Here is a 114262-nt window from a genome sequence, read left to right as displayed (position 1 = left end):
CGGGCCGAGCGCTCGATGAAGCCGCCGCCATAGACGCGGGCGTCGGGGCCGGGGGCGGAATAGAGCACGCAGGCCTGGCCGGGGGCGACGCCGGCTTCACCGATCTCAAGATCGACATAGACGCCGGTTGCGTCTGCATGCAGCACGGCCGGTGTCGGCGGGCGGGTCGAGCGGACCTTGGCAAAGCAGGTAAAACCGCTGGCGGCTTCTTCTTCCAGGGTGAAGTCGCCAAGCCAGTTGATGTCGCGCAGATAGACGCGGTGCGTCTCCAGCGCTTCCTTCGGGCCAACGATGACGCGGCGCGAGCGGGCGTCGAGATAGACGACATAGAGGGGATCGCCGGTGGCAACGCCCAGGCCTTTCCGCTGGCCGATCGTGTAGTGCAGGATGCCTTCGTGCTGTCCGAGAATTCGGCCATCCAGATGCACGATGTCGCCGGCCAGAGCCGCATTCGGCTTCAGCTTGTTGATGATATCGGCATATTTGCCCTGCGGCACGAAACAGATGTCCTGGCTGTCGGCCTTCTTGGCGACGACGAGGCCCATGTCTTCGGCGAGCGCCCGGGTTTCGGCCTTGGACAGGCCACCCAGCGGAAAGCGCAAATAGTCGATCTGTTCCTGGGTCGTGGCGAACAGGAAGTAGCTCTGGTCGCGCTCGTTGTCGATCGGGCGGAACAGGGCGCGGTGGTTGGGATCGTTGGCCAATGGCACTGATTTCGAGCGGATATAGTGGCCGGTTGCCAGCGCATCGGCGCCGAGTTCCTTGGCGGTCGCCAGGAGATCGGCGAACTTGACCGTCTGGTTGCAGGCAACGCAGGGGATCGGCGTTTCACCGGCGACGTAACTTTCCATGAACGGATTGATTACCGTGTCGCGGAAGCGCTGTTCGTAGTCGAGCACGTAATGGGGAATGCCGAGCGTCTCGCAGACGCGGCGGGCATCGTCGATATCCTGGCCGGCGCAGCAGGAGCCGGCGCGGTGGACGGCGGCGCCATGATCGTAGAGCTGCAGCGTGATGCCGAGTACGTCATAACCTTCGCGTTTCAGGATTCCGGCCACGACGGAGGAATCGACGCCGCCCGACATGGCGACGACAACGCGCGTATCTTCCGGTCTCTTGTCAAAATCCAGCGTGTTCACGGGCTTCGTCTCTATGCGTTCGAAAGACCGTTTGTCACCGCCACTCTGCGGGATCAGGGCGTATTCCAAAGGGCGAAAACCCATTTGCCGATACCGGTCCGATTGTTGAGGGATATAGAAAGGAATGCCCCTTCATGCAAGAGCGCTGATTCGCACAAAGCCTTGTGGCCGGGGCGAATGTGGCGAGGAGACCATATAGCCATGTCCGTCATGCTTACCGTCAGCCCCGAAATTTTCCCGATTGCCGGCGCTTTTACCATCTCGCGGGGGTCGCGGACCGAAGCCAGGGTGGTGACGGTGACGCTCACGGATGGTCCTCATGTTGGTCGCGGGGAATGCGTGCCCTATGCGCGCTACGGTGAGACGGTCGAGGGTGTGGTGGCGACGATTGCGGCCGTGGCGGACGAGATTGCCGGTGGACTTGACCGTATCGGTCTGCAGGCGCGGCTGGAACAGGGTGCTGCGCGCAATGCACTCGACTGCGCTCTCTGGGATCTCGAGGCCAAGCGGGCGGGCCAGCCCGCTTGGCAATTGGCGGGGCTTGGCGAACCCGGGCCGCTGCAGACCACCTATACACTGTCACTCGGAACGCCAGCCAGCATGCGGGCAGCGGCCGAGCGTGAGGCGGGCAGGCCGCTTTTGAAGGTCAAGCTGGGCGGCGAGGGCGATATCGAGCGGATCGAGGCGGTCCGGTCCGGCGCGCCGCAATCGGCGATCATCGTCGATGCCAACGAGGGCTGGACGCTCGATCAATACAAGGCGCTGGCGCCGGTTTTCCTGAAACTTGGCGTGACGCTGGTCGAACAGCCGTTTCCGGCGAAGGCGGACGATGCGCTGCTCGGGCTGGAACGGGTGCTGCCGGTCTGCGCCGACGAGAGCTGCCACGACCGGCATTCGCTGGATGGGCTCAAGGGAAAATATGATGCGGTCAATATCAAGCTCGACAAGACCGGTGGCCTGACCGAGGCGCTTTTGATGCGCGATGCAGCCGTTACCGCCGGATTCGAGATCATGATCGGCTGCATGGTCGGTACATCGCTGGCCATGGCGCCTGCCTTCCTGGTGGGCCAAGGGGCTGCTTTCGTCGATCTTGACGGGCCGTTGCTGCTGGCAAAGGATCGTGATGCGGCGATTGTCTATGAGGGTTCGACGATGCAGGTGCCACCGACAGCGCTCTGGGGGTGACGCATTGCAGCCTCAGCGCTTGGCGGGCGCTGCCGATTTGTTGACGGCAAGCCAGATCATGTGTTTCGCCCCGCCGCCCTTGCGGCTGGCCCGGGTCGGCACTTCCTCGGCGGCAAAGCCGCATTCCTTGAGACGTTTGGTAAAGCGCGGATCCGGACCTGACGACCAGACGGCGAGCACGCCGTTGCTGCGCAGGGCGGATTTGGTCGCGCGCAGGCCGCTGAAGTCATAGAGGCTGTCGTTTTCTGCGCGGGTCAGGCCGTCCGGGCCATTATCGACGTCCAACAGGATGGCGTCGAAGGTGTCACGGGATTTCGCGATCAGAGCCCCGACATCGCCGACATGAATGCTGACGCGCGGATCATCGAGGCTGCCATTGTAGATCTCGGCCATCGGACCGCGTGCCCATTCGACGACGCCCGGCACCAGTTCGGCAACCGTGACCTTTGCGTCTTCAGGCAGGATATCCAGTGCCGCGCGCAGGGTAAAACCCATGCCGAGGCCGCCGATCAGGATATGGGCCTTCCTTGTGTCGCGGATGCGATCCCAGGACAGGGTCGCCAATGCTTCTTCCGAGCCGCTCAGCCGACTGTTCATCAGTTCGTTGGCGCCGAGCATGATGGAAAACTCGCTGCCGCGCTGTTTCAGGCGCAGTTCACCGCCGCCGGGAATGCTGGCGCTATCGAGCTGGATCCAGGGAAGCATGGTGGTCTCTCATTGCTGGCAAGATGAGGCCGTCGCCGGCAAGAGGGGCCGTCCTATCACGAGGCTTGCGGCCATTTCAATTGCAGCGCGCCCGCGACCGGGTTTTGTCTTGGACAGGGCCGATGGTTTCGCTATCGTCGCGGCCATCTGTTCACGAGATTCTGGAAATCATGCCTGCACCCGTCAATACTTTCAAGCGCGCTCTCGCCGCGAACGATACCCTGTTGGTTGGCCTCTGGGTGGCCCTTGCCAGTCCGCATGTTGCGGAAGTCTGTGCCGGGGCCGGGTTCGACTGGCTGTTGATCGATGGCGAGCATGGGCCGAACGATATTCCACTGATCGCAAGCCAGCTTGCAGCGATGGCGCGGCATCCGGCACATGCGGTGGTCAGGCTTGTGACGGGCGAGCCGTGGCTGATCAAGCAGGCGCTTGATGTCGGCGCCCAGACGCTGATGATCCCGATGGTCGAAACCGGCGAACAGGCGGAACTGCTCGCCAAGGCATGCCGCTATCCGCCCGAGGGTACACGCGGCATGGGCGCAAGCCTCGGTCGGGCATCGGATTTCGGCCGGATTTCCGACTATGCCGAAACCGCCAATGGCGAGATCTGCCTGATTGCCCAGATCGAAAGCCGGATGGGTATCGACAATGCCGATGCGATCATTGCCACCGAAGGGGTCGATGCGATCCTGATCGGTCCGGCGGATCTCGCCGCCGACATGGGGTTCCCCGGCCGGTCGACTGCGCCTGAGGTCATGGCAGCGGTCGATGCACTGATCCGCAAGATCGTCGCTGCCGGCAAGCCGGTCGGCATCATGACCGGCGATCCCGCGATGATTGCGCTGGCCAAGGCTGCAGGCATCCGGTTCCTTGCGACCGGCTCCGATGTCGGGCTGCTGATGAAGGGGGCTGCAGCCCTCGCCACGGCAATGCGCAACTGAAACAGCAATGGATTTTTGATGAAGCTTTCTCTTGATGCCGCGCAGTCCCTGGTGGTCGGCGCTCTTTTGCGTTCCGGTGTGGATGCCGACAATGCCGCATCGGTCGCCCGGGCGCTGGTCAGTGCCGAGGCCGCCGGCCAGGGCGGACATGGGTTGCGGCGCGTTCCGGCCTATTCGGCGCAGGCCAAGGCCGGCAAGGTCGATGGCCGCGCCCAACCGCGTGCGGTCAGGCCGCGGCCATCCGTGCTTGCGATCGACGCGATGAACGGCTTTGCCTATCCGGCACTCGATCTGGCGGTGGCCGAACTGCCGGCGATTGCCAAGGCCCAGGGCATTGCGATAGCCTCGATCTACCGTTCGCATCATGCCGGCGTGATGGGGCTCACCGTAGAGCGGTTTGCTGAACAGGGACTGGCTGCGATGATGTTTGCCAATGCGCCGGCGTCGATTGCACCTTGGGGCGGCAGGAAGGCGCTCTATGGCACCAATCCGATCGCGTTTTCGGTGCCGATCGCGGGCGGCGATCCGATCACTGTCGACCTTGCCATTTCCAAGGTTGCGCGCGGCAAGATCATGGCGGCGCGGCAGAAGGGCGAGGCCATTCCGGACGACTGGGCGTTCGACCTCGACGGCAAGCCGACCACCGATGCCGAGCTGGCGATGAGCGGTTTGATGGCGCCGCTCGGCGGCGCCAAGGGCGCGGCACTGGCAATGATGGTCGAGATCCTGTCGGCCGGCATTACCGGGGCCAACTATGCTTTCGAGGCCTCGTCGCTGTTCGACGACAAGGGACCGCCGGTGGCGCTCGGCCAGACGATCATCGCCATCGATGCCACAGCGACAGGTGGTTCCGGCGTGTTCGAGCGGCTGGCGCTGTTGGCCGACGAGATCGATGCGCAGGAGGGGGTGCGTATTCCCGGTCGCCGTGGCCAGGGGCTTACCCGCACCGCGGAGGCCGAGGGCATCGAGATCGAAGACGACGTGATTGCCGCGATCGATGCCATCGCCTGAGTTTCGCCGCGAGGGCCAGGCGCACGGGGATCAGTCTGGGTCGGTGTAGTCGTTGCGGTTGATGCCGTGGCGCTGCAGCTTGTCGTAGAAGGTCTTGCGCGGAATGCCGAGCGCTTCCAGCGTCCTTCGCACGTCACCGTCATTGTCGCGCAAAGCCTTGCGGATCAGGTTGCCTTCGTGGCGTTCCATGCGTTCCGGCAGGCTCAGACCCTCATCCGACGCGGATGGCTCCAGCAGGGGCTCCGATGCCATCTGCGGCGGCGGCGTGATGCCGAGGACGACACGCTCGGCATAGTGGGCAAGCTCGCGGACATTGCCGGGCCAGGCATGGCTGTCGAGGTGGCGGGCGATCTCGCCGGTGAGCACCGGCACATCGCGCTTGAAACGTTCTGCGGCGCGGGCGGCGAAATGGGAAAACAACAGCGGGATGTCGGCGCGCCGTTCCCGCAGCGGCGGGATAGAGACGGTGACGACGTTGAGCCGGTAATAGAGATCCTCGCGAAAATCGCCCCGTTCGGCCGGATTGCCGAGATCGACCTTCGCAGCCGCGACGACACGCAGGTCGACCGGTCGCACGTCGTTTATGCCAAGGGGCGTGACCTCGCGCATTTCCAGGACGCGCAGCATCTTCACCTGGGTCGCCGGTGGCATGCTTTCGATCTCGTCGAGGAACAGCGTGCCGCCGCTGGCATGTTCGATGCGGCCAATGCGTTTTTTCTGCGCACCGGTGAAGGCGCCGGCTTCATGGCCGAACAGTTCACTCTCGATCACCGTTTCGGGCAGCGCGCCGCAGTTCAGCGCGACGAAATTGCCGCGGTTGCGACGGCTCCAGCGGTGCAGGAGGGTGGCGACGACTTCCTTGCCGCTGCCGGTCTCGCCGGCGACCAGCACGTCGACATCGGTGTCGGCAATCTGGCGCAGCGTCTGGCGCAGGTGTTCCATGGCCGGCGTCTGGCCGATCAGCGGCAGGTCGTCCTGACTTGCCTCGGCGGCCTGGCGCAGGCGACGGTTTTCGATGACCAGCTTTCGCATGTCGGCGGCGCGGCTGACGCTTTGAGCCAGCCGGTCGGCGGCAAACGGCTTGGCGATGAAATCATAAGCGCCGTCCTGCATGGCACGCACGGCCATGTCGATATCGCCGTGTCCGGTGATCAAGAGGACCGGGAGCTCGGGATCAATCGCCTTGATCCGGGCAAACAGCGCCAATCCGTCCATGCCTGCCATGCGGATGTCACTGACGACGACTGCTGCGAGATCAGCGGACAGCGTGGCAAGGGCGTGGGCGGCGGCGGAAAAGTCGCGGACGGAAAACCCGGCAAGCTCCAGCGTCTGGCGGGTTGCGCGCCGCAGGGCGGCGTCATCATCGACGAGGATGATTTCGACCGGGTTGCTCATGGCGCTGCCCGCTTCAGGGTTACGGTGAACATGGTGCCGGCCGGCGAGCTGTCAACGTCGATCAGGCCACCGTAGTCGCTGACGATATCCTTGCAGATGACGAGGCCAAGGCCGAGGCCGCTCTCCTTCGAGGTGTTGAACGGGGTGAACAGGTTCTCCAGAACCGCCGTTGGAATACCCGGTCCATTGTCGGCAACGGTAATCGCCACTTCGCCGGCAGCGGCCGGAGCAAGGCTGACGGTGATGCGGCCGTCGGCGCGGCCATGCACTGCCTCAAGCGCGTTCTGCAGCAGGTTGATCAGCACCTGCTCCAGGCGGATGCGATTGGCCGACACAGTGATGCCTTCCGGGATCGCCTGAACCTGCAGCATGTCGAGACTGCCGGCGAAGCGGCTGCGCAGGAGCAGCAGGGCACCATCAACGGCGGTTTTCAAGGCGACGGGTTCTGCGGCGGCACGGCCCTTGCGGGCAAAGCCGCGCAATTCGTTGGTAATGGCGCCGATGCGATCGGTGAGATCGGCGATAAAGGACAGGTTTTCGGTGGCCGGTTTGCTTTCGCCGCGTGACAGGTAGGTGCGGGCATTGTCGGCATAGGCGCGGATGGTGGCAACCGGTTGATTGATTTCATGCGCGACGCCCGCGGCCACCTGACCGAGAATGGCCAGTCGATTGGCCTGGACGAGTTCGTGCTGGACGGTCTGCAGGCGTGTTTCCGTCGTGCGGTGCTCGCTGATCTCGGTCTGCAGCCGGTCCCTTGCAATCGTCAATTCACGGGTGCGGGCGGCGACCTTGCGCTCCAGCTCCTCGCGGGCTGCCTGGTCCGCTGCCAGGCGGCGCAGCGCGCGGTTGCGGCGATGGAGCAATATGGCTGCCAAGGCGATCAGCGGAAGGATGACGAGCAGGGCGATGAGACGTCCCTGCCAGATGCCTGCGGTCAACACTGCGGCGGCGGGTGACAGGACATGCATCTGCCACGGGGTGCCGGGAACATCCAGCGTCAGAGAAAGGTGCGGTTGTTGGGGCATGCCGAGCCCGGGGTCGGTCGAAACCATATCATGACCATCATGACCGAACAGCGCCCAGACCGGCAGTGTTTCCAGCGGAGCCTCGCCAAACTGCAGGCTTTCACGGATCGCGACACGTTCGTGCGGAGGAATGTCCGCCGTGGTCAGAAAACGCCATTCCGGCCGACTGGTGATCAGCACGATGCCGTGATTGTCGGTGACGAATGTGGATCTGCCGGAATTGCCCCAGTCGCGCTCAAGGCCATCGAATTCCACCTTGACCACGACAACGCCGACGGCGGTTCCCTTTGCATCGGCGACGCGTTGCGAAAGATAGAGGCCGGGACGCTTGCTGACACTACCGAGGGCATAATGTTCGGCATGTCCCAATTCCATGCCGCGCTTGAAATATTCACGGAAGCTATAGTCGTTGCCGACAAAACTGTCCGGTTCCCGCCAATTGCTCGCGGCAATCGCGATCCCGTCGCGGCCGACCACATAGATGACCGCCGTCCTGGTCGCGACCACCAGGGCTTCGAGTTTTCTGTTCAGGCCTTCGACGGCATCTCCGGTCGGATTGCTCAGGGTGTCGCCGACCTGCCTGTCCGCCGCCAGCACCAGCGGCAGCGCGCGAGGGCGTTCCAGGGTTGCCTGCAACAACGCACGTTTCAGCGCTGCGTCTTCTGCAACATCGTCAGCGAGCGTTGCCAGCGCGCTACGCATGCCCGTGTTCCCGGCAAGGAACAGGCTACCGGCCAGAGCACTGAGCGCCAACAGCAGAAAAATCAGCCACGATGCTCGCGTGATCCCAGGGATCTGCGCAGGATCAGTTGACGAAGGTTGCATGAACGAGGTCATGGCACGATTGTGTGTTAATCCGCACGAATTGCCAAGTGCCGCGTGCGGAAATTCGCACGAATTTTCCGTCGCAAACCGTGGCCAGATAATTCACCCAATAATTTCATATGGTTGATCCAAATCCTCCGGTTTGGCATGCACTTTGCTGATGAGAACGGATCGGGGTTCGCCCCGCGTTTCTTTGAACAGCGCAGCGCCCGGGAGGCCGGAACGAGTTCCGACAGGGGCAACGGAGGATATCATGCATATCGAAACTGCGGGCCATGCGCCCCAGGGCAAGCAGCCCTTCTACAAGCATCTCTATGTCCAGGTTCTGGCCGCGATTGTCGCCGGCATCCTGCTCGGCCATTTCTATCCGGAAATCGGCACGCAGTTGAAGCCGCTCGGCGATGCCTTCATCAAGCTGGTCAAGATGATCATCGCGCCGGTGATCTTCCTGACGGTCGCAACCGGCATCGCCGGCATGTCCGACATGAAGAAGGTCGGCCGCGTCGCCGGCAAGGCGATGCTCTACTTCCTGACCTTTTCGACGCTGGCGCTGGTCGTCGGCCTGGTGGTCGCAAACGTCGTCCAGCCGGGTGCCGGCATGCATATCGACCCGGCCTCGCTCGATGCGTCGGCTGTGGCGACCTATACCGAAAAGGCGCATGACTCGACGATCATCGGCTTCCTGATGGGCATCATCCCCACCACCATCGTCGGCGCATTTGCCGATGGCGATATTCTACAGGTGCTGTTCTTCTCGATCCTGTTCGGCATTTCTTTGGCGCTGGTCGGCGATGCCGGCAAGCCGGTGACGGATTTCCTGCATGCCGTGATCAGCCCGATCTTCAAGCTGGTTGCCATCTTGATGAAGGCGGCCCCGATCGGTGCCTTCGGCGCCATGTCCTTCACCATCGGCAAATATGGCATCGCCTCGGTGACCAATCTCGCCATGCTGATCGGCACCTTCTACCTGACCGCGTTCCTGTTCGTGGTCGTGGTGCTCGGCGCGGTCGCCCGCTACAACGGCTTCTCGATCTTCGCGCTGATCCGCTACATCAAGGAAGAGCTGCTGCTGGTGCTTGGCACCTCGTCTTCGGAAGCCGCCCTACCGGGCCTGATGAACAAGATGGAAAAGGCCGGCTGCAAGCGCTCGGTCGTCGGCCTGGTCATCCCGACCGGCTATTCCTTCAATCTGGACGGCACCAATATCTACATGACGCTGGCGGCGCTGTTCATTGCCCAGGCGACCGACATTCATCTGCCGCTCGGTGACCAGATCCTGCTGCTCGCCGTTGCCATGCTGAGTTCGAAGGGTGCTGCCGGCATCACCGGCGCGGGCTTCATTACACTGGCTGCAACCCTGTCGGTGGTTCCGTCCGTTCCGGTTGCCGGCATGGCGCTGATCCTCGGCATCGACCGTTTCATGTCGGAATGCCGTGCACTGACCAACTTCATCGGCAATGCGGTTGCGACCGTGGTCGTTGCCCGTTGGGAAGGCGAACTCGACGAGAGCCTGTTCCATGCAGCACTCGGCGGCAAGGTACTTGAGGAGGCCGAAATGCAGCCGGTGCTTCAGGCGGCGGAGTAACATTCGGCGCCGACCCAAGACGGTTTGCCGAAATCAAGGCGCGGTCCGGTTCGTCCGGATCGCGCTTTTGTTTATTCAGCTGCGATGATGTGAAACTGCGGCGGGCTTTCCGGATGCTGCGCCTTGCCCATCAGGTAAATCAGACAGCTTGTGCGCAGCAGCGATGCAAAATTGCTGACCTGGCCGTTGATTTCCAACGCTTCGTCGTAGAGCGTCGACAGGAAACGCGACGTCGACAACTGCTGGCCTGCCGCGATTTCATCGATCAGATCCCAGAAGGCCGCCTCGATCTGGATGCTGGTCGAATGACCGCCGATGCGAACCGAGCGATTGACGGCGCGATAGCGAGCCGGATCCTGTCCGGCGAAAACCTCACACATGCGCATTTCCTCCATCATTTCTTGTTTTGAAGCATAGTATGCGACCGGCACGCACAGGGGTCAATTTCGATCTTTCTCATACGTGCCTGCTCATACGTACCTGTCCGATCGACGCCGAATTTGACCCAGCACGCAGCAAAATCGCAGATGCGGTAATGGGCTGCTACCCGCACCGCGCTTCCCGGTAGCACACTCTGGTCATTGCATGATTTGACGCAGACTGAATTTGACGCAGACTGGGGAGTTTGACTTGGCCAAGATGATCCATTCGATGGTGCGTGTGCTTGATGAGGTGCGGTCCGTTGAGTTCTACCGGAACGCCTTCGGTCTTTCGGTTGCCGAAAGACTGGATTTCGACACCTTCACGCTGATCTATCTGAGCAACGACGACAGCGAATTCGAGCTGGAGCTGACGGTCAACAAGGGCCGGGCAGAGGCCTACAATCTGGGCGATGGCTACGGCCATCTTGCGGTCTCGGTCAGCGATCTCGACAGCGAGCATCAGCGGTTTACCGATCTCGGGCTCAATCCGGGAAAGATCATCGATTTCAACCGCGATGGTGCGCTTCTGGCCCGGTTCTTTTTCGCCACCGATCCCGACGGCTACAAGATCGAGGTCTTGCAGCGGCACGGCCGGTACAAATGACGGCAAGTCCGGCCGGGTTGGAGGACCGGGCCGGGCACCGTTTCGACAAAGGGTCGCGCGGCTGCCGCGCCGTCCGATGCAGGTCGGAGCAAACGGCCTGCCGATAACCACAGGACTTTGGGAGGAGACTGACGTGGTAACAGTGTATGAAAAGACAAAAGGCCTGTCCCGTCGCGAGCTTTTGAAACGCGGCAGCATCGGTGCCGCGCTGGTGATCAGCGGGACGGCGGTGATCAGCCCGCACAATGCCTGGGGGCTGGAGACCACGGCGCTTGCGCCAGAGGCCATGGCAACGCTGATCCAGCTTGCCCGCGACATCTATCCGCATGACCAGTTGGCAGACCGCTTCTATGCGATTGCCGTGAAAGGTCAGGACCAGCGCGCCGGCAAGGACGAGGCCCACAAGAAACTGATCGAGGACGGCATTGCCGATCTCGACAGGCGGGCCGGCGCCACAGGCTATCGCGGCCTCGGCTGGGAAGACGATCGCGTCGCCATTCTGCGCGACATCGAGACAACGCCGTTCTTTCAGGCGGTCCGCGGCGATCTCGTGGTCAGCCTCTATAACCAGAAGGAGCTCTGGCCGATCTTCGGCTATGAGGGCGAGTCCTATTCCAAGGGCGGTTATATCGAGCGCGGTTTCGATGATCTGGAGTGGCTCTGAACGCCGCACCGGCGGCAGCAAGCAGCATTAAAAACAGCATCGCCGCCCGTGGAGGCCCATCGCGGATGGGAAGGGAGTGGCGGCGCGGTCTCGACATGCCGAATTGACATTTCTGGGAGGAAATCATGGCAGCGCCTTACGATCTCAACGACGACAGCGTGGTCGTCATCATCGGCTCGGGTGCGGGCGGTGGAACGCTCGGCAACGAACTCGCCCAGAAGGGCATCGATGTCGTCATTCTCGAAGCCGGTAGCCGCATCGAATACGAAGACTTCATCAATGACGAATGGGATAGCTTTTCCCAGCTCGCCTGGCTCGACAACCGAACCACTGGTGGCGGCTGGCGGGTATCGAAGGATTTTCCCAACCTGCCGGCCTGGATCGTCAAGGCCGTCGGTGGCACGACGACCCACTGGGCCGGAGCATCGCTGCGCATCCAGGAACACGAGTTCAAGACGTTGACGCACTACGGCAAGGTCGAGGGCGCAAACCTGCTCGACTGGCCGATCACGCTGGCCGATCTCGAACCTTACTACGCCAAGGCCGAAGACAAGATGGGTGTCACCCGGACCAATGGCATCGAGGGCCTGCCGGGTAACAACAACTTCAAGATCCTGAAGGCCGGTGCCGACAAGCTGGGCTACAAGGACTGTCATACCGGCAATATGGCGATCAATTCGGCCGACCGCGACGATCGGATGAGCTGCCAGCAGACCGGGTTCTGTTTCCAGGGATGCAAATGGGGCGCCAAATGGTCGACGCTCTATACGGAAATTCCCAAGGGCGAGGCGACCGGCAAGCTCGAGGTCCGGCCGAATTCGCATGTGGTCAAGATCGAGCATGACAAGGACGGCAAGGTCAACGCCGTCGTCTATGCCGACAAGGATGGCACGCTGCACAGCCAGAAGGCGCGGATCATCTGTCTTGCCGGCAATTCCATCGAGAGCCCGCGGCTGCTGCTCAATTCGGCATCCTCGATGTTTCCGGATGGTCTCGCCAATTCGTCCGGCCAGGTGGGCAAGAACTACATGCGCCATACGACCGGCTCGGTTTACGGCGTCTTCGAGAAGCCGGTGCATTTCTACCGTGGCACGACCATGGCCGGCATCATCCGCGACGAGGCGAAGCACGATCCGTCACGCGGCTTCGTCGGCGGCTATGAACTGGAGACGCTGGCGCTCGGCATTCCGTTCATGGCGGCCTTCCTCGATCCGGGCGGCTGGGGTCGCTCGTTCGCTTCAGCGATGGACCAGTATGCCAATATGGCCGGCCTGTGGATCGTCGGCGAGGACATGCCGCAGGAGCAGAATGCAGTGAAGCTGCATGGCGAGCTGAAGGACAAATACGGCATGCCGATCCCGGATGTCTGGTTCACCGACCATCCCAATGACGAGGCGATGCGCAACCATGCCTACACACAGGGCATGGCGATCTATGAGGCCGTCGGGGCAACCCGCGCCTTCCCGACGCCACCTTATCCTTCGACGCACAATCTGGGAACCAACCGGATGAGCGAGAAGGCGCAGGATGGTGTGGTCAACAAGTTCGGCCGCAGTCACGACATCAAGAACCTGTTCATCTCGGACGGTAGCCAGTTCACCACCGGTGCGGCAGAGAATCCGACTTTGACCATCGTATCCCTGGCCATCCGGCAGGCCGATCATATCGCCGCCGAAATGGCGGCAGGTTCGATCTAACCTCCCCCTGCCAATGCGGAGGGGCGGCCCGCGTGCCGCCCCTTCATCTGGTCGTTGACGTATCCTTGCGCAGACTTGACAGACAGAGCCGGTGCCATTCAATCAGGGCGATTGCATTGGCAAAGGCAGGGCTTCGCATGGCTGAACCGGACGTGAAACTGGACGAGAGCTGGAAACGGGTGCTGTCGCCGCAATTCTCAAGCGCCTACATGCAGGCGCTGAAGACCTTCCTTGTGGAGGAGCGGGCCCAGGGCAAGCATATCTTCCCGAAAGGACCGGAGTATTTCCGCGCGCTGGACCTGACGCCGCTCGATCAGGTGCGCGTGGTAATCCTCGGGCAGGATCCGTACCATGGTGCGGGACAGGCGCATGGCCTGTGCTTCAGTGTGCGGCCGGATGTGCGCATTCCGCCGTCGCTGGTCAACATCTACAAAGAACTGAAGACCGATCTCGACATCCCGCCGGCGCGGCATGGATTTCTAGAGAGTTGGGCAAGGCAGGGCGTTTTGCTTCTCAACAGCGTGCTGACGGTCGAAGAAGCGCGGGCCGCATCACATCAGGGCAAGGGCTGGGAGCAGTTTACCGATGCGGTCATTCGTGCGGTCAACGACGACTGCGAGCATGTCGTCTTCATGCTGTGGGGTGCCTATGCGCAGAAGAAGGCGGCGTTTGTCGATCGCGGTCGTCATCTGGTGCTGAAGGCGCCGCATCCGTCGCCGCTCTCCGCGCACAATGGCTTTTTCGGCTCGCGGCATTTCTCCCAGGCCAACGCCTATCTTTCCCAGCATGGGCGTGAGCCGATCGACTGGCGCTTGCCGGACGCGGTCTAGTCTTGCCATAGCCTGTTTGTGCTTCGGCCTGTTTGACTGTTCCTGCGATGGAACACATAGTGTCGATTTCGTGTGATCCCGGTTGATTTTCATCATTTTCGCGGCCAATTTATTTTTGTTTTCAATTGTCGATTTTCAGGGCGCATTTTCATGACACGGGAACCGGCCAATCTGTCCGTCTGGCAGAAGCCCGCAGCAATGCCGGCTGCTTCCGGGCCGGTCGTTGACCGGGGATCTGTCGATCTCGCCGTCATCGGTGCCGGGTTCCAGGGGCTTTCGGCGGCCCTTCATGCGGCGCGGCGCGGGCTGTCGGTTCAAGTGATCGAGGCGGCCGGTCTGGGCGAGGGGGCGTCCGGCCTGAACGGCGGGCAGGTGATCCCGGGGCTCAAGTTTGACCCGGAAGCGCTGATCGCGATGCTCGGGCCTGAACGCGGTGCGACGCTCACCGAATTTTCCGCCGGCACCGCCGATGCGGTCTTCGACCTGATCGCGCATGAGGGGCTGAAAGTTCCCCACCGCCGCACAGGCTGGATCCAGGCGGCCCATACAGAGACGGCTTTGCTGGCCGCAGCCCAACGCAACCGGCAATGGCGGGCGCATGGGGCGGACGTGACCTTGCTCAATCAGGCGGAAATCGCGTTGCTGACCGGGGCCAATGGCTACAAGGGCGGATGGCTTGACCGCAGGGCCGGCACGATCGATCCGCTGGCCTTTGTTTGCGAACTGGCGCGGCTCGTCGCAAACCTCGGCGTTCACATTGCCCTCAACCAACGCGTGACGGGTCTTCGGCGTGAAGACGGCGGCTGGCGGGTGACGATGGCCGACGGCGGCGAGGTCCGGGCCACGAAGGTGCTGGTCGCGACCAATGCCTATTCCGATGCCCTGATCCCCTGCTTGGCACAAAGTCTTGTGTGGCTGCATTCGTTCCAGATCGCTACGGCGCCTCTGCCGTCGGAGCTTGACGACATTGTCCTGCCGCATGGACAGGCGGTTTCTGACAGCCGCCGCATCCTGCTCTATTTTCGCAAGAGTCCTGACAACCGGCTCGTGCTTGGCGGGCGTGGTCCGATGCGGGTGCCGAGAGGCCCGGAGGACTGGCAGCATCTCGAACGGGCATTGAAGCGCCTCTATCCGGCCCTTGCCGGTCTTCCGATCGAGCGCCGGTGGTTTGGCCGCGTCGCGATCACCGCCGATTTTCTGCCGCATCTGCACGAGCCGGAGCCGGGACTGCTGATGGTTGCCGGCTGTCAAGGGCGCGGTATCGGTCTGATGACCGCGCTCGGCGCGCCTCTTGCCGACTACATCGCCAGCGGTGACGCGGCCGTATTGCCGCTGCCGCTCTCGCCGATCCGTCCTATCCCGCTGCATCGGTTCCGTCGTGTCGGCGTTGCCGCCCGCATCGCATGGTATCGTATGCTCGACAGGTTGGAGCGTTAGCATCCGCTTTCCGATTGGGGATTGCCGATCGGGCGCAACGGGACGGCTTGCGGAGCGAGGTGGCTTGGACAATAGTGCAGGCCCGCCTGCCACGTCCCCTCCGGAGTGCCCATGTCCAATCACTTGAAGTTTTATATCGACGGCGCTTGGGTAGACCCGGTGGTTCCGGCTCTGCTTGACGTGATCGATCCCTCGACGGAGGAGGCGTTCACGCAGATTTCGGTCGGCAGCAAGCCCGATGTCGATCGGGCTGTGGCGGCGGCGAAAGCGGCCTTCCAGAGCTTCGCGGTGACGGACCGTGCGGAGCGGCTGGCACTGCTCAAGCGCATCCTGGAGATATACAACGAGCGCTACGAAGACATTGCTGCGGCCGTCAGTCGCGAGATGGGCGCGCCGCTTTCGTTTGCGCGCGAAAGCCAGGCCTGGGCCGGGCGGGCGCATCTGGAAGCGACGATCACAGCCTTCGAAGGCTTCGAGTTTTCCGAAAAGCGCGGCTCGACGATGGTGGTGAAGGAGCCGATCGGCGTCTGCGCGCTGATCACGCCGTGGAACTGGCCGCTCAACCAGATCGTCTGCAAGGTGGCACCGGCAATTGCCGCTGGCTGCACCGTGGTGCTGAAGCCATCGGAAATCGCGCCGATTTCCGGCATCATCTTTGCCGAAGTGATGGAGGCCGCCGGTACGCCTAAGGGCGTCTTCAACATGGTCAACGGCAATGGCCCGGATGTCGGACAGGTCATGGCTGGCCATCCGGATGTCGACATGGTTTCGTTTACTGGTTCGACGCGGGCCGGCATCATCGTTGCCAAGACCGCAGCGGACACGGTCAAGCGCGTGGCACAGGAGCTTGGCGGCAAGTCGGCCAATATCATCCTGCCGGATGCGGATCTTGATACGGCGGTGCGCAAGGGTGTCGAAGGGTGTTTCGGCAATTCCGGCCAGTCCTGCGATGCGCCGACGCGGATGCTGGTGCCGGCCGAACGGCACGACGAGGCCTTGCTGATTGCGCGCGATGCTGCCGAAAAATTTGTCGTCGGGGATCCGCAGGCCGAGGACACCGTGCTTGGGCCGGTGGTCAGCGACGTGCAGTTCAACAAGATCCAGCGGTTGATCGAGGTGGGCATAGAGGAGGGCGCGCTTCTGGTGACGGGCGGGCCCGGTCGGCCGGAACATCTCAATCGCGGCTACTATGTGCGGCCGACGATCTTTGGCCATGTCTCGCCCGATATGACGATTGCACGGGAAGAAATCTTCGGCCCGGTGCTGTCGATCCTGCCCTACGAGACGGAAGAGCAGGCGATCACAATCGCCAATGACACCGTCTATGGTCTGGCGGCCTATATCCAGTCCGGCGATATCGAACATGCGCGCAGGGTTGCTGGCCGCATGCGTGCCGGCTCGGTGTATCTGAACTATCCGGAATGGGACACGTTTGCGCCTTTCGGTGGCTACAAGCAGTCAGGCAACGGCCGCGAATACGCGGACTGGGCGATCCATGATTTCCTGGAAATCAAGGGTATCATCGGCTGGGACAGCTAGGATGCGACTGCTCTCTGCACGGCTGACATGATGCTTGATGACCAACGTCACTACCGCCTCGGCGTGTTCTTCGGGGCGATTTCCGCACTGGCCTGGTCGTCATCGGGCCTGTTCATCCGCCATATCGGCACCGACCTGATGACAATGCTGTTCTGGCGCGGCCTGTTTTCAGGCACCTGCGTCTTCTTGTTCTTCATCTACCTGGAACGAGGCCGGGTGCCGGGCATCCTGCGCAGCATGGGCTGGCCGAGCCTGCTGACCACGATCTTTTCGGCAACCAGCATGATCAGCGGTATCGGCTCGATGTATTACACGTCGATTGCCGATGCGATGGTGATCTATGCAACCGTGCCTTTCGTGACCGCCGCCGTCGCCTTCATCTTTATCGGAGAGCGGCCCAGTCGATCTACGTTGATTGCCAGTGCCGTGGCGCTGACGGGCGTGCTGGTGATGCTGACCGATGGTCATGGCGGCGGTGGCGGATTGTTCGGCAAATTCCTCGCAGCGGTGATGACGCTTTCGGTTGCGGCCATGGCGACATTGATGCGCAAACATCGCGATGTGCCGATGCTGCCAGCCATGGCGGGGTCGGCATGGCTCTGCTCCTTCGTCACCTTCTGGTTTGCCGCGCCCTTGAGTGTCTCAGTGCCGGATCTCCAGTTGATCGTGGTCTTCGCGATCGTGCAGAATGCCATGGGCCTGATCTTCTACACGGCCTCGAGCCGCAGATTGCCGGCGGCCGATGCCAGCCTGTTGACGGCGCTTGAAGTGCCGCTGACACCGTTCTGGGTCTGGCTTGTGCTCAACGAAATACCGTCTCCGGCAACACTCGTCGGCGGGCCAATCGTCATGGCCGCTCTGTTCGGCCACATCTTTTACGAAGTGCGGCGGAACCGCGTCTGGCCTTCCGCGCCGGTGCTTTGAGACAAGGCGCTTTCCAGTGCGCACGCGCTCTATTGCCGCCTCCCAGTCCGCCGCCGACCTCCCCTGAACCCGACCACCCGCAGGTTTTCGGCGATCGGTTGCCATTTGCTCCCCCACCGACATGGTGGAACAAATACGGTCTCCAGATGTTCTCTGCTCATCGGAACTGACATGAAAAGGATGAGGCTATGAACACGAAGATTGTTGTACTGGGAGCCATGGTGCTTGGCTCAATTGTATCGCCAGTCCTGGCTCAGGAAGGCACAGTCACCGGCGCTGCCGGCGGTGCCGTGACGGGTGCGATCGTCGGCGGCCCGGTCGGAGCCGCGGTCGGTGGTGTCGTTGGCGCCATTGCGGGAACCGCAATCGCCCCGCCGCCTGAAACCGTTGTCACCTATGTCCGCCAGCAGCCTGTCGCTGCCGAACCCGTGGTCATCGAACAGCAGATCGCTGTCGGCCAGCCGCTGCCGCGGCAGGTTGTTTTGACGCAGATCCCGGAAGACCCGACCTATGCCTATGCTGTGGTCAACAACCAGCGCGTCATCGTCGATCCGGAAACCTATGTGGTTGTCGGCGTCGTGCAGTAAGCCTGAACGGAACGCAACGTTTCCGAAAAAACTAGAATTTTGCCAGGGAATTTGGTTGCGCATGCGCGCGGCCGCCCTGTGCGCACAAGGAGGAAAACCATGCAGGATCAACGCCCGAATACGCCCCAGGATCAACGTCCTCATATTACGCAAAATGCAGGCATGAGCGGCACGGCAATGGCGATCGCCGCATTGCTGGTGGTCGTGATCGCCGCGGGTGCCTTCATGCTGTTCGGCGGCTCCAACACTGCCACCGACACCACGACCGCACCTGCCACAACCACGGCGCCAGCCGATCCGGCACCGGCGACAGCTCCGGCCACAACGACAGCTCCGGCTGACACGACGACGCCGACCCCGCCGGCGACCAATGATGCGGCTCCGGCAGCGCCTGCCGATCCGGCACCGGCTCCAGCGACACCGGCTCCGAGCGGTGGCACGACGGCTCCGACCACGCCGTAACCTCTACGACGACGAGCCAGCCGCGAGGCTGGCTCGTTTCTTTATGTCCAGTCTCAACCCGGTTGTGACTATGGGGCTTTGGTCGGTTTGCCCCATTCGGCAATGGCGATGCCGCCGAGTACCAATACCAGGGCGATGATGTGGAAGAGCTCGAGTGTTTCACCGAGCAGACTGATCGACAAAAGCGTGCCAAATACCGGGACAAGGTTGATGAACAGGCCTGCTCGATTGGCGCCGATGCCCTCCACGCCCTTGATGTAGAGGATCTGCGAGATCAGCGACGGAAAGACCGCGCAATAGAGAATGATCAGCCAGCCGCGTGTGTCGGGCAGGATCATCTCGCCATTGCCGGCTTCCCAATAGAGCAGCGGCAGACAGGTGAGTGCTGCGGCCAGTGCCGGTCCCGCCATCAGGCTTTTCCAGTGAACGGCCGGCTTCCAGCGCAGGGCGATCGTGTAGACGGCATAGCTGAGGCCGGCAAACAGCATGATCAGATCGCCATAATTCAAGGACAGCGTCAGCAGGGTCTGCAGATTGCCATGGGAGGCGGTGAGCGCTGCACCGAGGAAGCTGATCAGGAAGCCGAGAATCTGTATCTTCGAGACCGGGATGCGGAAGATCAGGAAATTGATGACGAAGATCAGGACGGGGATCGCGCCCTGCTCGATCGCGCCATTGACGGCGCTGGTATATTTCAGCGCCGTATAGAGAAAGCCGTTGAACGCCGCATAACCGACGGCGCCATAGGCGACGAGAAGCAGCCAGTTGGCCTTGAGGACGGGCCAGTCCTTTCGGATCTGCGGAACGGAAATCGAAATGATCAGGCCCGCCGCCAATCCCCAACGACCGAAGCTCAGGACCATCGGGCTGACATGGCCGAGCGCGAGCTTGCCGGCAACCGTGTTGCCACCCCAAAGCAGGGTGGTGATGATCAGATAAACGTAGCAACGCATGGACAGAGGCATCTGAATTCCCGGCTTGAACCACGCTTTGACGAAGCAGCATGCGAAGCTGTCCAAGCGCGAACGATGTCGGAAATAGGGGAGGGCCGGTTCTTTGTCACGCAAAAAGCCAAATCAAGCGTCAATACGGGTCGATTTCCGAAAAACAACACAGTATAGATGCGCGGGTTTGGGTAAAGCGCAGCGTTGCGCGATAGACAGGATTACGAAATGACGAATGTCGTGGTGATTGGTTCGCAATGGGGTGACGAGGGCAAGGGCAAGATCGTTGACTGGCTCTCGGAGCGCGCCGATATCGTCGTGCGCTTCCAGGGCGGTCACAATGCCGGCCATACGCTCGTCATCGACGGCGTCTCCTACAAGCTGTCGCTTCTGCCGTCGGGCGTCGTGCGTCCGGGCAAGAAGGCCGTGATCGGCAATGGCGTGGTCGTCGATCCACATGCCTTGATCGCGGAAATCGGTCGCTTGAAGGACCAGGGCGTCGAAGTGACGCCGGACAATCTGCGCATCGCTGAAAATGCAACCTTGATCCTGTCGCTGCACCGAGAGCTGGACGGCATGCGTGAAGACGCGGCCTCCAACAGTGGTACCAAGATCGGCACCACCCGCCGCGGCATTGGCCCGGCCTATGAAGACAAGGTCGGTCGTCGCGCCATCCGCGTCATGGATCTCGCCGATCTCGACGCATTGGAAGGCAAGGTCGAGCGCATCCTGACCCACCACAACGCGCTGCGGCGCGGTTTTGGCGTGGCCGAAATCGAGCACAAGACGATCATGGAGGAACTGACCTCGATCGCTGATCGCGTTCTGCCCTTCATGGATTCGGTCTGGGTTCTGCTTGACAAGGAGCGCCGCAAGGGCTCGCGCATCCTGTTTGAAGGCGCTCAGGGCTCGCTGCTCGATATCGATCACGGTACCTATCCCTTCGTCACCTCGTCGAACACGGTTGCCGGCCAGGCCGCTGCCGGTTCCGGCATGGGCCCGGGCTCGCTCGGCTATATCCTCGGCATCACCAAGGCCTACACGACGCGTGTCGGCGAAGGCCCGTTCCCGACCGAGCTGCATGACGAGATCGGCCAGTTCCTCGGCGAAAAGGGCCATGAGTTCGGCACCGTGACGGGCCGCAAGCGCCGTTGCGGCTGGTTCGATGCAGCGCTCGTGCGCCAGTCGGTCGCCACCAATGGAATCACCGGCATCGCGCTCACCAAACTCGACGTTCTCGACGGGCTGGAAGAGCTGAAAATCTGCGTCGGCTACAAGCTGGACGGTCAGGAAATCGACTATCTGCCAGCAGCCCAGGCTGCCCAGGCGCGCGTCGAGCCGATCTACATCACGCTCGAAGGTTGGAAGGAATCGACCGTCGGCGCCCGCAAATGGGCGGATTTGCCGGCTCAGGCGATCAAATACGTTCGCCAGGTCGAGGAACTGATCGGCGCGCCGGTTGCTTTGCTGTCAACCAGCCCGGAACGCGACGATACCATACTTGTGACAGACCCTTTCGAGGATTAATAAGATTCTGTTAGTGTTTTGCCGGTCCACCCCGGATCGGCGATCAAGAGAAAGTGCTGATGGCTGACTTTATCGCAGTGATTCGACGGGCCGTGGACGGCCTGTCGAACAATACTCCGGAGATGCGCGCGAAGGTCTATGAAAAGGCCCGCGCAGCCGTGGTCCGGCAGCTCGAGAACATGTCGCCGCGTCCACCGGAGCAGATGCTGCAACGCCAGCTCTCCAAGCTGGATGCTGCGATTCTCGAGGTGGAAGCGGAGCATGCCGAGGCCTTGCCTGCGGCTGAAGAGGCTGTGGACGATTCCGTCCTTCCAACGGCCGCCGCCGCCGCAATTCCCGAGTGGAGCCAGGCCGAGCCGGAGGGCGAGACCTTGGCTGAGCCTGACGCTGCTGCTGAGGATCAAGAGCCTGAAGCCGTTGCGGACGATGAGCCGGAACAGCCCGCAGCGCCGGTGGTCAGCGGTGATGACTGGGCCGACGACCACATGGCGGACGATCGCACGGTCGAGCCGGTTGACGCACCTTATGCGGAGCCGGTTGCCGAGCCCTTCAGGGCCGACGTGCCCGAGCCGTATTCCACGCAGTCGACGTGGGAAGAACCTTCCTACGTTACGGCGGAAGAGCCGCATGCCGAGATCGTCGAGGAGCCTGATTACTACGCTCCAACTGTCGACGACGAACCGGTTGCCTCCGAGCCGGAACACGAGCCAACGCCTGAGCCTGAGCGTCATTTTGAAACAGCTGTTGACGTCGAACCGGACGCGCCTGCGGTTGTCGTCGACGAACCGCGCGAATGGCAGCGAAGCGACGAATCGTCCGCGCTGATCTGGGATGAGGAAGGCCACGCCACGCCGGCTGCGGCGGATGGCGTCGTCGATGATCACCAGACTGCACAGCAGACACCGGCGGTGGATGCTGTCGATGATTGGCTTGCTGACCGTAGCCCTTCTTTGATCGCACCGGCCCTTCCCGCCGCCAGCTGGGATCTTCCCGATTTCGCCGAACAGCGCCCGGCATTCGATCCGCAGGACCTGCCGGAGGTTGCTGCAGAGCCTTCGGCGATCTCGTTTGCCCCAGCCAGCGGCTTCCCGGCCTATGATCCGGAGAAAACCGAAACAACAGCTTCGGTGGCAAGCAATCCTCATGACGAACTTCTCGGTGAGGCTAGCTATGCGTCGGAATCGGTTTCCGTTAGCCCGGCAAAGGTTGAAAACGAAGATTTCAGCCAGTGGTTCAACGACACTGCGGGTGATCTGAGCAAGGGGCCGCCGTCGTCTGTCGAAGGTGCGGCCGTTATGCCTGCCTCCGGCGATTGGGACGACCAGCTGTCGACATTCACGACGCATGCCGAGGGCGAAGCGGTCGAGCCTTCGGGTGAGCCCGATGCCTATGGGGCCTACCGCCTCGAGCCGAAGAAGCCACGGAATTTTGCGCCTTTGATCTTCGGTGTGCTGGGCGCCGTTCTCATCGTTGGTGGCGGCTTTGCCGCGTGGACATATCGCGGTGAAATGGGCCAAATGGTCTCCAGCCTGACGGGTTCGACTGCATCGACGGGCGAGACGGCGGCTACCACGCCGGCCGTAAGCGATCCGGCGACAGCGCCTGCGGCAACAGCCGAACAGCCTGCTGCGACGCCGCCCGTTGCCACCACCGAAGACGGTGCGGTCAACGGTCAGAAGTTCACCCAGAGGCTGCAGGCTGACGGCACCGAGACGGATGCCGGTGCCGGTGCGACAGTCGCTGCCGATGCGCCAGCCGAAGGCCGCTCCGTGTCTGCCCAGACACTTGCCTCCACGGTTGAACCGGGTGATGCGCCGCCGTCGACCGCGCCCGCGCCGACGCAGAACCCGCCGGCAGCCGGCAGTACGGCTGCTGCACTGTCCGGCGACAAGGCTTTCCTCTATGAGGAAAAGCTCGGCCAGACCACGCCGGTTGCGGTGCCTGGAACCGTTGCCTGGTCCGCAGTGCGCGAAACCGGCGAAGACGGAAAGCCCAATCCGCAGATCCAGGGCCGCATCAATGTGCCGGAACGTGGAATGTCGGCGCTGGTGACGATCAAGCGGAATGCGGACAGTTCGCTGCCCGCGAGCCATATCATCGAGGTCGTGTTCTCGGTGCCAGCCGACTTCGAAGGCGGTGCGATCGAAAACCTGCAGCGGATCGCGATGAAGCGTACCGAGCAGGATCGCGGCGACCCGCTTGTGGCGGTTTCTGCCAAGGTCACCGACGATACCTATCTGGTGGCGTTGAACGATTTCGAAGATGTGGTGAAGCGCAATCTCGATCTGCTCTCGACCCGGGGGTGGATCGACATTCCGGTAATCTATCGCAATGGACGACGCGCGCTTTTGACCCTCGACAAGGGCACGGATGGCGCTGCGGTGTTTGCCCAGGTGATGAAGGAATGGGCGGCGCTTGCCGCTCCTGCCGGAAACTGAACAACCTGACAGTCAGGCGTAAAAAAACCGGGTGTTGCGAAACACCCGGTTTTTTGTTGTGCAATGTCTGACCTTATGCCTCGACGACGCGCAGGGCCTTGGCGCGCTCCAGCGCATCCTTCTGAACGGCCTCCTGGACCTTTTCGAAGGCGCGAACCTCGATCTGGCGCACGCGTTCGCGGCTGATGTCGAACTCGGAAGAAAGCTCTTCCAGTGTCACCGGATCTTCGGCGAGACGGCGTGCCTCGAAAATGCGGCGCTCGCGCTCGTTCAGTACGCTCATCGCGCGCTGCAGCATGCGGCGGCGGGTTTCGAGCTCGTCCTGTTCGATCAGGACAGCTTCCTGACTTTCGTGGTCGTCGACGAGCCAATCCTGCCACTGGCCGCTCTCGCCCTCGCTGGCCCGCAAGGGTGCGTTCAGCGATGCGTCGCCCGACAGGCGGCGGTTCATCGAGATGACCTCTTCCTCGGAGACCTTCAGCTTGGTGGCGATTTCCGTCACCTGGTCCGGCTTCAGGTCGCCTTCCTCGATCGCCTGGATCTTGCCCTTGAGGCGGCGCAGGTTGAAGAACAGCCGCTTCTGGTTGGCGGTCGTGCCCATCTTCACCAGCGACCAGGAGCGCAGGATGTATTCCTGGATCGAGGCCTTGATCCACCACATGGCGTAGGTCGCAAGACGGAAGCCGCGTTCCGGGTCGAATTTCTTGACCGCCTGCATCAGGCCGACATTGCCTTCCGACACGACTTCGCCGATCGGCAGGCCATAGCCGCGATAGCCCATGGCGATCTTCGCCACGAGACGAAGATGGCTGGTCACCATGCGGTGTGCGGCGTCGCGGTCGCCATGCTCAGCGTAACGCTTCGCGAGCATGTACTCTTCCTGCGGCTCCAACATTGGAAATTTGCGGATTTCATCCAGATAACGATTGAGACCGGCTTCGCCGGCTGTAATGCTGGGCAAACTATTGCGGGCCATAAAGCACCCCCTTCCTGTGCGGGGCTCCCTATATCGGCGAGCCCAATCTCCGTGGCTCTGTCTCTTCCCCACAGAAATCCAGCTAACAAATAAGTATGGCAAAACCGCGTTTCAAGCGGTTTGTTCCATCACGACACTGTGACGCAGCGGCAGGGTGTTGGCGAGGCGAAATTCACTTCGGGTAGCGAAACAGATCCTCGTCTGCATCCTTGTTTCCACCGATGCGCGCGGCGAGAATTTCAGCCGCGATCGTGGAGAATGTGATGCCATTGCCACCGAAGCCCATGACGGCATGGACATGTTTGGTGCCGGGCAGCCGGTCGATGATCGGCAGGCCGGTCGTGGTCGTGCCGAAGGGCGCCGACCAGCCATAAGCAGGCTTGCCGATGTCGATGCCGACGATATCGCGCAGCTTTTCAATGATGCGGGCGAATTTCAGCTTGGCCTTTTCCTGATCCTGATGCGCCAGGGGATCTGCTTCGTCCTCGCCGCCGGCGATGATGCGTCCGTCCGGCGTCGAGCGGAAATACAGGTAGGGATCGGAGCCTTCCCAGACGAGAAAGTCTTTCAGCCATTCCGGTCGAGGCGTGTTGGGCCTGGAAGCAAGCGCCCAGGTGGAGATTACCTGGTGCGATTTGCTTTCCAGCTGACTGAGATATTCATATCCGGTACAGGCAATCAGGTCGGCGGTGGTGAGCAGTTGACCCTGGTCTGTTGCCACGACCACGCCGTCGCGGGTTTCCTTGTAATCGGTGATCGTCAGGGGAGAGACGATCTCGACGCCGCGGCTGACGGCGACCTGAAGCAGCGCTGCGGTCAATTGCGCCGGATTGGCGGATGCTGAGCACTTGGAGACGATGGCTGCCGTGCGATCGATTCCGAAGCGCTCTGCAAGGGCAGAGCCGGTGAGATATTCCGCATCCAGCCCGATGCCACTGCGCATCTCGGCTTCCTGCTTGAGCGCCCGCGCACCATAGGTGTCGCCGGACACGTAAAGCGTCTTGCGCGCCTCAAAGCTACAGGCAAGCTGCAAGTCTTCGACCAGTTGCGTCAGGCGGGCGACAGAGGCCGCCGAGCGTTGCCAGGCGCGGGCGGCCTTTTTCTCGCCGATCATGCGCGACAGTTCGCCCAAAGGCGTGTCGATCTCGTGCTGGATCATTGCGGTGCTGGCCATGGTGCTGCCGCGCACTGGATCGCGTCGGTCGACGATCAGGATGCGCAGCTTCTGCCGCGACAGGGCTTCGGCCATCAGGGCACCGCTGATGCCGGCGCCGATGATGATTGCGTCATAGTCCTTGCTGTTCGCCGTGCTGGCGGCATCGACGGAGATGTTTGGCGTCGCTCTCCAGAACGGCCGCGCGCTGCGCAAATCGCGCGACTTGTTGATCGCCCTGCCACGGTCACTCATACGGAATCCCCCTGCCGAGGCGCCAAATCGGTCGCCTCTGATCCCCGACAACGCTTTAGGGGCAACGGTGTTTCGTCAGCTTTCGGATATTTCTGCCGACAAGCCGGATTTCCACGCCGAGATGTCTTCCGACAGTGGGGTTTCCTGTTGCCAGATCGGTGTCAGTAGCGTTGTGCTAAGTCACACTTGTCGTCGAATCCCGGAGGTCCCGCGTGACAATGTCTTCCTATGCGCAGGGGCTGCTTGCGGTCACGCTTGCGACCATCGCATTGAGCACAGCCGGCCTGATGACGCGCCTGGTGACGATCGACGGGCCGACACTTCTGTTTTTGCGTGGCGCGATCGCCAGTGTATTCCTGCTGGTCTGCCTGCTGGCGACCGCCAGGGGCCGGGTCTTTGCCGATTTTGCCCGGCTTGGCCGGTCAGGGCTGGTGATCTGCGCGACATCGGCCGCCTGCGCCATCCTGTTTATCGGTGCGCTCTACACGACATCGGTGGCCCATGTCGCGATCATCTTTGCCACGTGTCCGTTTGTCTCGGCCGGCCTCGCTTTCCTCATTCTGGGCGAGCGCCCGAGCCGGTCTGCACTTGTCGCCAGCGGCGTGGCGCTAGCCGGTGTAATGGTGATGATCGGCAGTGGCGAGGAGGGCACGCTGGCCGGCGATGCGCTTGCCTTTGCCATGACATTCATGGTGGCGCTGTGGACCGTTCTGGTCCGTCGTCATCCCGACAAGCCGGCGTTGCCGAGCACCATTGTCTCCTGCCTGATGAGCGCAGCGGTGGCGCTGCCATTGGCCAGCCCGCTTGCCGTGTCGTCGCATGACCTGCTGGTCGTGCTTGTCTTCGGGGTGTTTGCCTTTTCCCTTGGCTTCCTGTTGCTGACTATCGGGTCGCGTTACCTGCCGCCGGTGGAATCGGCATTGATCGGGGCGCTCGATGCGCCGCTTGCACCTTTTTGGGTCTGGCTGTTCGTCGGCGATACGCCGGCGGATACGACGCTGATCGGCGGCGTGATCGTGCTGGCGGCGGTCTGCATTCACATCCTGTCGGCACGATGGACGTCAGCCGGCTCCCGGATGCCGGCCGATATCTGATCGACTGCTACGGGCAATCGGTCGCTGTCACCTTAACTGGCGAGAACTGAAGAGGCTGTGTGTCGAAGCCTGTTCGCCCGCCGCGGCGGCGATCACATGGCTTGCAGGGCTTCGATGACGGTTTGCAGGTCTTCGGGAATGGGCGCCTCGAAATGCATGGTTTCGCCGGTGCTCGGGTGTTCGAAGGCGAGCAGATAGGCATGCAGGGCCTGGCGGTGGAAGCCGGTGACGATGGCTTTGGCGGCGTCGGGCAGCAGGTTGACCTTGGTCTTGAAGGCCATTCCGTAGTCCTGGTCGCCGATCAGCGGATGGCCGATATGGGCCATATGCACGCGGATCTGGTGCGTGCGTCCGGTTTCGAGCCGGCATTCCACCAATGAGGCGAGGCAGGTCGCGTCCGGCTTCTCGCCATAACGCTCGATCACCGTATAGTGGGTGATCGCCTCGCGCGCATCGTCGGTGTCTTCCTTCTTCACCGTGCGCTTGGTGCGGTCGCCAGCCCGGCCCAAAGGTGCGTCTATCGTGCCGGTCAGCGTGCGCGGACGGCCCCAGACGATTGCCCGGTAGGCGCGCTCCAGCGGGCCGGTGCGGCCATGGTCGGCAAACTGGTCGGCCAGGTGGCGGTGGGCGAGGTCGTTCTTGGCGACGACCATGACGCCGGACGTATCCTTGTCGAGGCGGTGGACGATGCCGGGACGCTTGACGCCGCCGATGCCCGACAGGCTGTCGCCGCAATGATAGATCAGTGCGTTGACCAGCGTGCCGGTCCAATTGCCGGCGCCTGGATGCACGACGAGGCCGGGCGGTTTGGCGATGACGATCAGGTCGGCGTCCTCGTAGAGCACGTCGAGGGGGATGTTTTCGCCCTTGGGTTCCGGATCTTCGGGTTCGGGCAGTTCGATCGTCAGCGTGTCGCCGGGCTTGATCTTGCGCTTGGGTTCGGTGACGGCCTGGCCATTGATCTTGATCGCGCCCTGCTCGATCAGCGCCTTTACCCGGTTGCGGGAAAACTCACCCTCCAACTGCGCGGTCAGCCACGCATCGAGCCTGCCTTCGGCGTCTTCGCCGGCAATCAGCTCTTTCATTGGCGCGGCTGCTTCGTTAAAGGGGTCGTTCATAATGTCATCCCGTGTGAGAACACCCGGCGGTGCGGCAGGTGTCTGGTGCCATTTGGCACAGGTTTTCGCCTTCCACAATCGACAGCCACAACGCTTGGCTGATTTTCCCTGATTGGTTCGCATCAGGGAAGGTGCTTGTTTGACTGCGAACCTTACTGTGAACCGCTAGGAAAAAGACTGCTGCCATGTCTCATGTCGATCAAGAAAACCAGGACGAAAAGCCGCTGGATCCGGTCATGGAAGGCGTACGGCGCAAGATGATCAAGCTACAGCTGATCTCCGGCGGGATCATGGCGGTGATGTTCATGGCCGTGCTGGTGGCGATCGCCTACAAGCTGACGCGCAATGACGGCGCACCGGCCGTGGCCACGCAGACGGCGCCTTTCCTGGTGCCCTCGGACCAGCCGCTCACGGTGACGGCAAACCTGCCGGCCGGGTTCAAGGTGGTCTCCACATCGCTGTCGGGCAACCAGATCCTGATCTACGGTGAAACGACGGGTGCCGAGCGCAAGGCGCTGGTGCTCGATCTTTCGGTCGGACGTATCATCGCTGACATTACGCTGACCGGAAACTGAGCGTCGATGTCCGCGCCACCTCTGATCGAGATCACCGATCCGGCCGATCCAAGGATCGCCGAATTCGTCTCGATCAAGGAGCGCGATCTGACCGGCCGGCAAGGCCGGTTCATTGCCGAGGGCACGGTGGTCCTGACGATGCTCGCCAGGGCGCACCTGGCAGGCGGGGGTGTCCGGGCCGAGAAGATTCTTCTTTTGAAGAACCGGGTCGAGGGCTTATCCGCGTTGCTGGAGACGTTTCCGGCGGACGTGCCGGTCTATGTGGCCGAAGGAGCGGTGCTGGATGCTATCGCGGGCTTTCACCTGCACAGGGGTGTGCTGGCGATTGGTAAACGGGTGGAGCCGCCAGCGCTTGCGGTGCAGGTGGCTGCCCTGCCGGCGCATTCTCTCGTGCTGGTCGGCTGCGGCATATCCAATCACGACAATATCGGCTCGCTGTTTCGCAATGCTGCCGGCTTTACTGCCGATGCGGTGCTCCTCGACGAGACCTGCTGCGATCCGCTTTATCGCAAGGCGCTCAGGGTTTCTGTCGGTTCGGTGCTGACCATACCCTATAGCCGTCAGGGCTCGGCTGAGGCCCTGCTAGGCACGCTTGCCGAGGCTGGGTTCGAGATCTGGGCGCTGTCGCCGTCCGGCACGGTGGAGATCGGCGAAATTATGCCGGGTGAACGCGTGGCGCTGGTCATGGGGACCGAAGGCGAGGGGCTGCCGGCGTCGATCCTCGATCGCTTCCGATCGGCGCGCATTGCCCAGGCTGCGGGCCTCGACAGCCTGAATGTCGGCACGGCAAGCGGCATTGCGCTCTACCACCTTGCGCGAACCATGGGTCGCCTGGGCTAAACGATCTAAATCGTGAAACTTACTCCGCCGGGGAGGGACGGCTTGCCTGGCCGCGACCCAGGTTCGGGTCCATCGCGACGACCCTGTCGACGAGACTTTTCTGGGCGCCGGACTTTTGCGCCGATCCAAGCAAATCGGAGATCGGCGAAGATGGCCCCTCGGTCGTGGCGGTCAGCACGATCATTTTCGCGGCGATATCGCTCAACTCGTCGCGCAGCTCGTTGTCTTCGGTTGTCGCCTTGGCGCGCAGCAGTCGGTCGGTCAGAGCCGCCTGGCGGGCCCGGATTTCTTCGGCAAGGCGCTCGGGATCAACGGGGGCGGGCTCGATCGTGCCGGGTTGCACCGGCGCAGGCATTGCCTCCACACGCGCGGCGACGATGTTGTCTTCGGTCATGGCGAGATCCTTGATGTCGGGGACCGGAAGATCAGCTTGCTTCAGGGCACGGAATGCGGTTCGCAGCTGCGCATTGGCGACCTTGAGCTTGGTCTTGAGTTCGGCGGCTTCACGGGTGCGGCGATCGAGTGATGTTTCCAGATCGGCGCGGTCCGCCATCTTGCGCGACAGATGGTCGTCGAGGCGGAGCGCCTTGTGCTCTTCCTGCGTGAGGCGGATCTCGGCATCCTTGGCGCGCTTGACCAGCAACTTGTTCTCACGACGCAATTCTTCGCGCTCGTCGCGCATCGATTGCACGCGCGTTTTGAGCACGTCGATCTCGGTGTCGCGGCTGATCGCCTCAATGCGCATGCTGTCAATTTCCGCCATGATGCGGCCGATGCGACGGGCGAGTTCGTCCAGCTCCAGATCCTTGGCTGCGGCCGCGATCTCGGTTCGCTTCAACGTCTCCCTCACGTTGGATGCGTCCACTTCGGCGCGGCGCAGCTTGGAGCGAAGGTCGGCGGCCTCAGTGCTCATCTCGTTGATCTGGGATTTGTGCTCCTGATTGTCGGCGACCAGACGACTGGCCTCGCTGCCCAGCGTCTCGTTCGACAGTTTCAGCGCCAGCGACTTCTCCCGTTCACGGGTAAGTTCATGGGTGGTGCGGGCATTCTCGGCAGCGTAAAGCGCTCGGACCATATCCTTCTGAGCGCGGATTTCCTGCGGGCTCAAAGGCATGGTCGCCTTCAATCGGTTCTCCGTGTAGAGAACGACGCGTTGATGGATTGCAGGCGCGAGCAGCATCACCAGAAGCGCTGCGGCCATAAATCCCATTCCAAAAAGCAGGGCATATTCAATCACGGGCGCGCGCCATTTCAGCGTTCAGGCATATGTTAGAGGATATTTAACCACGGCCCACAGCCCTCGACAAGCCTTGGAAGGTGTACCGGGATCTGATTGCGTCGTTATGGCTAACGACAGCAAAGAGAGCTTGCGCGAGCCTGAGATCGCAAATGCCCGAAGTCAGAAAGGGTTCCAGGTCGGTGCACGGGTCAGCTTGAGATAGCCGACATTAATGCCCAGCCGGGCGCCGATGCCAGTGCGGATCGGCACCAGGACAACGTCACGGCTTTTCAGAACCGTCATGCCGACACCGGCTACAACATAGGCCGAGCCGCTGACGCCGCCGTAGCGGGCATAAAGCGTGTCGACGGAGGGCAGGTCGTAGACCAGCATCATCGTACGCGTGCCGTTGCCGCCGTAATCGATGCCGAGCGAGGGGCCCTGCCAGAACACTTCGTGCTGGCCGACATTCTTGGTGTAGAGCATGCCTTCGCCATAGGTGAGGCCGGCAATCAGGGCGCCGGAGCCTTCCTGGCCGAGGATATAGCCATTCGGCAGGCCGTGCGTCTCGAAGGCCTGTTCGATGACCTTGGCAAGGGCGCCACTGGTTTCGCCGAAGAAGCCGTGGCCGGCATCGACCACTTCCTGGATGGAATATTCGCCTGCGGCTTCGGCTGGACGCATGGTCGTGACAAAGCCCGCGATGGCCATGGCGGCGGCGATGACAAGGCGCGCGGCCGAAAGATGACGGGTTGGCAAAAGACGCATGGGGCCTCCTAGATGCGAAGCCGATGGATTCGGCCTCTCCGATGGGGGTAATCGAACTTACCGAGGATCGTCTTAATAATCGGTTTACCAAATATGGTGTCATTATGACCATATGGTATCCGACCGGTTCGCAGCTCGTGCCAGACACGATTGCGCGCTATATCGTCGGTTCAAATCTTCTGGAGAGACCGATGGCGAAAAATATCAACCTCACCCTGGCAGGCCCCGATCTGGCGGCGCTGCTGTGCAGCCGTGTCTGCCACGATGTGATTTCGCCGGTCGGCGCGATCAACAACGGACTGGAACTGCTGGATGAGGGTGGCGCGGATGCCGACGCAATGGACCTGATCCGGACCAGCGCCCTGAACGCTTCAGTCCGCCTGAAGTTCGCCCGCCTTGCCTTTGGTGCGTCGGGCTCTGTCGGCGCGTCGATCGACACCGGCGAAGCGGAAAAGGCGGCGAAGGATTTTGCCCTTGCCGAAAAGAAGACCGAAGTCACCTGGAGCGGCCCGCGCGCCATCGTCGCGAAAAACCGCGTCAAGCTATTGATGAACCTCTTCCTCGTGGCTTACGGCGCCATTCCGCGTGGCGGCTCGCTCGACATCACGCTGGAAAACCCGGAAACGGATGCCAAGTTCAAGATTGTCGCCAAGGGTCGAATGCTGCGCGTACCGCCGAAATTCGCCGAGCTGCTCAACGGCGCTCTCGAAGAGGCGGTCGATGCCCATACCATCCAGCCCTATTACACAGTGCTTTTGGCGGACGAATGCGGCATGGAGCTGAAATTCATCCCGAGCGAAGGCGAGATTGCCTTTACCGCTGAAGTGATCTGAGGACGTCTCATATCGAGACGAAGTTGCATTTCAATCGGTAACATTTCCTTAGTTGAAATCGGATAGGCTTATCGGGATTAATTGTTGTCTCCTGCCGGAGACAGAGGAGTTTACCATGCAGCGTTTGATGATCGCAGATGGCTCCGACATTGTACGCAAGGTCGGCAAGAAGATCCTGTCGGAGATCGGTTTCGAGATTTCCGAAGCCGGATCCGGTCGCGAGGCATTGGTTCGCTGCGAGCGCGAATTGCCGCATATCATCATCGTTGATGCCGGCATGGACGATGCACTCGACCTGATCACCAATCTGCGCGCCCTGCCTGACGGCAAGGCCGTCAAGATCTACTATTGCGTCGTCGAAGCCGACCTGAAGACGATGATGGCGGGCAAGCGCGCCGGTGCGAACGAATTCCTGTTGAAGCCGTTCGACCGGAAGATCCTGACCGATACGTTCGGCGGCAAGGCCATCGCCGCCTGAGCATAGGGTATATGATCGAAAGACCAAGGGCGGGCCACTGGCACCGCCCTTTTTTCTTGAGCCTCCACCGCTTGCGGGATGTCAAACGGCGGGCGTTCCGCGCTCCACGTTGATTGATCTGGTCACAAAAAAAACCCGCGTCATCGACGCGGGTTGTTTCTGAGGCTTGATGTGAGATCAGGCCGTTTCCGAGTATTCCGCACCGTCCGGCTCGCGCAGAACGTAACCGCGGCCCCAGACCGTTTCGATGTAGTTCGCACCGCCGGCAGCATTCGCGAGCTTCTTGCGCAACTTGCAGATGAAAACGTCGATGATCTTCAGTTCCGGCTCGTCCATGCCGCCATAAAGGTGGTTCAGGAACATTTCCTTGGTCAGCGTCGTGCCCTTGCGAAGCGAGAGCAGTTCGAGCATCTGGTATTCTTTGCCGGTCAGGTGAACGCGCTGGCCGCCAACTTCGACGGTCTTGGCGTCGAGGTTCACGATCAGTTCGCCGGTGGTGATGATCGACTGTGCATGGCCCTTCGAGCGGCGGACAATGGCATGAATACGGGCAACGAGTTCGTCCTTGTGGAACGGCTTCGTCATGTAATCGTCAGCGCCAAAACCGAGACCGCGCACCTTGTCCTCGATGCCTGCCATACCGGACAGGATGAGGATTGGTGTCTTAACCTTCGACAGGCGCAAAGTGCGAAGCACTTCGTAACCGGACATGTCGGGGAGGTTGAGGTCGAGCAGAATGATATCGTAGTCGTAGAGCTTACCCAGGTCGACGCCTTCTTCGCCCAGGTCAGTAGTGTAGACGTTGAAGCTCTCGGACTTCAGCATCAATTCGATGCTCTGTGCCGTTGCGCTGTCGTCTTCGATGAGTAGAACCCGCATATTTATCCCCTTTACCGCCGCCGAAAGGTCGAGTTGGCCCCCTACGCGATACGGATCCAGTCGTTGCCTGATTTGAAGGCTGCCACCAAATGGTTAACAAATTCTGATTCCCTCTGGCAAGGTGTAACGAATTTATTAAGCAAATAAAGCAGTCTCCTGATTTTTCATGTGTTTCGGTCATCGCCACACTTGAATCAGAGCAACAGGAAATTCCCGTAACCGATTCATTTGACTCATCATTGTCATCAGCCGTTTTGAGGCCCTGGCATTTACTGACCCTTAAGTGATCGGGCTTATCATTAACGATGCCCGTAAACGAAAGGTTACCAACGGTAGCTTTTTGTTAACGTCGCGGACTTTTTTTGGACGAATCGTTTGCATGCGGGTGTGTTGAGTAAGCAAGTGTAGCGGGGGTCTCGCATCACGGGAGTATTGCGTATGAAGTCGCGTGAGAGCCTGGTACGCCTGAAAGGTTTTCAGGTCACCGAAAAGCGTCGGCAATTGCAGCAGTTGCAGTCAATGATGGCGGAGTTCGAAAGGATGTCGAAAGAGCTTGAGGCTCAGATCGGCATCGAGGAGAAAAAGTCCGGCATCACCGACCCTAACCATTTTGCCTATCCCACCTTTGCCAAGGCGGCTCGCCAACGCGCGGACAATCTTCAGGTCTCGATTCGGGAACTGAAGGTCCAGCAGGAAGCGGCGGACTTGGCGCTGGAAGAAGCCGAGGCAGAATATGCCAAGGCATCGGCTCTTGAGGAGCGGGACAGCCAAATGCGGGTTAGAGCCTGAGCACAGGGGTTCCTGTGTCCAAATGGGGCGGTCGCAGTTTCCGCTGCGTCCGCCGCTCTGTCTTTTCGACTTGATCAAGCTCCAGGTGCATGATGCGATCGGGGCAGGGCTGACGGTTCAACCGTTGAGCACATCGCGCCATTCGGGATGGCGATCCATCTGGGCATGGAAAAAGGGGCAGAGCGGAATGATTTTCCAGCCGCCCTTGCGCGCTTCTTCCACAGCATAGAGAGCAAGAGCCTGACCGGCACCGGTGCCACGCATCGCGTCGGGGACTTCCGTGTGATCGATGATGATCAACGTTGGCGAGGCGCGCGAAAATGTCATGATCGCGGGATCTGGGATACCGTCGACCCGGCCGACATAGCGACCGCCCGAACCTGTCTGCTCAAACGAGATGTTCATGAATGTCTCCGTTGCTGCATTGATGGATCCTGAATACCATCGGCCCGTGCCACGCGACAATTGCCAGACTGGCGCACGCAGCGTTCACACCTGGCGGAGGATTTTCGTGTTGATCTGGTTGAAATCTTCTCTGCTCATTCTGGCGCCTGGTTTTCTGGCGCTGGGGATCAGCCTGCCGCTCATGCGATTTGAAAGTTTGTACGTCTTCTCCGAGGAGCCATCGCTGATAACCATCATCGCCTCACTCTGGCAGGGCGGCGACGTCTTGCTGTCGGTGATTGTCGGCCTTGTCTCGGTGGTGTTTCCCTGGATCAAACTGATCGGGCTTGCTGCGGAGCATCTGAATTGCGTTGAACGGCAGGCGGGCGGTTGGGTCGAAAAGCTCGTTCCCGTCCTGTCGCGCTGGTCGATGATGGATGTGCTTCTGGTCGCGCTGGTGATCTTTGCGGCGAAGACAACGGGGCTTGCGCAGGCTTTTTCCCAGCCGGGACTGTGGTTCTATGCCGGGTCGGTTGTGCTTGCCGCTGTTTTGCATCGGTTGCCGGCAAGACGGACGATATCCGGTGCCGTGACACAAAAAAGGTAAAACCGGCAGGGCGAGCCATGCCGGTTTTCCGATGGGGTCTGTTTTGAAAACTGTTTTGTGCCGTTAACGCTCGGCACCGAAAAGCTTAATGGCGATATTGCTGAATTCGGGTTGTCCGCAGGCCCGGAAGGCCATGGTCGGAGATGGAGGACTGCCAGGAGAGGAATTCCTCTACTGTCAGGGTGTAGCGTTCGCAGGCTTCTTCCAGGCTCAACAGGCCACCGCGAACAGCGGCGACAACCTCGGCTTTGCGACGGATTACCCAACGGCGCGTATTGGCCGGGGGCAGATCGGCAATCGTCAGCGGGCTGCCATCGGGACCGATGACATATTTCACTCGGGGGCGGATCATTTCGGTCATTGGACTCTCTATACATACTCAAGACCACACACCTGCATCCTAGAGGCGATGCTTTAAAATTTGCCTAAGCACATTGTAAGCATTTGATAATAATTTCCGCCAACCGAACGCGGATTAGCTACGTCGAATCGACCTCACTCTGCGTAAAGTTGCGGCATTTGCATGGGAGTTATGCAAATGCCCCTCTACTCGCGCGCAACCTTCCGTGGCATTAGGATCGAGAAATCTCTGGTTCGCCTGAAAATGTCATGACCGAGCGGGAAAACTGCTCGGTCAATGGTCGTTTTTTTGTCGCCGCAAGATCGGCGACAGGCCCGGCGGATACAAATCCCTGCATGGGATAGATTCTAGTTCACATGCGTTCAATTCCCGACCGGGTGCATGCCCAGTCGAAAGGAGCTTTATGTTCAGGCCGACAGATTTGACTCGTCGCCACGAGACCGACGAAGACGTATTTCCCTTGGATGCAGGTGTGTCCGGACAGTGGGCTGGCAAGTTGCTGGCTCTGGCGCGCGAGCATGGCTTCCGCCATTGCCTTCTCGCCAGTTTCCCCAAGGGCGATCGGCCGGAGTTTTCCGCCAATCTGCTGGTGACAAACTGGCCGCAGCCGGTGCGGGAAGCCTATGAAGCGGCAGAGATCTTTGCCGGAAGCCTGCTGGTGGCGCGACTCAAGCAGAGCATCATGCCGGTTTTCTTCACCGACAATCTGTTCGTCGGTCAGGCCGCCAACGAACAGCGGGCAAAGCTGGTGGCGCTTTTCGACCAGCACGGCATGGGCGGCAGCCTTGCCTTCAGTCTGCATGACCGGCATCTGGCGCAATATGTCCTGGTGTTTTCCGGCCGTCTGCAACAGCCGGATCGGGCAGAACTGGCAGCAATGCAGTTCGCGGCGATGGAAATGCTGGATCTCGGTGCTGACGAACTCGTTCCACGTTATGGTCCGCGCGAAAAGCTCTCCGCCCGCGAGATCGAATGCCTGCGCTGGTCGGCCGCTGGCAAGAGCAGCGACGAGATCGCCATCATTCTCGATATCTCAACCCATACCGTGGTCAGTTACCTGAAGAGCGCCATGCGCAAGCTCGAAGCGGTCAATCGTATGCAGGCCGTCGCCAGGGCCTGTCGCTTTCGGTTGCTCTGATCGATCGGGTTTCCCGGACTGGACAGAGAAAGACGCCGCGACCCCGTGGCGTCTTTTTTATTGACCAATTGCCTGTGAGCTAAAGCATCATCAGATTGAGCTCGGTTTTGCCATAGCCAAAGGCATATTCGGTTGTGCCGCTGTGATACAGGGTCAACGCATCTCCGCCGTTCAGCCATGCGAGCGTCATCACCGTTGACGTTCCTGCGCCGCCGGCGTGGTGGGCGATATCCTCGCTGGCGTTGCGGCGCAGTGCCACCGCATGACTGCCGGCGCCATTGGCGGTGATCGTCAGCGCCAATAGATAGAAGCCAGCTGCCGGGACGATCACGGGCTTGCCGAAGCCTGACGCAAGCGGTGCGCCCAGGGTCATATCTCCGCCCGACAGATGCAGGAGGTCAAAGCCCGTGGCCGTGCCGCTGGCGGGGGTAAACGTCGCCGTCGTCAGGGCTGCCCGGGCCAGCGGCCGCTGATCAAGGCGCACATAGCCTTCCTCGGAAATGGCGATCGCCTGGCGCCAACCGGTCTCGTCGCCGTTGACCTTGATCGAAAACCGATCATCGCCGGCCAATCCCATTTCGGCGCGGCCCTGCCAATTGGATTGGAAGAGCAGGCTTGCCGTGTCGCCAGCCGATTGCTTGTTGACGGTGAGGCGGTGGCTGTCACCGGCGTGATTGAACAGGCTCGCGGGCGAGGAAATTGCCAGCCTGTTCGAACTGTCCGGGGTGGCGGCGATGCCAAGCCTGTCGAAATTGACCTGAGATGGCAGGGGAGGATCGATCCATTCTTCGCCATTGAAGATTGTCGCCCGTTGTTCGCTGGCGATATAGCCGCGCCAGCCGATGCGTGGTGTGAGGAATACCCATGCGCCATCCTGATAGAGCGCCAATTGGCCCTCGCGACCGAGCCAGGCGCCGCTGGACGGGGCAAGCAGCCAATAGACCTCGCCTTCGGGTGGAGCGGACGGAGGTACGGTGGCAGGGCTCTGGATCACCAACTGGACCAATGCGTCCAGCCGCTGAAGGGCTTCATTGTGCGTGACGTGTTTCTGAGCCTGAGCGGGAAGGATGAAAGGCAGGGCGAGATTGCTGGTCGTGTCGGGCATCGGCGTCTCCGTTTCTCTGTGTCCGCATCCACGATTAAGGCGGAGCGGGGCGGGAAAAGGAGAAGTGTGCGCCTGTTTTTTCCAAGGGGGATGAAGTCACCCCGGATTTGTTGAAAACACGCAGTTTTTCAGAAAACTCATCCCCGCGGCGGCGGGCTTGCCCAGGCAATGAAGTCGGGATTGGCGAAATCGGTCTCGTGAATTCGGTTGCGCTTGCCATAAACGAGCGGCTGGTGATCGGTGGTCAGCGTAATGCCGCCGGCGGCCCTCAGGACTGCGTCGCCGGCGGCCGTATCCCATTCCATCGTGCGGCCGAAGCGTGGGTACAGATCAGCTTCGCCCTCGGCCAGAAGGCAGAATTTCAGCGACGAGCCGACCGTTTGGCGTTCGGGAATGCCGTTGTCGCGGATGTAAGCCTCTGTTGCCTCGCTGTTGTGTGAGCGACTGACCAGGGCGCAGGCCTTGGGATGGATTGGCCGTCCTCGAATGACGGATCGCGATGTGACCTGGAAATGATCGTCGACGATCAGTTTCTCCGCCGTGTCGCCGAAGCCGAGATAGGCAATACCCAGTGCCGGGGCGTAGACCACGCCGATCGTCGGCATGCCCTGGTCGATGAGGGCGATGTTGACGGTGAAATCGTCATGGCCGGCGATGAATTCTCGTGTGCCGTCAAGCGGATCGACCAGCAGGAAGCGCTCGCCCTCCGTTGCCGGCACGTCGCCGGCGGCAACGGCTTCTTCGGCGACGACCGGCAAATGTGGAAGATGGGCGATCAGGTCCGCCAGAATGAGGTTTTCGGCAGCTTCGTCCGCCTCGGTCACCGGTGTGCTGTCGCCTTTGAAGCGCACATCGGGGCCGGCACGATAGATGTCGAGAATGATCCGACCGGCGGCGAGCGCTGCCTGCTCGAAAATCCGCGCGATCGCTGCGTCGTCTGCCACGGTTACGTTTTCTCCTCTACCCGCATCTGTGATTTCACGCTCTGGCGGGTGGTGTAAAGCGATCTCTGACACTATGCCCAGTAGATTGCCCGGACATTAAGGTTTAGTTGCGAGTGGCCGTGCTGCACCGCGATGGAACAAAGCGCAGCATGTCTCAAACAAAACAATTTTCGTCCTGATTGCGCTTGCTCTTTATGACGCCTATGCGAATGTGCGGCGATATTTTCAGAGGATGCTTGATGCGTTATTCGGCCCTTTCAATCTTTCGACAGGCTCTTTCCGGCAATCGCAACTGGGCGCCGATGTGGCGTGAGCCGGAACCCAAGCCGCATTATGACGTGATCATCGTCGGTGGCGGCGGTCATGGTCTGGCGACCGCCTATTATCTCGCCAAGGAATTCGGCATCACCAATGTCGCGGTGCTGGAAAAAAGCTATCTCGGTTCGGGCAATGTCGGCCGTAACACGACGATCATCCGCTCGAACTACCTGCTGGAAGGCAATGAGCCGTTCTACGAGTTTTCGATGAAGCTCTGGGAAGGGCTGGAGCAGGACCTCAACTACAACGCGATGATTTCCCAGCGCGGCATCGTCAATCTCTTCCATTCCGACGGCCAGCGCGACGCCTATGCGCGGCGCGGCAATGCAATGATGATGCACGGTGTTGCCGCCGAACTGCTCGATCGCGAGCAGGTGCGCCGGATGATGCCCTACCTCAACTACGATCACGCACGCTTCCCGATCCTCGGCGGTCTGCTGCAGAAACGCGGTGGCACGGCGCGCCATGATGCCGTTGCCTGGGGTTATGGCCGTGGTGCCGACAGCCGCGGCGTCGACCTGATCCAGAACTGCGAAGTCACCGGCATCCGCCGTGACGAGGCGGGCAATGTGCAAGGCGTCGAGACCAGCCGCGGCTTCATTGGCTGCAACAAGCTGGCGCTGGCGACGGCCGGCCACACTTCCGTCACCGGCAAGATGGCCGGGCTGGAACTGCCGATCGAGACGCATGTGCTGCAGGCCTTCGTGTCGGAAGGCATCAAGCCGGTGATCGACAATGTCATCACCTATGGCGCCGGGCATTTCTACATCTCGCAGTCCGACAAGGGCGGCTTGGTCTTCGGTGCCGACATCGACTATTATTCGTCCTATGCCCAGCGCGGCAACCTGGCGACGGTCGAACATACGATCGAGGAGGGCGTCTCGCTCATTCCAGGCCTGTCGCGCGTCAGGGTCCTGCGCGCCTGGGGTGGCGTCATGGACATGTCGATGGACGGATCGCCGATCATCGACAAGACGCCGATCGACAATCTCTACCTGAACTGCGGCTGGTGTTACGGTGGCTTCAAGGCGACGCCGGCTTCCGGCTTCTGTTTTGCCCATCTGATCGCCAAGAACGAAGCCCATCCTGTTGCCCGTCTGCTCCGGCTCGACCGCTTCAAGCGCGGTTTTGCCGTGGATGAAGGCGGCAAAGGCCCACAACCGAATTTGCATTGAGATCCGATCATGGCCAGTCTTATCACTTGCCCGCATTGCGGGATCCGTCCGAAGGAAGAATTCTCGATCCGTGGAGACGCGAGCCCGGTGCGTCCCGCGGCTGCAGCCTCCGACGATGCCTGGTACGCCTATGTGTTCGTCCGGGACAATCCGAAGGGCCGCATCATCGAACATTGGCATCATTCGGCCGGATGCCGTCGCTGGCTGGTGGTCGAGCGCGACAATGCTGCAAGCCACGAGGTCTATAGCGTGACGGATGCCAGCGTGCATGCCAAGGGAGCTGCCTGATGACCGGTTCGCGTCTGTCTTCCGGCGGCCTCGTCAATCGTGGCCGCAGCCTGGCCTTCACCTTCGACGGCCAGACGATGAAGGGCTTCGAGGGCGATACGCTGGCTTCGGCACTGATCGCCAATGATCAGATGCTGGTCGGCCGTTCGTTCAAGTATCATCGCCCGCGCGGCATCGTCACGGCGGGTTCTTCCGAGCCGAACGCGCTGGTGACGATTGGGACCGGCGGACGCACGGAGCCGAACACGCGGGCGACCGTTGCCGAACTCTACCAGGGCATGGAGGCGAAGAGCCAGAACCGCTGGCCATCGCTGAAATACGATGTCGGCGCGGTCAACAGCCTGTTGTCGCCCTTCCTCAGCGCGGGTTTCTACTACAAGACCTTCATGTGGCCGAAGCCGTTCTGGGAAAAGGTCTACGAGCCGATCATCCGGCGCGCGGCCGGTCTCGGCAAGACGCCGTTCGAGGTCGATCCCGATCGCTACGAAAAGTCCTGGGCGCATTGCGACCTGCTGGTGATCGGCGCGGGGCCAACCGGCCTGATGGCAGCACGGGCTGCGGCGCGGGCCGGCATGCGCGTGATCCTTGCGGATGAGAGCTTTCGCTTCGGCGGTTCGCTGCTCAATGAGCGGGTTTCGGTCGGCGGCATGGCGGCTGCCGATTACGCCCAAAGCGTCGTCGACGAGTTGAAGACGCTTGCCAATGTCACTTTGATGCCACGCACGACCGTATTCGGCTGGTATGACGACAATGTCTTCGGGGCCGTTGAAAAAGTGCAGAAGCATGTGGCACAGCCCTCGTCCGACCTGCCGGTCGAGCGGGTCTGGCGGATCGTTGCCAAGCGCGCGATCCTGGCGTCGGGCGCCGAAGAGCGGCCGCTTGTGTTCGGCGGCAATGACAAACCCGGCGTCATGACGTCCGGCGCGGTTCGCACCTATCTCAACCGCTATGGCGTGGCGGCTGGTCGCGACGTGGCGATCTTCACCAATGGCGGTGCCGGTTATCGGACCGCTGCGGATCTGATTGCCGCTGGCGTCAGTGTCTCGGCGATCATCGACGGACGCGTCCAGTCGGGTGACGACGCGCCAGCCGGTGTCAGGGTCATTCGCGGCGGGGCTGTGGTCGATACCAAGGGACGCCACCGCATTTCCGGCCTGATCGTCGAGCGGTCCGGCCATCAGGAGGAGATATCCTGCGATGCGCTGGCAATGAGCGGCGGATATAGCCCGATCGTGCATCTTGCCTGCCAGCGCGGGGCAAAACCGGTCTGGTCCGACGCGCACCAGGCGTTTCTCGCGCCGGATGTCGGCGGGGGGCTGCGGGTTGCCGGTTCGGCCGCGGGCGTTGCTTCGCTCTCCGCCTGCCTGCGTGACGGGGCAGAAAAGGCGCATGATGCGATCGGCGATCTCGGCCGGCTGGTCGGGCTTGTCGATGTGCCGGAGGTCGAGGGTGAATTCGACGCTGAGTTCTCGCCGCTCTGGTATGTGCCGGGCGCCAAGGACAAGGCCTTTGTCGATTACCAGAACGACGTGCATGTGAAGGACCTGAGCCTTGCCCAGCGCGAGGCGATGGGCCATGTCGAGCATACCAAGCGCTATACGACCGGCGGCATGGCGACCGACCAGGGCAAGCTCGGCAATATCAACACGATCGGCATCATGGCCGGCATGCGTGGCGTGTCGCCGGCCGAAATCGGTACGACGACCTTCCGGCCGTTCTATACGCCGGTTTCCTTCGGGGCTATGGCGGGGACATCCCGGGCCGAACATTCGCGGCCGGTGCGCACCTCGCCGCTGCATGGCTGGGCGAAGAAGCAGGGGGCGGTCTTTGTCGAATCCGGCCTGTGGTATCGCTCGTCCTGGTTCCCGCGTGACGGGGAGAAAACCTGGCGCGAGGCGGTCGATCGCGAAGTGCTGAACGTGCGCGCCAATGCCGGTCTCTGTGACGTGTCGACGCTTGGCAAGATCGAGGTGTTCGGCAAGGATGCGGCGGAATTCCTCAACCGGCTCTATTCCAATGCCTTCCTCAAGCTTCCCGTCGGCAAGGCGCGGTATGGCCTGATGCTGCGCGAGGACGGCATGATCTATGACGACGGCACGACCAGCCGGCTGTCGGACGAGCATTTCTTCGTCACCACGACCACGGCCTATGCTGGCGAGGTGATGACGCATATGGAATTCTGCGCCCAGGCGCTGTGGCCGGATCTCGACGTGCGCTTCGTGTCTTCGTCCGATGAATGGGCGCAGATGGCGATTGCCGGCCCCAAGGCTCGCATCATCCTCGAGCAGATCATCGATCACGACATTTCCAACGAAGCCTTCCCGTTTCTGTCGGCGCGGGAAGTGCTGCTCAAGGGCGGCCTCAAGGGGCGGCTGTTCCGGATTTCGTTTTCCGGCGAACTCGCTTTCGAGCTGGCGGTGCCGGCCAATTACGGCGAGGCGGTTGCCGACGCGATCATGGCGGCGGGCAAATCGCATGGCATCTGCGCCTATGGTGTCGAGGCGCTGAACGTGCTGCGGATCGAGAAGGGGCATGTCACGCATAGCGAGATCGACGGCGCAACGACGCCGGACGATCTGGGGCTCGGCCGAATGTTTTCGACCCAGAAACCGGATTTCATCGGCAAGCGCCTGTCGAGCCGCTTCGGCCTGACTGCGGCCGATCGTCCGCAACTCGTCGGCCTGCGGCCGATCGAGAAGGAGGAGATCAAGGCGGGCGCGCATATTCTGAAGGAAGGGGCGGATCCCTCGATGCGCGCCGACCAGGGTTATGTGACCTCGGTGTGCTATTCGCCGTCGCTGGGGTCTTATATCGGGCTTGCTCTGTTGAAATCGGGACGCGAGCGGATCGGCGAGAAGATCGTCGTCTGGGATGCGCTGCGTGGCCGCGAAACGGTGGCGGAGGTGTGCAATCCGGTGTTCTACGATCCAGACAACAAGAAACTTCATCTGTAAGGAGCAGAGCCATGCCCATGACCTTTGCCAGCCGGCACGTGCTCGAGGATCATATTGCCGGTTTCGAGGCGACACCCAATCCGCATCATTTGTCGATTGTCAGGGCGCCGACGGTTTTCTCCGTCCTGGTGCATGAAGGCCATCAGGCCGATATCGACGAAGCACTGCGCAATCTGGAGGATGTCTCGGTGCGCTCTGTCGGACCGAATGAATGGCTGCTGGTCAGCGAAGAGGTATCCGGCGATGCTCTGGCCCGGCAGTTGAGCGATCTTGGATCGACCAGGGTGTCGTTTGTCGAGCAGAGCGATGGCCGTGTGGTGCTGAGGATCAGTGGTCCGCGGGTCCGCTCGATCCTGCAGAAATGCGTGGCTCTCGATCTGCATGCCGATGTCTTCGAAATCGGCCAATCTGCCAATGCGCTGTTCTGCCATGTCGCGGCTAACCTCGCCCGAACGGGGGAGGATCGATTCGAGATCGTCGTCATGCGCAGTTTTGCAGGCTCCGTGTTCGAGGAGGTCTGCGAGATGGGTCGGGAGTTTGCGATGACGGCGGGTTTTGGCCAGTAAGACCGCGAACGATGGAGTATCCACGTCGCAGTGGTTCATGGGCGATCCTCGATGCGGGTGATCCACGCGTCCAGCCGCTGCGTAACGGGGAGGTAAGTCATACTTAAAGGCATTTGATGTTTCATATCATCTTCGGGTTGCCATGGCTGGTGGTCGTCGTCCGGTTCATCCAACCGTTGCCGTGGATCTGGAGCGTAAAGCTGTCGCTTGTAGTTCTGCTGTTGATGGCGTCCCAGTACCATTTCTTCAGTCGCCTCTCGTCCGGGTCGGTCTTCTCTCCCGAGTTTCCGCGGTCCATCGTGATCGGGTTCAATCTGCTGTTCGGCGCGATCCTACTGCTCGCCGTGTTCCAGCTTCTGTTGGACGCGATCTCGCTGCTGATCCTCTTGGTGAAGGGCTCGTTTCCGGTCGTGCCGGTCGGCATGCGATACGTGATGGGCATCGCCGCCATTGCGCTCTCGGCGCTCGGTGTCAGCCGGGCCATCGTCGTCCCTGATGTCAAGGACATGGAGATTGCCATTCCTGGCCTGCCGCCAGCGTTTGACGGTTACCGCCTCGTGCAACTGACCGACCTTCATATCAGCCGGCTTTTCCCGGCCACATGGACCGAAGCGGTGGTATCGAAAACCAATGCACTCGATGCGGACCTGATCGTGATCACCGGCGACCTGATCGACGGAAGTGTCGAGAACAGGCGCGCCGACGTCGCTCCGCTTGCCCGGCTGATGGCGCCGGATGGGGTTTATACCATTCCGGGAAACCATGAGTATTTTTTCGGTGTCGACAACTGGATGCGACATTTCGAAGGCCAGAACATGCGCATCCTGTCGAACAGCCACGTCGTTCTTGCGCGCGGCGGGGCCGAACTGGTTCTGGCAGGGGTCACCGACCTGTCGGCAGCGAGAACAGGTTCGCTCGCTCCGGATCTGTCTGCCGCATTGCACGGCGCTCCTGCGGATGTACCGGTCGTCCTGCTTGACCACCAGCCGATGCAGGCGGCAAAAGCTGCCAAATCCGGCGTGGCGCTCCAGCTTTCAGGGCACACGCATGGCGGCATGATCGTCGGTCTGGACCGAGTGGTTGGTGCGGCGAACAATGGGTTCGTGTCGGGTCTCTACCAGGTCGGCGGCATGCAGCTCTACGTCAACAATGGCACCGCGCTGTGGCCCGGTTTTGCCCTTCGGCTCGGAACGACCGCCGAACTCACCCGCATCACGCTGCGGCGCGCTGCCCCTTGAGAACCGGCCGTGGCCTTGCTCAGGCTGCGGCGTTATCCGGATAATTTCTTTGTCTTGCGCGACATGTTTCGTCGCAGCATGGGCTTCCGACTTTTCCCGCGCCGCTCTAGCTTCGGACAACAGCCTGTCCGCGCCAAAGGAGCGTTTTATGAAAAGCCATGCAAGGGTCGTCGTCATCGGTGGTGGTGTCGTCGGGTGCTCGGTCCTCTACCATCTGACCAAGTTCGGCTGGACCGATGTCGTGCTTCTGGAGCGCTCGGAGCTGACCTCCGGCTCGACCTGGCATGCAGCGGGCGGCATTCACACGATCAACGGCGACCCGAACGTCGCCAAGCTGCAGAAATACACCGTCGAGCTCTACAAGGAGATCGAGGCGTATTCCGGCCAGGACATCGGCCTGCACATGACCTCCGGCCTGATGCTGGCGGCCACCAAGGAACGCTTCGACTGGATGAAGTCGCTGCTTGCCAAGGGCAAGTATGCCGGTGGCGAAGCGACGCTGATCTCGGCCGAGGAAGCGCATGAAATGATGCCGCTGCTCGATCCGAAGCAGTTCGTCGGCGCGGTCTTCGATCCGCATGAGGGGCATCTCGACCCTTACGGGACGACCCATGCCTATGCGAAGTCGGCGAAGAAGAACGGCGCCGAGATCTATCTGCACACCAAGGTCGAGGATCTGGTGCAGCTGGAGGACGGCACCTGGCGTGTGATCACCGACAAGGGCGAGATCCGCTGCGAACACGTCGTCAACGCCGCGGGTCTCTGGGCGCGCGAAGTCGGCCGCATGGTCGGTCTGGAACTGCCGGTGCTTGCCATGGAGCACATGTATCTGATCACCGAGGACATGCCTGAGGTCATCGAGTTCAACAAGACATCGGGCAAGGAACTGATGCACTGCGTCGACTTCGACGGCGAGATCTATATCCGCCAGGAGCGCAACGGCATGCTGATGGGCACCTATGAAAAGGATTGCCGGCCGTGGTCGCCGATCGAGACGCCGTGGACCTTCGGCCACGAGCTTCTGGCCGAAGACCTGGAGCGCATCACCAATGAGCTGGAAATCGGCTTCCGGCATTTCCCGGCCTTCAACAATGCCGGCATCAAGAAGATCATCAACGGCCCCTTCACCTTCTCGCCCGACGGAAATCCGCTGGTAGGACCGGTGCGCGGCATGACCAATTTCTGGTCGGCCTGCGCCGTCATGGCAGGCTTCTCCCAAGGCGGTGGCGTGGGTCTGGCGCTCGCCAACTGGATCATCGAGGGCGATCCGGGCTTCGACGTCTTTGCCATGGATGTCTGCCGCTACGGCGATTATGCGACGCTTGGCTATACTAATGCCAAGGTCCGCGAGAACTATTCGCGCCGTTTCTCGATCCGCTATCCGAACGAGGAACTGCCGGGCGCGCGTCCGCTGCTGACCACGCCGATCTACGACAAGCTGAAGAGCGCCGGGGCCGTGTTCGGAGCCTCCTACGGCCTGGAGACGCCGCTCTGGTTTGCGCCTGAGGGCGTCGAGGACAAATTTTCCTGGCGTCGCTCGACCGATTTCGAGGCCGTCGGCCGCGAGGCCCAGGCCGTGCGCGACAGTGTTGGCCTGATGGAGACCTCGGGTTTTGCCAAATATACGGTGAGCGGCGAGGGCGCGCGCGACTGGCTCGACCACATGCTCGCGTCTAAGATCCCCCAGGTCGGCCGTATGACGCTGGCACCGATGCTTAACGACGCCGGCAAGCTGATCGGCGATTTCACCGTTGCCAATCTCGACGACGAGGAATTCCTGGTGATCGGTTCCGGCATCGCCGAGGACTATCACATGCGCTGGTTCGAGCAGCATCTGCCCGAAGACAGCTCGGTCGAGCTCAATCCGCTCAATCTCGGCCTGCTTGGCCTCTCAATTGCCGGACCGAAGGCGCGCGACGTGCTGGCCAAGCTGACGCATCTCGACGTCTCGGATGAAGCTTTTGCCTTTATGGATATCCGCGAAATGGATCTTGGCATGGCGCCGGCAATCGTCGGTCGTGTGAGCTATACCGGTGATCTCGGCTATGAAATCTGGATGCGGCCGGAATATCAGCGTTACATTTTCGATCTGCTGATGGAAGCTGGTGCCGAATTCGGGATTTCGCTGTTCGGCCTGCGGGCGCTGAACGCACTGCGCCTGGAAAAAAGCTTCGGCAGCTGGTCGCGCGAATATCGTCCGCTCTATGGGCCGATGGAGGCAGGCCTTGGCCGTTTCGTTTCGCTGAAAAAAGAGGCGAACTTTATCGGCAAGACGGCGGCGATCGAAGAGAAGCTTTCCGGCGGCACGCTGCGCATGCGTACCTTTATTGTCGATGCCAAGGACGCCGACGTGATCGGCGACGAGCCGATCTCGTTTGATGGCGAAGTGCGGGGCTGGGTCACGTCCGGCGGTTATGCGCATCCCAGTGGCGTCTCGGTGGCGATCGGCTACGTGCCGAAGGAGATCGCCGATGAAATTGACGGCTGGGGAATCGAAATCCTTGGCGAGGTCCTTCCTGCACGTCTGCAAGCGCAGCCGCTTTTTGACGCAAATGGGTCGCGAATGAGAAACTGAACCGTTTTCCACAAAGATGGGCTTGCATTGGTAAATATGCACATGGAGCAGGCCGCCTTCGGGCGGCCTGCTGATTTCATGGGCTTTTTCTGCTGTTTTTTTGAGTTCGCTGGTTTTATCCGCGCCAAAGTGTTGGTTAGTGGTAACATTTTGTCGCCGTTTTGCCTTTTTGGCTTCACATTTTCGGACAAAGCGATATGGAATCTCCCGACGCCTAGAACCCGCAAGGGATCAACAAAAATGAGACGCACCACCAAGGCGCGTCCGGGGGATAATATATGGAGTACTTTATCCAGCAGCTCATCAACGGGCTGACTCTTGGATCCATCTATGGCCTTGTGGCTATCGGCTATACGATGGTCTACGGTATCATCGGCATGATCAACTTCGCCCATGGTGATATCTTCATGCTCGGCGGCTTTGCCGCTCTCATCGTCTTCCTCATTCTGACAACTTTCTTCGCCGGTATTCCGGTCGCGCTCGCGCTTCTGATCATGTTGATCGTCGCGATGCTGATGACGAGTTTGTGGAACTGGACGATCGAGCGCGTGGCTTACCGCCCGCTGCGCGGCTCGTTCCGCCTGGCGCCGCTGATCACTGCGATCGGCATGTCGATCGCTCTGTCGAACTTTATTCAGGTGGCGCAGGGACCGCGCAACAAGCCGATCCCGCCACTGATCAGCGACGTGCTGCATATCGGCGCCGTCACGGTGTCGCTGAAGCAGGCAATCATCGTGCTGATCACCAGCGTGCTGCTCTTCGCATTCTGGTATATCGTCAACAAGACGCCGCTAGGCCGCGCCCAGCGCGCCACCGAACAGGACCGCAAGATGGCGGCGCTGCTCGGTGTGGATGTCGACAAGACGATTTCCATCACCTTCGTCATGGGCGCAGCACTGGCCGCAGTCGCGGGCACGATGTACCTGATGTATTACGGTGTTGCCTCGTTCAACGATGGCTTCGTTCCGGGCGTGAAGGCATTCACGGCGGCGGTTCTCGGTGGTATCGGATCCTTGCCGGGCGCTGTTCTCGGCGGCCTGCTGATCGGCCTCATCGAGTCGCTCTGGTCTGCTTACTTCAGCATTGCCTACAAGGATGTCGCGACATTCGGCATCCTGGCTTTCGTGCTGATCTTCAAGCCCACCGGCATCCTCGGCCGGCCGGAAGTCGAGAAGGTTTGATCCCATGACAACTTCTGTAAACGAAACTGGTGCCGCTTCGTCCGGCACGATGGCGCGCGCGTTGAAGGAAGGCCTGTTCGCCGGTCTTCTGTCGCTCGGCCTGTTCAGCCTCTTCATCGGCATCAAGACTGACCAGAACATTTCCAACCAGCTGATCTGGTATCCGCGTTGGGGTCTTCTGGCGATCTTCGTCATCGTCGCCGCCGTCGGTCGTTTTGCCATTGTTGCCTTCGCGCAGCCGTGGCTTGCCGCCCGAAGGGCGAGCAAGGCTGCTGCTCCGGCCGCCGATCTCGATGCCCAGCCGTCCTTCTTCAAGACGCATTTCCTGAAGATCGCCCTGGTGGCCCTGATCCTCTATCCGCCTGTCATCGTTGCCTTGACCGGTGTCCAGGGCTCGCTGAAATATGTCGACAACTTCGGCATCCAGATCCTGATCTACGTCATGCTGGCCTGGGGTCTCAACATTGTCGTCGGCCTCGCCGGTCTTCTCGACCTGGGTTATGTCGCCTTTTACGCCGTCGGTGCCTATACCTACGCGCTTTTGGCGCAGAATTTCGGCCTGTCGTTCTGGATCCTGCTGCCGCTCTCGGGTGTTCTGGCTGCCTTCTGGGGGATCATTCTGGGCTTTCCGGTCCTGCGGCTTCGCGGCGACTATCTGGCGATCGTGACGCTGGCATTCGGTGAAATCATCCGCCTTGTGCTGATCAACTGGACGGATGTCACCAGGGGTACGTTCGGTATCTCCAGCATCCCGAAGGCGACCTTGTTCGGCATGCCTTTCGATGCGTCGCCGGGCGGCTTCGCCAAGACATTCGGTCTGCCGATGTCGTCGGCCTACTACAAGATCTACCTGTTCTACGTGATCCTGCTCCTGTGCGGCATTACGGCCTATGTGACGATCAAGCTGCGTCGCATGCCGATCGGTCGTGCCTGGGAAGCGCTGCGCGAAGACGAAATCGCCTGCCGCTCCCTCGGGATCAACACGGTCACGACCAAGCTGACGGCGTTTTCGATCGGTGCGATGTTCGGTGGCTTTGCCGGTTCGTTCTTTGCGGCGCGCCAGGGTTTCGTGTCGCCGGAAAGTTTCGTCTTTCTCGAATCCGCGGTTATCCTTGCGATCGTCGTTCTTGGCGGCATGGGTTCGCTGACGGGTATCGCGGTCGCTGCGATCGTGATGATCGGTGGCACGGAGGCCCTGCGCGAAATGGAGTTCCTGAAGCATGTCTTCGGACCTGACTTCACGCCGGAACTCTACCGCATGCTGCTGTTCGGCCTGGCGATGATCGTGGTCATGCTGTTCAAACCGCGCGGTTTCGTCGGCAGCAGAGAACCGACAGCCTTCCTCAAGGAGCGCAAGGCCGTCTCGGGCAGCTTTACCAAGGAAGGTCACGGCTGATGACTTCCGGAACTGAAACGATGAACAAAGACACCATCCTGAAAGTCGAGCATCTGTCGATGCGCTTTGGCGGCCTGATGGCCATCAATGACTTCTCTTTCGAAGCCAAGCGCGGTGAAATCACCGCGCTGATCGGCCCGAACGGCGCCGGCAAGACCACCGTGTTCAACTGCATTACCGGCTTCTACAAGCCGACCATGGGCATGATCACGCTCAACCAGAAGGACGGCAGCCAGTATCTGCTCGAGCGGCTTCCGGATTTCGAGATCCCGAAGAAGGCAAAGGTCGCCCGGACGTTCCAGAATATCCGGCTGTTTTCGGGTCTGACCGTGCTGGAAAACCTTTTGGTCGCCCAGCACAATGCGCTGATGAAGGCGTCCGGCTATACGGTGCTGGGCCTGCTCGGCCTGCCGGCCTACAAGAGGGCCGCAGATGCGGCGATCGAGAAGGCACGCTACTGGCTGGAAAAAGCAGATCTCGTCGATCGTGCCGATGACCCGGCCGGGGACTTGCCCTATGGCGCGCAGCGCCGTCTGGAAATCTGCCGCGCCATGTGCACCGGGCCTGAGCTTCTTTGCCTCGACGAACCGGCTGCGGGTCTCAATCCGAAGGAATCGCTGACGCTCAACGCTTTGCTGCGCAGCATCAGTGCGGAGGGGACGTCTCTGCTCCTGATCGAGCACGACATGTCCGTCGTCATGGAGATTTCGGACCATGTGGTCGTGCTGGAATATGGCAAGAAGATTTCCGACGGTACGCCGGATCATGTGAAAAACGACCCGAAGGTGATCGCCGCCTATCTGGGTGTCGAGGATGAAGAATTGGAAGACGCAATTTCCGAAGTGGAAGCTGTTGCCGAAGAAGTGTCGGGGGAGAAGAACTGATGTCCTCCGAAGCACTTCTCAAGGTACAGGGTGTCGAAACCTATTACGGCAATATCCGCGCCCTTGGCGGTGTCGATGTTGAAGTCAAGCAGGGTGAGATCGTCGCGCTGATCGGTGCAAACGGTGCCGGCAAGTCGACGCTGATGATGACGATCTGTGGCAGCCCGCAGGCGCGCGCCGGCCAGATCATCTTCGACGGCGAGGATATCACCAAGCTGCCGATGCATCTGATTGCCCGTCGCCGTATCGCCCAGTCGCCGGAAGGTCGCCGGATCTTCCCACGCATGACCGTCATGGAAAATCTCCAGATGGGGGCGGGGCTCGACAACCTTAAATATTTCAACGAGGACGTGGAGAAGATTTTCACCATGTTCCCGCGCTTGAAAGAACGCCAGAGCCAACGGGGCGGCACGCTTTCGGGCGGCGAGCAGCAGATGCTCTCCATTGGCCGCGCGCTGATGTCGCGTCCGAAGCTGCTGCTTCTCGACGAGCCCTCGCTCGGCCTGGCGCCGTTGATCGTCAAGGGCATTTTTGAGGCGATCAAGAAGCTCAACAAGGAAGAGGGGCTGACCGTCTTTCTCGTCGAGCAGAATGCATTTGCGGCGCTGAAGCTGTCTGACCGTGCCTATGTCATGGTCAACGGCAAGGTGACGATGAGCGGCAGCGGGAAAGAGCTTTTGGCGGACCCGCAGGTTCGTGCGGCTTATCTCGAAGGCGGCCATCACTGAGCGCGGAGGAACTGACATGCAAGGATTGTTTTTCGAGACGGATACCGGTGTTCGCACCGTGCTGCGCTTCCTCGTTCTGCTGATCGGATTCTGGACCGCATGGCGGACCGGCAAGGCCGTGGCCGAGGGCTGGCAGGGCTATGCAACGGTGTTTGTCTATGTACTTGGACTTGGCGTGGTGATGCGCTTCCTGCACTTCTCATTGTTTGCAGGACCGTTCATCAGCCCCTTCTACTACGTCATCGACGTGGTGCTTCTGCTCGCTCTTGCTGTGGCTGGTTTCCAGTCGCGCAGGACGACCCAGATGGTCGATAACTACTACTGGCTATACGAGAGGACTTCCTATTTCTCGTGCAAGAAGAAAGATTGACAAGCTGTTGTTTTCTGTCCCAGATTGGCGGCAGAGGCGATGGCCCCTAATAAGAGTGGAACAGTTTTCCGGCGCGGTGTCAGCGGGTATTGCGCAGGGTTTTGAAAATCTAAACCCGCATAAAAACTTGGGAGTTACAATATGAAGAAGTCTCTTCTCTCGGCAGTGGCCCTGTCGGCGATGGTCGCCTTCAGCGGCAACGCTTGGGCAGACATTCTCGTCGGCGTCGGCGGCCCGCTGACAGGCCCGAACGCGGCTTTCGGCGCTCAGCTCCAGAAGGGTGCTGAACAGGCTGCTGCAGACATCAATGCTGCTGGCGGCATCAACGGCGAGCAGATCAAGATCGTGCTCGGCGACGACGTTTCCGACCCGAAGCAGGGCATCTCTGTCGCCAACAAGTTCGTTGCTGACGGCGTGAAGTTTGTTGTCGGTCACTTCAACTCGGGCGTTTCGATCCCGGCGTCTGAAGTCTATGCCGAAAACGGCATTCTCGAAATCACTCCGGCTGCAACCAACCCGGTCTTCACCGAGCGCGGCCTGTGGAACACCTTCCGCACTTGCGGCCGTGACGACCAGCAGGGCGCCGTTGCCGGTGCCTACCTTGCTGAGAAGTTCAAGGACGCCAAGATTGCTGTCGTTCATGACAAGACCCCGTACGGCCAGGGCCTTGCTGACGAAACCAAGAAGGCGATGAACGCTCTCGGCCTGACAGAAGTCATGTACGAAGGCGTCACCACCGGTGACAAGGACTTCTCGGCCCTCATCGCCAAGATGAAGGAAGCCGGCGTTTCGATCATCTATTGGGGTGGTCTGCACACCGAAGCTGGTCTGATCATCCGTCAGGCTGCTGACCAGGGCCTCAAGGCAACGCTCGTATCGGGCGACGGTATCGTTTCGAACGAACTGGCTTCGATCGCCGGCGACGCTGTCGAAGGTACGCTCAACACCTTCGGTCCTGACCCGACACTGAACCCTGCCAACAAGGAACTCGTCGAAAAGTTCAAGGCTTCGGGCTTCAATCCGGAAGCTTACACGCTCTATTCCTACGCTGCCATGCAGACGATCGCTGCCGCCGCCAAGGCTGCCGGTTCCAACGACGCTGAAGCCGTTGCTGCTGCGATGAAGGAAAAGGGTCCGTTCCCGACAGCTCTCGGTGACATGTCGTTCGACGAAAAGGGTGACCCGAAGGTTCCTGGCTACGTCATGTACGAATGGAAGAAGGGCCCAGACGGCAACTTCACCTACATCCAGCAGGGAACGTGATACCTGCCTGAATGAACCAAGAAGCCCGGTCGAGAGACCGGGCTTTTTTGATGCCTTTGCTTTGCCATGCCCTGGCCGGGCCAGACGAAGTTCAGCCTTCGTGCAGGACCTGGGCGGCGCGTACGGCAGCCGACGCGCGGTTCTCCACGCCAAGCTTCGAATAGATCTGCTCGAGGTGCTTGTTCACGGTCCGCGAAGACAGGCCAAGGATTTCGCCGATATCGCGATTGGCCTTGCCCTTGGCGATCCAGAGCAGCACTTCGCTTTCGCGATGGGTCAGGCCGAAGCGCTGGCGCAGTAGTTCGTCCTCGCTTTGCCGGTTGGCGGATGTGATGCGGAAAAGATATTCGTCCGTGCCGATCGTGCCGAGGAAGGAAAGCTGCAGGGCGATGCCCGAAGCGCTGGCAAAGGGAAATGTGCCCTCGCTGGTGGTGCCGCCACTGGCGCGGCGATGGGCCAGCCAGGCAGCCGTGGCGGCTGCCACCTCGTTGATGCCATCGGCCGTGCCAGTGGCGCTTTCGATCAGGCGGCTTGCCTGGGGTGTCGTCCAGTGGACCTGACCATCGCCGCGCACGGCGAGCAGATGGCGGCCGGCGGCGTCGAGCGCCACGCGAGCGCTCTGGGCGGAGCGGGCGTTGCTCAGATGCACGCGGATGCGGGCGCGCAATTCATCGATATTGATCGGTTTCGTCAGATAGTCGACGCCGCCGCTTTCGAGCGCGTTGACCACATGCTCGGTTTCGGTGAGGCCGGTCATGAAGATCACCGGAACCTGGGCAACCACCGGATCCGCCTTCAGGGCACGGCAGGTCTCGAAACCGTCCATGCCGGGCATGACGGCGTCGAGCAGGATCAGATCCGGGCTGATGCGGTTGACGATCGAGAGTGCGGCATGGCCGGAGGTGGCGATCAGCACGGAGAAGCCGGAGGCCTCGAGCGCCTCGGTCAGGAAGCCGAGGGCATCGGGGCTGTCATCGACGAGCAGAACGATGTCACGTCTGCTGGCTTCAACCATGGATCGGCTCCTTGCCGGTTGCAAACGAAGTCAGGTAACCGCGCAGGCCAGCCAGATCGAAGACCTGCAGGTAAGCGCGGGCGCCTTCGACAAATGCAGCGTTGGTGGTTTCTCCGGCAAGCTCGGCGAGCTTTGCCTCTATGCCGCGCACATAACCGATTTCACACAACTGGATCAACTCGTCCAGATGCGCGTGTCCGGGAGATGCGGGTTTGAGCATGGGCACGACCGGCTGCAACAGGCGTGGATCGTCGGCATAGATCCAGTCGAGGCCGAGGAACATGGCGAGCTTGTCGCGCAGGCGCGTGATGTCGACGGGCTTGGCGATCGCATCGTCATGGCCTTCACCGCCGGCAGCGGGCGCATCGCCGATATTGGCGGACAGCATCAGGATCGGCGCCTTCTGGCCGGCGTCGCGCAGCTTCTCGACCAACTGCCAGCCGTTCATGCCGGGCATCGAGATATCCACCAGGAAGAGATCCGGACGCACGCCTTCGATCAGGGTCAGGCAGGCAGGCCCGCCGGCTGCGGTCAGCACGACGAAATCGAGCGGGGCGAGAACCTCGCGCATCAGTTCGCGGTGATCCTCATTGTCGTCGACCACAACGATCGTCCGCCGTGGCCCGGTATAGGAAACGATCTTGCGTTCTGGGGCAGGGGCAGTGTTCGGCCGGTCGATGGCCGACAGCATCAGCCGGACCTTGAAGATCGATCCCTTGTCGCGTTCGCTGGATACCGCAATCTCGCCGCCGAGCGTATTGGTCAAAAGCTTGGTGATGGTGAGGCCGAGACCGAGGCCCGGTTGCGGCCGGATGTTGTCAGCCTCGCCGCGCTGGAAGGGCTCGTAGATCCGGTTGAGATCTTTCTCGGCAATGCCGCGGCCGGTATCGGTGACGGTGAAGGTCGCCACCTGGCTGCGATAGGTGACCTCGAAACGCACGACGCCCTCGTCGGTGAACTTGATGGCGTTGGACAGCAGGTTGACGAGGATCTGGCGGATGCGTTTTTCGTCGGTGCGCACATAGAGCGGCAGGTTGTGTGAGCGCCGGTGTTCGAAGATCAGTCCCTTGGCAGCGGCCTGGGGGGCGAACATGTCGATCAGCTGGTCGAGGAAATCCTGGATGTTCACCTCGTTGGAGAAGACCTGCAGCCGACCGGCCTCGATCTTGGAGATATCCAGAAGCCCGTCGATCAGGCCGGAGAGGTGATCGGCGGAGCGGCGGATGACCTTGATCGCCGACTGGCGCGGCACGGGTATGGTCTCGTCACGCTCGAGGATCTGGGCATAACCGAGCACGGCGTTGAGCGGCGTGCGCAATTCGTGGCTGAGGCCGACGACATAGCGGCTCTTGGCCCGGTTGGCGGCCTCTGCCGTCTCCTTGGCGTTCTGTAATGCCGCATCCGTCTTGCGGTGGGCGGCGATTTCCTTGAGCAGCAGCGTGTTCTGGCGCGAGGATTCCTCTTCGGCGACGACGCGACTGTCATGGGCGAGCACGTAGAACCAGGAGACGATGCCGGCGAGGATGGCAAAGATGAAGAAGACGACCAGCACGGTGCGATCGACGACGGTTGCCATTTCCGGGGTGGCGACATTCACCTGGTGGGCGATCAGCGCGAGGATCGCACCGATCAGCGAGATCGACAGGACCGCGGTCAAGGCATAGCGGCCGAGCCGGGTTGAAAACCGCTGCAGCAGGACCTCAGGCAGGAAGGTGCGGGCAACGGCTGCGGCCTGGGCGTTGATCCTCGCGTGCGGCTTGCACATGTCGTGACAGCGGCTGTCGAGCGTACAGCACAGCGAACAGATCGGCGCTGCATAGGCGGGGCACCAGGCCATGTCTTCCGGCTCGAACGGGTGTTCGCAGATCGAGCAGGTGATGCCGGTCAGGTTCTTCCAGCTCTGGCGTGGTTTGCGGGCCAGATAAAACTTGCCATCGCTCCACCAGGCGATCAGTGGAGAGATGAGGAAGGCGATCAGGGTGACGAAGGTCGAGAGCGAGGCGAGCAGTGCGCCGAAGGCGCCGAAATGGGCCGCAAGCGCGATGGTCGCCGACAGAAGCATGGTGCCGCAACCGACCGGATTGATGTCATAGAGATGGGCGCGCTTGAACTCGATGCCGGGTGGAGACAGGCCGAGGCGCTTATTGATGAAGAGGTCGGCGGAGATGGCGCAGAGCCAGCTCATGGCGATGATCGAGAAGATGCCGAGGGTTTCTTCCAGCAGTTCGTAGATGCCGAGTTCCATCAGCAGGAGGGCGATCGCCACGTTGAACACCAGCCAGACGACGCGGCCGGGATGGCTGTGGGTCAGACGGGAGAAGAAGTTCGACCAAGCGAGCGACCCGGCATAGGCGTTCATCACGTTGATCTTCAGCTGCGAGATGACAACGAAACCGGCCATCAACAGCATGGCGGCGGTCTCATTGGGGATCATGTAGCCGAAGGCGGCGAGATACATCTGCGAGGGATCGGCGGCCTCGCCGACCGGCACGCCGGTGGCGAGCGTCAGGACCGCCAGGAAGGAGCCGGCGAGCAGTTTCGGCACGCCAAGCACGACCCAGCCGGAGCCGGCGAGAAAGATCGCCACCTTGTGGTGCAGCTTGCGTGCGCCTTCCGGCGGCAGGAAGCGCAGGAAGTCGACCTGTTCGCCGATCTGCGGCATCAGCGCCAGGATGACGGCGGAGGCAGCACCGAATTCCACCAGATCGAAGGGAGCCGTCTGGCCCATGCCGGCATTGGAATGGTTGATGCCGGCAAAAGCGCGCCACAGGTCGATCTTTTCCCAGTCGAGGAAGGCAATAAAGATGAAGGGCAGGATGTTGAGCACGATCCAGATGGGCTGGGTGATCAGCTGAAATTTCGAGATCAGCCGGATGCCGTAGGTGACGAGTGGCAAAACGACGACGGCGGAAATGATGTAGCCAAGCCAGAGCGGCACGCCAAAGGCGAGCTGCAGCGCCCCGGTCATGATCGAGGCCTCGATGGCAAAGAGCATGAAGGTGAAGCTGGCATAGATCAGCGAGGTGATGGTCGAGCCGATATAGCCGAAGCCGGCGCCGCGGGTGAGCAGGTCGATGTCGACGCCGTGGCGGATCGCATAGCGGCTGATCGGCACGCCGACGAGCAGCATCAGGATGGCGGCGACGACGATGGCGAAAAAGGCGTTGGTGGTGCCATAGGCCAGGGTGATCGTGCCGCCGATGGCCTCCAGTGCCAGGAAGGAAATGGCACCGATCGCCGTCTGCGAAATCCGGCTGGACGAAAATTGCCGCGCACTCTTGGCGGTGAAGCGCAGCGCATAGTCTTCCAGCGTCTGGTTGGCCACCCAGCGATTGTATTCGCGGCGGACGGGGATGATGCGTTGGCGTGCTGGCATGCCTAAATTCTAGCGCCTTTTGTGAGATGGCTTTCGTTTGGGCATTTTCACGGGAATGGTTGGAATAGCAAGTGGTAGCCGCATGCGACGTGCTTCAAGATGCCCGAGCGAGGATTTAGGTCGACAGCTGTTGGAAATTCGCCTCGAAACCGTTGTGAAGTGTGAAGAAGCGGCCTGAAGGTGGTGATTTCGATCTTTCATTCACACGGCCATGCTGTATGGGATGACGCCATCAGGAACGTGGGGACGAAGCAAAATCATGATGGAAATCTTTACCGCCGCAGGTCTTGCGGCATTGTTCCAGGTCATCGCAATCGACCTGGTTCTCGCCGGCGACAATGCCATCGTCATCGGTCTGGCTGCTGCCGGCCTGCCGGCGCATCTGCGCAACAAGGCGATCCTGGTCGGCATCATTGCCGCAACCGTCATGCGCATCGGTTTTGCGCTCGGCACGGCCTATCTGCTCAACATCGTCGGCCTGCAGTTGCTCGGCGGCGTGCTGCTTGCCTGGGTCTGCTGGAAAATGTGGGTCGAGCTTCGCGCCGCGGCGCATCAGCCGCACCATGAAGGCGAGACGGACGATGTCGAGCTGAACACCGACAAGACATTCCTCCAGGCGGCGATCCAGATCGTCATTGCGGATGTGTCGATGTCGCTGGACAACGTGCTGGCTGTCGCGGGTGCGGCCAAGGAACATACTTCGATCCTGGCCATCGGCCTTGTTCTGTCGATTGCGCTGATGGGCCTTGCGGCGAACCTCGTTGCCAAGCTGCTGCACAAGCACCGCTGGATTGCCTATGTCGGCCTCGGCGTCATCGTCTATGTCACCATCACGATGGTCTACCATGGTCTGGTCGAGGTCTGGCCCTACATCGCGGGCTATCTGGCCTGAGGGCGGTCTGGCAAAGTCATCTGCTCATGTGCGTTTATGCCGGGTCCCGTAAGGACCCGGCATTTTGCTCTCCGACCTGGGTCAGGCAGCTATCCTTTCTGAAAGCTCTCCAGCCGATCGGACAGGGCTGCGACGAGAGCGAGACTGTCATACGGTTTGCGAACAACGGGAACGTCGGCAAAGTTGTCCGGCACGATGGAGCGGTCGTCATAGCCGGTGGCAAAGACGAAGGGGATGTTGCGCCGTGCCAGCTCCTCGGCAACCGGCACCGACGTATCCCGGCCGAGGTTGATGTCGAGAATGGCGATGCCGGGGGTAAAGCTTTTCAGCCGATTGAGGGCATCGGCGCTTGAGCTTGCGGTCACGACATTGCTGAGGCCGGCATCGGCCAGCATCATCTCGGCGTCCATGGCGATCAGGACCTGATCCTCGACGAGCAGTACCTTTAGCAAGGAATCAAGCACGGGAACGATGCTGGCGGTCGTTGGCTGCAACACTTCGCTGTCCATCTTCGGTTCCATTTCTTCCCAGGATAAAAAGCGCGCCGGCAGGCGGAATTCGGCAAAAAGGCCAGTGGAGCGATAATCGACACGGCTGCTTCCGCCCAGATCATAAGGGATCGAGCGTTCAATCAGGGCAGTGCCAAACCCCTTGCGGCTCGGCGTTCCGACCTTTGGGCCGCCGTCCTCGTCCCATGTAATGAGGCAGTCGCCATTTTCCTCGCTCTGCCACTGGACGGTGAGGCGTCCGCCATGGCCGGAGAGCGCACCATATTTGGCGGCATTGGTGCAGAGTTCGTGGATGACCAGTGCCGCGACCGCATGGGCCCTGGCATCCAGGGTGACGGAGGGTCCGAACAGTGAAAACGTCGTGTCGCCAGCCCGGTAGGGTAGCAATTCCGTCTCCAGCAGGTCGTTGAAACGACCGCCGCCGCCGCCGCGCGTCAGCTGGTCATGGGCATGGGAGAGGGCGTGAATACGGCCACGCAGGGAGCCGATGTAATCCTCGATCGGGCGTTCATCCTTCGCCGGTGCGACGATCAGCGATTTGATCACGGCGAGAATGTTCTTGACCCGATGGTTCAGTTCTTCGTTGAGCATACGCTGGCGGACATCAGCCTTGCTGCGTTCTTCCGCCATCATTTCGCTGTGGCGCAGGACGATCTCGACCGTGGCCGAGCGCACGGCCTCGGCAATCTCGATGTCGGAATCATGCCAGGGCTCGGCTTGCCGATGGACCGTTTCCTTCCAGATGGCAAAGCTCTTGCGCGGTGTCAGCCGGTCACCCAGGGGACCGGTTTCATAGGTTTTTTCCGGATTTCCCGCCCAATTGAGCGTCTGCAATCGCTCCTTGCGGAAGAAAAACAGGTAATCGCGCGGAATCTGCGACAGCGGAATCGCCATTACGCCGGACACGTCCTCATAGTAGCCCTCGGCAGCAGGATAGATGTCCGACAGCATATGGCTCGCCCAGATGCGGCCTTCAGCTACTTCGCCGACAAAACGAGCAAGAGCTGGTTCTGCGCCAGGGGGGCAGGTTGTGCCGACGGCCGTCCATCGGCCGTTCATCCACAGACCGACACCGTCACAATCCAGCAATGATCGGAATTCCGGCAGGGCGTCGGCGAGAAGGGCGTCGACATCGGAGTGATGGGAAGCCATCTGGAGAAAATGGTCGAGCGAACGTCGCGTTTCATTGGCGATGTCGAGTTTGCGCTTCTGTTTCAGAGCCAGAAGATGCAGTGAGAAGAATTCGCCGAACATTTCGGCTGCAATGCGCTCGGACATGCTGAGTGTTTTCGGCGCATAGTGATGACAGGCAATCAGTCCCCAGAGCGTGCCGCTGGTGATCACCGATATCGACATGGATGCGCCGACGCCCATGTTGCGCAGATATTCGCAGTGGATCGGCGAGACGCTGCGGAGATGGGCGAAGGAGAGATCGAGCGGTGTGCCGGCCGCGTCGAATTCCGGTACGAGCGGCACGCGGGTGCCGCTGGCATCCGAGATCACCCGGATGGGGTTCTGCATATACAGAGCGCGGGCCTGGCGAGGGATGTCGCTTGCCGGAAAATACTGGCCAAGGAAACTTTCGAGGTCCTTGCGTTTGGATTCGCTGACGACCTTGCCGGATCCATCCTCCTCGAAGCGATAGATCATCACCCTGTCGTAACCGAGCACAGCCTGAACCAGACGGGCCGAGGTCGAGATCAGCTTGTCGATATCGGTGATGTCCTTGACGCGGCCGATCATCTCACGCGCCAGCTGAAGCGGCTGCGTGCGGCGGAGCGATGGCTCGAACTCGACGATGGCAGCCTCGCCCTGGCGATGGATGGCGATATCGAAATAGGCGTCGTTCGGCATGCGCATATGCGCGAGCACGGCCGGGCGACTTGCCTCAGGTGCGGCGGCAATGGCATTGCGCAGATCATGGGTGATTTCGTGACCGAGCAGATCCATCAGCAGCCGACCGTTCAGGTCGCCGCCAACATTGAGCAGCGCGCCCGCATTGGCGGAATGACGCAGAACCTTCGACAGCTCTCCATTGCATTGCAGTAGAAACCCATGCGGCTGAATGCTGCCGGGAATGTGTATGGGTTCATGGTCGCAATTGGAGAGGTCGACGGACAGTGCTGCGGGCATCAAGGGTACTTTCGAAGGCGTTACGGGCATAGTCGAAGGCGGTATTTGCCCATGCCACAGCGGCCTGTTCGTCATATACCCACACTTTCTCCATACGATCCGAGAACGCGCGCCAGCTGGAAAAGTTCCGGGCCTGATGAAAAAGATGTTGAGCGCCGAACTCCGCTGAATAACCAATGGCTTCAGCACGTTTTGCCAGCACTCTTGCGCCGAGAGCCGAGCCTTCGAGCACATAAAGCAGACCGATCAGGCCGTTGCCGGATGGCGGATTGAAGGGGTGGAATTCCACGGGTGGTCCGATTGCGAGATCAGCCAGATCGGCGACGATCTGCGCACCATAGACCGCCGGACGCCAATCACCCAGTTCGTCCGGCATTGCCTTGTCCAGGAGCCAGGTCTCGACCGGCAGGCGAAAGCGGGCCATGCCGCTGAGATAGTCTGCATAGTCCTGCTGCGTATCGAAATTGCCGATCAGGTCGTCGAGTGCCTGGTGCGCGGCCGCAGTCTGGGATTTCAGTCCGAGCCGCCTTGGGGGAAGGTCCATAATCTGTCTTTCGCTGTTCATGTCCCAGCTCGGCCGCTCCGCAATTGCAGCATGATGCGGTTTTCTGGCTGTGGCCTTTTGGATTACAGCCGGCCGAGAAGGTCTGCTTTCTTTGCCGAAAACTCCTCGTCGGTCAAAATGCCCTTGCCATGCAGGTCGGCAAGCCGTTCGATCTTGGCAAAGATGTCCTCCTCCACCTCTGCCGAGGCGACGGGTTGGACGGAGGGGCCTCGTGGCTGAGACGTGCTCGACGCTTGCGGGGGCCAATGCATGGCCTCGGCGCGGGCGGGGGCAAGTCCCGAGTGACGCGATATCGGCTGGGGTTCCGCTGCTGCCATTGCTGCTGCGGGGTATTGCGGCTGCACGACCGGCAGGTCAGCCACACGAACCAGTCCGTATTGCGAGTTGAAGGTCAAGGACTGGTCGCCGCTCTGCTGCTGCGAGAAGCCGCCAATGTGATGATCGCCGGTGTCGTAGATCGTCTGGTGTCCGGCAATGTCGATGACCAGTCGGCGGCTCTCCGGGAAGAAGGCGTAACGCAGATTATTCTGACTGCCGACCGAGGCGGGGTGACCCAGTTCGGCCGGCCATCCGCCTGAGGACATCGAGGTGCCGCCGGAGACGAACAGGCTGACGCTGCCGCCGCCCTGCTGCTGCGATTGCCCCTGATAGGAGATCGGCATCGGACCCAGCATATCCTGGTTGCGGATCAGGCCGGACAATTCCTGGCACAGCCAGTCAACCTTGGCCTTCAGGCCGTTGTTGAACATGTCGCCGACCATGGTCATGCCGCCCAGCGACCACTGGCCCATGCCGCCGAGTTCGGGGTGATTGAACTGGGCCTGGGTGCCGCCACCTGCAGCCACCGCCATCAGCATATGTGTTGCTGCGTCAAGGCTGATGCCATGACGGTCGGCCAGCTCGGTCAGAATCCGACGGCCGTCTTCGCTCAATGGTCGCATGTGCCACCTCCGCAGTGCAAAACGACCGTAGAGGCGTGTGCCCGTTTGTCTTTGCCAATCAGCCCTAGCATAGGGGCAGCCGGCAGGACAACGGCAGCCGAAAACCTACAGACCGCTTAATCCATGGTGCCGGTTCCGTGTTTGCCCCCCAGCCTACGTCAAACGACGTATACGGTTTTGCAGCGCAGCATCCGATAGTCCCCTTCAGCAACGGTTAAATTTCATTAACCGACCGGTTGCGAACAAGAAGAGGGGTTCACGACAATGAATTTGAAGATGAAGCTCACGGGTGCCCTGATGGGCGCCATGCTGTCGACGACAGCCTTCCACGGCGCATTCGCCCAGGAAGAGACGATCAAGATTGGTGTTCTGCATTCCCTGTCCGGCACCATGGCGATTTCCGAGACGACACTCAAGGATGCCATGCTGATGCTCGTCGAAGAGCAGAACAAGAAGGGTGGCGTTCTCGGCAAGAAGATCGAAGCCGTCGTTGTCGACCCGGCTTCCGATTGGCCGCTGTTTGCCGAAAAGGCACGCCAGCTGATTTCCCAGGACAAGGTCGCCGCCGTATTCGGCTGCTGGACCTCATCGTCGCGCAAGTCGGTCCTGCCGGTTTTCGAAGAACTGAACTCGCTGCTGTTCTACCCGGTTCAGTACGAGGGTGAAGAATCCTCGCGCAACATCTTCTACACGGGTGCCGCACCGAACCAGCAGGCGATCCCGGCTGTCGACTATCTGGAGAAGGAAGAGGGCGTCGAGCGCTGGGTTCTTGCCGGAACCGACTATGTCTATCCGCAGACGACCAATAAGATTCTCAAAGCCTATCTGATGTCCAAGGGCGTTGCCGAAGAAGACATCATGATCAACTACACGCCGTTCGGTCATTCCGACTGGCAGACGATCGTCTCCGACATCAAGAAGTTCGGCTCTGCCGGCAAGAAGACCGCCGTGGTTTCCACCATCAATGGTGACGCCAACGTTCCGTTCTACAAGGAACTCGGCAACCAGGGCATCAAGGCCGAAGATATCCCGGTCGTCGCCTTCTCGGTCGGCGAAGAAGAACTGGCCGGTCTCGACACCGCGCCGCTGGTCGGTCACCTCGCTGCCTGGAACTATTTCCAGTCCGTCGATGCTCCGGTCAATGCCGAGTTCATCGAGCAGTGGCATGCGTTCACCAAGAACGACAAGCGCGTGACCAATGACCCGATGGAAGCTGCCTATATCGGCTTCAATGCCTGGGTTAAGGCCGTCGAAGCTGCAGGCACCACCGATACCGACGCGGTTCTCGATAGCATTATCGGCGTTTCCGTTCCTAACCTGTCGGGCGGCACCTCGACCGTCATGCCGAACCACCACATCACCAAGCCGGTGCTGATCGGTGAAATCCAGGCTGATGGCCAGTTCGACATCGTGCAGCAGACGCCTTCTGTCGTTGGCGACGAATGGTCCGACTATTTGACGGACTCCAAGGACCTGATCTCCGATTGGCGCAAGCCGATGGAATGCGGCAACTTCAACGTTGCCACCGGCAAGTGCGGCGGCAAGGGCAGCTGATCTCTTCCTCAGTGAAACAGGAGGGGGTGTAACCGCCCCCAAACCTTCTCCCGCCGGGTGTATCTCTTCGAGGCGGGGGAAGGACTTGCAGCATTGCCGCGCGTCTCCTTCGTCCCCATTGCCGGGAAAAGGTGCCGGCAGGCGGATGAGGGGGCGATCTCATGAATTTTAGAACTTTTCTCCAGGTCTTTATCGCATGTTGCAGTCTGGCTTTCGCCGCGCCCTCCTTCGCGCAGAGCGATCCGAGAGAACTGATCAATGGCCTGGCCAAGGCCAATTTCAAGCAGGCGGAAGAATTGCTCGGCAAGATCGCCGCGAGTGCCGACGCACGCGTCGTGCCAATGCTGGAAGCGTTTGCTGAAGGTGATCTCTATGTGCGCAAATCGGACGGCGCGGTCCTCATCGCCAAGGCGGCAGGCAGCAATTTCGCCGCCATCGACCCATTGACCGGGGAGACCGCCGGCGAGGCGCCGAAGAGCGCCTTCACCAAGATCAAGGTCAACAACACGCTGCGCCGCGCGATCCGCTCGGCGCTCGGTGGCTTGACGCTTTTGAGCCCCGACCGCTCTGTGAGGCTGCAGGCGGCTCAGCAGGTTCTGCAATCTCCCAGCGCCGAGAATCTCGACCTAGTCGAAACGGCACTGGCCCGGGAAACGGACGCGGAGGTCAAATCGCGCATGGAAGAAGCCCGCGCGGTCTCGCTCCTGGCCTCCGACAGGTCGGCAGAGGAAAAGCGCGCGGCGATCGACACAGTGGCGTCGCTCGGCGGCCGGGAGGCAATCGGTATCCTGATGACTGTGTCGTCGTCCATCGGTGATGACCTCAGGCCCGACCTCGATCAGGCGATCAAGAAACTCGAAGGCGGCCTGCTGTTCTGGGACATGGGCCAGAATGTCTGGTACGGCATTTCACTCGGATCGGTGCTGCTGCTGGCGGCCATCGGCCTTGCCATCACCTTTGGCGTCATGGGCATCATCAACATGGCGCATGGCGAGATGGTGATGATCGGGGCCTATTCGACCTTCATGGTGCAGGAAGTCATCCGATCCAGCTATCCGGCGCTGTTCGACTGGTCGCTGGCGATTGCGCTTCCGGTTGCCTTTCTGGTGACGGGCGCAATCGGCCTCGTGATCGAACGCGGCGTCATCCGTTTCCTCTATGGCCGGCCGCTGGAAACGCTGCTGGCGACCTGGGGCATTTCGCTGATCCTGCAGCAGTCGATCCGCACGATCTTCGGACCGACCAACCAGGAAGTCGGCAATCCGTCGTGGATGTCGGGCTCGTTTGCCCTCGGCGGCCTGACGATCACCTGGAACCGGTTGTGGATCGTGCTGTTTTCGCTGACGATCTTCTTTGCACTCTTGGCCCTGATGAAACGTTCGGCCTTCGGCCTGCAGATGCGTGCCGTCACGCAGAACCGCCGCATGGCTTCGTCCATGGGTATCCGCACGCCCTGGGTCGATGCGTTCACCTTTGCCCTGGGATCGGGCATTGCCGGCATTGCCGGCGTGGCGCTCAGCCAGATCGACAACGTCTCGCCGAACCTCGGCCAGTCCTACATCATCGACAGCTTCATGGTCGTGGTGTTCGGCGGTGTCGGCAATCTCTGGGGCACATTTGTCGGGGCGCTGTCGCTCGGCATCCTCAACAAGTTCCTCGAACCCTCGGTCGGCGCCGTGCTGGGCAAGATCCTTGTGCTGGTGCTGATCATCCTCTTCATCCAGAAACGACCGCGCGGCCTGTTCGCGCTCAAGGGAAGGGCGGTGGAAGCATGATTACCGGCTTCATCCTGCGCGCACTCGAAGGCAAGATCATCATTGCCATCGGCATTCTGCTCGGCATTGCCGTGCTGGTTCCGGCGCTCAATCTCTTGACCTCGCCGGACAGTTTCTTCCACATCCCGACCTATGCCATGGCGCTGATGGGCAAGTATCTCTGCTACGCGCTGCTGGCGCTGGCACTTGACCTGGTCTGGGGCTATTGCGGCATCCTCTCGCTCGGCCACGGCGCATTCTTCGCGCTCGGCGGTTATGCGATGGGCATGTATCTGATGCGCCAGATCGGTTCGCGCGGCGTCTACGGCAATCCGATCCTGCCGGACTTCATGGTCTTCCTCAACTGGAAGGAACTGCCCTGGTTCTGGCACGGAATGAACTACTTCCCGTTCGCCATGCTGATGGTGCTGGTCGTGCCCGGCCTGCTTGCCTTCGTCTTCGGCTGGTTCGCCTTCCGCTCCCGCGTCAACGGTGTCTATCTGTCGATCATCACCCAGGCGATGACCTACGCGCTGCTGCTTGCCTTCTTCCGCAATGACATGGGCTTCGGCGGCAATAATGGCCTGACAGACTACAAGGAAATCCTCGGCTTCAACGTGCAGGCCGACGGCACCCGCGCCGTGCTGTTTGCCCTGTCTGCGATCATGCTGTCGCTGTGCCTGCTGTTTGCCTCGGCGATTACCCGGTCGAAATTCGGCAAGGTGCTGGTCGGCGTTCGGGATGCGGAAAGCCGGGTGCGCTTTCTCGGCTACCGGGTGGAGAATATCAAGCTGTTCACCTTCGTCGTCTCGGCGATGATGGCAGGCATCGCAGGCGCGCTCTTCGTGCCGCAGGTCGGCATCATCAATCCGGGTGAATTTGCGCCGGCCAACTCGATCGAAGTCGTTGTGTGGACGGCTGTCGGTGGCCGCGGCACGCTGATCGGCCCGATCATCGGCGCGATCCTCGTCAATGTGGGGAAAAGCTATTTCACCGGCGCCTTTCCCGAACTCTGGCTGTTTGCGCTGGGTGGCCTGTTCATCGGCGTGACGCTGTTCATGCCGAAGGGCATTGTCGGTACGGTGCAAGCCTATCTGGCGCGACGTAAGGACTTCCGCCAGGCGGCGGATCGAGACGCGGCGGCCAATGACGCCAAATCCCAGGCAACCCCACTGGCGGCGGAGTGAGACGATGAGCGATCAAACGACAAACCAGATGCCGGGCCAGACCACCAGCAGCCTGCTCTATCTCAACGGTGTCTCGGTTTCCTTCGACGGCTTCAAGGCACTGAACTCGCTGTCCTTCATCGTCGAGCCCGGTGAACTGAGAGCCATCATCGGCCCGAACGGGGCCGGCAAGACGACGATGATGGACATCATCACCGGCAAGACACGGCCGGACAGCGGCGATGTGTTTTTCGACGGCGGCAAGGTCGACCTGACCAAGAAGGACGAGGCTGAAATTGCCCAGCTTGGTATCGGCCGCAAATTCCAGAAGCCGACGGTGTTCGAGAGCCATACGGTCTGGGACAATCTCGAACTGGCGCTGAACCGCAAGCGCGGCGTCTTCGCGACGCTGTTCTATACCCTGACGGCAGCCGACAAGGCGCGCATCGAGGAAATCCTTGAAACCGTGCGCCTGACGGGCCGAAGGGACGACCTCGCGGCCAATCTGTCGCATGGCCAGAAGCAGTGGCTGGAAATCGGCATGCTGCTGGCGCAGGAACCGAAGCTGTTGCTCGTCGACGAACCGGTGGCGGGCATGACCGATGCCGAGACTGTGGAGACGGCGATCCTGCTGAAGGAAATCGCCAAGACCCGTTCGGTGGTGGTGGTCGAGCACGACATGGGCTTCATCCGCGACCTCGGCGTCAAGGTGACATGTCTGGCGGAAGGCTCCGTGCTGGCGGAGGGGTCTATCGATTTCGTTTCGAGTGACCAGAAGGTCATCGAGAATTATCTGGGGCGGTGATGGTATGGATATTGCATTCTTGGTACCCCCCTCTGCCCTGCCGGGCATCTCCCCCTCAAGGGGGGAGATCGGCTGGAGGCGCATCCTTCTTGTTCCAAAGACACATCTGATAGTGGTGAATTCCGTTGCCACTGGTGCGACGGCTTCCTTGCTGCAGGCTGATTGCCGCGGATCGATCTCCCCCCTTGAGGGGGAGATGGCCGGCAGGCCAGAGGGGGGTAACACCTCGCGCAAACATACCGGGGGACAGGCATCATGCTGACAGTCGAAAACGTCAATCTCCATTACGGCGCTGCCCAGGCCCTGCGCGGCGTGTCGATCAATGCCGAAATGGGCAAGATCACCTGTGTGCTGGGCCGCAACGGGGTCGGCAAGTCGTCGCTGCTGAGAGTAGTGACCGGCCAGCATGCGGTGTCGGCCGGCACGATCACCTTCAACGGCACCAAGCTCAACGGCATGGCGCCGTTCAACCGGGCGCGCACCGGTGTCGGTTATGTGCCGCAGGGCCGCGAGGTTTTTCCGCTGTTGACGGTGAAGGAAAATCTCGAGACCGGCTATGCGCCGCTCGACCGCAAGGATCGCTATATTCCCGACGAGATCTTCAGCCTGTTTCCGGTGCTGAACACGATGTTGTCACGGCGCGGCGGCGACCTGTCGGGCGGTCAGCAGCAGCAACTGGCCATCGGCCGGGCGATGGTGACGCGGCCGAAGATCCTGGTGCTGGACGAGCCGACCGAAGGCATCCAGCCGTCGATCATCAAGGATATCGGCCGGGCCATTCGTTACCTGCGCGACTCCACCGGCATGGCGATCCTGCTGGTCGAGCAGTATCTCGATTTCTGCCGGGAGCTTGCCGACCATGTCTATATCATGGACCGTGGCGAGATCGTGCATCAGGGGGCTGCCGAAACGCTCGATACGCCGGAGGCCCGCCGTCACCTCACGGTTTGATAAAAGATCGAAATCGATTGTGTCTTCGTGCATGGCTGTGTTGAGGTTTTGTTAAGGCTGAAGGGTTGATGCTGAGGCCAGGCGTGGTAGTTTTCCCGCATCTGCGAACAGAAGGTATAGCCATGACAACCAGCACGGTTCATCACCGCGCGCGGGCAGGCAAGATTTTTGCCCGGGTCGCATCGGGGTTCTTTCTTCTCGGGCTTTCAGCCGTCGGTGCGCAAGCAGCCGGTTGCGGTGCAACGTTCGAACCCGGTCGCCATGAGCTGACGATCCAGTCGGGCGGGATGGAGCGGTCGGCCGTCTATGTCATTCCGTCGAATTACAGCGGCAAGCGCAAGGTCCCGCTGGTTTTCGACTTTCACGGCAGCAACAGCAATCCGCAGGTGCAACTGACACGCAGCCATTGGGACGAGGTTGCCGAGCGCGAAGGCTTTATCGTCATGGCGCTGGCCGGCAGCGTCGCTGGCGAATTGCCGCGCACCCATGCCTGGAATGTGCCGGGGGTGACCAAGACGGACGGTGCTGACGACGCCGCCTTCATCCGCGACGCGGTCAGGCTTGCCAAGGAAACCTTCTGCGTCGATGCGACCAAGATCTATGCCTCCGGCTATTCCGGCGGTGGGCGCATGCTGTCGCAATATATCTGTAGCGGTTTCGGCGATTTTTCTGCCGCGGGTTTTGTCATGGGCTTGCGCGCGGGCACGCCTGAACAGGAAAACGGCGTATGGCGCCCGCGCCGCGAGAGCTGCCAGCCGTCGCGCCCGGTGTCGATCATCGCCTTTTCCGGCACCAAGGATCACGTCAATCCGTTCGATGGCGGCGGCAAGGCCTATTGGCGCTATGGCGGCGAAGTGGCGCTCAACCGCTGGGCGGAACTCAATGGCTGCAACAGCCGTCCACGCGTCGATGACGGCGACGCGGCCAAGGTCTCGACCTATCTCGACTGCCGCGCCGGGACCAGCGTCATATCCTACATGATTACCAATGCCGACCATGCCTGGCCGGCGCGCACGGTTCGTTTCCGGCTTGCCTCCAAGAACGGGGAAGAGAAGATCCGGGAGGTTGATGCGACCGACAGAATGTGGGAGTTCTTCCGAGGTTCGGGTGGTGAACTTGTCGCGGGTGCCGCGTTGAAGCCAGCCTGCGCCGACGAACAAAACACCGCCTCGCTCAAGGAAGGCGGACAGGGGACGACGTGCAGCCAGCCACTCAAAGCAGACAGCAACGCGCCGTCGGTGTCGGGAGACTTGTAGCCAAGTCGCTCGGCGGGCGCACACGGATCGCCGAGCTTTACCAGGAGGGCGCGGCGAAGATCCGCCTGCCGCAGACTTTTACCGATGAACTGGAAGCGGTGACGATCAACACCGCCGGTGGGGTCACGGGTGGCGACCAGTTCGACTGGGAGTTTGCCGCCGGACCGGGCTGCTTCGTCACCGCGACGACGCAGGCCTGCGAAAAGATCTACAAGGCCTCGGCCGGCACAGGTCGGATCAACACCCGTATCGAGGTTGCGAGCGGGGCCCGCTTTCACTGGCTGCCGCAGGAAAGCATACTGTTCGACAATGCGTCGCTGACCCGAACGCTCGAGGTCGATCTTGCCGCCGACGCCGAGTTCGTCGCCGTCGAGGCAATCCTGCTCGGGCGCCGTGCCATGGGCGAGGCGATGAATGCCGGGCTGGTTCGCGATCGCTGGCGCATCCGCCGCGATGGACAGCTATTGCATGCCGAAGACCTTAAACTCAGCGGTGATGTTGCCGGTCTGGTTGCTGAGCGCGCGGTGCTCGCCGGTCGGGTTGCCTTTGCCACGCTGATCTATGTCGGGCCGATGGCGGAGACCTATCTTTGCCATTTGCGTGACCTGATTGGCGATAAAATGGGCGGGGCAAGTCATTGGCAAGGCAAGCTTGTTGCCCGCGTTGCGGCCGAAGACGGATTCACCTTGAGAAAAACCCTGATCCCGATGATTTCGGCCTTGCGCGGTGGCGCATCTGTGCCGAAAGTCTGGAATCTCTGACGATAGGCATAGTGGAGCGGTCATGAATCTGACGCCAAGGGAAAAAGACAAATTGCTGATTGCCATGGCGGCCATCGTCGCACGTCGGCGGCTGGATAGGGGCGTGAAGCTCAACTATCCGGAAGCCATCGCGCTGATCACCGATTTCGTCGTCGAGGGCGCGCGCGACGGTCGTCCTGTTGCCGAATTGATGGAAGCGGGCGCGCATGTCATTACGCGCGATCAGGTCATGTCGGGCATCGCCGAGATGATCCATGACGTGCAGGTCGAGGCGACGTTCCCTGATGGCACCAAGCTGGTGACCGTCCACGAACCGATACGATAAGGTCACGATCATGGCGCTGGAACTTCGACCCAATTGCGAATGCTGCGACAAGGACCTGCCACCGGAGAGCCTTGATGCGGTGATGTGCAGTTTCGAATGCACGTTCTGCACGGACTGCGCGGCCGACACGCTCGGCGGTTTCTGCCCTAATTGTGGTGGCGAACTGGTGCGGCGGCCGGTCCGGCCGGCAGCCAAGCTGGTCAACAATCCCGCATCGACGAAACGCGTTTTGAAGGCCGAGGGTTGCAAAGCCCTGTCGGCCGCCTGATTGGAAAAAGGGAGAGAGCTGATGATCCCCGGTGAAATCATTGCCGCCAGCGGCGAGATCGAACTCAATGTAGGCTTGCCGACACTGACGATCGAGGTGGCCAATAGCGGTGACCGCCCGGTTCAGGTTGGCAGCCACTATCATTTCTACGAGAGCAATGCTGGACTGGTCTTCGACCGTGAGCCGACCCGCGGGATGCGGCTCGATATTCCGGCCGGTACTGCCGTGCGCTTCGAGCCGGGCCAGACGCGTCAGGTGACGTTGATCCCCTATGGCGGCAAGCGGGAAGTCTACGGTTTCCGCCAGCAGGTCATGGGGAGGCTTTGAGATGGCCGTGTCCCGCTATCACGGCAGCTGTCATTGTGGCGCCGTTTCCTTCGACGTCGAAACGGACCTGGACAAGACCGCAACGTGCAACTGCTCGCGTTGCCAGCGCCTCGGCATCGTGCTTGCCTTTGCCGCCCGCGAGGTGTTCACGCTGAACTCGGGCGAGGACAATCTCACCGAATATCTGTTCAACAAGAAGACGATCGAACATCAGTTCTGCAAGACCTGCGGGATCGAGAGCTTTGCCTATAGCAGCTCACCGGAGGGCGTGCCGATGGTCGCGATTAATGTCAATTGCCTTGAGGGAGTGAACCCGCGCGCGCTGGCATCCCATGCATTTGACGGTGCTTCAGTTTGACATGCGCAAGCCAATGAACGGCCGATTGAATGTGAGGCGGTGGTGATGAAGTCCCTGGCGATGACGATGCTGTGCGGATGCGTGCTGCTGGTCGATGGACCGGCCGCCAGCGAAGCCGAGCCCGAGGTCGATTGCAGCAAGGCAGAAACGCAGATGGAAATGAACATCTGTGCGGGCAAGGACTATGAGGAGGCCGATCTGGCGCTGAACATTCAGTGGAAGCTGACCAAGGCGTTGATGGACCGTGTGGACACCGAGAGGCAGGAGAAGGCCGGTGTCAGCAAGCTCGTTGCCAGCCAGCGCGCCTGGCTCGCATACCGCGATGCGCAATGCGAACTGGATGGCCACGCGATGGAGGGTGGCAGCGCGCAGCCGCTGCTGGTCTCGTCCTGCCTGGCGGAGCTGACGCGCAAACGCACGGACGAATTGAAAAGCCTGAACGATGCGTTCGGGAATTGACGGGACGGATATGACAGGCGCACGGCAGGTGATGATCGTCGGCAACGGGCCGGTCGCAGACAATGCGGCCGCGTTGATCGACGCCGCCGATTTTGTCATCCGTTTCAATGGCAGCCGCAATTTCGGCGCGGCCGGACGCCGCACGGATGTGGTGGCGCTGTGCAATACCGGACGTCCCGCTGCCGCCATGCTGGCGGACCCAGTCTGGCGCGACAGCGAGGCGGTGCGTGGCGCATCCGAATTCTGGTCGGTGCGTCACCCGGAAAAGTTTGCCGAATTGCAGGCGGCACTTGCCGTCAGCCATCCGGAGCTGGATGATTTTTGCGACGACTATACCGAGGCCTTTGCCAGTTTTGCTGCGTCGAGCGGTAAAGGCTACCGCGTCATTGCGCGCTCGGTGCACGAAGCCGTGGATGCCGCGCTCGGCGATCACCAGGCCGAAGCCTATGTGGTGCCATCGAGCGGCATGGTTGTCGTGGCCGCTTTCCTGTCTGATGCGACACATGCCAAAGACATTGTGACGATCGCCGGATTCGGCCATGTCGGATGGGATGGCCATCCGTTCGCGGCCGAGAAGCGCCTGATCGAAAGTTATATTGCGGCCGGCCGCCTGACGCGGCTTCAGCCTGATTCTGTATTCTCCCTCTCCCAAGGAGCCTAGTGTCATGTCCTTCAAGATGTCCCGTGCCGCCTATGCCTCGATGTTCGGACCGACCACCGGCGACAAGGTGCGGCTGGCCGATACGGAATTGTTCATCGAGGTGGAGAAGGACTTCACCATCTATGGCGAGGAAGTGAAGTTCGGCGGCGGCAAGGTCATCCGCGACGGCATGGGCCAGAGCCAGGCGACACGGGCCGAAGGTGCTGTCGACACTGTCATCACCAATGCCCTGATCGTCGATCACTCCGGCATCTACAAGGCGGATGTCGGTTTGAAGGATGGCCGCATCCACGCGATCGGCAAGGCCGGCAATCCGGACACCCAGCCGGGCGTGACGATCATCGTCGGTCCCTCGACCGAGGCGATCGCCGGTGAGGGCAAGATCCTGACCGCGGGAGGCATGGATGCGCATATCCATTTCATCTGCCCGCAGCAGATCGAAGAGGCGCTGATGAGCGGGATGACCACCATGCTTGGCGGCGGTTCGGGTCCGGCCCATGGTACGCTTGCGACGACCTGTACCGGTGCCTGGCATATCGAACGGATGATCGAGAGCTTCGACGCGTTTCCGATGAATCTCGCGCTTGCCGGCAAGGGCAATGCTTCGCTGCCGGCACCGCTGGAGGAAATGATCCTCGCCGGTGCCTCGTCGTTGAAGCTGCACGAGGACTGGGGCACGACACCGGCTGCGATCGACAACTGCCTGTCCGTTGCCGACCAGTATGACGTGCAGGTGATGATCCACACCGATACGCTGAACGAAAGTGGCTTCGTCGAAGACACGATCGCTGCGATCAAGGGCCGCACCATCCATGCCTTCCACACAGAAGGTGCGGGCGGCGGCCATGCGCCTGACATCATCAAGATCTGCGGCCAGCAGAATGTCATCCCGTCATCGACCAATCCGACGCGGCCCTATACCGTCAACACGGTTGCCGAACATCTCGACATGCTGATGGTCTGCCATCACCTGTCGTCGTCGATCCCGGAAGACATTGCCTTTGCCGAAAGCCGGATCCGCAAGGAGACGATCGCGGCGGAAGACATTCTCCACGATATCGGTGCGTTTTCGATCATCTCGTCGGACAGCCAGGCGATGGGCCGCGTCGGGGAAGTGTCGATCCGGACTTGGCAGACGGCCGACAAGATGAAGCGCCAGCGCGGACGCCTGGCACAGGAAGCGGGCGACAACGACAATTTCCGGGTCAAGCGCTATATTGCCAAGTACACGATCAATCCGGCGATTGCGCATGGTCTCAGCCATGAGATCGGTTCGGTCGAGGTCGGCAAGCGCGCCGACCTGGTGCTGTGGAGCCCGGCCTTTTTCGGCGTGAAGCCCGAGATGGTCCTGCTCGGCGGTTCGATCGCGGCAGCACCGATGGGCGATCCGAATGCCTCGATCCCGACGCCGCAGCCGATGCATTACCGGCCGATGTTTGCCGCCTATGGCAAGCTCCGGACAAATTCGTCTGTCACCTTTGTCAGCCAGGCGTCGATCGATGCCGGCCTTGCGCGTCGCCTCGGCGTCGCCAAGAAACTGCTGGCGGTCAAAAACGTGCGCGGCGGGATTTCCAAGGCGTCGATGATCCACAATGACCTGACGCCGCATATCGAGGTTGATCCGGAGACCTATGAAGTGCGCGCCGATGGTGAGTTGCTGACCTGCGAGCCGGCGACGGAACTGCCGATGACGCAGCGCTACTTCCTGTTCTGATCGCCGGGATCTTGCGCAGCGCTTTGAAATGGCTGGGCGGCGGGATTGTCATCATCCTGCTGCTGCTTGTTCTCGGGGTGGTCGTTCCACGTCCACTGCTCGGCCGGACACAAGCCGCAGGAGACGTCGGATCGCGACATATTCTGCTGCTCGCCAATGCCATTCACACGGATATCGCGTTGCCGCTTGATGACGACCTCAGGGCGGAGTTTGCAGAGCTTGCCGAGGTGGGTTTCGATATCGGCAATCCGCAGGCGGCATATCTCGTCGTCGGCTGGGGCGGGCGGGCCTTTTACATCGAGACGCCTGCCTGGAGCGAATTGAAGCCGCTGCCGGTGCTGAAAGCGTTGACGGTTGATCGATCCGTGCTGCACCTTGATCTCGCGGGAGAAATCCCTGGCGACGCACCGTTTGCCAGGCGTTTGGAAGTCTCGGAGACAGGCTATCGCCAACTGCTCGATCATATTCATGCGAGCTTTTCCCGGAAAGATGGGCGCGTATTGATGGTCGAGGGTGCGGCTTATGGCCCTACGGATGCTTTCTTCGAGGCCAACGGCCATTTCAATGCCTTTCTCGGATGCAATACGTGGACCGCGGCCGGCCTGCGGGCGGCGGATGTTCGCACAGGCTGGTGGACGCCTTTGCCGCAGCTGCTCGACTGGTCCCTGGACCTGCAGCGATAGAATTACATTAGCATATTCGCCCCATGCATGGCTGCTATGCGGCCATGTTGAAATCAGATTTGCGGGCTGCAATGCACCGGCTCCTGGGTTAGGTCTGTCCTGCTTTTCAACGGTGCCGCTTTTGCTCCCAACACCTGCGGCACCTTCCAGCCAGGAGATCCGTCACATGCTTATTGGCCGCAAAGTGCCTGACGTCACATTCCGCACCCGTGTTCGCGACGAAGCCGTCGGTGGTGCCAACCCATTTCGTTGGCAGGACGTTCGTTCAGCCGATTATTTTACCGGCAAGCGCGTCATTCTGTTTTCATTGCCGGGCGCGTTCACGCCGACATGCTCGACCTTCCAGTTGCCTGACTTCGAAAAGATGCATGCCGATTTCCAGGCTGAAGGCATCGACGAGATCTACTGCATCTCGGTCAATGATGCTTTCGTGATGAACGCCTGGGGCAAGAGCCAGGGGCTGGAGAACGTCAAGCTGATCCCGGATGGTTCCGGCGAGTTCACCCGCAAGATGGGCATGCTGGTTCGCAAAGACAATCTCGGCTTCGGTCTGCGCTCGTGGCGTTATGCAGCGATCATCAACAATGGCGTGGTCGAGCAGTGGTTCGAAGAGGAGGGCTACTCTGACAATTGCGACAGCGATCCCTACGGTGTTTCCGCGCCGCAGAACATCATGGAAAACCTGAAGGCCAAGCAGGCCGCCTAACAGGCGCGGATTTGCATTTTCGAAGGTATGAAGGCCCGGCATTCGCCGGGCTTTTTTTATCAAGTGTATGCAACTCTTGGGTGGTTCTTTGCGTCCGTCAAACGTTAACAAAGCAGACGTTTTCCAATTATGCCCCCATTCACATTTCGTGTGCATGCATGCTGAATGTTGGATCATGAAAAAGCGCCACATCGATTGAAAAAACGGCGTAATTCTCGGCAAAATCCAAAAAAAGTCACTCCTTTTGGTTGCGTCGTGTGCAGATAAAGCGCCCCTATAAGTTGGGTTCAGAACCATTTTCGGGTGTCTTAATTTCATTTGCTTATATGGTTGTATTTTAACGATCGGGTTAGCGATTGGGGAAGACAAGATCCCTATTCGATTAGTGCAGAGCGGACGAGGAGCGACTCGTGAATTTCATCGGCAAATGGCTATCTCTACAGGTCGATCTCGGCAGTTTCGACAGTCGGGCTGCGATCTGGAGCTTCGCTGCGAAGATGAGTTTCAGGGCGGTGATCCTGGCCTGCATTTTCAGCCTGGCCGGCTTGCCTGTGCTTTATGCCTTCGGCATTCTGACGCTTTCCGTCGCGGAAGCGGTCAAGCTGGCGGTGACCTTTTCCTGGTTGTTCGGTGGTGCCGTTTCGGGTGCGCTTGCGCTGGTCACAGGCGGCGTGATCCGCGATCTGGCCGTGTCGCGCGCAGAGTTCGAGCGTTTGAGCCAGACGGATGCACTGTCCGGCCTGGCAAACCGCCGCGCCTTCAACGATGCGCTCGATACCGTAGAGGGTGAGGCGTCGCTGGCAATCATCGATATCGATCGGTTCAAGGCGATCAATGACCGGTTCGGACATCATGCAGGCGACATGGTCATTCGCGGCGTTTCCGACATCCTGAGCGAAGTTTTTCACGATTGCCGTGTGGTGGCACGGCTCGGTGGCGAGGAATTCGGGGTGATCATCTGCGGTGGCGGGATTGCGCAACGCCTTGCGCTGGTCGAACGCGCGCGCATGCTGGTCGGTTCGCGCGGTATCGAGTGCGCGGGGCATGTCGTCAACGTGACGATCTCGGCAGGAGTTGCCGAATTTGTTGCCGATCTTCGTTCCGAATGCGTCTATGCGCGGGCGGACAATGCCCTCTATCTTGCCAAGGGCGAAGGTCGCGACCGTGTGCTGCACGAGCAGTCGATGATGGTCGAAAATCCGGATGGCATTGTGGCGGAAAAGGACTATCCGCGTGCGGTTTTCGGTGCGGTACCTATGCGCGGCTAAAGAACAATCTTGCCGGCTGCCTCCGTCTTGTGCATGGTTTAAAAAACAGCCAATTCGGAGATCTTATGCTACGAGCGACGTCCATCATGCCGGCCGGATCCATGGCGGCGCAGCCGGAAGGCACGGTCGTGCTGGCGCATGACGAGCGCCATCTTCGCCGCAAGCTGCTGCATCTCGATGATGGAGCGATGGTGATGCTCGACCTCAAGGAACCGGTCTCCCTGGTTGATGGCGACCGGCTGTTGCTGGAAGACGGAACGACGATCGAGGTGAAGGCGGCCGAGGAGCGTCTGTTCGATATCCGTGCACGCGATGGACTGCATCTCATTGAATTGGCATGGCATCTTGGCAATCGCCACCTGGCGGCGCAAATCGAGGCCGAGCGCATCCTTATCCAGCGCGACCACGTCATCCGGGACATGCTGGCTGGTCTTGGTGCCACGGTGACCGACGTGATCGAGCCTTTCCAGCCGGTGCGTGGCGCCTATCATTCCCATGGTGGTCATGGTCACGGGCATGGCTGAACATCCGCATGGCTGAAACTGGCATGGCTGAAACGCGCTCATCCGGCATTGTGCAGCGGCAGGGACTGCTGCGGCTTCTGGCCTGGTTGTCTCCGGCTTTTCCGGTTGGCGGATTTGTCTATTCGGGCGGGCTCGAGAGCGCGATCGTCGATGGTCATATCGCCAGCGGTAATGATCTGGCGAATTGGCTACATCTGTTGCTCGCCGACGGTAGTTTGCGCAATGACGCGATCCTGCTGGTCGAGGGGCACCGGCGACATGCCGACAGCGCTGCCCTGAGCGCCGTGCTCGAACTTGCCGCGGCCTTGGCCGGTTCTGCCGAGCGCCATGGCGAAGTCACCCGTCAGGGAGAGGCATTTGTCACGGCGGCGGGTGCCTGGCCGCATCCGGTCCTGCAAACGCTGAAGGGTTCTGCGGTCTATAGCGTTGTGGTCGGCGCGGTGGCTGCGGCGCATGGCGTTTCGGCCGAAGACGCGCTCGCGGCTTTTCTTCAGGCACAGGTCTCCCAGTTGATCTCTGTCGCAATCCGCCTCGGGCTGATCGGACAGACGCAGGGTGTGGCACTGATTGCCGAAATGGAGGTGCCCATCGTTGGCGGCGTGGAAACACTCGTGCATCTGGGGCTCGATGATCTCGGCAGTGCGACGATCGTGGCAGAGACGCTGAGCATGCGGCACGAGACGCAATATTCGAGGCTTTTTCAATCCTAGACAAACAGAACCCGCCAGGGCGGAATGACAGGAATGATAATGAAATCAAACAATGGTCCTCTTCGGGTTGGCATCGGCGGACCGGTCGGCTCCGGCAAGACGGCGTTGACAGAGAAACTCTGCAAGGCGATGCGCGAGCAGTATTCGATCGCGGTCGTGACCAACGACATCTATACGCGCGAGGATGCCGATGCGTTGATCCGCATGCAGGCTTTGTCGTCGGATCGCGTCGTCGGTGTCGAAACGGGTGGCTGTCCGCATACCGCGATCCGTGAGGATGCCTCGATCAATCTGCGGGCCATTGCCGACCTGAATGCCCGTATCCCGGATCTCGACATCGTCTTCATCGAATCGGGCGGGGATAATCTTGCGGCGACTTTTTCGCCGGATCTCGCCGATATCACGCTCTATGTCATTTCCGTCTGTCAGGGGGAGGAGATCCCCCGCAAGGGTGGGCCCGGCATTACACGATCGGATCTGTTGATCATCAATAAGACCGATCTTGCGCCGCATGTCGGAGTTGATCTGGCGGTGATGGAGCGGGATGCGGAGCGGATGCGTTCGCAGCGACCGTTCGTGTTTTCCGACTTGAAGCGTGGAGCAGGCGTCGAGCAGATTGTCCACTTCCTGCAGGAGAGCGGCGGGCTCTGAGCGCTGCCGGCACCTTTGTCAGATCTGCTTCAGCGCAGTCACGTCGGTGATCTGAATGGTGCGGCCACGCACGGTAACGCCGGCGCGCCGCAAGGTCGAAAAGGCGCGCGACAGCGCTTCGGGAGCAAGGCCGAGCTTTCCGGCCAGAAGGCTTTTCTGGAACGGCAGACGGATCGAGACCGGGCCGCCATCCTTGTCGCAGGTGGACAGGAGATAGTGTGCAACCCGCTGAGGTGCGGTTTGCAGGCGGTCGTTGGCGATGCAGTCCATCGTGGTGCGCAGGTGGTCCGACAGGCTGCGGATGATCGATTTCGCCACATCCTTTTCCAGTTCGGCCAGCTGACGGACCTTCTGCAGGTCGAAGCGACCCAACGTTGCCGTATCGGCTGCCTGGGCGTTGTAGAGATAGCGGTCGCCCATCGGCAGCAGGCATTCGGCGAAGACGTCTCCGGGGCCGCAGATGCGGATATCCGCTTCTCGGCCATCCTTGTTCAGCCGATAGAGCCGGACATAGCCGCTGAGAACGCAATAGAAGAATTCCGCCGGATCACCTTCGCGAAACAGCACATCGCGTGCCTCGTAATTTGCGACATTAATGATCTCCAGCATGCCGGCCAGAGCCGAAGGGCCAAGCGTTGACAGAAAAGACGTCCGCAACAACGTGTTCTTGTCTCGCGCGTTCAGTCTCAGCATCTTGTTCACGGTCTTCCCGGCTCCCCGTTTATCGTCTGGCAAACCGGTCGCCGTCGTCACGACCGTGGCGTCCCTGTCGTTCGGAACCTGTGCGGCGCTCACTCGTGAATCCGCACATTTCCGCAGAACCAGATGTCCTTTGCCCTTTCTAGTCACGCTACGATATCGCGAGAAGGGCAGTCTTGAATTGATTTCGATCAAACGCGCCACCGACATGGCACATTTTCGATGGAAAGTCGAAGGCATGGCGTTTGTCGCTGTATGCCTGGGCACGGCTCAGAACTTGATGCCGAGACCCACCCTCACGGTCTGCTGGGTCAGATCCGAATCGACGACGGCCGCGCCAAAGTCCAGCTTTCCATTCCCAAAGTCATTGTAGCGATAATCGATGCGGCCGAAGATGCGATCAGTCACCGCGTAATCAACCCCGGCGCCTGCTGTGTATCCGCCGAATGTTTCGGTCGCTGTCGTTATGCCGATCAGGTCGGCTTCGATATGCGTGGCGGCCCAGCCGGCTGTGGCATAAGCAAGGATCGGACCCCAGGCATAGCCGATGCGCGTGCGAACAGAGCCCTGCCAGTCCGCGCCGCCGCTTATCGTGCCGAATGCAGACTGCAGGGCGACGTCGTTCGAGTTGTGTTCCAGATCACCCTCGATGCCGAAGACAAGATTGTTGTCGAATTGTCTGTTGAAGCCAATGAATGCACCGAAGAGCCTACCATCGAGATTGGAATCGAGGGGCGCGAAGCCCGCGGTCTCGAAATATCCGTCCATCCGGCCGTAGCCGACGTGGATACCTGCGTAGACACCTGTCCAGTCGACCGTGTCTGCGAGATTGGCGGGGAGGGCAGAGGCAGGGCTTGCCGAGGCGGTGTCGGCGCCGGTGGCGGCAGTCTGGAGGAGCAGGACAGTCGATATCGTCAAAAAGGTTCGCATGAAAATTCCTTTAGGCAAAACGATCGGCAATCGGTCGTCACCCTAGATTTTCAACCTTGCTGCTGACTTGAGGAGGCGATTGCCTGCTTCAGACTGATGATCGGTCGCCGTCACCCGGCGACCGATCATGACTTCGCGATCATTCCGCTGCGAGCGGCGGCAGGGTCACGACATTGTTGCTCTCGCTGCGTCGGCTGCCGGGACGTTCGCGCTCAACGGCTGCGACCCTGTCATAGAGTTCGGCAACGGCGATCGTCAGGTGTTCCGAGCTTAGCGGTTCGACCTCCTGTTCCTTCTTGCCGACCAGACGGCTGAAAATCCTGCTGAGCAGCCGCGACAGGTCGTCGAGGATCAGGAAGAATGCCGGGACCACGACGAGGCTGAGCACCGTCGAGACGATGATGCCGCCGATCACCGCAATCGCCATCGGGGCCCGGAACGAACCGCCTTCGCCAACGCCGAGCGCAGACGGCAGCATGCCGGCCGACATGGCGATGGAGGTCATGATGATCGGGCGCGCGCGCTTGCGGCCCGCTTCCACCATGGCCTCGAGGCGGTCCATGCCGCGATGGCGCATCTCGATGGCGAAATCGACGAGCAGGATTGCGTTTTTCGTCACGATGCCCATCAGCATCAGGATGCCGATCAGGACCGGCATCGACAGCGCATTGTTGGTGACGATCAGGCCGACCGCGACGCCGCCAATGGCAAGCGGCAGCGAGAACAGGATGGTGAACGGCTGGATCACATCCTTGAACAGCAGGATGAGCACGGTCAGCACCAACAGTACGCCGAGCAGCATGGCATTGAGGAAGCTCTGCTGCATCTCCGCCTGGATCTTGGCGTCACCGCTCTCGGCGAGCCTGACCGAGGCGGGCAGGTTGGCATTTTCGACGGCATTGCGGAAAGCGGCTGTCGCCGTGTCGAGGGCAACGCCTTGCGGCAGGCCGGCGCCGATCGTGACGACGCGGTTGCGATCGTTGCGCTTGATCGACGAGACGCCTTCCGAATATTCGATATCGGCGACGCTCGACAGCGGCACGGCCTGGCCGGTCGCTGTGCGGATTTTCAGGGCGCGGATTGCGGCAAGATCGGTTCGCAGATCGAGCGAGGCCTGGACCCGGATCGGGATCAGGCGGTTGTCGAGGGCGATCTTCGGCAAGGCCGAATCGATGTCGCCGATGGTTGCGACACGCACGGTCTGGGCGATCTGCTCGGCGGTGATGCCGAGACGGGCCGCCTCGTCCGAGCGGGGCCGGATCTGCAGTTCGGGGCGGGGCAGGGCGCCTTCGGCGCTGGCATTGGCCAGTTCCGGCAAAGTGCGCAGCTTGGCCTCGAGAATGGCGACGGCCTCGTTCAGTTCCTCCTCGTTCTTGGAGAGGAAGTTGAAGGCGATGTCGCGCTCGCCACGGTCATTGAGCTTGAGGACGCGGATATCGGCAATCGGCGCGAGCTTGGCGAAAACCTCTTCCTCGATTTCCCATTGCGGACGCAGGCGGCCATGGACTTCCATCTTCGGCATGAACTGGCCGATCAACGGCAGGCCGCCCAGACCCTTGTTGACGAGTGTCTTGACCAGAGAATGCTCGATGTGGTCGAGATTCAGGGTGATGCTGGCGCGGCGCAGTTCCATATCGCCCTTGGGCGAGGCGCCGCCAAGGACAAAGATGCTGGAGACGTCACGAACATCCTGAAGCGCGGCATGGATCTGGTCGGTCTTGCGCTCGGTCTCCGCCAAAGTCGCATTGGGCGGCAGTTCGACGGAAATGACGATACGGCCGGCGTCTTCCGGCGGCAGGAAGCTGCCCGGAACCTGGGCGAGCAGCATCAGCGAGCCGATCAGGAAGGCAATGGCTGCGGCCAGCGTAAGATAACGGCTGTACCAATGGCTGGTGGTCAGCCGGACGACACGCGTATATCCCTTCATGAAGGTGCTGTCATTGTCGACATGGTCATCCATCGCGTCTTCGGCACGCATCAGATAGGCGGCCATCAGCGGGGTAATAAGGCGCGCTACCATCAGCGAGAAGAAGACCGAGAAGGCAACCGTCAGGCCGAACTGGATGAAATACTGGCCCGGAATGCCCGGCATGAAGGAAACCGGCACGAAGACGGCGATGATGGTGAAGGTGGTGGCGATGACGGCCAAGCCGATCTCGTCCGCCGCCTCGATCGCTGCCCGGTAGGGTGTCTTGCCCATCTTGATATGCCGGGCGATGTTTTCCACCTCGACGATCGCATCGTCGACCAGAATGCCGGTCGCCAGCGTGAGCGCGAGGAAGCTGACGAGGTTCAGCGAGAAGCCCATCATGTCCATGATCCAGAAGGTCGGGATCGCAGACAGCGGCAGGGCGATGGCGGAAATCAGCGTGGCACGCCAGTTGCGCAGGAAGATGAACACGACGATGACGGCGAGGATCGCGCCTTCGATCAGCGTGTGCATCGCCGCTTCGTAATTGCCATAGGTGAAGTAGACGGAATCGTCGATCATCTCGATCGCCACGTCGGGATTCTCCGCCCGTACCTTGGCGAGGCTTTCGGCGACGGTCTCGGCGACGGTCACTTCGCTGGCGCCCTTGGCACGGAAGACGGCGAAGGTGACGACGGGTTTGCCATCGAAGCGGGCAAACGATTTCTGTTCCTCGTAGGTGTCCTTGATGGTGCCGAGATCGGACAGCTTGACGAAGCGGCCATTGCTGAGCGCAATCGTGGTGTTTTGCAGACTTGCAACATCGCGGCTGTCGCCAAGCGTGCGGATCGACTGTTCGGCGCCGGCGACCTGACCGCGACCGGAGCCGAGATCAACATTGGTGCCGCGCAACTGGGTGCTGATATCGGCGGCGGTCACGCCAAGCGCGTTGAGGCGGTTGGGGTCGAGCTCGATGCGGATTTCACGGTCGGCGCCACCATAGCGGTCGACCCGGCCGATGCCGGGCTGGCCCTGCAGCGCGCGCTTGATCGTATCATCGACGAACCACGAGATTTCCTCGATGTTCATGTTCGGGGCGGAGACCGCGAAGCTCTGGATCGCCTGGCCTTCGACGTCGATCTTGGTGACGATCGGCTCGTCCACCGTTGCCGGAAGGTCGCCGCGGATCTGGTCGATCGCATCCTTGACGTCCTGCACCGCCTGCTCGGTCGGCACTTCCATACGGAACATGACCAATGTCTGGGACTGGCCGTCGGTGACGGTCGAGCTCAATTCGTCGACGCCGGTGATCGACGCCACCGCGTCTTCGACTTCCTTAGTGACCTGGGTTTCCAGCTCAGACGGGGAGGCGCCGCTCTGGGTGACGGTGATTGCCACCAATGGCACGTCGATATTGGGGAAGCGCGTGATCGGCAGGGCGATGAAGGACTGGATGCCCACCACCATCAACAGGAAGAAGGCCAGGATCGGCGCAATCGGATTTCGGATGGACCAGGCGGAAAAGTTCATAGCCTGCGTGCCTCTCAGTTGGAAACGGTGCTGTCATCGACCGGCTTGATGCGGTCGCCGTCGCGCACGAACGCGCCGGCCTTGGCAACGACGCGGTCGCCTTCCTTCAATCCCTTGACCACCTGGATATAGGCGCCGTCCTGAATGCCGGTCTCGATCTTGACCAGCTTGACGATGCCATCCTCGACAATGCGTGTGGTGGTTTCACCCTTGGCCGTCGTAATCGCGGAAAGTGGCAGGGCGATGCCCTCTGCCTCATTGATCACGATATCTGCCGTACCATACATGCCGGCGCGGGCGGCACTATCGTCATCGATGGCGATATGAACGGAGCCCAGACGGGTCTGGGCATCGACGACAGGCGACACCAGGCGGACCGAGCCCGAGAGCTTCTGAGCGCTGCCGGCTACGGTGAGTGCGGCCTTCTGGCCTGGCTTCAGGCGGAGGATCTCGTTTTCGGAGACATCGGCGATCAATTCGATCTGACCGTCGCGGATGACGGTAAAGAGCGGTTCGCCTGCACCGCTGGCAATCGCGCCGACGCGGGCATTGCGTGCGGCAACGGTGCCGGCGACCGGCGATTTGACGTCCGTGCGGGCAAGCTTCAGGTCGATGTCGTTGATCTGGCTCTCGACCACGGTGACGTCTGCCTGCGCGACCGTGATTGCCTGGCGCGCCGTTTCGGCTTTGGCGGTGGCACTGGCCAACGTCGTTTCGGCCTGTTCCAGTTGCGAGGTGGCAACGGTCCCTGTCTTGCTCAGGCGGGTCGCACGTTCGAATTGGCGTTGCGCATCCTTGGCGCTCGCCTCTGCCTCGATCAACTGGGCGCGGTATTGCGCAAGCCCTGCTTCAGCCTTCGCCTTGTTGGCAATCAGCTGGCTCTTTTCCAGCAGCAGGCTGTCATCGTTCAGCCGCGCGACCACGGCATCCTTGGCAACGGTATCGCCGACATCGGCTTCGAGCGATTTGGTCAAAAGACCTTCGACCTGGGGCTGGACATAGACTTCCTCCTCGGCCTTGACCGTGCCGGTGGCGACGATCCGATCCGTGAGTGCACGAGCCGTGGCGGTAGTCACGACGATCGCCGGCAGGTTCGGAGCAGCAACGGGCGCCGCGGCCTCCTGCGCAATGGCAACAGAACCGGTGAAGGTGAGAGTGGCGGCCAACAGAATTGACGTGGCGCTCGTATTTCGCAGCATGGCTACCTTCCAGAAAAAAATCGCAGATTTAGCTCACATTACGCAGCTCGTGCACAAACGGCTCACTGCCGGTGCGAGATGGCATTTTTGCGCCGCCGCGGCTCTGCAGAGCTTTATCATGCCTCAAAATGCTGCGTGGCAACAGGTGGGGATGGAAAAACCACCTGCAAGGCTTGTCCAGCGATATTCATCGCCGAACGCGGCCGAAAAGTCGACAAGGCAACCTTGTGTTGCCGATTTGCCAGCTTAAGCGGTTGCGAACTGTATGTAATACTTATGTATTTGGGGTTGCACGGGGCCGAAGCCCCGTGCTTTTCAAGGGATATTCGAGACTACTTCAGGGCGGCGTCGGTGATCTCAGTGGTGAAGGCGCCGGTCGGCTCCTTGGTGATGACCGGATCGGAGCCACCACCGAGCAGGGTCTTGACGGTGCGATCATAGGCGGCCTTGTCGAGCGCGCCATTTGAACCCGCCGTCAACTTGGCGACTTCGCCCATCATGCGCTTCTGGTGGAGTTCGGTCTGCGCACCGGATGCATCGTTTTCGAGAACGATTTCAGCCGCTTCATCCGGGTTCGCTTCGGCATATTTCCAGCCCTTCATCGAAGCGCGGACGAACTTGACCATCTTTTCCTTGAAGGCCGGGTCTGCCAGCTTGTCTTCGAGTACGTAGAGACCGTCTTCGAGCGTTGCCACGCCTTCGTCTTCATACTTGAAGGTGACGAGGTCTTCCGCCTTGATGCCGGCGTCGATGACCTGCCAGTATTCGTTATAGGTCATGGTGGAGATGCAGGCGGCCTGCTTCTGCAGCAGCGGGTCGACATTGAAGCCCTGCTTGAGGACGGTCACGCCGCCTTCCGAGCCGTCGGTCTTGATGCCGAGCGTGCCCATCCAGGACAGGAAGGGATATTCGTTGCCGAAGAACCAGACGCCGAGCGTCTTGCCCTTGAAGTCTTCCGGCTTGGTGATGCCGGTTTCCTTGAGGCAGGTCAGCATCATGCCCGAGGACTTGAATGGCTGGGCGATATTGACCAGGGCCACGCCCTTTTCGCGGGTTGCAAGAGCAGACGGCATCCAGTCGACGATGACATCGGCACCGCCGCCGGCCAGAACCTGCGGCGGCGCGATGTCCGGGCCGCCCGGCTTGATTTCGACGTCGAGGCCTTCCTCTTCGAAGAAGCCCTTGTCCTTGGCGACATAGTAGCCGGCGAACTGGGCCTGGGTGACCCATTTCAACTGCAGCGTTACCTTGTCTGCGGCAGCCGCCTGCATGGCCGTCAGCGAGACGGCGGCAGCCAGCAGCATGGATGCAAGTTTGATCGTCATTTCAGTTCCCTCTTTTTTTGTTAGGTCTTGTTTTACGCCCGGCCACCACGGACGGACGGATGCCAGAAGGTGACCCAGCGTTCTGCCAGTGCCACCAAGCCGTAGAAGATCGAGCCGGCGAGTGCGGCAACCGCAATCTCGGCCCAGACCATGTCGACATTGCTACGCCCCACTTCCGTGGAAATCCGGAACCCCATGCCGACGATCGGGGTGCCGAAAAACTCTGCCACGATGGCGCCGATCAGCGCCAGCGTCGAATTGATCTTCAAGGCATTGAAGATGAAAGGCCATGCTGCGGGCAGGCGCAACCGGATCAGCGTCTGCCACCAGTTGGCGGCATAGGTGCGCATCAGGTCGCGCTCCATGTGGCTCGCCGCGGACAGTCCCTGCACGGTATTCACCAGCATCGGAAAGAAGGTCATGATCACGACAACGGCGACCTTGGAGGGCCAGTCGAAGCCGAACCACATGACCATGATCGGGGCGATGCCGACGACGGGAAGGGCCGAGACGAAGTTGCCGATCGGCAGCAGGCCCTTCTGCAGGAAGGGCGATCGATCGATCAAAAGGGCCACGATAAAGCCGAGGCCGCAGCCGGCAATGTAGCCGGTTATGACGGATTTGAGGAAGGTCTGGCGGAAATCGGCCCAGAGGATCGGGGTCGAACTGATGATGCGGGCCCAGATCATCGAGGGTGCCGGCAGCAGGATCGAAGGAATGGCGAAACCCCGGACGACGCATTCCCAGATCACCAGCAGGGTGATGCCGAAAATGACCGGCACGGCGATACCGATCACACGGCGCGTTGTCGGGTTTTTCGGGTGCTGGCGCACCAACCATTCGTTGAGCGCCCAGGCACCGAGCCAGAACGCAATGGCGAAGACGAGATAACCGGTCATGGCCTGATTCATGGTTTGACCCCCATACGCTTCAGGACCCGTGTATGGGCAAGTCCGACGATCGAGACCAGCAGGGCGGCCAGTCCGGCGGCCATGAACAGAGCCGCCCAGATCTGGATCGTCTGGCCATAATAGGAGCCCGACAGCAGGCGCGCACCGAGACCGGCGACGGCGCCGGTCGGCAGTTCACCGACGATCGCGCCGACCAGCGAGATGGCGATGGCGACTTTCAGCGAGGTGAAGAGATATGGCATGGAGGCCGGCCAGCGCAGCTTCCAGAAGGTCTGGCTGGGGCTGGCATGATAGGTGTGCATCAGGTCGAGCAATTGCGTATCCGGACTGCGCAGACCTTTCACCATGCCGACGACGATCGGGAAGAAGGACAGGTAGGTCGAGATCAGCGCCTTCGGCATCAGACCCGACACGCCGATCGAATTGAGCACGACGATGATCATCGGCGCGACGGCCAAGATCGGGATGGTCTGCGAGGCAATCACCCAGGGCATCAGCGAGCGGTCCATGGCGCGGTTGTGCACGATGGCGATGGCAAGCACGATGCCGAGCACGGTGCCCATGCCGAAGCCGGCAAGGGTGGCCGAAAGCGTGATCCAGGCATGATAGACGAGGCTGCGCTTGGACGTGACGGCCTTGTTGATCACCGTGTCCCAGAGCTCGGCGATGATCTGGTGCGGCGCCGGCAGGACCGGGCGGTCCTGGGCAAACGTGCGCTCGACGATCTGACCGAAGGTAACGGTCTCGCCGGCGCGTGCGGCCTGGTCGCGGACGAAGGGGGCGTTCAAGTAGACGACCATGACATGCCAGATCACCAGGATCGCCAACAGCACGGTGATAACCGGCAGGATGCGGTCGCGGAAAAGAGAAGCCGACTGCATGGTCACACACCTCCCTTGGCCGGATAGAGCATCAGTGCCATGGACACGACGCCAAGGGCGACACCGGCCATCTGGATGGCGCTCAGCCGTTCGCCGAACAGGAAGAAGGCGATGACGTTGATCAGCACCAACTGGGCAATGGCCGAGGCCGAGATCGCCATGCCGAGACCACCCTCGCGCATTAGCTTCACCATCATCAGGTTGCCGATGCAATAGAGGGCGAGGGAAGCGACGAGGACCCAGAGATTGTTGTTCGCGACATAGGCGCGCGACACGGTGGCGGCCGCGAGGAATGTCGCCATGGCTGCGCCTAGCCAGATGAGGAAGGCGGGGTTCATGGGGCGGGCTCCTCGGTCGTCAAGTTCATTTTGGCGGGAGCGGTACCCCCCTCTGCCCTGCCGGGCATCTCCCCCACAAGGGGAGAGATTGACGTGCGGATGCCGCTCGCCCCATTCGAAAGTGGTTCGAGGCTAAGCTGGGTTGGGCCTATGGTCTGAACTTGAATGGCGTATTTCCTCTGCGAGACGTGGGCGACCGATCTCCCCCCTTGTGGGGGAGATGTCACGGAGTGACAGAGGGGGGTGTCCCAAAGAGCGAAGGCCAACGACCTATTCCTCATAACTATGCCCCGCCTTCAGGCCTTCCCGGACGCGCTGGGCGATTTCCAGGAACTCCGGGGTTTCGCGGATTTCCAGTGGCCGCTCCTTCGGCAATGTCGACTCGATGATGTCGGTGACCCGGCCTGGCCTCGGGCTCATGACGACGATCTTGGTCGAGAGATAGACGGCTTCCGGGATCGAATGGGTGACGAAGCAGATCGTCTTGTTGGTGCGCTCCCAGAGCTTCAGCAGTTCGGAATTGAGGTGATCGCGGACGATTTCGTCCAGTGCGCCGAAGGGTTCGTCCATCAAGAGCAGGTCGGCATCGAAGGCGAGCGCGCGGGCGATCGAGGCGCGTTGCTGCATGCCGCCGGAGAGCTGCCAGGGGTATTTCTTGGCAAAGCCTCCGAGATTGACGAGGTCCAGCGTCTGCGCGATGCGCTTCTTCTTCTCCTCGGTACTGTAGCCCATGATTTCGAGCGGCAGGGCAATGTTCTTTTCGATGGTGCGCCAGGGATAGAGGGCGGCGGCCTGGAAGACATAGCCGTAGGAGCGCGCCTTGCGGGCCTCTTCCGGCGTCATTCCATTGACCGTGATCTCGCCGCCCGTGTGTTTTTCGAGGTCGGCGATGACGCGCAGGAACGTCGTCTTGCCGCAACCGGAAGGGCCGATGAAGGAGACGAAGTCGCCCTTGTTCACCTCGAGATTGACATTGGACAGTGCATGCACGGAGCCGTCATTGGTCTCGAAGGTGAGACTGAGGTCCCTGGCTGAAACGACGGAGATAGGAGCATTCATGCGTGGGGACCAATCGGGTTTCTTGCAAAGGCTGGAAGGCTCTTGCATGCTGTCATGATAATGCCGCCCGGAGACGGCGAAAACGGGATCGCGACCCAGTCGCGGGATGGATGAGGAGCAGAGCATGGACACGTCATCAAAGCCCACCTGTCGCCTTGTGAAGCCCGGCCATACCTATGAAGGCAAGCAGGGCTTGAGTTATTTCGAAGGCATTGCGGCCGAGACGGTCGGCGCGAAGGGGATCTGCATGCATGTCCTGACCATGCCGCCCGGGGCGCGGGCCAAGGCGCATCTGCACGAGAGCCACGAGACGGCGATCTACATGCTCTCCGGCCAGGCCCATACCTGGTACGGCGAGCGGCTGGAAAACCATGTCGTCGTTCACGCGGGCGAGCTGTTCTACATTCCGGCCGGCGTGCCGCACCTGCCGGCCAACCTGTCCAACGCGCCGTGCACGGCGATCATCGCACGCACCGATCCGAACGAGCAGGAAAGCGTCGTGTTGCTGCCGGAACTGGATGGGCTGGTCGAGGTGTGAGGCTCTGCTTCTCCTGAGGAGGGAGAAGGTGGCGCGTAGCGCCGGATGAGAGGGATTCTGTTTTGGGCAGGATTTGCCGCTGAAGTCGGCGCGCGGGGTACCCCCCTCTGTCCTGTCGGACATCTCCCCCACACGGGGGGAGATCGGACCACGCGCGGTTTTTGCCGTGTTGACAACACTTTGAGAGGATCTGTCCGACTTTCGATAACAGTCAAAATCAACAGACGAGATTTGACGACTGCCCAGCCGCACCCGATCTCCCTCCGTGTGGGGGAGATGCCCGGCAGGGCAGAGGGGGGTAACACCGCGCGCCAGCGACATCGGTTCTATCAGACCCCCGTTGCCGGAATACCTGACCGTTCCACCTTGCGCGGCGCCACCAGGTCTTTCCAAGTCGACAGCGCCTTGTTGACCGCCGTAAATGGCTCGCGTTTGACGAACTGGCCATGGCCCTCGCGCGTCTTCACTGTGCCGTCCTCGATCGCCACATAACCACGGGTCAGCGTGTAGCGCGGCAGGCCGGTGACCTGCTTGCCCTCGAAGACGTTGTAGTCGATCGAAGACTGCTGGGTCTTTGCCGAAATCGTCTTTGAACGCTTCGGATCCCAGACAACGATATCGGCGTCAGCGCCGACCAGGATCGCGCCCTTCTTCGGATAGACGTTGAGGATCTTGGCGATGTTGGTCGAGGTGACGGCGACGAATTCGTTCATCGTCAGGCGGCCGGTCGCCACACCATAGGTCCAGAGCATCGGCATGCGGTCTTCGAGCCCGCCGGTGCCGTTCGGGATCTTGGCGAAGCTCTCCAGACCGAAGCGTTTCTGCTCGGTGGTGAAGGCGCAATGGTCGGTGGCGACGACCGAGAGCGAACCCGACTGCAGGCCGGCCCAGAGGGAATCCTGGTGCTGCTTGTTGCGGAAGGGGGGCGACATGACGCGGCGGGCGGCGTGGTCCCAGTCCTTGTTGAAATATTCGCTCTCGTCGAGCGTCAGGTGCTGGATCAGCGGCTCGCCATAGACGCGCATGCCCTTCTGGCGGGCGCGGCGGATGGCTTCATGCGCCTGTTCGCAGGATGTGTGCACGACATAGAGGGGAACGCCGGCCATGTCGGCGAGCATGATGGCGCGGTTGGTCGCTTCACCCTCGACTTCAGGCGGACGGGAATAGGCATGGGCTTCTGGGCCGGTATTGCCCTCGGCCATCAGCTTGGCGGTCATGGCGGCAACGACGTCGCCATTTTCGGCGTGGACGAGCGGTAGGGCGCCGAGCTCGGCGCAGCGCGAAAACGAGGCGAACATCTCGTCGTCGTTGACCATCAGCGCGCCCTTATAGGCCATGAAGTGCTTGAAGGTGTTGATGCCCTTGTCTTGCACCACCGTCTTCATCTCGTCGAAGATGCGTTCGTTCCAGCCGGTGATCGCCATGTGGAAGGAATAGTCGGCATTGGCCCGCGACGTCTTGTTGTCCCACATCTGCAAGGCTTCCAGCAACGACTGGTCCGGCGCCGGAAGACAGAAATCGACGACCATGGTGGTGCCGCCGGCAAGACCGGCGCGGGTGCCGCTTTCGAAGTCGTCGGCAGAGTAGGTGCCCATGAACGGCATTTCGAGATGCACATGCGGATCGATGCCGCCCGGCATGACGTAACAGCCGGTGGCATCAAGGGTTTCGTCGCCGGAGAGGTTAGGGCCTATTTCAACGATGACGCCGCCGTCGATCTTGACGTCGGCTTTGTAGGTGAGATCGGCGGTGACGATGGTGCCGTTCTTGATGACTGTGCTGCTCATATAGTCTCTCCCCGTTGTATCAAGTTCAGTGTGCACTCATCCAGCGAAGCCCAAGGCAAGAGCCATGGAGCGCTCCAGTCGGCGCATTGTCATGTCATCCAAGTACCCAATGATATCCCCGATCTTTTGTCTGCTGGCCGGGCTGATCTTGTCGACCATGATTTCCGATTGAAGCTTCAGCCCGTTTGTGGATGTCGGCTCCACCGGCACCCGAAAGATGCTGGGCTCGGAACTGAAGCTGGTGATGGGGCAGAGGAGCACGGTCTTCAACTGCGAAGCGGTCATCGAATCCGTTTGCACGATAACGGCCGGTCGAGGCTTTCCGAGATCGCTCGAAAGGACCACGGTGACGACATCGCCACGCTTCATTGAGCGTCTTCTCCGTCTTCGTGGTCCCAAATGTCCTTTTGAAGACTGTCGATCCACTCCATCACGTTGTCTTCTTCATCAGCGAACGCAATTCGGTTCGCCTCGGCAATCGCCTGTTCTCGCATGGAAGGGTTTCGGAGATCCGGCAGCCAAAGTTCGAACCGCTGGAATCCCTTGGCCTGAAACTCGGCCCGCTCTTCGGCGGAAATTTCTCTCGGCAGTGTCATTGGTAATCCTCCGGGCGGTTCAGGCGATTATGCTACCCCACAATCTCCGCCGTCTCCAGCACCGCTCGCAGCAGCACGTCGGCTCCTGCCGTGGCCCAGTCCTTGGAGATCTCTTCCGCCTCGTTGTGGCTCAGGCCGCCGACGCAGGGGCACATGATCATCGTGGCGGGCGCGACCTTGGCGGCCCAGCAGGCGTCGTGGCCGGCGCCGGAGATGATGTTCATGTGGCTGTAGCCGAGATCTTCAGCCGCCTTGCGCACGGAGGCGACCAGTTTTTGATCGAAGGTGACGGGATCGAAATGGCCGACCGCTTCGACGGAGCAGCCGACGCCGAGCGTTTCGCAGATTGTCGCTGCCTCCGCCTCGATCCTGGCACGCATGCGATCCAGCTTTTCCTGGCTCGGAGTGCGGATGTCGACGGTGAAGATCACCGTGCCGGGCAGCACATTGCGCGAATTCGGCGAGAACTTGACCTGGCCGACGCCTCCGACGGCGCCGGGCTGCTCGCTCATCGCCACCGTCTGTACCATTTCCATGATGCGGGCCATGGCAAGGCCGGCATTGACGCGCAGGTTCATCGGGGTCGAGCCGGTATGGGCCTCGCGACCGGTGAGGGTGAATTCCAGCCACCACAGGCCCTGGCAGTGGGTCACGACACCGATCTGCTTGTCTTCGGCTTCGAGGATTGGGCCCTGCTCGATATGATATTCGAAATAGGCGTGCATCTTGCGCGCACCGACCTCTTCATCGCCGAGCCAGCCGATGCGCTTCAACTCGTCGCCATAGGTCTTTCCGTCGGGATCGCGGCGCCCATAGGCGTAGTCCAACGTATGCACGCCGGCAAAGACGCCGGAGGCCAGCATGGCTGGGGCGAAGCGGGCGCCTTCTTCATTGGCCCAATTGGTGACCACGATGGGGTGCTTGGTCTGGATGCCCAGGTCATTCATCGTGCGGACGGCCTCAAGGGCTGCCAGCACGCCGAGAACGCCATCATATTTGCCGCCGGTCGGCTGGGTGTCGAGATGGGAGCCGACATAAACGGGCAGGGCAGCGGGATCGGTGCCGGGGCGGGTGGCGAACATCGTGCCCATCTTGTCGACGCCCATGGAAAGGCCGGCGGCTTCGCACCATGTCTGGAACAGGGAGCGGCCGGTGGCATCGTCATCCGTCAGCGTCTGGCGGTTATTGCCGCCGGCAACGCCGGGGCCGATCTTCGCCATGTCCATCAGCATGTCCCACAAGCGGTCGCCGTTGACGCGCAGGTTTGCGCCGGGTTGAGCCGTCATGATCTAAGTCCTCACCTGTTTATGCGAAGCCGGATCTTACGCCCGACTTCATTGTTCCCCCGGTCAACGACTGCGATTGTTCTTTGTTTTTAACGCTGTCGTATCAGCAGTTGCCTTTACTTGGAATCTGTCCAATAATTTGACCGACTGGTAAAACATTACAGCTTCCATCGCGGCACTCAAGACGAAAATCGGAAAAATTTGCGACAAAAATCCGGGCAGTTGCACAGAAAATGTGCGTCAATATTGTCGAATGACTTCAAGATGTTAGGCGGGAACACCTAAAAGATGGCGATACCGAGAGCGGCACAGACCCAGAGGCGGACGCGCATACAGGAAGAGAAAGAGGAGCTTATCCTCGAGGCGGCGCTCGAAGTCTTTTCCCAGCGTGGCTTTCATGGCTCGACGATCGACCAGATCGCCGAAGTTGCCGGCATGTCGAAACCGAACCTGCTCTACTATTTCCGCACCAAGGACACGATGCATCGGGCGTTGATCGATCGGGTGCTGGAAAACTGGTTGGAGCCGTTGCAGGCCTTTGACGCGGAGGGCGATCCGGAGGAGGAGATCCGCTCATATATCCGCCGCAAGCTGGAAATGGCGCGCGATTTTCCCCGCGAAAGCCGATTGTTCGCCAACGAGATCCTGCAGGGCGCGCCGCATATCGAAGGTGTTCTGGAGGGGCCGCTCAAGTCTCTCGTCGATGAGAAGGCCGAGGTAATCCGGGCCTGGATCACGGCCGGCAAGGTGCGAGACTGCGATCCCTATCACATGATCTTCTCGATCTGGTCGACCACGCAACACTATGCTGATTTCGATGTTCAGGTGAAGGCGGTGCTGGGTCGCGGACACGACGGTGTCGATCGTTTCGAGGCGGCGGCGCAGTTCCTGGAGACGCTGTTCGTCAGTGGTCTCATCGTCGGCGACAAAAAGACCTGATCAGTCTTTCAGCAATCCCATTACCAAGAGGCCGCCGGCCGTTACCAATGCGCCGGCGAAGACGGCTGGGCTCGCCCAGCCATGGCCGATCAATCCTTCCAGAACGATGACGCCGGTCGGTGTCAGATAGCCGTAGCCAAGGACTTTGGCCGCCGGCAGCCGCGTCGATGCATATTGCAGCAGCATGAAGGTGAAGGCGGTGGTGACGACCGATAGATAGGCAACGGTGGCCCATACGCTCAACGGCAGAGCGGAGAAGTCCGTCTTGATCAGCGGCAGGGCGCCGGTCGGCAGAAGCCATGGAACCGTGAAGACCGTTACCCAAAAACCGAAGGCGACCGGGTGTTCGCCGCGGCCGAATTTGCGGATCAGCGGCACATAGGCGGCATGCCCGATGACGCCGACGAAAAAGATCAGTTCGCCGCGCCCCACGTCAAATGCCAGCATGGCGCTGACATCGGCGCGAAAGATGACCCAGATTGCGCCGAGTGCCGCGATGATCAGGGCGGCCAGCACGCCCGGCCTTGTCGGCTGGCGCAGGAGAAACAGGGCGAAACCGGCGCTGATCAGTGGCATCAGCGTAAAGACGGCGCCGGTCTGGACCGGGCTGGTGAATTCCAGGGCCGTGAACATGGTCAGCATGTAGATGGCGATCAGGCCACCGAGAATGACGAAACGCCAGGGCTCCTTCGGAAACTGGAAGGGTGCCTTGAAGATGCCGAAGGCCATGATGCCCATGACGATCACGGTGAGCAGGTAGCGCCAAAGGGTGAGTGGGCCGGCATCCATGGATTGCGCCGCTATGCCGCCGAAGGAGAAGGAGCCGGCAATCAAAGCCGCAAAAAGCATCATTCCGGCATGGGCGAGCAGCTTTTCGCGACCTTTGGCATGAATGGAATGTTTGTTCGGGGAGGCGTTTTCGACGGCGTTTTCAGACATTTCAATTCCTGCGGGCATGCTCGGCGAAAGCGTTTTCGCCTCGGTCCAGCCGCGTTCGTCCCGTAGGCGAAGACTTGACCGGACTGTCAATCTCATTCATGTGCGACAGGGCGTTTAACCGGAGCCATACGCTCCTTTAGTCTCGCCAAGCCCCGCCAGTTAATCGAAAGTGGATGCCATGACAACGACGATCGGCTTCAGCGACACCAACCGCAAAACCAGCGATGTGCTGCAAGGAGTGATCGATTCCATTCGCGGCGAGCATGTGACCTTGCGCGAGATTCTGTCGGAAATGGGTGAAAGCGGCCTTCTGCTGCTCTGCGGGTTGTTGTCGCTGCCATTCCTCTTTCCGGTCTCCATCCCGGGCGTTTCGACCGTGTTTGGTGCCGGCATTGTGCTGATCGGGATCGCCATCACATTCAATCGCTTGCCGTGGCTGCCGGAAAAGCTGGTCGACCGCCGGTTGGAAAGTCGCAAACTCGTGCCTGTGCTGGAGCGCGGCGTCAATGTCTTGCGCCGCATGGACCGGTTCATTCGACCGCGCGCCTCGCTGCTGACCACCGGTGTCGTGATGAACCGGCTGAACGGGCTGACGCTGACAGGCGCCGGCGTGCTTTTGATGATGCCGCTAAGCTTCATCCCGTTTTCCAACACATTGCCGGGTGTTGCTATTCTGCTTTTGTCGGCGGGCATTTCGCAGCGGGATGGATTGGTGGTCGCTGGCGGCTATCTGCTGACGCTGTTGACGCTCGTCTATTTTGGCGGTCTTGCCTATGCGGCTTATGCAGCCGGGCAGAGCCTCAACCTGATCGGCGGCTGATCAGGCGCGGCTGAGCCAAAGGTTCTCGCGTTCGCCTTTGTGTTTCCGGGCAAAATCGATGAACGCTTCGGCATTCATCGGCCGGGCCAGCGCATACCCTTGCAGTGTATGGCAGCCGAGATCGCGCAAGATCGCGGCATGCTCCATGGTCTCGACGCCTTCGGCCACGATGCCGATGCCCAGGGACCGGCCAATGTCGACGATCGAGCTGATCAGGCGGCGCTGGGCCACATTGGTAACGATCGGAGCGGTCAACTGACGGTCAATCTTCAGTCGGCTCGGGGAGAGCTTGACCAGGCTCAAGATCGACGCGTAGCCGGTGCCGAAATCATCGATTTCGATATCGATGCCATAGGCGCGGATGCGCTCGATGCTCTGGGCGATCGCGTCACCCTTGTCGTCGAAGGATATCGATTCCAGCAATTCAAACGACAGGCTGCCGGGCTCCAACGTGAGTGTGTCGAGCCGTTCGAGCAAGGTGTCTTCAAACAGGCGCTGTGCCGAAATGTTGACGGAGACGCGCTCAACGCCGAGCTCGTTGGCGCGCCAGCGGGTGAGTTGAAACAAGGCCTGATCGAGGATGGTCGCGTCGATCTGCGAGACGACGTTGAGGCTCTCGGCAATATCGAGAAAGGCGCTCGGCGCGAGGATGCCGCGCTGCGGGTGTTGCCAGCGAGCCAAGGCCTCGACACCGTTGATGTCTAGCGTGTGGGCATCGAACTGCGGCTGGAAATAGGGGACAAACTCCTCTGCGGCCAGCGATCGCAGAATGGCATCCGCCGTCTTCTTGGTATTGACTGTCTGGGCGCGCAACTGATCGCTGAAGCGTTCGACGCGATTGCGTCCACGGCGCTTGGCTTCGTAAAGGGCGATGTCGGCATTGACCAGCAGTTGCGCGACCACCGAGTTCCTGTCGGTCTTTGTGGCAACGCCGATCGAGGCGCCGACCCGGCACTCATGTCCGTCATAGGTGATCGGTGTGTTGATGGCATCGATCAGGCGCCGCCCCATGTCCAGATACTGCTCCTCGCCTAGCGGGCTGAAGCACACGATGACAAATTCGTCGCCGCCGATGCGGGCGACAAAATCGCCGTCGCGCACATTGTTGCGCAGGCTTTCGGCAACATGGCGGAGCATGGCATCGCCAGCGCCATGGCCAAGCGTATCGTTGATATCCTTGAAACGATCGAGGTCCATATGCAGGACCGTCAGACGATTGTCGCCGTGTTCGATCTTGTCGATTGCAGCGATATGCTGATCGAGATAGCGGCGATTGGGCAATCCGGTCAGGGCGTCATGCAGGGAATTGTGCTCCATGTGCCGGCGGGCGGTTTCCAGCGCTTCATTCTGCTGTTCGGTCTGGCGCTGTGCTTGGCGTAAATCCTGCTGCAGAAGGATATCGGTGGTGACATCCCAATTCACGCCCACCATCTTCCTGCGGTTTCCACGGTCACGATAATGCGTGCCAAAGGTGCGGATATGACGAATTTCGCCGTCGGGGCGCATGATCCTGAATTCTGCGACATAGTCCGTGTCGCGCAGCACCGCTTTCTTGAAGTTTCGCTCAGCGAGTTCGACATCGTCGGGGTGGAGCAGTCCATGCCAGGTCTCCAGCGAACTTTCCGGTTGTTCGCCAAGTCCATAGAGTTGACGGACGCGATTGTCCCAGGTGAGTTCGCCCGTATCCAGATCCACGTTCCAGATGCCGATGCCGGAGGCGGTCAAGGCGAGGTCGAGCCGGTGTGAGATCGCGTTCAGTTCGCTCTCGCGTTGCCGCAGCACCGCGATATTGGCCTGCCGCTCGCGCAACAGGCGCGCAACCCAGGCAACCGGCGCGACAATCATTACGCCCAAAAGCGCCATCAGCGCACGGAATGTCCATTCGTCGGAGGCGCGCTGTTCCCATCCACCCTTCGGCCGTGCGGCGATCTCCCAACTCTCGTTGCCGAAGTTGATCGGCATCAGCACCGGGGTGTCCTGAAACACGTTGGCGCTGCCGAAGAACGGTTTGCTGACGGTGCCACTGCGTGTGCTGACGATTGCGACTTCGATGCCGAGGCCCTCCGAATTCAATCCGCCATAATCATAGAGCTTGTCGATATCGATGACTGCCGCCATCAGCCCCCAGAAACTACGCGCACCTTTGCCATTCTGGACAACGACGGGATAACGAACGATGAGCCCATGTCCGCCCTGAACAAGATCAACGGGACCCGTGACCGCCATCGTTCCCGTGTCGCGAACCCGCAGGGCAACTTCCCTTTGCGTGTCACTTTGGCGGTAGTCGAAGCCAATGGCTTTTTCATTGCCGCTCAAGGGGTAGGCAAATCGAACGACAAGATCGGGGGCCAAGGCAATGTGGCGCAACTGGTGCTCTGTGTCGAAGAGGCGGACAGCCAGCGCGGAAAAGCGTGCCTGGTCGATCTTAGGTTCCGTTTCAACAACCGCGATAAGGCCCTGAACCAGCTGTATATTTGCATTGATTCCGCCTTCCAGCCTGGCCCTGATCAATCCCAGTTCCTCGGCCACGCGGTTGCGCATATTTTCCTGGTGCAATCGATCTTTCTGACCGTCCGCATAGACCATGGCGATTGCCACGGAGACGGTCACAATGATGGCGGGAACATAGTATTGAAAAGCAGCATTGACTGCTCCCCAACCCTTTTCCCTGATCTGTTCCACCATGATTGGTTGCCTCATTGTAACGCGGGAAAGCAACTTCCGCTTGTGAAGAAGCCTCCGCTAAATGAGCAGATTTTCACGAAACCCTTGAAATTTGCTGAATCGAACGACCTTAATTATCTTGGGTCGTGTGTTGCGTGACATTCTCGTATTAGGTGTAGGCGGAGCGTGCCTTTTGGCTCGATCCGCCTATACCGCTCCACACTATTCCGCAGCCTGCCTAGCCATCGGGTTGTTCGGATGGGTCGTCCAATTGGCGTAGTTCGGATCGACCGGCTTGCCGGTGCGCTGGTCGAGCACGCCCGCATCGAGGCCGACCATGGTAATGCAGTTCTCGACCGGACAGACATTGACGCAGAGGTTGCAGCCGACGCATTCGTCTTCCATCACCTCGAACTTCCTGACGCCATCAACGAACTGGGTGATCGCCTGGTGCGAGGTGTCTTCACAGGCGATGTGGCAGCGGCCGCATTTGATGCAGGCATCCTGGTCGATATGCGCCTTGGCGATGTAGTTGAGGTTCAGATACTGCCAGTCGGTGACGTTGGGGACAGCGCGGCCGCAGATGTCATCGAGATTGCGGTGACCCTTGGCGTCCATCCAGTCGGACAGCCCCGTGATCATTTCCTCGACGATCTTGAAGCCGTAGGTCATGGCGGCGGTGCAGACCTGCACATTGCCGGCGCCGAGCACCATGAATTCCGCCGCATCCCGCCAGGTGGTGACGCCGCCGATACCGGAAATCGGCAGGCCATGGGTTTCCGGATCGCGAGCGATTTCGGCCACCATGTTGAGCGCGATCGGCTTGACGGCCGGGCCGCAATAACCTCCGTGTGTACCCTTGCCGCCGACCGTCGGGTTGGGTGCAAAGTTGTCGAGATCGACCGAGACGATCGAGTTGATCGTGTTGATCAGCGACACGGCGTCGGTGCCGCCAGCTTTTGCGGCGCGGGCGGGCTTGCGGATGTCGGCGATGTTGGGCGTCAGCTTGGTGATGACGGGCATGCGGGTATATTGCTTGCACCAGCGAACGACCATCTCGATATATTCCGGCACCTGGCCGACGGCAGCACCCATGCCGCGTTCGGACATGCCGTGCGGACAGCCGAAATTGAGCTCGATGCCATCCACGCCGGTCTCTTCGACGAGCGGGAGGATCGACCGCCAGGCATTTTCCTCGCAAGGCACCATGATCGAGGCGACGATGGCGCGATCCGGCCATTTCATCTTCACCTCCTTCATTTCGCGAAGGTTGATATAGAGGTCGCGGTCGGTGATCAGTTCGATGTTGTTGAGGCCGAGAAGCCTTCGGTCGGCACCCCAGATGGCGCCGTAGCGCGGGCCGTTGACGTTGACGACGGGCGGGCCTGCCTCGCCGAGCGTCTTCCAGACGACGCCGCCCCAGCCGGCGCGAAAGGCGCGCTCGACATTGTATGCCTTGTCGGTCGGCGGCGCAGACGCCAGCCAGAACGGATTCGGCGATTTGATGCCGACGAAGTTGTTGCGAAGATCAGCCATGGTTTTGTCCTCTCAAAACGGGATCAAGCGACAGCACTGGCTCCCGCCATCTGCATGGCGAGAGAACGGTTGATGCTTTCGGCAGCGTCACGGCCCATGGCGACGGCGGATACCGTCAGGTCCTGACCTCCGGTGGCACAGTCGCCGCCGGCCCAGATGCCGGCAACCGAGGTGCGGCCGTCGTCATCGATGGCGATCTTGCCACCGTCGAGCTTCAGGTCGTCGAGGCCATAGCTGTCGAGTTTCTGGCCAATTGCCACCAGGATCTGGTCGGAGGCGATCGCGGTCTGCTGGCCGGTGCCCTTCATGATGCCGTCTTCGAGTTGGGTATATTCGAAGGTGATGGCTGCGACATGGCCGTCCTGATGCGAGACTTCCTTGGGCTGCAGCCAGTGGCGAATATGCACGCCCTTGGAGGCTGCGAGATCCTGCTCGAAGGTCGAGGCGTTCATGTGCCCCTTGCCGCGGCGATAGCAGATGGTGACGTTTTCGGCGCCGAGCAGCTTGGCCTGAACGGCGGCATCGATCGCAGTCATGCCGCCGCCGATGACGACGACATTGCGGCCGACCGGCACGTTGGCCTTGCTGGCGGCCTGGCGAAGGTGTGCAATGAACTCGACGGCATCCATGACACCGTCAATCTGGGCGCCGGGAATGTTGAGTGTGTTGACGTTGCCGAGACCTGCGCCGATGAAAACGGCGTCGTGTTTCACCTGGAGTTCGGCAAGCGTGAAGTCACGTCCGAGCATCTGGCCGCTGCGTATGTCGATATTGCCGAGTGCGAGAATGTAGTCGACTTCCGTCTGGGCGAAGTCGTTCGGTGTCTTGTAGGCTGCGATGCCGTATTCGTTCAGGCCGCCTGCCTTTTCGCGGGCTTCGTAGATCGTGACCAGATGGCCATGCAGGGCCAGTCGATGGGCAGCAGACAGGCCGGCCGGGCCTGCGCCGATGACGGCGACCGTTCTGCCGCTTGAAGGGGAGGGCGTGTAGAACTGGCGACCCTGGTCAATGGCGATATCGGTTGCATAACGCTGCAGGCGGCCGATTTCGACGGGACGCTCTTCGGCGGTGTTGCGGACGCAGGCCTCTTCACAAAGCTGTTCTGTCGGACAGACGCGGGCGCACATGCCGCCCAAAATGTTCTGGTCGAATATGGTCTTGGCGGAGCCAAGCGGATTGCCAGTCGATATCTGCCGAATGAACATCGGGATATCGATGGCGGTGGGACAGGCCTGCATGCAGGGCGCGTCGTAACAGAAGTAGCATCTGTCGGAGGCAACCAAGGCTTCATGATCGCCCAGTGGCGGATGCAGATCGGAGAAATTTCGCTGATATTCGGCAGCGTCGAGCCGCCCGGCCTTGAGGCCCGGTTCCAGTGTTCGCATCGCAGTTCCCTCATTTTTTGTTCGAAGCGATGCAGGGAAGCGTAACGCAGGATCAAAGTTTTATCAAACGGTAAAAATTCAGAAAATCTGCTAAAATAGCCTGAAAAATATGGGGTGTCGGAGGTCAGCCAAACGGATTATCTGTCTGAACCCGCTGGTGGTTTCGCCGAATTGGAGGAAATGTCAAAACATGAGTGTAATGCTCAACTATATACTTTACTCTTTTTATCATGTTTTGTATGGCTATGTTCCCGGATGAGGACGGCGTCTTGCCGACTCGGGTCTGCAGAGCGGAGACGCGACGACATGGCGAAAAAGAAAAAACACGCCGGCAAGAAGCCAGCGACTGAGGCAGTCAGCAAGCCGAAAGCGCGCGTGCAACCCGAAGTGAAGAGCTTTCTCTATGTCGGCGGGCGGGATTGCCAGGTCGCACACTTGCGGCAGATCGCCACAAATTTCGGTGCCGAACTGATCCATCACGATGGCGGATTGCGAGAGGCGGTGTCGCGGATCGATACCGTTCTGCCCTCTGTCGACTGCGTCTTCTGCCCGATCGACTGTATCAGCCATGACGCGTGTCTGCGCGTCAAAAGCGGTTGCAAGAAGTTCGGCAAGACCTTCATTCCGCTGCGCAATGGCTCGAAATCCAGCCTTGAGCGCGCCCTGCAGACGATGAGCGAAAGGAATGCTGAAGCATGAGCAATGATGGGACCAACGAGGGCAGCATCAACGCCTTTCATCGCATGGCCCAGCAACGCGGCGATGGCCTGTTACCGGAGCTTGTTGTCGGCTTGAAAAACGCCTCGCAAAAAAATGAAGTGATGAAATGCGAAATCATCACTTTGCCGGGCTTGCATAATCGCAAGACAACTCCCATGTACGCAAGGTCACCGGGGGCAACCGCCCTTGTAATCGAATTTCCCGCGCCCAAGTGGCAGCGAAACGCCGCACGTCAAGGGATGTAGGCTTTCGTCGATGGTGACGACGCGGGCCTAGAGGGAAAACCCCATATGAGCCGCCCAGATCAAGCGACTACCAAAAGTTTTGATGTTGTCCCGATCTTACCGTCCTTGAATTTTTCAGAAACACGCGATTTTTACGTCACGCATCTCGGCTTCGAAGAGGTGGGTGCCAACTGCGACGATTATCTCGTGATCCGCAAAGGCCCAATGGAATTGCATTTCTGGCTGAGCGACGATCCGTTCCAATGCCAGAACAGTTCGGTCTTCTTCCGTTCGAACGCCATCTGCGAAATCTACACCGTCTTGCGGGACCGCGGTGTCGAGGCCGTTCTTCCTTCCGATCAACTGCACGACGTGCGGTTTCATGTCCGCGACCCGCACGGAAATCTGCTGATGTTTGCGGATGCGATGGTGCTGGCCGGCGCCGGCGCCGGCGCCACGGCGCCGATGGCTGAAGCCTGCCATTGATCCGGGCAATCTGCTGACAGGACTTCTCCGCGCTGGCGCCTCAGTCAGCGCGGAGAGGCAGCGCCGCTCCAATAGCCAGAAGCAGCCAGGCACCGATCAGCGTCAGTCCGCCGGTGGGCGCTGCCATGGGAAACAGGCCCGTACCTGTAAATTGGCGTGAGGCCAGATCGCCGGCAAACAGCAGCGTTCCCGCCATCATCAACATACCTGAGACCTTGCCCATTCGCAGGGACGAACCGGCGACCGCGAGCGCCAGAAGCGCTGGCGCATGTGCAAGGCATATGGTCGAGGCGGGGCGCAGAAGCGCTTCTCCGCCGGCATGGCTGGCGGCAGCGGCCAGTGCCACGCCGGCTGCGCCGATCAGGCCGGCTGCCACGGGCAGGAGCCTTTGGACGGTTGAACCAAACGACATGGCTATTCCTTGTTCTGCATGTGATGGGCAAGCCGCACGACCGGCTCCCAGATGATGTCGCGGAGTTTTTCGTTGGCGATCGTCTCGTCCATGGCGCGCCGGAAGCAGAGCAGCCATTCATCCCGCTCGACAGGACCGATTTCCGCGACGAAGTGACGACGGCGCAGCATCGGGTGCCCGCGCTTTTCCATATAGATCGGCGGACCACCCAGATAACCGGTCAGGTAGTCGTAGAACTTCTCCTCGCTGCCCGACAGATCCGGCGGGTGCACCGCCCGGCAACGGGCGGCTTCCGGCAGCGTGTCCATCAGTTCATAGAAACGCCGGCACAGTGCCTTGACAGTTACATCCCCGCCGATCGCCTCATAGAGGGTTATGGTTTCTTCGCTCACGGTCTATTCCTGTCGCTCATCCCACATTCCATAGCCGGTCGCCCGACCGGTCGGCAACGCCGAAGCGATTGCTGCGTCAATATGCAGTCGGCGTTCCAGGCGGCCTGTTTCGGTCTCGGGCGTTCACCATGACGGTGGAAAGCGTCGTAACTGTCGGGTGTGCACTGCAAAATACCTGCGACAGAAGCGGCTGGCCATGACATAAGGGCGCCGCAACTTTTCGGGCCCCAGATCATGATTCGTATTGAAAACATCAGCAAGCAGCTCAGCCACCGGATCCTCTTCATCGAGACTTCCGCCGCCCTGAACCGTGGGGAGAAGATCGGTCTGGTCGGGCCGAACGGCTCGGGCAAAACCTCGCTGTTTCGGATGATCACAGGTCAGGATGCGCCTGACGAGGGCCAGGTCGCTGTCGATAAGGGCATTACCATCGGTTATTTCAACCAGGATGTCGGCGAGATGTCGGGCCTGAGTGCTGTTGCCGAAGTGATGAACGGTGCGGGTCCGGTCAGTGATGTCGCCGCCGAGCTGCGCGAGCTGGAATCGGCCATGGTCGATCCGGATCGCATGGACGAGATGGACCAGATCATCGAACGTTACGGTGAAGTTCAGGCGCGCTACGAGGAACTGGACGGCTATGCGCTGGAGGGCCGCGCCCGCGAAGTGCTGGCGGGCCTGAGCTTCAGCGAAACCATGATGGACGGCGATGTCGGCGCGCTGTCGGGCGGCTGGAAGATGCGCGTGGCGCTTGCCCGCATCCTGCTCATGCGCCCGGACGTGATGCTGCTCGACGAACCGTCCAACCATCTGGATCTCGAAAGCCTGATCTGGCTGGAGCAGTTCCTGAAGGGCTACGAGGGCGCATTGCTGATGACCTCGCATGACCGCGAGTTCATGAACCGCATCGTCACCAAGATCATCGAGATCGATGCCGGCCAGCTCAACAGCTATTCCGGCGACTACGAATTCTACGAGGGCCAGCGGGCGCAGAACGAGAAGCAGCAGCAGGCGCAGTTCGAGCGCCAGCAGGCGATGCTCGCCAAGGAAATCAAATTCATCGAGCGCTTCAAGGCGCGCGCCAGCCATGCTTCCCAGGTGCAGAGCCGGGTGAAGAAGCTGGAGAAGATCGACCGTGTCGAACCGCCGAAGCGCCGCCAGGTCGTCGCCTTCGAATTCCAGCCGGCACCGCGCTCCGGCGAAGACGTGATCAACGTCAAGAACGTGCACAAGAAGTATGGCGACAAGGTCATCTATGAGGGTTTCGATTTCATGGTGAAGCGCCGCGAGCGCTGGTGCATCATGGGGATCAACGGCGCCGGCAAGTCGACATTGCTGAAACTGGTTGCCGGCGACAGCACGCCGGACAGCGGCACGGTTGCGATCGGCGCCAGCGTCAAGATGGGCTATTTCGCCCAGCATGCGATGGATATCCTCGATGGCGAGATGACCATTTTCGAGACGCTGGAAAGCACGTTCCCACGGGCAGGGCAGGCGCCGCTTCGCGCGCTTGCCGGCTGTTTCGGCTTTTCCGGTGACGATATCGACAAACGCTGCCGGGTTCTGTCGGGTGGCGAAAAGGCACGCCTTGTCATGGCGATCATGCTGTTTGAGCCGCCGAACCTGCTGGTGCTCGACGAGCCGACCAACCACCTGGATCTCGACACCAAGGAAATGCTGATCAAGGCATTGTCGCAATATGAGGGCACGATGCTCTTCGTCAGCCACGATCGTCACTTCCTCGCGGAACTGTCGAATCGGGTTCTGGAGATCACCCCGGAGGGCGTGTTCCAGTATGGCGGCGGTTATACGGAATATGTGGCCCGCACCGGCCACGAGGCGCCCGGCCTGAAAAGCTGACGCGTTACTCGCCGAGCGTTTGACCCGGATCCCGTTGCGGTCTGAGATAACGTCTGGCGAAGAGCCAGACGAAGCCGGCCCATGCCGATCCGGCGCACCAGCCGGCCAGAACGTCGGTCGGGTAATGTACGCCGAGATAGATGCGGCTCATGCCGATGATCACGATCAGGAAGACGGCGAGACCAATGAAGAACATGCGGACTTGGCGGCTCTTTTCGACCCGGGTCAGCATTGCCGCCAAGGTGAGATAAGTCGCTGCCGACAGCATGGCATGTCCGCTGGGAAAGCTGAAATCGTGCACTTCGACCAGATGCGCGACGACATCGGGCCGCGGCCTGGCCACGCCTAGCTTCAAAGCGCTGCTGATCGCCCAGCCACCCAGGACGGATGCGCCGAGAAAAAGAGCGCTCGCCCATTCGCGGCGGATGCACAGGAAGACGGCCGTTGCGACGGTCACCAGGGCCAGAACAGTGGTTCCTCCCAAGACGGTGATGTCGGAGAAGATCTTGCTCAGCCAATAGGGGCCAACCGGCAGGCTGGTATCCGTCGCATCGCGCAATGATAGCAGCACCGCTTCATCGATATACCGTGTCTCGCCCTCGAGCATTTCGCTCATCAATCTTGAAAAGACGAAGGCGGCGCCGGTGGCAAGGCAGAAGACGAGCAGAACGACCGCTTCGACCTGGGCGATCCGCTCGCGCGCATGCGCGATCACCCTACGCATTGAAGGCTATTCCAGCGACATTTCCAGCGGCATTCGGCATGACATACATCGGTGAAACGCTCCTCTTCGGTCGTTGACACATTTAGAGGAGCGGCGTGAAAGAACAATAGGTTGGCAGTAACAGCCTATTGTCGCGTCGGAAGGCCAAAGCGGTTCTAGCCGTTGAAGCGCGAATGCCAGTTCCAGGCGGACCGGATGATGTCGTTGATGTCGTGCTTCGGCTTCCAGCCGAGGACATTTTCCGCCTTGCCGTTGCCGGCAACGAGGGTGGGCGGATCACCGGCGCGACGCTCGGTCTTGACCACCGGCATCGGTCGACCTGAGACGGTTTCGATGGCACTGATCAGTTCCTTCACCGTGGTGCCTGTTCCGGTGCCGAGATTGATGTCGACCGTCTCGCCGCCGTTCAGCAGGTATTCCACCGCGCGCACATGGGCATCGGCCAGATCGTTGACGTGGATATAGTCGCGGATGCAGCTGCCGTCGCGTGTATCGTAATCCTCGCCGAAGATCGAGAAATGCGGACGGCGGCCAAGCGCCACTTCGATTGCCAGCGGAATGGCATGGGTTTCCGGCGTGTGCCATTCGCCGATACGGCCTTCGAAATCGGCACCGGCGGCATTGAAATAGCGCAGCATCACGGACCGCATGCGATTGCACAGGTCGAAGTCGCGCAGCGCCTGCTCAACGATATGCTTGGTGCGGCCATACGGATTGATCGGGTTCTGCGGATGGGTTTCATCAAGCGGCAGGCGCTCCGGCCTACCATAGGTGGCGCAGGTCGAGGAAAACACGAAAGAGCGGATATCCGCCTCCATCAGCGCCTGCAGCAGCGTCAGCGAGCCGACGACATTGACGTCGTAAAAGGCTTCCGGTTCCTGGAAGGACTGGCCGACCTCGATCAGACCGGCAAAATGCAGGGCGGCAACCGGCTTGTGCTTGGCCAGGACCTCGCGCAGACGGACGCGGTCGCGGATATCGCCCTGTTCGGCCGGTCCCCATTTGACAAACTCCTCATGGCCGCCGGAAAAGTTGTCGTAGACCAGTGGCAGATAGCCCTTGTTGGCCAGAGCCAGGCATGTGTGGGAGCCGATGTAACCGGCGCCACCGACCACGAGGATTGTCTTTTCAGTCATGTCCAACCTTTGGGATGAGTCCTTGCAAGTCTTGCAATGTTCTGTGTGCCGGCACGATACCGGCACAGGGCACCGGTGTCTTGCTCAGATCGGTGAATGCAAGAACGCCGGCATGGCGGCATTCTCGGCTGTTTTCGACAGGTAGAGCCTGGCGGTGTCGAGCGCTTCGCGGATGGTCACGTCCATGTCGAGATAACGGTAGGTGCCCAGCCGTCCGACAAACGTGACCGACGTTTCCTGACCGGCGCGCGTGACGTATTCCGCCAACTGCTCCTTCTCCTTGACGAGGCGGATTGGGTAATAGGGGATATCATCCGGCCCGCAGACGCGCGCGAACTCGCGGTAGCAGACCGAGCCTGCGTGCTCTTCCCAAGGCGAAAAATGCTTGTGCTCGGTGATCCTGGTATAAGGGACCGAGGCATCGCCATAATTCATCACCGCGCAGCCCTGATAGTCGCCCTGATAGGTAAAGCGTTCAAAATCGAGCGTACGATAGCCGAGGCGACCGTGTTCGAAGTTGAAATAACCATCGAGCGGGCCGGAATAGAACACGTGAGCATAATCCGCGTTCTGGGCGCGATCGAACCGCGTCTCGAGCTTCACCGATATATTGGCGTGATCAAGGATGCCTGCGATCATGTCGGTATAGCCGTTTTCCGGCATGCCCTGGAACTTATGGAAAAAGTAATTGTCATCATAGTTGAATCGGACCGGCAGCCGCTTCAGGATCGAGGCCGGCAAGTCTGTCGGCGAGCAGCCCCACTGCTTTTCCGTGTAGCCCTTGAAGAAGGCCTCGTAGAGATCCCGGCCGACAAACCGCAGTGCCTGATCCTCGAAGGTCTGCGGGTCTTCGATCGATTTGTCTGCCTGCTCCTCAATGAAGGCACGGGCCTCGTCCGGCCTGAAGGTCTTGCCGAAGAACTGGTTGATGGTGTGAAGATTGACCGGCAGTGAATAGACCTGATCCTGGCTCGTCGTCTTGACGCGGTTCTTGTAGGGCAGGAAGGTCTGGAAACCGTTGACATAGTCCCAGACTTCGGCGTCATCCGTGTGGAAGATATGGGGTCCGTACAGATGGACCATGACGCCGGTATCGGCGTCGCGTTCTGTGTGGCAGTTTCCGGCAATGTGACTGCGGGCGTCGAAGATCTCGACCTGATAGCCGGCGAGGGCAAGTTCACGCCCGATGACGGCTCCCGAAAGTCCGGCGCCGACGATAGCAATTTTTCCGTTTGCGGGCATTCCAAACACGTCCTGTTTCGTCTCTTGGCCAGCGGGTCTTTTTGCGCTGGACGGATTGTGGCACGAGGCGAACCCTGAGCGCGTTGTGCCGCCCAGGGTTCGCGTCCGGTTGTCAGACCTTGGCGTCCGCCCAAAGGCGCGCATCCGGGCGCAGCGGTTCGTAGCTGTTCCATTTTTCCAGCTTGTCGAGATAGCGCTGACGGTATGACTTGTCGTCCTCGAACTCGATGTGTTCGGCCACGATCTCCGCACCGACCTCGTAGTAGACGTCGAGATTGCGCATGTCCGGCGTCGGTATTTCGCCACGCTCGCATTCGCCCTGCATCTGCCAGCACAGTTCTTCCAGGCGCCGAACCATGGCCGGCATGTCACGCAAGGCGCTGGTCTCGCGCTGGCTCTGCAGGGAAGCCCGCACGGCTGCCAGGCTTGCAGGATCACGGGCATAGGCGACGGCCTTGTTGACGTAGTCGTCCGGCGTCGAGCAGATCAGTTCCGGAATGCCGGCAGCCGAGACGATGCTGGCGCAGAAGCGCGAGGCAAAGCTCTTGCCGGGCAATGTCAGCACCGGCAGGCCCATGGTGATCGCGTCGGATGCCGTCGAATGGGCGCCGTAGGGGAAGGTGTCGAGGAAGAGGTCGGCCACGCCGATACGGGCGAGGTGCTGGGCATTGGGGGCCTTGGGTGCAAAGATGATGCGATCGGCTGCGACGCCGCAGGCGGTGGCGGACTGGCGCAGGCGCTGGTTGACGGCATCCGATCCGGTCAAAAGCCAGAGCACGCTTCCCGGGGTGGCCGACAGGATCTTCATCCAGCGGGCAAAGCCGCTGGCCGTGATCTTCTGCATGCCGTTGAAGCAGGCGAAGACAAACGCGTCTTCCGGTAACCCAGCCTGGGCGCGGGTCGGCTTCTCGGCGATCAGGCGCTTGCGGTCGACCGGCTGGTTGCAGGGAATGCGCAGGACCTTTTCGGTGTAGTAGAGCTCGTTTTCCGGCGGCACGATATAATCGTCGGCGATCAGATACTGGTGGAAGGGGCTCGCCATCGAGCCGGGATAGCCGCAGAAGGCGGCGATGACCGGTGCCGGACGGTAGGCGAAGATCCTCGTGCGGGCATGTTTGGTGAAACCGTTGACGTCGAGCAGGATGTCGATCTCGTCGGAGGCGATCAGGCGGGCCGCCTGCGCGTCGTCGATGGTCGAGATGTCGCGCCAGGTGTCGACGACTTTCTTCATGCGCTCCTGGGTGCCGTCATTGGTGCGCGCCTCGCCGCAATAGTAGGCAAAAATCTCAACGCGGCTCTTGTCGTGCAGTTCGAGAACCTCGCTCAAGGCGAAGCCGACGGCGTGGTCGCGCAGGTCGGACGAGACATAGCCGATGCGCAGGCGCTGGCCACTGCCGGTTTTCTGCTTCGGCTGCTTCGGCGTGAAGCCGGTCAGGTCCGGACGGCCGACAAGGGTCTTGAGATAGCGATAGGCCTTGGCGAGCTGGAACAGCGGGTCGTCGGCATAGCAGCCCAGTGGCAGGGGCGACATGGCATCCAGCAACTGCCGCTTTGTCACATGCTCAGAGGGAACGACGATCGGCCATTTGCACTGGTGCTGGCGCAAGGACAGCCAATGCTGACCGGCTTCCGGTTTGTCGGGGCGCATTTCGATTGCTTGCCACAGGGCCGTTTCGGCCTCCTCCTGCAAGCCCGCACCTTCCATGACGCGACCGATATGCTGAAGGGTCATCAGCCGATGGCTCATGCGTTCCGGTGTCAGCTCAGCCGTCGCTTCGATGAACGAGCGCCATTGCTGAATTGCCTGGGCATTGAGGCCGGCGTCTTCGTAGGCGCGGCCGAGATTGATGTTCGCATGGCCGAAGCGCGGCTCCAGCTTGAGGCAGGCATTCAGGGCATTGATCGAGCCCGGAATGTCGCCCAGTTGTCGCAGCGTTACGGAATAGTTGAAATAGACGAGGTGCAGAAGCGGGTTGCTGTCATTGTAAGCAATCCAGGCCTTGTACAGGTCCGCGGTCTGTGCGCTCTGTCCGGCGGCATTCATATTCTCCGCCTGCTGAAACAGTTCGTTCAGGGGCAGCTTCTGATTACGCGCCCGTTCCACGAAAACAGCGAGTTGCAAATTGCGGTCTGAGGCTAATGCGTTGTCCATGACCATGTATATCCCAAGAACTGAAGGCCTAACGGCTTGAATTGAAACCACGCGCTGAAGCGTCGGAGTGCTTTAGCTGTGCTAGCTTGCTTTGGGCTTGTGGCCTTGCGTCGCCCTCAGTGGCTTTGCTGCGCGCCCGCTGGGTCGGCAGGTGTACAGTAGTGTCACCACCCACCAATCCATAAACATGAGTTAGCGGTGACCGGCCGGCATATGTTCGCGGGTCGATACGTCTATTCGCTCAACCGCTACAGAAATAAATGCACGCTACGCTAGAGATATTTGATTTATTTTACATGTAAATGGGATTTTTATTAAGACTAGGCGATATTTCCTTCCGTGCGCGCAACATAAATCTTAATTGTACTGTATCAAGTGACGAAAATGTGTGTGGATTTTGCAATAGTGCTGTGTTTCACCAGGGCGCTCAATTGTACTTTTTCTGGATGTACTGTTCAGATCATGTGTAGGCCGTCCTTTGAGGGCTGATTCAAGGGATGGTTCTACAGCGCGTTAACACAAAATTAGAATCTGACGGGTAGATCTTTGCCAAGAATTTTGTCTAAGAATGCGACTCACGGGCCGGTTCGAAGCAATTTTCGAAGGAATAGTCTTACTGCGGCAAGACCATTGCGCCCGCAGGCGTGGGAAATCAGAGCAGCTTTACGCTCTCGATGCATGATGCCCTTCCAACGCACTGGCTCCTGAGAGCCATGTCCCACTTCCATATCTATCCGTCCGAAAGGATACCGAAGGTCGAGGCCAATCGTGGCGTCCACCTTGAGGGCAATCGGTCAACACCACAGGGGCGCGTCCATGACTTCGATCGTTTCTTCACTGACAACCAGCCAAATACGCAATCTCTCCACCACCACCATTGCATCGTTGACCACGGACGATGTGGCTGCGCTGTCCACAGCGCAGGTCAAGGCGCTTTCGTCTTCCCAGATTCATGCACTTGAAACCGACGATATCG

Annotated in this window: 107 protein-coding genes and 1 pseudogene (2 of these 108 running past the window's edge); 64 read left to right on the top strand and 44 right to left on the bottom strand. The window is 60.7% G+C overall.

Annotated features, from left to right (window positions below):
- Positions 1 to 1139, bottom strand: the 5' portion of a protein-coding gene (mnmA, locus tag LQ231_RS16655) for a tRNA 2-thiouridine(34) synthase MnmA (RefSeq protein WP_230172295.1). 58 nt of this gene lie to the left of the window's left edge; the window shows 1139 of its 1197 coding nt (coding positions 1-1139); its start codon is at positions 1137 to 1139; its stop codon lies off the left edge, out of view.
- A gap of 201 nt (positions 1140 to 1340) precedes the next feature.
- On the opposite strand from mnmA, the gene dgcA reads away from it, so the two are divergent.
- Positions 1341 to 2324 (top strand): N-acetyl-D-Glu racemase DgcA, encoded by a 984-nt coding sequence (gene dgcA, locus LQ231_RS16650; protein ID WP_230172293.1) that lies wholly within the window; start codon positions 1341 to 1343, stop codon positions 2322 to 2324.
- A 12-nt stretch (positions 2325 to 2336) separates the two neighbouring features.
- Here dgcA and LQ231_RS16645 read toward each other — a convergent pair whose 3' ends face one another.
- Positions 2337 to 3029 carry a hypothetical protein gene (locus tag LQ231_RS16645; protein ID WP_230172290.1) on the bottom strand — a complete coding sequence of 231 codons (693 nt, stop codon included), beginning with the start codon at positions 3027 to 3029 and terminating at the stop codon, positions 2337 to 2339.
- Between the two features lie 122 nt (positions 3030 to 3151).
- Here LQ231_RS16645 and LQ231_RS16640 point away from each other — a divergent pair, with 122 nt between their 5' ends.
- Positions 3152 to 3970, top strand: coding sequence for an HpcH/HpaI aldolase/citrate lyase family protein (locus LQ231_RS16640; protein ID WP_230172289.1), 819 nt, complete (start codon positions 3152 to 3154; stop codon positions 3968 to 3970).
- A gap of 18 nt (positions 3971 to 3988) precedes the next feature.
- Positions 3989 to 4981, top strand: a complete 993-nt coding sequence (locus tag LQ231_RS16635) for an Ldh family oxidoreductase (protein WP_230172287.1) — start codon at positions 3989 to 3991, stop codon at positions 4979 to 4981.
- Positions 4982 to 5011: 30 nt separating this feature from the next.
- On the opposite strand, the gene LQ231_RS16630 is transcribed toward LQ231_RS16635, so the two are convergent.
- Both LQ231_RS16630 and LQ231_RS16625 read right to left on the bottom strand, forming a co-directional pair.
- Positions 5012 to 6376: a sigma-54 dependent transcriptional regulator gene (locus LQ231_RS16630; protein ID WP_230172286.1), complete on the bottom strand. Its 1365-nt coding sequence runs from the start codon at positions 6374 to 6376 to the stop codon at positions 5012 to 5014.
- The gene (locus LQ231_RS16625; RefSeq protein WP_230172285.1) at positions 6373 to 8103 is read right to left on the bottom strand and encodes an ATP-binding protein; all 1731 of its coding nucleotides are present in this window, start codon (positions 8101 to 8103) and stop codon (positions 6373 to 6375) included. The genes LQ231_RS16630 and LQ231_RS16625 overlap by 4 nt, the downstream gene beginning before the upstream one ends.
- 376 nt (positions 8104 to 8479) lie before the next feature.
- Between LQ231_RS16625 and LQ231_RS16620 the strand changes: the two genes are divergently transcribed.
- Positions 8480 to 9811, top strand: a complete 1332-nt coding sequence (locus LQ231_RS16620) for a dicarboxylate/amino acid:cation symporter (RefSeq protein ID WP_230172283.1) — start codon at positions 8480 to 8482, stop codon at positions 9809 to 9811.
- Between the two features lie 71 nt (positions 9812 to 9882).
- Here LQ231_RS16620 and LQ231_RS16615 read toward each other — a convergent pair whose 3' ends face one another.
- On the bottom strand, positions 9883 to 10191 hold the full coding sequence (locus LQ231_RS16615; RefSeq protein ID WP_007606331.1) for a ribbon-helix-helix domain-containing protein: 309 nt from the start codon (positions 10189 to 10191) through the stop codon (positions 9883 to 9885).
- 250 nt (positions 10192 to 10441) lie between these two features.
- Between LQ231_RS16615 and LQ231_RS16610 the strand changes: the two genes are divergently transcribed.
- The 9 genes from LQ231_RS16610 to LQ231_RS16570 all read left to right on the top strand — a co-directional run bounded on the left by LQ231_RS16610 (position 10442) and on the right by LQ231_RS16570 (position 18977).
- A complete protein-coding gene (locus tag LQ231_RS16610) occupies positions 10442 to 10837 on the top strand; it encodes a VOC family protein (RefSeq protein WP_230172281.1) in 396 nt (131 codons plus the stop codon).
- A gap of 133 nt (positions 10838 to 10970) precedes the next feature.
- A complete protein-coding gene (locus LQ231_RS16605; RefSeq protein WP_230172279.1) occupies positions 10971 to 11501 on the top strand; it encodes a gluconate 2-dehydrogenase subunit 3 family protein in 531 nt (176 codons plus the stop codon).
- A 125-nt stretch (positions 11502 to 11626) separates the two neighbouring features.
- Positions 11627 to 13198 carry a GMC family oxidoreductase gene (locus LQ231_RS16600; protein WP_230172277.1) on the top strand — a complete coding sequence of 524 codons (1572 nt, stop codon included), beginning with the start codon at positions 11627 to 11629 and terminating at the stop codon, positions 13196 to 13198.
- A gap of 137 nt (positions 13199 to 13335) precedes the next feature.
- The gene (gene ung, locus LQ231_RS16595) at positions 13336 to 14028 is read left to right on the top strand and encodes a uracil-DNA glycosylase (RefSeq protein WP_230172275.1); all 693 of its coding nucleotides are present in this window, start codon (positions 13336 to 13338) and stop codon (positions 14026 to 14028) included.
- 150 nt (positions 14029 to 14178) lie between these two features.
- Entirely contained in the window at positions 14179 to 15465 is a 1287-nt protein-coding gene (locus LQ231_RS16590) for an FAD-dependent oxidoreductase (protein WP_230172273.1), read from the top strand.
- Positions 15466 to 15576: 111 nt separating this feature from the next.
- Entirely contained in the window at positions 15577 to 17004 is a 1428-nt protein-coding gene (locus tag LQ231_RS16585) for an aldehyde dehydrogenase family protein (RefSeq protein ID WP_230172270.1), read from the top strand.
- A gap of 27 nt (positions 17005 to 17031) precedes the next feature.
- Complete coding sequence (locus LQ231_RS16580; protein ID WP_230172269.1) at positions 17032 to 17928, top strand: DMT family transporter; 897 nt, start codon at positions 17032 to 17034, stop codon at positions 17926 to 17928.
- Positions 17929 to 18116: 188 nt separating this feature from the next.
- On the top strand, positions 18117 to 18515 hold the full coding sequence (locus LQ231_RS16575) for a DUF1236 domain-containing protein (RefSeq protein ID WP_113142050.1): 399 nt from the start codon (positions 18117 to 18119) through the stop codon (positions 18513 to 18515).
- Between the two features lie 99 nt (positions 18516 to 18614).
- Positions 18615 to 18977 (top strand): hypothetical protein, encoded by a 363-nt coding sequence (locus tag LQ231_RS16570; protein WP_113142049.1) that lies wholly within the window; start codon positions 18615 to 18617, stop codon positions 18975 to 18977.
- Between the two features lie 68 nt (positions 18978 to 19045).
- On the opposite strand, the gene LQ231_RS16565 is transcribed toward LQ231_RS16570, so the two are convergent.
- Complete coding sequence (locus LQ231_RS16565; protein ID WP_113142048.1) at positions 19046 to 19942, bottom strand: DMT family transporter; 897 nt, start codon at positions 19940 to 19942, stop codon at positions 19046 to 19048.
- 207 nt (positions 19943 to 20149) lie between these two features.
- Here LQ231_RS16565 and LQ231_RS16560 point away from each other — a divergent pair, with 207 nt between their 5' ends.
- Positions 20150 to 21448, top strand: a complete 1299-nt coding sequence (locus tag LQ231_RS16560) for an adenylosuccinate synthase (RefSeq protein WP_069043514.1) — start codon at positions 20150 to 20152, stop codon at positions 21446 to 21448.
- A 59-nt stretch (positions 21449 to 21507) separates the two neighbouring features.
- Positions 21508 to 23886 carry a hypothetical protein gene (locus LQ231_RS16555; RefSeq protein ID WP_230172267.1) on the top strand — a complete coding sequence of 793 codons (2379 nt, stop codon included), beginning with the start codon at positions 21508 to 21510 and terminating at the stop codon, positions 23884 to 23886.
- Positions 23887 to 23959: 73 nt separating this feature from the next.
- On the opposite strand, the gene rpoH is transcribed toward LQ231_RS16555, so the two are convergent.
- Together rpoH and LQ231_RS16545 are read right to left on the bottom strand one after the other, a co-directional pair.
- Positions 23960 to 24862: an RNA polymerase sigma factor RpoH gene (gene rpoH / locus LQ231_RS16550; protein WP_113142046.1), complete on the bottom strand. Its 903-nt coding sequence runs from the start codon at positions 24860 to 24862 to the stop codon at positions 23960 to 23962.
- Between the two features lie 172 nt (positions 24863 to 25034).
- Positions 25035 to 26270 (bottom strand): FAD-binding oxidoreductase, encoded by a 1236-nt coding sequence (locus tag LQ231_RS16545; protein WP_230172266.1) that lies wholly within the window; start codon positions 26268 to 26270, stop codon positions 25035 to 25037.
- A gap of 218 nt (positions 26271 to 26488) precedes the next feature.
- On the opposite strand from LQ231_RS16545, the gene LQ231_RS16540 reads away from it, so the two are divergent.
- Positions 26489 to 27364: a DMT family transporter gene (locus tag LQ231_RS16540; protein WP_230173395.1), complete on the top strand. Its 876-nt coding sequence runs from the start codon at positions 26489 to 26491 to the stop codon at positions 27362 to 27364.
- A 92-nt stretch (positions 27365 to 27456) separates the two neighbouring features.
- On the opposite strand, the gene LQ231_RS16535 is transcribed toward LQ231_RS16540, so the two are convergent.
- A complete protein-coding gene (locus tag LQ231_RS16535; RefSeq protein WP_230172265.1) occupies positions 27457 to 28482 on the bottom strand; it encodes an RluA family pseudouridine synthase in 1026 nt (341 codons plus the stop codon).
- Between the two features lie 185 nt (positions 28483 to 28667).
- Between LQ231_RS16535 and LQ231_RS16530 the strand changes: the two genes are divergently transcribed.
- Positions 28668 to 29057, top strand: coding sequence for a hypothetical protein (locus LQ231_RS16530; protein WP_113142042.1), 390 nt, complete (start codon positions 28668 to 28670; stop codon positions 29055 to 29057).
- A 6-nt stretch (positions 29058 to 29063) separates the two neighbouring features.
- Complete coding sequence (locus LQ231_RS16525) at positions 29064 to 29897, top strand: RNA methyltransferase (RefSeq protein ID WP_230172264.1); 834 nt, start codon at positions 29064 to 29066, stop codon at positions 29895 to 29897.
- 19 nt (positions 29898 to 29916) lie between these two features.
- On the opposite strand, the gene LQ231_RS16520 is transcribed toward LQ231_RS16525, so the two are convergent.
- Both LQ231_RS16520 and LQ231_RS16515 read right to left on the bottom strand, forming a co-directional pair.
- On the bottom strand, positions 29917 to 31098 hold the full coding sequence (locus LQ231_RS16520; protein ID WP_230172262.1) for a hypothetical protein: 1182 nt from the start codon (positions 31096 to 31098) through the stop codon (positions 29917 to 29919).
- A 198-nt stretch (positions 31099 to 31296) separates the two neighbouring features.
- A complete protein-coding gene (locus LQ231_RS16515; RefSeq protein ID WP_113142040.1) occupies positions 31297 to 31884 on the bottom strand; it encodes an EipA family protein in 588 nt (195 codons plus the stop codon).
- 191 nt (positions 31885 to 32075) lie between these two features.
- Here LQ231_RS16515 and chpT point away from each other — a divergent pair, with 191 nt between their 5' ends.
- Positions 32076 to 32717 carry a histidine phosphotransferase ChpT gene (chpT, locus tag LQ231_RS16510; protein ID WP_113142527.1) on the top strand — a complete coding sequence of 214 codons (642 nt, stop codon included), beginning with the start codon at positions 32076 to 32078 and terminating at the stop codon, positions 32715 to 32717.
- Between the two features lie 115 nt (positions 32718 to 32832).
- Complete coding sequence (locus LQ231_RS16505; protein ID WP_230172261.1) at positions 32833 to 33195, top strand: response regulator; 363 nt, start codon at positions 32833 to 32835, stop codon at positions 33193 to 33195.
- 177 nt (positions 33196 to 33372) lie between these two features.
- On the opposite strand, the gene ctrA is transcribed toward LQ231_RS16505, so the two are convergent.
- A complete protein-coding gene (gene ctrA / locus LQ231_RS16500; RefSeq protein WP_113142038.1) occupies positions 33373 to 34074 on the bottom strand; it encodes a response regulator transcription factor CtrA in 702 nt (233 codons plus the stop codon).
- A gap of 438 nt (positions 34075 to 34512) precedes the next feature.
- On the opposite strand from ctrA, the gene LQ231_RS16495 reads away from it, so the two are divergent.
- A complete protein-coding gene (locus LQ231_RS16495) occupies positions 34513 to 34863 on the top strand; it encodes a flagellar export protein FliJ (protein WP_113142037.1) in 351 nt (116 codons plus the stop codon).
- Positions 34864 to 34980: 117 nt separating this feature from the next.
- Here the strand turns inward: LQ231_RS16495 and LQ231_RS16490 are convergent, their stop codons facing one another.
- Positions 34981 to 35268 (bottom strand): GNAT family N-acetyltransferase, encoded by a 288-nt coding sequence (locus tag LQ231_RS16490; protein WP_230172259.1) that lies wholly within the window; start codon positions 35266 to 35268, stop codon positions 34981 to 34983.
- Between LQ231_RS16490 and LQ231_RS16485 the strand changes: the two genes are divergently transcribed.
- Positions 35267 to 35854, top strand: a complete 588-nt coding sequence (locus LQ231_RS16485) for a paraquat-inducible protein A (protein WP_230172257.1) — start codon at positions 35267 to 35269, stop codon at positions 35852 to 35854. The two genes, LQ231_RS16490 and LQ231_RS16485, sit on opposite strands and share 2 nt — an antisense overlap.
- An 85-nt stretch (positions 35855 to 35939) precedes the next feature.
- On the opposite strand, the gene LQ231_RS16480 is transcribed toward LQ231_RS16485, so the two are convergent.
- Positions 35940 to 36215, bottom strand: a complete 276-nt coding sequence (locus tag LQ231_RS16480; RefSeq protein ID WP_007606379.1) for a DUF1153 domain-containing protein — start codon at positions 36213 to 36215, stop codon at positions 35940 to 35942.
- Between the two features lie 472 nt (positions 36216 to 36687).
- On the opposite strand from LQ231_RS16480, the gene LQ231_RS16475 reads away from it, so the two are divergent.
- The gene (locus LQ231_RS16475) at positions 36688 to 37353 is read left to right on the top strand and encodes a LuxR family transcriptional regulator (RefSeq protein WP_230172255.1); all 666 of its coding nucleotides are present in this window, start codon (positions 36688 to 36690) and stop codon (positions 37351 to 37353) included.
- Between the two features lie 79 nt (positions 37354 to 37432).
- On the opposite strand, the gene LQ231_RS16470 is transcribed toward LQ231_RS16475, so the two are convergent.
- Together LQ231_RS16470 and cysQ are read right to left on the bottom strand one after the other, a co-directional pair.
- Positions 37433 to 38458 carry a DUF2793 domain-containing protein gene (locus LQ231_RS16470; RefSeq protein WP_230172254.1) on the bottom strand — a complete coding sequence of 342 codons (1026 nt, stop codon included), beginning with the start codon at positions 38456 to 38458 and terminating at the stop codon, positions 37433 to 37435.
- Between the two features lie 137 nt (positions 38459 to 38595).
- Positions 38596 to 39402 carry a 3'(2'),5'-bisphosphate nucleotidase CysQ gene (gene cysQ / locus LQ231_RS16465; RefSeq protein ID WP_230172253.1) on the bottom strand — a complete coding sequence of 269 codons (807 nt, stop codon included), beginning with the start codon at positions 39400 to 39402 and terminating at the stop codon, positions 38596 to 38598.
- A 239-nt stretch (positions 39403 to 39641) separates the two neighbouring features.
- On the opposite strand from cysQ, the gene LQ231_RS16460 reads away from it, so the two are divergent.
- The 12 genes from LQ231_RS16460 (at position 39642) to LQ231_RS16405 (ending at position 54338) form a co-directional block, all read left to right on the top strand.
- A complete protein-coding gene (locus LQ231_RS16460; RefSeq protein ID WP_113142033.1) occupies positions 39642 to 40895 on the top strand; it encodes a sarcosine oxidase subunit beta family protein in 1254 nt (417 codons plus the stop codon).
- 9 nt (positions 40896 to 40904) lie between these two features.
- The gene (locus LQ231_RS16455) at positions 40905 to 41183 is read left to right on the top strand and encodes a sarcosine oxidase subunit delta (RefSeq protein ID WP_230172252.1); all 279 of its coding nucleotides are present in this window, start codon (positions 40905 to 40907) and stop codon (positions 41181 to 41183) included.
- Positions 41183 to 44137: a sarcosine oxidase subunit alpha family protein gene (locus LQ231_RS16450; protein WP_230172249.1), complete on the top strand. Its 2955-nt coding sequence runs from the start codon at positions 41183 to 41185 to the stop codon at positions 44135 to 44137. The genes LQ231_RS16455 and LQ231_RS16450 overlap by 1 nt, the downstream gene beginning before the upstream one ends.
- A gap of 11 nt (positions 44138 to 44148) precedes the next feature.
- Positions 44149 to 44703, top strand: a complete 555-nt coding sequence (locus LQ231_RS16445) for a sarcosine oxidase subunit gamma family protein (RefSeq protein WP_230172248.1) — start codon at positions 44149 to 44151, stop codon at positions 44701 to 44703.
- 116 nt (positions 44704 to 44819) lie between these two features.
- On the top strand, positions 44820 to 45941 hold the full coding sequence (locus tag LQ231_RS16440; protein ID WP_230172247.1) for a metallophosphoesterase: 1122 nt from the start codon (positions 44820 to 44822) through the stop codon (positions 45939 to 45941).
- A gap of 148 nt (positions 45942 to 46089) precedes the next feature.
- Positions 46090 to 48516 (top strand): FAD-dependent oxidoreductase, encoded by a 2427-nt coding sequence (locus LQ231_RS16435; RefSeq protein WP_230172246.1) that lies wholly within the window; start codon positions 46090 to 46092, stop codon positions 48514 to 48516.
- A 278-nt stretch (positions 48517 to 48794) separates the two neighbouring features.
- The gene (locus LQ231_RS16430; protein WP_113142027.1) at positions 48795 to 49697 is read left to right on the top strand and encodes a branched-chain amino acid ABC transporter permease; all 903 of its coding nucleotides are present in this window, start codon (positions 48795 to 48797) and stop codon (positions 49695 to 49697) included.
- Positions 49698 to 49701: 4 nt separating this feature from the next.
- Positions 49702 to 51093: a high-affinity branched-chain amino acid ABC transporter permease LivM gene (livM, locus tag LQ231_RS16425; protein WP_113142026.1), complete on the top strand. Its 1392-nt coding sequence runs from the start codon at positions 49702 to 49704 to the stop codon at positions 51091 to 51093.
- The gene (locus LQ231_RS16420) at positions 51093 to 51977 is read left to right on the top strand and encodes an ABC transporter ATP-binding protein (RefSeq protein WP_113142025.1); all 885 of its coding nucleotides are present in this window, start codon (positions 51093 to 51095) and stop codon (positions 51975 to 51977) included. Before livM ends, LQ231_RS16420 begins: the two co-directional genes overlap by 1 nt.
- Positions 51977 to 52705 (top strand): ABC transporter ATP-binding protein, encoded by a 729-nt coding sequence (locus tag LQ231_RS16415; protein ID WP_113142024.1) that lies wholly within the window; start codon positions 51977 to 51979, stop codon positions 52703 to 52705. Before LQ231_RS16420 ends, LQ231_RS16415 begins: the two co-directional genes overlap by 1 nt.
- 16 nt (positions 52706 to 52721) lie before the next feature.
- Positions 52722 to 53075, top strand: a complete 354-nt coding sequence (locus LQ231_RS16410) for a DUF6867 family protein (protein WP_113142023.1) — start codon at positions 52722 to 52724, stop codon at positions 53073 to 53075.
- A gap of 141 nt (positions 53076 to 53216) precedes the next feature.
- Positions 53217 to 54338, top strand: a complete 1122-nt coding sequence (locus tag LQ231_RS16405) for a branched-chain amino acid ABC transporter substrate-binding protein (RefSeq protein ID WP_113142022.1) — start codon at positions 53217 to 53219, stop codon at positions 54336 to 54338.
- 91 nt (positions 54339 to 54429) lie between these two features.
- On the opposite strand, the gene LQ231_RS16400 is transcribed toward LQ231_RS16405, so the two are convergent.
- Positions 54430 to 55353 carry a response regulator transcription factor gene (locus LQ231_RS16400; protein WP_113142021.1) on the bottom strand — a complete coding sequence of 308 codons (924 nt, stop codon included), beginning with the start codon at positions 55351 to 55353 and terminating at the stop codon, positions 54430 to 54432.
- Positions 55346 to 58729 (bottom strand): ATP-binding protein, encoded by a 3384-nt coding sequence (locus LQ231_RS16395; RefSeq protein ID WP_230172244.1) that lies wholly within the window; start codon positions 58727 to 58729, stop codon positions 55346 to 55348. Before LQ231_RS16395 ends, LQ231_RS16400 begins: the two co-directional genes overlap by 8 nt.
- A gap of 262 nt (positions 58730 to 58991) precedes the next feature.
- Here LQ231_RS16395 and LQ231_RS16390 point away from each other — a divergent pair, with 262 nt between their 5' ends.
- A complete protein-coding gene (locus LQ231_RS16390) occupies positions 58992 to 59621 on the top strand; it encodes a TerC family protein (RefSeq protein WP_230173394.1) in 630 nt (209 codons plus the stop codon).
- 89 nt (positions 59622 to 59710) lie between these two features.
- Here the strand turns inward: LQ231_RS16390 and LQ231_RS16385 are convergent, their stop codons facing one another.
- The 3 genes from LQ231_RS16385 to LQ231_RS16375 form a co-directional block, all read right to left on the bottom strand.
- A complete protein-coding gene (locus tag LQ231_RS16385) occupies positions 59711 to 62263 on the bottom strand; it encodes an HWE histidine kinase domain-containing protein (RefSeq protein ID WP_230172242.1) in 2553 nt (850 codons plus the stop codon).
- On the bottom strand, positions 62220 to 62828 hold the full coding sequence (locus LQ231_RS16380) for a biliverdin-producing heme oxygenase (protein ID WP_230172241.1): 609 nt from the start codon (positions 62826 to 62828) through the stop codon (positions 62220 to 62222). The genes LQ231_RS16385 and LQ231_RS16380 overlap by 44 nt, the downstream gene beginning before the upstream one ends.
- A gap of 62 nt (positions 62829 to 62890) precedes the next feature.
- Positions 62891 to 63769, bottom strand: coding sequence for an SHOCT domain-containing protein (locus tag LQ231_RS16375; protein WP_113142018.1), 879 nt, complete (start codon positions 63767 to 63769; stop codon positions 62891 to 62893).
- Positions 63770 to 64033: 264 nt separating this feature from the next.
- Here LQ231_RS16375 and urtA point away from each other — a divergent pair, with 264 nt between their 5' ends.
- The 20 genes and pseudogenes from urtA to ureG all read left to right on the top strand — a co-directional run bounded on the left by urtA (position 64034) and on the right by ureG (position 80670).
- A complete protein-coding gene (gene urtA, locus LQ231_RS16370) occupies positions 64034 to 65323 on the top strand; it encodes an urea ABC transporter substrate-binding protein (RefSeq protein WP_113142017.1) in 1290 nt (429 codons plus the stop codon).
- Positions 65324 to 65484: 161 nt separating this feature from the next.
- Positions 65485 to 67098, top strand: a complete 1614-nt coding sequence (gene urtB / locus LQ231_RS16365; protein WP_230172240.1) for an urea ABC transporter permease subunit UrtB — start codon at positions 65485 to 65487, stop codon at positions 67096 to 67098.
- Positions 67095 to 68264, top strand: a complete 1170-nt coding sequence (gene urtC / locus LQ231_RS16360) for an urea ABC transporter permease subunit UrtC (RefSeq protein WP_230172239.1) — start codon at positions 67095 to 67097, stop codon at positions 68262 to 68264. The genes urtB and urtC overlap by 4 nt, the downstream gene beginning before the upstream one ends.
- A gap of 28 nt (positions 68265 to 68292) precedes the next feature.
- Positions 68293 to 69048, top strand: a complete 756-nt coding sequence (gene urtD, locus LQ231_RS16355) for an urea ABC transporter ATP-binding protein UrtD (protein ID WP_113142523.1) — start codon at positions 68293 to 68295, stop codon at positions 69046 to 69048.
- A 255-nt stretch (positions 69049 to 69303) separates the two neighbouring features.
- Positions 69304 to 69999 (top strand): urea ABC transporter ATP-binding subunit UrtE, encoded by a 696-nt coding sequence (gene urtE, locus LQ231_RS16350; protein ID WP_230172235.1) that lies wholly within the window; start codon positions 69304 to 69306, stop codon positions 69997 to 69999.
- A 122-nt stretch (positions 70000 to 70121) separates the two neighbouring features.
- Complete coding sequence (locus LQ231_RS16345; protein WP_230172233.1) at positions 70122 to 71255, top strand: polyhydroxybutyrate depolymerase; 1134 nt, start codon at positions 70122 to 70124, stop codon at positions 71253 to 71255.
- Positions 71198 to 72016 carry an urease accessory protein UreD gene (locus LQ231_RS16340; RefSeq protein ID WP_230172231.1) on the top strand — a complete coding sequence of 273 codons (819 nt, stop codon included), beginning with the start codon at positions 71198 to 71200 and terminating at the stop codon, positions 72014 to 72016. The genes LQ231_RS16345 and LQ231_RS16340 overlap by 58 nt, the downstream gene beginning before the upstream one ends.
- 22 nt (positions 72017 to 72038) lie before the next feature.
- Positions 72039 to 72341, top strand: coding sequence for an urease subunit gamma (locus LQ231_RS16335; RefSeq protein WP_113142012.1), 303 nt, complete (start codon positions 72039 to 72041; stop codon positions 72339 to 72341).
- Between the two features lie 10 nt (positions 72342 to 72351).
- Complete coding sequence (locus LQ231_RS16330) at positions 72352 to 72609, top strand: DUF1272 domain-containing protein (protein WP_230172230.1); 258 nt, start codon at positions 72352 to 72354, stop codon at positions 72607 to 72609.
- A gap of 21 nt (positions 72610 to 72630) precedes the next feature.
- Positions 72631 to 72936 carry an urease subunit beta gene (locus tag LQ231_RS16325; RefSeq protein ID WP_113142010.1) on the top strand — a complete coding sequence of 102 codons (306 nt, stop codon included), beginning with the start codon at positions 72631 to 72633 and terminating at the stop codon, positions 72934 to 72936.
- 1 nt (position 72937) lies between these two features.
- On the top strand, positions 72938 to 73294 hold the full coding sequence (locus tag LQ231_RS16320) for a GFA family protein (protein WP_230172228.1): 357 nt from the start codon (positions 72938 to 72940) through the stop codon (positions 73292 to 73294).
- Between the two features lie 45 nt (positions 73295 to 73339).
- Entirely contained in the window at positions 73340 to 73753 is a 414-nt protein-coding gene (locus LQ231_RS16315) for a lysozyme inhibitor LprI family protein (protein ID WP_230172226.1), read from the top strand.
- Positions 73754 to 73784: 31 nt separating this feature from the next.
- Positions 73785 to 74414, top strand: coding sequence for a glycosyltransferase family 29 protein (locus LQ231_RS16310; protein WP_230173393.1), 630 nt, complete (start codon positions 73785 to 73787; stop codon positions 74412 to 74414).
- A 4-nt stretch (positions 74415 to 74418) separates the two neighbouring features.
- Positions 74419 to 76128 carry an urease subunit alpha gene (ureC, locus tag LQ231_RS16305; RefSeq protein WP_230172224.1) on the top strand — a complete coding sequence of 570 codons (1710 nt, stop codon included), beginning with the start codon at positions 74419 to 74421 and terminating at the stop codon, positions 76126 to 76128.
- A gap of 8 nt (positions 76129 to 76136) precedes the next feature.
- Positions 76137 to 76811 (top strand): TIGR02117 family protein, encoded by a 675-nt coding sequence (locus LQ231_RS16300; RefSeq protein WP_230173391.1) that lies wholly within the window; start codon positions 76137 to 76139, stop codon positions 76809 to 76811.
- Positions 76812 to 76977: 166 nt separating this feature from the next.
- Positions 76978 to 77517 (top strand): peroxiredoxin, encoded by a 540-nt coding sequence (locus tag LQ231_RS16295; protein WP_230172223.1) that lies wholly within the window; start codon positions 76978 to 76980, stop codon positions 77515 to 77517.
- 410 nt (positions 77518 to 77927) lie between these two features.
- Entirely contained in the window at positions 77928 to 78785 is an 858-nt protein-coding gene (locus LQ231_RS16290) for a GGDEF domain-containing protein (protein ID WP_230172222.1), read from the top strand.
- Positions 78786 to 78850: 65 nt separating this feature from the next.
- Positions 78851 to 79325 (top strand): annotated as a pseudogene (ureE, locus tag LQ231_RS16285) (urease accessory protein UreE).
- Positions 79318 to 80019 carry an urease accessory UreF family protein gene (locus tag LQ231_RS16280; RefSeq protein ID WP_230172221.1) on the top strand — a complete coding sequence of 234 codons (702 nt, stop codon included), beginning with the start codon at positions 79318 to 79320 and terminating at the stop codon, positions 80017 to 80019. The pseudogene ureE and the gene LQ231_RS16280 overlap by 8 nt, the downstream one beginning before the upstream one ends.
- A 39-nt stretch (positions 80020 to 80058) precedes the next feature.
- Positions 80059 to 80670, top strand: coding sequence for an urease accessory protein UreG (gene ureG, locus LQ231_RS16275; protein ID WP_230172220.1), 612 nt, complete (start codon positions 80059 to 80061; stop codon positions 80668 to 80670).
- 18 nt (positions 80671 to 80688) lie between these two features.
- Here the strand turns inward: ureG and LQ231_RS16270 are convergent, their stop codons facing one another.
- The 9 genes from LQ231_RS16270 to LQ231_RS16230 form a co-directional block, all read right to left on the bottom strand.
- Positions 80689 to 81363 (bottom strand): Crp/Fnr family transcriptional regulator, encoded by a 675-nt coding sequence (locus LQ231_RS16270; protein ID WP_162742682.1) that lies wholly within the window; start codon positions 81361 to 81363, stop codon positions 80689 to 80691.
- 276 nt (positions 81364 to 81639) lie between these two features.
- Complete coding sequence (locus tag LQ231_RS16265) at positions 81640 to 82299, bottom strand: outer membrane protein (protein WP_230172219.1); 660 nt, start codon at positions 82297 to 82299, stop codon at positions 81640 to 81642.
- A gap of 139 nt (positions 82300 to 82438) precedes the next feature.
- Positions 82439 to 85738: an efflux RND transporter permease subunit gene (locus LQ231_RS16260; RefSeq protein ID WP_230172217.1), complete on the bottom strand. Its 3300-nt coding sequence runs from the start codon at positions 85736 to 85738 to the stop codon at positions 82439 to 82441.
- Positions 85739 to 85752: 14 nt separating this feature from the next.
- A complete protein-coding gene (locus LQ231_RS16255; RefSeq protein ID WP_230172215.1) occupies positions 85753 to 86937 on the bottom strand; it encodes an efflux RND transporter periplasmic adaptor subunit in 1185 nt (394 codons plus the stop codon).
- Positions 86938 to 87269: 332 nt separating this feature from the next.
- A complete protein-coding gene (locus LQ231_RS16250) occupies positions 87270 to 88262 on the bottom strand; it encodes an ABC transporter substrate-binding protein (RefSeq protein WP_230172213.1) in 993 nt (330 codons plus the stop codon).
- Positions 88263 to 88294: 32 nt separating this feature from the next.
- Positions 88295 to 89161 (bottom strand): ABC transporter permease, encoded by an 867-nt coding sequence (locus LQ231_RS16245; RefSeq protein WP_230173389.1) that lies wholly within the window; start codon positions 89159 to 89161, stop codon positions 88295 to 88297.
- A gap of 8 nt (positions 89162 to 89169) precedes the next feature.
- Positions 89170 to 90054: an ABC transporter permease gene (locus LQ231_RS16240; protein ID WP_230172211.1), complete on the bottom strand. Its 885-nt coding sequence runs from the start codon at positions 90052 to 90054 to the stop codon at positions 89170 to 89172.
- Between the two features lie 2 nt (positions 90055 to 90056).
- On the bottom strand, positions 90057 to 90392 hold the full coding sequence (locus LQ231_RS16235; RefSeq protein ID WP_230172209.1) for a hypothetical protein: 336 nt from the start codon (positions 90390 to 90392) through the stop codon (positions 90057 to 90059).
- 270 nt (positions 90393 to 90662) lie between these two features.
- A complete protein-coding gene (locus LQ231_RS16230) occupies positions 90663 to 91451 on the bottom strand; it encodes an ABC transporter ATP-binding protein (protein ID WP_230172207.1) in 789 nt (262 codons plus the stop codon).
- 124 nt (positions 91452 to 91575) lie between these two features.
- Here LQ231_RS16230 and LQ231_RS16225 point away from each other — a divergent pair, with 124 nt between their 5' ends.
- Positions 91576 to 91989 carry a cupin domain-containing protein gene (locus LQ231_RS16225; protein WP_230172203.1) on the top strand — a complete coding sequence of 138 codons (414 nt, stop codon included), beginning with the start codon at positions 91576 to 91578 and terminating at the stop codon, positions 91987 to 91989.
- A gap of 329 nt (positions 91990 to 92318) precedes the next feature.
- Here the strand turns inward: LQ231_RS16225 and hydA are convergent, their stop codons facing one another.
- From hydA to LQ231_RS16205, 4 genes are read right to left on the bottom strand one after another with little or no spacing between them, the layout of a single operon-like run.
- Complete coding sequence (gene hydA, locus LQ231_RS16220; protein ID WP_230172201.1) at positions 92319 to 93776, bottom strand: dihydropyrimidinase; 1458 nt, start codon at positions 93774 to 93776, stop codon at positions 92319 to 92321.
- 36 nt (positions 93777 to 93812) lie between these two features.
- A complete protein-coding gene (locus LQ231_RS16215; RefSeq protein WP_113141993.1) occupies positions 93813 to 94145 on the bottom strand; it encodes a type II toxin-antitoxin system PemK/MazF family toxin in 333 nt (110 codons plus the stop codon).
- A complete protein-coding gene (locus LQ231_RS16210; protein WP_113141992.1) occupies positions 94142 to 94372 on the bottom strand; it encodes an antitoxin MazE-like protein in 231 nt (76 codons plus the stop codon). The genes LQ231_RS16215 and LQ231_RS16210 overlap by 4 nt, the downstream gene beginning before the upstream one ends.
- Positions 94373 to 94404: 32 nt before the next feature.
- On the bottom strand, positions 94405 to 95658 hold the full coding sequence (locus LQ231_RS16205; RefSeq protein WP_113141991.1) for a Zn-dependent hydrolase: 1254 nt from the start codon (positions 95656 to 95658) through the stop codon (positions 94405 to 94407).
- Between the two features lie 288 nt (positions 95659 to 95946).
- Between LQ231_RS16205 and LQ231_RS16200 the strand changes: the two genes are divergently transcribed.
- Positions 95947 to 96597: a TetR family transcriptional regulator C-terminal domain-containing protein gene (locus LQ231_RS16200; RefSeq protein WP_230172200.1), complete on the top strand. Its 651-nt coding sequence runs from the start codon at positions 95947 to 95949 to the stop codon at positions 96595 to 96597.
- Here the strand turns inward: LQ231_RS16200 and LQ231_RS16195 are convergent, their stop codons facing one another.
- Positions 96598 to 97536 (bottom strand): DMT family transporter, encoded by a 939-nt coding sequence (locus LQ231_RS16195; protein WP_230172198.1) that lies wholly within the window; start codon positions 97534 to 97536, stop codon positions 96598 to 96600.
- A gap of 178 nt (positions 97537 to 97714) precedes the next feature.
- On the opposite strand from LQ231_RS16195, the gene LQ231_RS16190 reads away from it, so the two are divergent.
- Positions 97715 to 98356 (top strand): exopolysaccharide biosynthesis protein, encoded by a 642-nt coding sequence (locus tag LQ231_RS16190; protein WP_113141988.1) that lies wholly within the window; start codon positions 97715 to 97717, stop codon positions 98354 to 98356.
- Here the strand turns inward: LQ231_RS16190 and LQ231_RS16185 are convergent, their stop codons facing one another.
- The 3 genes from LQ231_RS16185 to LQ231_RS16175 form a co-directional block, all read right to left on the bottom strand.
- Positions 98357 to 101041: an EAL domain-containing protein gene (locus LQ231_RS16185; RefSeq protein WP_230172196.1), complete on the bottom strand. Its 2685-nt coding sequence runs from the start codon at positions 101039 to 101041 to the stop codon at positions 98357 to 98359.
- Between the two features lie 201 nt (positions 101042 to 101242).
- Positions 101243 to 102556, bottom strand: a complete 1314-nt coding sequence (gene preA, locus LQ231_RS16180) for an NAD-dependent dihydropyrimidine dehydrogenase subunit PreA (protein ID WP_113141986.1) — start codon at positions 102554 to 102556, stop codon at positions 101243 to 101245.
- A gap of 23 nt (positions 102557 to 102579) precedes the next feature.
- Positions 102580 to 103941, bottom strand: a complete 1362-nt coding sequence (locus LQ231_RS16175; protein ID WP_230172194.1) for an NAD(P)-dependent oxidoreductase — start codon at positions 103939 to 103941, stop codon at positions 102580 to 102582.
- Between the two features lie 306 nt (positions 103942 to 104247).
- Between LQ231_RS16175 and LQ231_RS16170 the strand changes: the two genes are divergently transcribed.
- The 3 genes from LQ231_RS16170 (at position 104248) to LQ231_RS16160 (ending at position 105371) form a co-directional block, all read left to right on the top strand.
- Positions 104248 to 104640: a DUF2325 domain-containing protein gene (locus LQ231_RS16170; RefSeq protein ID WP_113141984.1), complete on the top strand. Its 393-nt coding sequence runs from the start codon at positions 104248 to 104250 to the stop codon at positions 104638 to 104640.
- Positions 104637 to 104906 (top strand): hypothetical protein, encoded by a 270-nt coding sequence (locus tag LQ231_RS16165; protein ID WP_113141983.1) that lies wholly within the window; start codon positions 104637 to 104639, stop codon positions 104904 to 104906. Before LQ231_RS16170 ends, LQ231_RS16165 begins: the two co-directional genes overlap by 4 nt.
- Positions 104907 to 105011: 105 nt before the next feature.
- Positions 105012 to 105371: a glyoxalase gene (locus LQ231_RS16160; RefSeq protein ID WP_230172192.1), complete on the top strand. Its 360-nt coding sequence runs from the start codon at positions 105012 to 105014 to the stop codon at positions 105369 to 105371.
- A 40-nt stretch (positions 105372 to 105411) separates the two neighbouring features.
- On the opposite strand, the gene LQ231_RS16155 is transcribed toward LQ231_RS16160, so the two are convergent.
- Both LQ231_RS16155 and LQ231_RS16150 read right to left on the bottom strand, forming a co-directional pair.
- Positions 105412 to 105783: a DUF423 domain-containing protein gene (locus tag LQ231_RS16155; RefSeq protein WP_113141981.1), complete on the bottom strand. Its 372-nt coding sequence runs from the start codon at positions 105781 to 105783 to the stop codon at positions 105412 to 105414.
- Positions 105784 to 105785: 2 nt separating this feature from the next.
- Positions 105786 to 106175, bottom strand: coding sequence for a globin (locus LQ231_RS16150; RefSeq protein WP_113141980.1), 390 nt, complete (start codon positions 106173 to 106175; stop codon positions 105786 to 105788).
- A 234-nt stretch (positions 106176 to 106409) separates the two neighbouring features.
- On the opposite strand from LQ231_RS16150, the gene LQ231_RS16145 reads away from it, so the two are divergent.
- Positions 106410 to 108032, top strand: a complete 1623-nt coding sequence (locus tag LQ231_RS16145; protein ID WP_113141979.1) for an ABC-F family ATP-binding cassette domain-containing protein — start codon at positions 106410 to 106412, stop codon at positions 108030 to 108032.
- A gap of 4 nt (positions 108033 to 108036) precedes the next feature.
- On the opposite strand, the gene LQ231_RS16140 is transcribed toward LQ231_RS16145, so the two are convergent.
- The 4 genes from LQ231_RS16140 to LQ231_RS16125 all read right to left on the bottom strand — a co-directional run bounded on the left by LQ231_RS16140 (position 108037) and on the right by LQ231_RS16125 (position 113292).
- Positions 108037 to 108756: a phosphatase PAP2 family protein gene (locus tag LQ231_RS16140; protein WP_230172191.1), complete on the bottom strand. Its 720-nt coding sequence runs from the start codon at positions 108754 to 108756 to the stop codon at positions 108037 to 108039.
- 155 nt (positions 108757 to 108911) lie between these two features.
- Positions 108912 to 109892 carry a UDP-glucose 4-epimerase GalE gene (gene galE / locus LQ231_RS16135; RefSeq protein ID WP_230172190.1) on the bottom strand — a complete coding sequence of 327 codons (981 nt, stop codon included), beginning with the start codon at positions 109890 to 109892 and terminating at the stop codon, positions 108912 to 108914.
- 84 nt (positions 109893 to 109976) lie between these two features.
- Complete coding sequence (locus LQ231_RS16130) at positions 109977 to 111134, bottom strand: UDP-galactopyranose mutase (RefSeq protein ID WP_230172189.1); 1158 nt, start codon at positions 111132 to 111134, stop codon at positions 109977 to 109979.
- A gap of 112 nt (positions 111135 to 111246) precedes the next feature.
- A complete protein-coding gene (locus tag LQ231_RS16125; RefSeq protein ID WP_230172188.1) occupies positions 111247 to 113292 on the bottom strand; it encodes a glycosyl transferase in 2046 nt (681 codons plus the stop codon).
- A gap of 810 nt (positions 113293 to 114102) precedes the next feature.
- On the opposite strand from LQ231_RS16125, the gene LQ231_RS16120 reads away from it, so the two are divergent.
- Positions 114103 to 114262, top strand: the 5' portion of a protein-coding gene (locus LQ231_RS16120) for a hypothetical protein (RefSeq protein WP_230172187.1). Its footprint extends 4496 nt past the window's final position; the window shows 160 of its 4656 coding nt (coding positions 1-160); its start codon is at positions 114103 to 114105; its stop codon lies off the right edge, out of view.

The organism is Rhizobium sp. CECT 9324 (genome assembly GCF_918741265.1).
Taxonomy (GTDB): Bacteria; Pseudomonadota; Alphaproteobacteria; order Rhizobiales; family Rhizobiaceae; genus Allorhizobium.
This window is presented reverse-complemented; position numbering and strand designations above follow the sequence as displayed.

Coding starts and splice junctions, on each gene's coding strand:
- dgcA (WP_230172293.1), top strand. CDS start 1,341: ATGTCCGTCATGCTTACCGTCAGCCCCGAAATTTTCCCGATTGCCGGC.
- LQ231_RS16645 (WP_230172290.1), bottom strand. CDS start 3,029: ATGCTTCCCTGGATCCAGCTCGATAGCGCCAGCATTCCCGGCGGCGGT.
- LQ231_RS16640 (WP_230172289.1), top strand. CDS start 3,152: ATGGTTTCGCTATCGTCGCGGCCATCTGTTCACGAGATTCTGGAAATC.
- LQ231_RS16635 (WP_230172287.1), top strand. CDS start 3,989: ATGAAGCTTTCTCTTGATGCCGCGCAGTCCCTGGTGGTCGGCGCTCTT.
- LQ231_RS16630 (WP_230172286.1), bottom strand. CDS start 6,376: ATGAGCAACCCGGTCGAAATCATCCTCGTCGATGATGACGCCGCCCTG.
- LQ231_RS16625 (WP_230172285.1), bottom strand. CDS start 8,103: ATGCGTAGCGCGCTGGCAACGCTCGCTGACGATGTTGCAGAAGACGCA.
- LQ231_RS16620 (WP_230172283.1), top strand. CDS start 8,480: ATGCATATCGAAACTGCGGGCCATGCGCCCCAGGGCAAGCAGCCCTTC.
- LQ231_RS16615 (WP_007606331.1), bottom strand. CDS start 10,191: ATGTGTGAGGTTTTCGCCGGACAGGATCCGGCTCGCTATCGCGCCGTC.
- LQ231_RS16600 (WP_230172277.1), top strand. CDS start 11,627: ATGGCAGCGCCTTACGATCTCAACGACGACAGCGTGGTCGTCATCATC.
- ung (WP_230172275.1), top strand. CDS start 13,336: ATGGCTGAACCGGACGTGAAACTGGACGAGAGCTGGAAACGGGTGCTG.
- LQ231_RS16590 (WP_230172273.1), top strand. CDS start 14,179: ATGACACGGGAACCGGCCAATCTGTCCGTCTGGCAGAAGCCCGCAGCA.
- LQ231_RS16585 (WP_230172270.1), top strand. CDS start 15,577: ATGTCCAATCACTTGAAGTTTTATATCGACGGCGCTTGGGTAGACCCG.
- LQ231_RS16580 (WP_230172269.1), top strand. CDS start 17,032: ATGATGCTTGATGACCAACGTCACTACCGCCTCGGCGTGTTCTTCGGG.
- LQ231_RS16575 (WP_113142050.1), top strand. CDS start 18,117: ATGAACACGAAGATTGTTGTACTGGGAGCCATGGTGCTTGGCTCAATT.
- LQ231_RS16570 (WP_113142049.1), top strand. CDS start 18,615: ATGCAGGATCAACGCCCGAATACGCCCCAGGATCAACGTCCTCATATT.
- LQ231_RS16565 (WP_113142048.1), bottom strand. CDS start 19,942: ATGCCTCTGTCCATGCGTTGCTACGTTTATCTGATCATCACCACCCTG.
- LQ231_RS16560 (WP_069043514.1), top strand. CDS start 20,150: ATGACGAATGTCGTGGTGATTGGTTCGCAATGGGGTGACGAGGGCAAG.
- LQ231_RS16555 (WP_230172267.1), top strand. CDS start 21,508: ATGGCTGACTTTATCGCAGTGATTCGACGGGCCGTGGACGGCCTGTCG.
- rpoH (WP_113142046.1), bottom strand. CDS start 24,862: ATGGCCCGCAATAGTTTGCCCAGCATTACAGCCGGCGAAGCCGGTCTC.
- LQ231_RS16545 (WP_230172266.1), bottom strand. CDS start 26,270: ATGAGTGACCGTGGCAGGGCGATCAACAAGTCGCGCGATTTGCGCAGC.
- LQ231_RS16540 (WP_230173395.1), top strand. CDS start 26,489: ATGTCTTCCTATGCGCAGGGGCTGCTTGCGGTCACGCTTGCGACCATC.
- LQ231_RS16535 (WP_230172265.1), bottom strand. CDS start 28,482: ATGAACGACCCCTTTAACGAAGCAGCCGCGCCAATGAAAGAGCTGATT.
- LQ231_RS16530 (WP_113142042.1), top strand. CDS start 28,668: ATGTCTCATGTCGATCAAGAAAACCAGGACGAAAAGCCGCTGGATCCG.
- LQ231_RS16525 (WP_230172264.1), top strand. CDS start 29,064: ATGTCCGCGCCACCTCTGATCGAGATCACCGATCCGGCCGATCCAAGG.
- LQ231_RS16520 (WP_230172262.1), bottom strand. CDS start 31,098: ATGGCCGCAGCGCTTCTGGTGATGCTGCTCGCGCCTGCAATCCATCAA.
- LQ231_RS16515 (WP_113142040.1), bottom strand. CDS start 31,884: ATGCGTCTTTTGCCAACCCGTCATCTTTCGGCCGCGCGCCTTGTCATC.
- chpT (WP_113142527.1), top strand. CDS start 32,076: ATGGCGAAAAATATCAACCTCACCCTGGCAGGCCCCGATCTGGCGGCG.
- LQ231_RS16505 (WP_230172261.1), top strand. CDS start 32,833: ATGCAGCGTTTGATGATCGCAGATGGCTCCGACATTGTACGCAAGGTC.
- ctrA (WP_113142038.1), bottom strand. CDS start 34,074: ATGCGGGTTCTACTCATCGAAGACGACAGCGCAACGGCACAGAGCATC.
- LQ231_RS16495 (WP_113142037.1), top strand. CDS start 34,513: ATGAAGTCGCGTGAGAGCCTGGTACGCCTGAAAGGTTTTCAGGTCACC.
- LQ231_RS16485 (WP_230172257.1), top strand. CDS start 35,267: ATGAATGTCTCCGTTGCTGCATTGATGGATCCTGAATACCATCGGCCC.
- LQ231_RS16490 (WP_230172259.1), bottom strand. CDS start 35,268: ATGAACATCTCGTTTGAGCAGACAGGTTCGGGCGGTCGCTATGTCGGC.
- LQ231_RS16480 (WP_007606379.1), bottom strand. CDS start 36,215: ATGACCGAAATGATCCGCCCCCGAGTGAAATATGTCATCGGTCCCGAT.
- LQ231_RS16470 (WP_230172254.1), bottom strand. CDS start 38,458: ATGCCCGACACGACCAGCAATCTCGCCCTGCCTTTCATCCTTCCCGCT.
- LQ231_RS16460 (WP_113142033.1), top strand. CDS start 39,642: ATGCGTTATTCGGCCCTTTCAATCTTTCGACAGGCTCTTTCCGGCAAT.
- LQ231_RS16455 (WP_230172252.1), top strand. CDS start 40,905: ATGGCCAGTCTTATCACTTGCCCGCATTGCGGGATCCGTCCGAAGGAA.
- LQ231_RS16450 (WP_230172249.1), top strand. CDS start 41,183: ATGACCGGTTCGCGTCTGTCTTCCGGCGGCCTCGTCAATCGTGGCCGC.
- LQ231_RS16445 (WP_230172248.1), top strand. CDS start 44,149: ATGCCCATGACCTTTGCCAGCCGGCACGTGCTCGAGGATCATATTGCC.
- LQ231_RS16440 (WP_230172247.1), top strand. CDS start 44,820: ATGTTTCATATCATCTTCGGGTTGCCATGGCTGGTGGTCGTCGTCCGG.
- LQ231_RS16435 (WP_230172246.1), top strand. CDS start 46,090: ATGAAAAGCCATGCAAGGGTCGTCGTCATCGGTGGTGGTGTCGTCGGG.
- LQ231_RS16430 (WP_113142027.1), top strand. CDS start 48,795: ATGGAGTACTTTATCCAGCAGCTCATCAACGGGCTGACTCTTGGATCC.
- livM (WP_113142026.1), top strand. CDS start 49,702: ATGACAACTTCTGTAAACGAAACTGGTGCCGCTTCGTCCGGCACGATG.
- LQ231_RS16420 (WP_113142025.1), top strand. CDS start 51,093: ATGACTTCCGGAACTGAAACGATGAACAAAGACACCATCCTGAAAGTC.
- LQ231_RS16415 (WP_113142024.1), top strand. CDS start 51,977: ATGTCCTCCGAAGCACTTCTCAAGGTACAGGGTGTCGAAACCTATTAC.
- LQ231_RS16410 (WP_113142023.1), top strand. CDS start 52,722: ATGCAAGGATTGTTTTTCGAGACGGATACCGGTGTTCGCACCGTGCTG.
- LQ231_RS16405 (WP_113142022.1), top strand. CDS start 53,217: ATGAAGAAGTCTCTTCTCTCGGCAGTGGCCCTGTCGGCGATGGTCGCC.
- LQ231_RS16400 (WP_113142021.1), bottom strand. CDS start 55,353: ATGGTTGAAGCCAGCAGACGTGACATCGTTCTGCTCGTCGATGACAGC.
- LQ231_RS16395 (WP_230172244.1), bottom strand. CDS start 58,729: ATGCCAGCACGCCAACGCATCATCCCCGTCCGCCGCGAATACAATCGC.
- LQ231_RS16390 (WP_230173394.1), top strand. CDS start 58,992: ATGGAAATCTTTACCGCCGCAGGTCTTGCGGCATTGTTCCAGGTCATC.
- LQ231_RS16385 (WP_230172242.1), bottom strand. CDS start 62,263: ATGCCCGCAGCACTGTCCGTCGACCTCTCCAATTGCGACCATGAACCC.
- LQ231_RS16380 (WP_230172241.1), bottom strand. CDS start 62,828: ATGAACAGCGAAAGACAGATTATGGACCTTCCCCCAAGGCGGCTCGGA.
- LQ231_RS16375 (WP_113142018.1), bottom strand. CDS start 63,769: ATGCGACCATTGAGCGAAGACGGCCGTCGGATTCTGACCGAGCTGGCC.
- urtA (WP_113142017.1), top strand. CDS start 64,034: ATGAATTTGAAGATGAAGCTCACGGGTGCCCTGATGGGCGCCATGCTG.
- urtB (WP_230172240.1), top strand. CDS start 65,485: ATGAATTTTAGAACTTTTCTCCAGGTCTTTATCGCATGTTGCAGTCTG.
- urtC (WP_230172239.1), top strand. CDS start 67,095: ATGATTACCGGCTTCATCCTGCGCGCACTCGAAGGCAAGATCATCATT.
- urtD (WP_113142523.1), top strand. CDS start 68,293: ATGCCGGGCCAGACCACCAGCAGCCTGCTCTATCTCAACGGTGTCTCG.
- urtE (WP_230172235.1), top strand. CDS start 69,304: ATGCTGACAGTCGAAAACGTCAATCTCCATTACGGCGCTGCCCAGGCC.
- LQ231_RS16345 (WP_230172233.1), top strand. CDS start 70,122: ATGACAACCAGCACGGTTCATCACCGCGCGCGGGCAGGCAAGATTTTT.
- LQ231_RS16335 (WP_113142012.1), top strand. CDS start 72,039: ATGAATCTGACGCCAAGGGAAAAAGACAAATTGCTGATTGCCATGGCG.
- LQ231_RS16330 (WP_230172230.1), top strand. CDS start 72,352: ATGGCGCTGGAACTTCGACCCAATTGCGAATGCTGCGACAAGGACCTG.
- LQ231_RS16325 (WP_113142010.1), top strand. CDS start 72,631: ATGATCCCCGGTGAAATCATTGCCGCCAGCGGCGAGATCGAACTCAAT.
- LQ231_RS16320 (WP_230172228.1), top strand. CDS start 72,938: ATGGCCGTGTCCCGCTATCACGGCAGCTGTCATTGTGGCGCCGTTTCC.
- LQ231_RS16315 (WP_230172226.1), top strand. CDS start 73,340: ATGAAGTCCCTGGCGATGACGATGCTGTGCGGATGCGTGCTGCTGGTC.
- LQ231_RS16310 (WP_230173393.1), top strand. CDS start 73,785: ATGATCGTCGGCAACGGGCCGGTCGCAGACAATGCGGCCGCGTTGATC.
- ureC (WP_230172224.1), top strand. CDS start 74,419: ATGTCCTTCAAGATGTCCCGTGCCGCCTATGCCTCGATGTTCGGACCG.
- LQ231_RS16295 (WP_230172223.1), top strand. CDS start 76,978: ATGCTTATTGGCCGCAAAGTGCCTGACGTCACATTCCGCACCCGTGTT.
- LQ231_RS16280 (WP_230172221.1), top strand. CDS start 79,318: ATGGCTGAAACTGGCATGGCTGAAACGCGCTCATCCGGCATTGTGCAG.
- ureG (WP_230172220.1), top strand. CDS start 80,059: ATGAAATCAAACAATGGTCCTCTTCGGGTTGGCATCGGCGGACCGGTC.
- LQ231_RS16270 (WP_162742682.1), bottom strand. CDS start 81,363: ATGCTGAGACTGAACGCGCGAGACAAGAACACGTTGTTGCGGACGTCT.
- LQ231_RS16265 (WP_230172219.1), bottom strand. CDS start 82,299: ATGCGAACCTTTTTGACGATATCGACTGTCCTGCTCCTCCAGACTGCC.
- LQ231_RS16260 (WP_230172217.1), bottom strand. CDS start 85,738: ATGAACTTTTCCGCCTGGTCCATCCGAAATCCGATTGCGCCGATCCTG.
- LQ231_RS16255 (WP_230172215.1), bottom strand. CDS start 86,937: ATGCTGCGAAATACGAGCGCCACGTCAATTCTGTTGGCCGCCACTCTC.
- LQ231_RS16250 (WP_230172213.1), bottom strand. CDS start 88,262: ATGACGATCAAACTTGCATCCATGCTGCTGGCTGCCGCCGTCTCGCTG.
- LQ231_RS16245 (WP_230173389.1), bottom strand. CDS start 89,161: ATGACCGGTTATCTCGTCTTCGCCATTGCGTTCTGGCTCGGTGCCTGG.
- LQ231_RS16240 (WP_230172211.1), bottom strand. CDS start 90,054: ATGCAGTCGGCTTCTCTTTTCCGCGACCGCATCCTGCCGGTTATCACC.
- LQ231_RS16235 (WP_230172209.1), bottom strand. CDS start 90,392: ATGAACCCCGCCTTCCTCATCTGGCTAGGCGCAGCCATGGCGACATTC.
- LQ231_RS16230 (WP_230172207.1), bottom strand. CDS start 91,451: ATGAATGCTCCTATCTCCGTCGTTTCAGCCAGGGACCTCAGTCTCACC.
- LQ231_RS16225 (WP_230172203.1), top strand. CDS start 91,576: ATGGACACGTCATCAAAGCCCACCTGTCGCCTTGTGAAGCCCGGCCAT.
- hydA (WP_230172201.1), bottom strand. CDS start 93,776: ATGAGCAGCACAGTCATCAAGAACGGCACCATCGTCACCGCCGATCTC.
- LQ231_RS16215 (WP_113141993.1), bottom strand. CDS start 94,145: ATGAAGCGTGGCGATGTCGTCACCGTGGTCCTTTCGAGCGATCTCGGA.
- LQ231_RS16210 (WP_113141992.1), bottom strand. CDS start 94,372: ATGACACTGCCGAGAGAAATTTCCGCCGAAGAGCGGGCCGAGTTTCAG.
- LQ231_RS16205 (WP_113141991.1), bottom strand. CDS start 95,658: ATGACGGCTCAACCCGGCGCAAACCTGCGCGTCAACGGCGACCGCTTG.
- LQ231_RS16200 (WP_230172200.1), top strand. CDS start 95,947: ATGGCGATACCGAGAGCGGCACAGACCCAGAGGCGGACGCGCATACAG.
- LQ231_RS16195 (WP_230172198.1), bottom strand. CDS start 97,536: ATGTCTGAAAACGCCGTCGAAAACGCCTCCCCGAACAAACATTCCATT.
- LQ231_RS16190 (WP_113141988.1), top strand. CDS start 97,715: ATGACAACGACGATCGGCTTCAGCGACACCAACCGCAAAACCAGCGAT.
- LQ231_RS16185 (WP_230172196.1), bottom strand. CDS start 101,041: ATGGTGGAACAGATCAGGGAAAAGGGTTGGGGAGCAGTCAATGCTGCT.
- preA (WP_113141986.1), bottom strand. CDS start 102,556: ATGGCTGATCTTCGCAACAACTTCGTCGGCATCAAATCGCCGAATCCG.
- LQ231_RS16175 (WP_230172194.1), bottom strand. CDS start 103,941: ATGCGAACACTGGAACCGGGCCTCAAGGCCGGGCGGCTCGACGCTGCC.
- LQ231_RS16170 (WP_113141984.1), top strand. CDS start 104,248: ATGGCGAAAAAGAAAAAACACGCCGGCAAGAAGCCAGCGACTGAGGCA.
- LQ231_RS16165 (WP_113141983.1), top strand. CDS start 104,637: ATGAGCAATGATGGGACCAACGAGGGCAGCATCAACGCCTTTCATCGC.
- LQ231_RS16155 (WP_113141981.1), bottom strand. CDS start 105,783: ATGTCGTTTGGTTCAACCGTCCAAAGGCTCCTGCCCGTGGCAGCCGGC.
- LQ231_RS16145 (WP_113141979.1), top strand. CDS start 106,410: ATGATTCGTATTGAAAACATCAGCAAGCAGCTCAGCCACCGGATCCTC.
- LQ231_RS16140 (WP_230172191.1), bottom strand. CDS start 108,756: ATGCGTAGGGTGATCGCGCATGCGCGCGAGCGGATCGCCCAGGTCGAA.
- galE (WP_230172190.1), bottom strand. CDS start 109,892: ATGACTGAAAAGACAATCCTCGTGGTCGGTGGCGCCGGTTACATCGGC.
- LQ231_RS16130 (WP_230172189.1), bottom strand. CDS start 111,134: ATGCCCGCAAACGGAAAAATTGCTATCGTCGGCGCCGGACTTTCGGGA.
- LQ231_RS16125 (WP_230172188.1), bottom strand. CDS start 113,292: ATGGTCATGGACAACGCATTAGCCTCAGACCGCAATTTGCAACTCGCT.